Here is a 114,046-nt window from a genome sequence, read left to right as displayed (position 1 = left end):
GCACTTGATGCGCAACGGGCAGAACGCGGACCGCTACCTGCTGGCGCTGGGGCGCAAACTGGTCTATCCGTTTACGGCCTTCGTGATGGTGACCCTGGCGCTACCCTTTGCCCTGGGGCATGCGCGCGGCGCGCCCATCGGTTTCAAGGTGTTTTTGGGGACGCTGCTGGGAGTGGCCTTCCATCTGCTCAATTCGCTCTCGGGCAGCCTGGGTGTGCTCGCGGGGTGGTCGCCCTGGCTGGCGGCGCTGCTGCCGGGAGCGGCCTTCATGCTGCTCGCGCTGGCGATGATGCATTGGGTGGAGCGGCGCTGAGAGGAGCGGGAAAAAGAAAAGGCCCGCGAGGGCCTTTTCTTGGGGGAAGAGCCGGCAGGATTATTGCGCCGCGCTTTCCTGGGTTTTGCGCACGATCTTTTCCTTGATGCGGGCGGATTTGCCGCTGCGCTCGCGCAGGTAGTAGAGCTTGGCGCGGCGCACGTCGCCGCGGCGCACGACCTGGATCGAGGCTACCAGCGGCGAGTAGAGCTGGAACGTGCGCTCCACGCCCACGCCGGAGGAGATCTTGCGCACGATGAAGGAGGAGTTGAGGCCGCGGTTGCGGCGGGCGATGACCACGCCTTCGAAGGTCTGCAGCCGCTCGCGGTTGCCTTCCTTCACCTTGACCTGCACGGCGACCGTGTCGCCGGCGCGGAAGTCGGGGATGGATTTGTCGGCGGTGAGCCGGGCGATCTCTTCGCGTTCGATCTGTTCGATCAGGTTCATCAGGAGCTCCTGGTAGCAAAAACGCCCCTTCGCGGGGCTGGTGGCGCGCAGAGCAGCCCGGTCAGGCTGGTGCGTCGCGGCTTTCTTCCTGCTCGAGTTCTTCGAGCAGGCGCGATTCTAGCACGGAAAGAGGACGGGAGGCGAGGAGGTCCGGTCGCAGCATCCGGGTTCGCCGTAGTTGCTCTTTGAGGCGCCAGCGTGCGATCGCTTCGTGATCGCCCGACAGGAGCACGGGCGGCACCGCCCGGCCTTCGAAGACTTCGGGGCGGGTATAGTGGGGGTGATCGAGCAGGCCGCCGACGTAGGAGTCGGCTTCGGCCGACTGGGCGTCGCCCAGCGCGCCGGGAAGTTGCCGGATCACCGCGTCGAGCACGACCATGGCGGCGAGCTCGCCGCCGGTGAGGACGAAGTCGCCGAGGGAGAGTTCCTCATCGACTTCGGCCTCGATCACGCGCTGGTCGATGCCTTCGTAGCGGCCGCACAGCAGGATGAAGGCCGGCCGCGCGGCGAGCCGCATCACTTCGCCGTGATCGAGCCGTCTGCCTTGCGGGGAGAGATAGATGACCGGGCCGGAAGAGCCGGTGGCGCGACGTTGCTGCTCGCGGGCATGGCGCAGGGCGGCGGTGAGCGGTTCGGGCCGCATGAGCATGCCGGGGCCGCCGCCGTAGGGGCGGTCATCGACGCGCCGGTGGGGGTCGTGGGTGAAGTCGCGCGGGTCGTGCAGCGCGAGCTCGTAGAGGCCGCGCTCGCGGGCGCGACGGGTGACGCCGTGTTCGGTGAGCGCAGCGAACATGGCGGGGAAGATCGTGACGACGTCGTAGCGGCGCATCGGCTACCAGTCGGGATCCCAGTCGACGGTGATGCGGTGCTGCGGAAGATCCACGTCGAGCACGTAGGCGCGTACGAAGGGGATGAGGTGGGTGCGATCGCGCACGTCGTCGCGCACCGAGAGGACGTCGTTCGCGCCGGTGGTGATGAGTTCGGCGACGCGGCCCAGCGGCGCGCCGCCTGTCGTATACACCTCGACACCGATCAAATCGCCCCAGTAGTATTCGTCTTCTTCGGGCTCGGGCAGCGCTTCGCGCGGCGCGCCGACGTACCAGCCTTGGTAAGATTCAGCGGCGCTGCGATCGTCGACCTCGTAGAATTTGACGATGAGGCCGCGGCCGTGTTGGCGCAGCTCGGCGAGCGTCAAGGTCTGCCAGGATTCGAGGGGGGCGTCGGGCGCGGGCGCGACCCACCAGCGGGGCATTTCGGCCCAGGAGCCGGGGTCGTCGCCGTATGCGTGGAGCTTGAACCAGCCTTTGATGCCGAACGGGGCGACGAGGCGCCCCAGCACGACGATGGCCATGAACGCGGGATTCAGGCGGCGGCGCTTTGGCGTGCTTGCTTCACGAGGCGGAGCACGGTGGGCGAGAGCTGGGCGCCCTGGCTGGTCCAGTAGTCGAGGCGGCCGAAATCGATGGACAGGCCTTTTTCGTTGCCGGAGGCGAGCGGGTTGTAGTAGCCGACGCGCTCGATGAAGCGACCGTCGCGGCGGTTGCGCGAGTCGGTGACCACGAGGCTGTAGAAGGGGCGCTTCTTGGCGCCGCCACGGGCGAGACGGATGACGACCATGCGTGTTCCTCGATGTGCGATAGTGACCGAAAACCGCGGATTATACGGGCTTCAGCAAAAGGAATCAATGCTGCGACGGAACGAGGCGGCGCAGGCGCTCGGGCGCGGCGTATTCGATCACGGTCCGGCCGCGCTCGTCGCGCAGCACGTGGATGCCGCGCTCGGGATAGAGATAGTGGCGGGTGCCGTCTTCCTCGTCTTTCCATTCGTAGGTCGGCGGGCCGAAGCGCTCACGGATGACGGCTTCGTCGAGGCTCGCCTTGGGCAGGAAGGTGACGAGGGTGAGCGTGAGACCGGCAAAAGGTGCGAGCTCGGAATCTTTGAGTTCGACTTTGCGCGCTCCGCCCGCCGTGGGCGCCTTTTTGCCCCGCCGGGCGAATTCGCGTTCGAGGAGCGCGGGCTCGCCTTCGAAGCGCAGGATGAGCTTGCCTTCGATGTGGCCGGCGGTGAAATCGGGGTAGTAGGCTTCGAGCACGTGCGCGCTTCCTTTCCGCTCGAGGATCGCCCATTGCCCGTCTTCCCCTAGCTGGCGGCGGGCGTCGGCGACGGTATTGCCTGCCAGCGTGAGGCCGAAGACGACGGGGCGGCCGCGCGTATCGAGCGCGACGCGCCAGGGCAGGGGCGGCTCGGGGGCGGCGGTCTGCGGGGAAGGCGGGGGATGCCACAGAAATCGCAGGGAGGGTGCGAGGATGATGCCCAGCAGCGTCAAACCCAGGATCCAGTAGAGTTGACGCAGACGAATCTTTTTCCTGGCCATGGGGGTTAGCGCAGCTCCGATTCGATCTCGGCGAAGGTTTGGGCCCGCGGATCGATGGCGATCTCCATGCCGAGTTGGCGGGCGATCTGGGTTGCGGAGAAGATGCCGCGAATACTGACGCGGCCATCGCGCTGTTCGGCCACGAGCAGATGGTGGCGTCCGCATTCCTGCAGGGTGGCGACGACGTTGCCGACCTTGGCGTGCACGACTTCGTCGAAGAGTACGGTGTCGACCCGCGCAAAGGGGGTCATGACGTGCCGCACCAGCACTTCTTCGCGCTTGAGGTGGTTTTCGTGGGCGAAACGCAGGGGTTTTTCGCCGAGGATGTCGTTGGCGGTGAGGATGCCCATCAGGGTGCCCGCCGGGTCGAGCACCAGCAGCAGACGCACGCCGCGGCGGATCATGCGCGCTTCGGCCGCGACGAGCGATTCGTCGGGGCGGGCGGTGACGGGGTGCACCCGCTCGAGGTCGGTCATCACCTCGATCGCGGGGGAGTCGAGCGTGACCTGGCGTGCGGCGCCCTCGTCCGGCGCGTCGATCGTGGTGCCGGGCGTGAGATGGAACCGGTGCAGGGGTTTCCACGATGAAAGCATTATTTTCTCCTCCGTCCCCGAATGTTTCCTCTGCATCATAGACGATGCGGCTGCGGAAAGGAAGGGTGCGGCGGGCGGTATAATCGGGGTTTTCCGCAAAGGGTCGACGGTCATCCAATGAGCGAAATCGTCTTGTTCGCAGGGGGCGCCGCCTGGTCGGCGCCGCGGTTGCAGCGTCTGGCGCGGCGGTTGGCCGCGGCGATCGGCCGGGAGGCGACGCTGTCGGCGCAACAGTGGTTCTGGGCCGAGTGCGAGGCACCGCTCGACGCGCTTGCCCGCGGGCGTCTCATGGAGCTGCTGGCGGCGCAGCCGGCCCCGGCGCAGGCGCCGACGGACGCGCTCGTGGTGCTGCCGCGCTTCGGCACCATCTCGCCGTGGTCTTCCAAGGCGACCGACATCGTGCGCCAGTGCGGGCTTTCTGCGGTGCGTCGGGTGGAGCGCGGCATCGTCTATCGACTGGAAGGATTCGGGCGACTTTCCGCGGTGCAGCGCACAGCGGTGGCGGCCCTGCTGCACGACCGCATGACGGAGGCGGTGGTCTGCGACCCGGGCGAGGGGGCGAGGCTCTTCGCGCATTTTCCGCCCAAACCGCTCGAGACGGTGCCGCTTTTGCGTGAAGGGCGCGCGGCGCTGGAGGCGGCGAACGCTGCCATGGGTCTGGCGCTTTCCGACGACGAGATCGACTATCTGCTCGAAGCCTACCGGCACATGCAGCGCGATCCGACCGACGTCGAACTCATGATGTTCGCCCAGGCCAATTCCGAGCACTGCCGGCACAAGATCTTCAACGCGCGCTGGATCATCGACGGGCAGGAGCAGGAGAAGTCGCTCTTCCAGTGGATTCGCGACACGCACGCGGCGCACCCCGAAGGTACCATCGTAGCCTATGCCGACAACGCGGCGGTGTTCGAGGGGCGCGAGTGCGAGGTGCTGCATCCCGACGCCGACGGCGTATGGCGCAGCCACCGCGAGCGCATGCATTTCCTCGGCAAGGTCGAGACGCACAACCACCCGACGGCGATCTCGCCCTTCCCCGGCGCGGCCACGGGCGCGGGCGGCGAGATCCGCGACGAGGGGGCCACCGGCCGAGGCGCCAGGCCCAAGGCGGGGCTTGCCGGCTTCACGGTCTCGAACCTGTGCCTGCCCGATTTCGAGCAGCCCTGGGAGCGCGCCTACGGGCGCCCGGGGCGCATCGCTTCGCCCCTGGAGATCATGATCGAAGGGCCGATCGGGGCGGCGGCCTTCAACAACGAGTTCGGTCGTCCCAACCTGGCGGGGTACTTCCGCACCTTCGAGCTCGAGGTCGACGGCGAAGTGCGCGGCTACCACAAGCCCATCATGATCGCCGGCGGGGTGGGGGCGATCCAGGCGCGGCAGGCGAAGAAAGTCGGCTTCGCGCCGGGCACGCTGCTCATCCAGCTCGGCGGGCCGGGGATGCTGATCGGCCTGGGGGGAGGGGCGGCTTCTTCGGTGAGCGCGGGCACGAACGAGGCGGAGCTCGACTTCGCCTCGGTGCAGCGGGGCAACCCGGAGATGCAGCGCCGCTGTCAGGAAGTGATCGATCGCTGCTGGCAGCTCGGCATCGACAACCCCATCCTTTCCATCCACGACGTGGGCGCCGGGGGCCTGTCGAACGCGCTGCCCGAGCTCGTCGATGGGGCCGGTCTGGGGGCGCACATCGAGCTGCGTGAGATCCCGATCGAGGAGCCGGGCATGAGCCCGCGCGAGATATGGTGTAACGAGGCACAGGAGCGCTACGTGCTCGCCGTGGCGCCGCAGCAGCTCGAGCGCTTTGCCGCCATTTGCGCGCGCGAGCGTTGCCCCTTCGCGGTGGTGGGCGAGGCGAGCGAGGACGGCATGCTCGTCGTGCACGACCGGCTCTTCGGCAACGATCCGGTGCACATGGAGATGGAGACGCTGCTCGGCAAGCCGCCGAAGATGGTGCGCAGCGTCTCGCGCCGGGCGATCCACCTTCCGCCCTTCGATCTCACCCCGATCGCGCTCGACGAGGCGATCGAACGGGTACTGGCGCTGCCCGCGGTGGCGAGCAAGAAGTTCCTCATCACGATCGGGGATCGCACCGTCGGCGGCTTGACGGCGCGCGACCAGCTGGTGGGGCGCTGGCAGGTGCCGGTGGCCGACGTGGCGGTCACTTCGGCCGATTTCACGGGATACGCGGGCGAGGCCTTCGCCATGGGCGAGCGCACGCCGCTTGCCTGTGTCGATCCGGCCGCCTCGGGGCGCATGGCGGTGGGCGAGGCGATCACCAACCTCGCCGCGGCCGACGTGGCTGAACTCACGCGGGTGAAGCTCTCGGCCAACTGGATGGCGGCGGCAGGGCATCGTGGCGAAGATGTGCGGCTCTACGAGACGGTCGCGGCCGTGAGCCGCTTCTGCCAGGCGACGGGGCTCGCGATTCCCGTGGGCAAGGATTCGCTTTCCATGAAGACGGCCTGGCGCGAGGCCGACGGCGAGGAGCGCGCGGTGGTCTCGCCCGTGTCGCTCATCGTCACGGCCTTTGCCCCGGTCGAGGACGTGCGCCGCACGCTCACGCCGGAGCTCGTGCGTGAGGGCGTGCGCGAGACGGAGCTGGTGCTGATCGACCTGGGCGAGGGGAAAAACCGTCTGGGAGGCTCGGCGCTCGCCCAGGTGTATGCCTCGGTGGGCGAGCAGGCGCCCGACGTGCGCCCCGAGGCAATCGCGGGGTTCTGGCGGGCGCTGCGTGCGCTGCGTGAGCGCGGCCTGGTGCTCGCCTATCACGACCGCTCCGACGGCGGCTTGCTCGCCTGTGCCGCCGAGATGATGTTCGCCTCGGGCTGCGGCCTTTCGCTGCAGCTCGACACGGTGGCGATCGGCGGCGCCTGCCTGGACGTGGATTCGACCAGGCGCGCCGACACCGTGCTGGGGCGGCGCAACGACGCCGTGCTCGCGGCACTCTTTGCCGAGGAGCTGGGGGCGCTCATCCAGATCGAGCGCGACCGGCGCGAGGAGGTGCGCGAGATCCTGCGCGCGCACGGTGTGGCACATCATTTCGTGGGCACGCCCAATGATCGCGACGAGCTGCGGATCTGGCACGGCGGACAGCTCCTCTACGCCGCCCCGCGCACGGCGCTGTGGCAGCGCTGGAGCGAAGTGAGCCGGCGCATCGCCCGCTTGCGCGATGACGAATCCTGCGCCGAGGAGGAATTCGCCGCCTTGGCCGATGCGGCCGACCCGGGCCTTTCCTGCACCCTCACCTTCGAGGTGGGCAAGGCGCCGATGGTGGCAAGCGGAGTGCGCCCGCGCGTGGCCATCCTGCGCGAGCAGGGGGTCAACAGCCACGCGGAAATGGCCGCGGCGTTTTCCCGGGCCGGGTTCGAGGCCGTGGACGTGCCGATGACCGATCTCGTCGCCGGCCGGCGCCGGCTCGACGAATTCAAGGGGATCGCCGCCTGTGGCGGGTTTTCCTACGGCGACGTGCTGGGGGCCGGAGCCGGCTGGGCCAAGGCCATCCTGTACCACGAGGCGCTGCGGGCGCAGTTCGCGGCCTTCTTTGCGCGCGACGACAGCTTCGCGCTAGGGGTGTGCAACGGCTGCCAGATGATGGCGCAGCTCGCCCCGATCATCCCGGGGGCGGAGCACTGGCCGAGGTTCGTCCGCAACCGCAGCGAGCAGTTCGAAGCGCGCTTCGTGATGGTGGAGGTGATGGAGAGTCCCTCGATCTTCTTCGCAGACATGGCCGGCAGCCGCCTGCCCATCGTCGTGAGCCACGGCGAGGGGCGCACGGAGTTCGCCTCGCCCGAGCAGGCGCAGCGGGCGATTGCGACGCTGCGCTACGTGGATCACCGCGGCGCGCCCACCGAGCGCTATCCGTTCAACCCGAACGGCTCGGCCGGAGGCTCCACGGGCTTTACCACGCCCGACGGACGCTTCACCATCCTCATGCCGCATCCGGAGCGCTCCTTCCGCACCGTGCAGTGGTCCTGGGCGCCGGCCGGCCTGGGCGAGGAGGCGCCGTGGTTCCAGCTCTTCCTCAATGCCAGGCGCTGGGTGGGTTGAAAAAGCCGCAAACGGTCGAATATCTTGTAAAAACACCCTCGATGGTGATATATTCTGTCATCTCGTCCGGGCAGACTTGCTAAGTTGTCCGGATTTCCGGTTGGTAAGCAAACGGAAATGGGCTCTTCTGGCCCATTTTTTTTTCTCGGGTGAAACATGGTGGATCTGGAAGCCTTGGTCGAGCAGGTGGTCTCAGGCATGGGGTTCGAGCTCGTCGATTTCGAAGTCTCGCCCCGGGCGCGCATCCTGCGCGTGTTCATCGACATCGAACGCGGTGTCACCGTCGACGACTGCGCCACGGTGAGCGATCAGCTGCAGCGTGTCTTCGAAGTCGAGGACATCGACTACGACCGGCTGGAGGTCTCCTCGCCGGGGCTCGACCGGGTGCTGAAGAAACCGCGCGATTTCGCCCGTTTCGTCGGTTCTCAGGTCCAGCTCAAGCTGCGCGAACCCTGGCAGGGGCGCAAGAACCTGAAAGCGGAGCTGCTGGGCATCGAAGCGGATCGGGTGCGCGTGGCGAGCGAGCTGGGAGAGCATGAATTCGCGCTGGCGGAGATCGATCGGGCCCGCCTCGTTCCTCAATTCGATGGCTTTGGAGGTAAGAAGCAATGAGTCGCGAACTGCTGTTGCTGGTCGATGCGCTGGCCCATGAAAAGAACGTCTCCAAGGACGTGGTCTTCGCCGCCCTGGAAGCGGCGCTCGCCTCTGCCACCAAGAAGCATCTGCATGAAGACGCCGACGTGCGCGTGGAGATCGACCGCTCCACCGGCACCTATCGCGCCTGGCGGCGTTGGCTGGTGCTGCCCGATGCCGAGGTGACCAACGACGAGCGCGAGATGGGGCTCATCGACGCGCGCGAGCTCGATCCGGACATCCGCGTGGGGGACTACCTCGAAGAAGAGATTCCGGTGCAGGATCTCGGGCGGATCGGGGCGCAGACGGCCAAGCAGATCGTGCTGCAGAAGATCCGCGACGCCGAGCGCGAGCAGATCCTCGAAGAATTCCTCTCGCGCAACGAAACGCTCGTCTCCGGTACCATCAAGCGCATGGAGCGCGGCAACGCCATCGTCGAGATCGGCCGGCTGGAAGCGCTCCTGCCGCGCGAGCAGATGATCCCGCGCGAGGCGCTGCGCGTCGGTGACCGCATCAAGGCGGTGGTCATCCGGGTCGACCGCAGCGGCCGTGGGCCCCAGCTGATCCTCTCGCGCACCTCGCCCGAGCTGGTCGTCAAGCTCTTCGAGCTGGAAGTCCCCGAGATCGAGGAGGGGCTCATCGAGATCAAGGGCTGTGCCCGCGATCCCGGCCTGCGCTCCAAGATCGCCGTGCATTCCAAGGATCCGCGGCTCGATCCGGTGGGCACCTGCGTGGGCATGCGTGGCTCGCGCGTGATGGCGGTCAGAAACGAGATCGCCCAGGAGCAGATCGACATCATCGTCTGGTCGCCCGACCCGGCGCAGTACGTGATCGCCGCGCTGCAGCCGGCCGAGGTGCTCTCCATCGTGGTCGATGAAGAAAAGCACGCCATGGACGTGGTGGTCGACGAGGCCAATCTGGCGATCGCCATCGGCCGCGGCGGGCAGAACGTGCGGCTCGCCTCCGAGCTCACCGGCTGGATCATCAACCTGATGAGCCAGGCCGAGTCGCAGCAGAAACAGGAGGAAGAACGCCAGGCTCTGCGTGCGCTCTTCATGGAGAAACTCGACGTGGACGAGGAGCTGGCCGATCTCTTGATCGACGAGGGTTTCTCTTCGCTCGAGGAGATCGCCTACGTGCCGCTCTCCGAGATGCTGGCCATCGAGGGGCTGGACGAGGAGACGGTGCAGGCGCTGCGCGAACGCGCGCGCACGGCGCTGCTCAGCGAGGCGATCGCCATCGAGGAAGCGCTCGAAAAAGTGGAACCGGCGCTCTTGGCGCTGGAGGGAATGGACAAGGATCTGGCCGTGAAGCTCGCCCGACAGGGCATCACTCGGCTCGACGATCTGGCGGAACTGGCGACCGACGAGCTCGCCGAATTGACCGGCATCGACCATGAGCGCGCCGCCGATCTGATCACCAAGGCGCGCGCACATTGGTTCGAGTAAGGGGGTAGTAGGATGGAAGCAAAAAACGTCAAGGAATTCGCCGACGAGCTCAGGCTCGACGTGCAACGCCTGCTCGACCAGTTTCGGCAGGCGGGAGTGGAGAAGAATGGTGCCGAGGATCCCGTCACGGCCAGGGACAAGGCGCAGCTGCTCGCCTTTCTCAAGCGCCAGCACGGCGAGAACACCGGCGGCAAGATCACGCTTACGCGCAAGGAAACCACCGCCCTGAAGGCCACCGACGCCCAAGGCCGGGCGCGCACGGTGCAGGTCGAGGTGCGCAAGAAGCGGGTGCTCGTCAATCGCGATGAAGTGCTGGCCAAGGCGAAGGAAGAGCAGGCCAAGGTCGAGGCGGCGCTGAAGGCGGCGCAGGCGGTGGAAACGGCGGCGCGTGCCACGACTCCTGTCGCCGAAGAGGCCGCTCCTGCCGTGCGAGCCGAGACCGCCCCCCAGGCCGAGACCGCGCCGATCTCCGTCGAAGCGCAACCCCTTCCCAGCGAGGCCGCTGCATCCGTCGCCGAAGAAAAGCCTTCGGCGGAGGAAACTCCCGCAGAGGTTGCCGAGCCAGTCGCGACCGAGGCGTCTGCCGTGGCGGCGCCGGCCGAAGTCGCAGCGCAAGCGCCGGCCGTCGCCGAGTCCCGCGCCGCCGGGCCTCAGCTGGCTCCTTCGGCGCCCAAGACGAAGCTCACGCGGACCGCGACCCCGGCGGCCTCCATTTTGTCGCCTGAAGAGCTCGCGCGCCGGGAAGCCGAAGCGAAGCGCCAGGCCGAACTGCGCGCCCGCCAGGAGGCCGACCTGCGTGCCAAGCGCGAGCGTGAGCTCGCCCGCCAGGCGCGTGCCCAGGCGCAGCTGCAAGAAGAAGCGGCGAAGGCCAGAGAAGCTGCCGAGGCGGCTGCCGCAGCGGCCGCACCCGCTCCCGCGGTGACCAAACCGGCTACCGAGGAACGTCCGACCCTGCACAAGGCGAAAGACAAAGAGAAAAAGGTCGAGAAGAAGGCCGATGAACGCGCGCCCAGCAAGCGCGGCGGGCTCAAGGTGCGGGCACTCGACGACGGCAGCGCCGGCTGGAAAGGCGGCGGCAAGGGAGGCAAGGCCGGAAGGCGTGCCGCCCGCGGTACCGAGTCGCACGCGCAGCAATTCCAGGCGCCGACCGAGCCGGTCGTGCGCGAGGTGCATGTGCCCGAGACCATCACCGTGGCCGAATTGGCGCACAAGATGGCGGTCAAGGCTACCGATCTCATCAAAACCATGATGAAGATGGGCATCATGGCCACCATCAACCAGGTCATCGACCAGGAAACGGCCATGATCGTGGTCGAAGAGATGGGGCACAAGGCCGTGCCTGCCCGCCTGGACGAGCCCGATGCCTTCCTTGAGGAAGTCGGCACGCAGCACTACGAAGAAAAACCGCGTCCGCCGGTGGTCACCGTCATGGGCCACGTCGACCACGGGAAAACGTCGCTGCTCGACTACATCCGCCGCACCAAGGTGGCGGCGGGCGAAGCGGGCGGCATCACGCAGCACATCGGGGCGTATCACGTGGAAACGCCGCGCGGCACCATCACCTTCCTCGACACGCCGGGCCACGAGGCCTTCACGGCCATGCGGGCACGGGGTGCGCAAGCCACCGACATCGTGGTGCTGGTGGTGGCGGCCGACGACGGGGTGATGCCGCAGACGCGCGAGGCGATCCATCACGCGCGCGCCGCCGGTGTGCCCATCATCGTGGCCGTCAACAAGATCGACAAGCCCGACGCCAACCCGGAACGGGTGCGGCAGGAACTGGTGGCCGAAGGGGTGATCCCCGAGGAATACGGCGGCGACACCATGTTCTACAACGTCTCGGCCAAGATGGGGCAGGGGATCGACGAGCTGCTCGAAGGCATCCTGCTGCAGGCCGAGGTGCTGGAGCTCAAGGCGCCGGTCGAAGGGCCGGCGAAAGGCATCGTGCTGGAGGCGCGCCTGGACAAAGGCCGCGGTCCGGTGGCGTCCGTCCTGGTGCAGAGCGGCACGCTGCGCAAGGGCGACGTCGTGCTCGTCGGCTCCACCTGGGGCCGGGTGCGGGCCATGCTCGACGAAACCGGCAAGCCGGTCGACTCGGCCGGTCCGTCGATGCCCGTTGAGATCCTTGGGCTGGAAGACGTGCCGCAGGCGGGCGAAGAGTTCGTCGTGCTGCCCGACGAGCGCAAGGCGCGCGAGATCGCCCTCTATCGCCAGGGCAAGTTCCGCGAGGTGAAGCTTGCCAAGCAGCAGGCGCTCAAGCTGGAGAATCTCTTCGAGCAGATGAGCGAGGGCGAGGTGAAGACGCTGCCCATCATCATCAAGGCCGACGTGCAGGGTTCGCTCGAAGCGCTCAAGCAGTCGCTGGAAAAACTCTCCACCGACGAGGTCAAGGTGCAGGTGATCCACGGTGCCGTGGGCGGAATCAGCGAGAGCGACGTGAACCTCGCACGCGCTTCCAACGCCATCATCATCGGCTTCAACGTGCGCAGCGACGCCAGCGCGCGTAAGCTCGCCGAGAGCTACGGCGTGGACATCCGTTACTACAACATCATCTACGATGCGGTCGACGAGATCAAGGCGGCCCTGAGCGGCATGCTCTCGCCCGAGCGCAAGGAAGAGATCATCGGTCTGGCCGAAGTGCGCCAGGTCTTCCGCGTGCCCAAGGTCGGCACCGTGGCCGGCTGCTACGTGCTCGAGGGCACGATCCGGCGTGGCGCCAGGGTGCGCGTGCTGCGCGACCACGTGGTCATCCACGAAGGCGAGCTCGATTCGCTCAAGCGCTTCAAGGAAGACGTGCGCGAGGTCAAGGCCGGCTACGAGTGCGGCCTGTCGGTCAAAGGCTACAACGACATCCAGGTGGGCGACCAGATCGAGGTGTTCGAAGTGCGCGAAGTGGCGCGGGAGCTGGCATGAAGGGAGGAAACCGCACGCGCCTGCCGCGGGTGGCCGAGGGCATCCGCGAGGAGCTCGCCGAGCTGATCGCGCGGCACGTGAAGGATCCACGCGTGGGCTTCGTCACCATCACCGCCGTGGAGGTGAGTCCGGATTTCGCGCATGCCAAGGTGTACGTCTCCACGCTCGCCGATCCGGCCACCATCCCGGAGCTCCTCGAGGGGTTGCAGCACGCGGCGGGATTCCTGCGCCGCGAGCTCGGCCGTCGTCTGCGCATCCACACCATCCCGCAGCTCACCTTCGTCTACGACGAATCGATCGAGCGCGGCGTGCGCCTGGCGCATCTGATCGACGAGGCGGTAGCCAAGGAACCGGGAAGGGATGACGAGGGCGAAGACCGTGGCGCTTGACGGCGTAGCGCTGCTCGATAAGCCCGAGGGCATCACCGCGAACGCCGCGCTGCAGCGGGTGCGCCGTGCCTTGGGGGCAGCGAAGGCGGGGCATACCGGTACGCTCGATCCCATGGCGACCGGTCTCATGCTGCTCGCCTTTGGCGAGGCGACCAAGTTCGCCCAACGCTGGCTGGAAGCCGACAAAGTCTATCTCACGCGCGTGCGCTTCGGCGTGGCCACCAGTACGGGAGACGCCGAAGGCGAGGTGATCGCGCGCGCGCCGGTTTCTTTTGGCGCCGAGGCGCTGCAGGCGGTGCTGCCGCGTTTTCTCGGCACCATCGAGCAGGTCCCGCCCATGGTCTCGGCCCTGAAGCACGAAGGCAAGCCCTTGTACCGCTACGCCCGCGAGGGGGTAGTGATCGAGCGGGCGGCCCGGCCGGTGACGATCCACGAACTGCGCCTCATCGAGTGGGACGAGGCACTCGCCGCGGCCACCCTCTACGCCCGCGTCGGCAAAGGAACCTACATTCGCACCCTCGCCGAAGACCTCGGCGCGGCGCTGGGGGTGCCCGCGCACATCGACCGGCTGCGGCGCCTGGCGATCGGCCCGTTTTCGCTCGAGGAGGCGAGGACGCTCACCGAATGGGAGGAAGCGGGGGAAAGCGGGCGGGAATGGCTCTTGCCGCCCGATGCCCTGGTGCGCGATCTGCCTTGCGTTACACTGGATGTGGCGCGCACCCAGGCGTTCCTTGCCGGTCAGCGCATCGGCCGGGCCGCGCTCGGCGACTCCCTTTCCTCCGGGATGGTGCGCGTCTATGGCAGCAATGACGAGGACAAGCCGCTTTTCATCGGATTGGGCGAATACGAGCCGACGCGGGGCTTGTCCCCGAAGCGCGTCATTGCTAATATAACGCCGCCTTCGTCGCGTGTTCCGGTCATCCCGGCCGAGTGATCCCTTCCGGATCGCGGCCTGTTCCATTTTTTTGCGTTCAGATTCACGAGAGAGAACCACATCCATGGCGCTAGACAACGCAACCAAAGCCCGCATCATCGCGGAATACAAACGCGGCGACAACGACACGGGTTCGCCCGAAGTGCAGATCGCATTGCTCACCGCCCGCATCGAGGGGCTGCAGCCGCACTTCGGCGCGCACAAGAAGGATCACCACTCCCGCCGGGGGCTGCTGAAGATGGTGTCGCAGCGTCGTCGACTGCTCGACTATCTCAAGCGCACCGAACCCGAGCGTTACCTCGAGCTCATCAAGCGGCTCGGCCTGCGTAAGTAATTCCCTCTTCCGGGCCGATCGCTGTCGTCCGGCTAGGCGAGGGTCGGCCCTCTCACCGAGAAAGGATCGTCCCTTGCCTACTGCCATCAAGAAAACCTTCACCTACGGTCGTCATCAGGTCACGCTGGAGACGGGCGAACTCGCCCGTCAGGCCTCCGGCGCCGTGCTCGCTTCCATGGACGACACCGTGGTGCTCGCCACCGTCGTCGCCGCCAAAGACGCCAAACCCGGGCAGGATTTCTTCCCGCTCACCGTCGACTACATCGAAAAGTTCTACGCTTCCGGGCGCATTCCCGGTGGCTTCTTCAAGCGCGAAGGCCGCCCCTCCGAGAAAGAGACGCTCACCTCGCGCCTCATCGACCGGCCGATCCGCCCGCTCTTCCCCGAAGGGTTCTACAACGAGGTGCAGATCGTCGCCACGGTGCTCTCGCTCAATCCCGAGGTGAACGCCGACATCGTGGCGATGATCGCTTCCAGTGCGGCGCTCGCCATCTCCGGAGTGCCTTTCCACGGGCCGATCGGCGCCTGCCGCGTGGGCTATCTCGACGGTCAGTATGTCCTCAACCCCAGCGCGAGTGAGCTCGAGAAGAGTGCGCTCGACCTGGTGGTGGCCGGCACCGAGAACGCCGTATTGATGGTCGAATCGGAAGCGCAGGAGCTGCCCGAAGACGTGATGCTCGGCGCCGTGGTCTTCGGTCACGAGCAGATGCAGGCGGCGATCCAGGCGATCAACGAACTCGTCGAGGTCGCGGGCAAGCCCGCCTGGGACTGGAAAGCCCCAGAGCCCAACGAGGCGCTGGTGGCGCGCATTCGCGAGCTCGCCTTCGCCGAGCTGGAAGAGGCCTTCCGCATCACCGCCAAGCAGGCGCGCAACGAGCGGCTCAAGGCGATCCGCGCGCAGGTGATCGAGAAGGTGCTCGCCGAGTTCGATCCGCTGCCCTCCATCCCCGACATCGAGGACATCCTCTTCACGATGGAAGCTTCCATCGTGCGCGGACGCATCCTCGCCGGAGAGCCGCGCATCGATGGGCGCGACACGCGCACCGTGCGCCCGATCGACATCCGGGTCGGGGTGCTGCCGCGCACGCACGGCTCCGCGCTCTTCACCCGCGGCGAGACGCAGGCGCTGGTGGTGGCCACGCTCGGCACGGGGCGCGACGAGCAGATCATCGATGCGATCGCGGGGGAATACCGCGAAAGCTTCATGCTGCACTACAATTTCCCGCCGTTCTCCACCGGCGAGACGGGGCGCGTCGGCTCGCCCAAACGCCGCGAGATCGGCCACGGCAACCTCGCCAAGCGGGCGCTCGCGGCCGTGCTGCCCAAGCAGGAAGATTTCCCCTACACCATCCGGCTCGTCTCCGAGATCCTGGAATCCAACGGTTCGAGCTCCATGGCCACCGTGTGCGGCGGCTCGCTCGCGCTGATGGACGCCGGTGTGCCGACCAAGGCGCACGTGGCGGGCGTGGCCATGGGCCTCATCAAGGAGGGCAACCGCTTTGCGGTGCTCACCGACATCCTGGGTGACGAGGATCACCTCGGCGACATGGACTTCAAGGTGGCCGGCACCGAGCGCGGCGTGACGGCCCTGCAGATGGACATCAAGATCCAGGGCATCACCAAGGAGATCATGCAGGTGGCGCTCGCCCAGGCGCGCGAAGGGCGCATGCACATCCTGCAGCTGATGCGCCAGGCGATGGGCGAAGCGCGCGGCGAGGTCTCGGCCTACGCGCCGCGCATGATCCAGATGAAGATCAACCCCGAGAAGATCCGCGACGTGATCGGCAAGGGCGGTTCGGTGATCCGGGCGCTGCAGGAAGAGACCGGCACCGTCATCGAGATTTCCGACGACGGCAACGTGACCATCTCCTCGTTCAGCGCCGAAGGAGCCGAAGAGGCCAAGCGGCGCATCGAGGAGCTCACGGCCGAAGTCGAGATCGGCAAGATCTACGAGGGTACGGTATTGAAGCTGCTCGATTTCGGTGCCATCGTCAACATCATGCCGGGCCGCGACGGGCTGCTGCACATCTCCCAGATCGCCGACGAGCGGGTGGAGAAGGTCTCCGACTACCTGCAGGAAGGCCAGAAGGTGCGCGTGAAGGTGCTCGAGACCGACGACCGCGGGCGCATCAAGCTCAGCCTCAAGGCGGTCAAGGAAGGAGAATGAGGCTTTGACAAGAAGGGCGATCGCGTTATAATGATCGCCTTTCCGGGGTGTAGCGCAGTCCGGTAGCGCGCTTGCTTTGGGAGCAAGATGTCGGGGGTTCGAATCCCTCCACCCCGACCACGCTACACCGGAATACTGCCTGGAACGGAATCTGCCCGTAGCTCAACCGGATAGAGCACCGGCCTTCTAAGCCGGGGGTTACAGGTTCGATTCCTGTCGGGCAGGCCACGCAAGGTTTTCGGCGGCGGCATTAGCTCAGTTGGTAGAGCACTGGATTGTGGCTCCAGGTGTCACCGGTTCGAATCCGGTATGTCGCCCCAGTTTTCATGAATAGGCCGGCCCTGCGTCGGCCTATTTTTCTTGACGGGTGCCCGATGACCGCTGAACTCATCGACGGAAAAGCCATTGCCCAGGCTCTGCGCCGCCGCATCGCCGAGCGCGTGCACGCCTTGCAGGAGCGCGGGGTCGTTCCCACGCTCGCCGTAGTTTTGGTGGGCGAGGATCCTGCCTCCCAGGTTTATGTGCGCAACAAGGTAGCTGCTTGCGCCGAGGTCGGAATCCGCTCGCGCAAGTATGAATTTCCAGCCGACGTCACCGTCGAACGGCTCTTGGCCTGCATCGACGCCTTGAACGGCGATGCCGAGGTCGATGGCATCCTCGTGCAGCTGCCACTGCCACCGCACATCGACGAGACTCTGGTGCTCGAGCGCATTGCCGTAGCCAAGGACGTCGACGGTTTTCACGCCGAGAACGTGGGGCGGCTGGTGCAGGGCCGGGAGTGCTTCTGGCCCTGCACGCCGCACGGCGTGATGCAGCTGCTTGCCTGGGAAGGCATCGAGCCGCAGGGGATGGACGCGGTGGTGGTGGGGCGTTCCAACATCGTCGGCAAGCCCATGGCGCTCATGCTGCTCAACGCGGGGGCGACGGTGACGGTGGCGCATTCGCGCACGCGAGAGCTCGCCGCGCACACCCGCCGCGCCGATCTGCTGGTAGTGGCGGTGGGTAAGCCCGAATTCATCACGGCCGAGATGGTCAAGCCCGGGGCGGTGGTGATCGACGTGGGCATCAACCGCCTGCCCGACGGTCGACTGGTGGGGGACGTGGCCGCCGAAGTGCGTGAGGTCGCCAGCCGGATCACACCCGTGCCCGGCGGCGTGGGGCCGATGACGATCGCCATGCTGCTGGAGAACACCTTGCTCGCAGCCCAGCGCCGCCGGGGGACCGCACCGTGAATGGAGAAGTCCTGCGCTACGGCGCCGGAGCGCCGCTCATCGGCGTGGTGATGGGATCTTCTTCCGACTGGCCGACGATGCGCGCCGCGGCCGAGGTGCTGCGCGAGTTCGAGGTGCCTTTCGAGGCGCGGGTGGTGTCGGCGCACCGCACGCCGGATCTGATGTTCGCCTACGCCGAGACGGCGCTCGAGCGGGGCTTGCGCGCGATCATCGCTGGCGCCGGCGGGGCGGCGCACTTGCCGGGGATGCTGGCGGCGAAGACGCCGGTGCCGGTGCTGGGCGTGCCGGTGGAGTCGCGCGCGCTGCACGGGCAGGATTCGCTGCTCTCCATCGTACAGATGCCCAAGGGCGTGCCCGTGGCCACCTTCGCCATCGGCGCGGCGGGAGCGGCGAACGCGGCGCTCTTCGCCGTGGCGATGCTCGCCGCCACGGACGAAGTGCTCGGGCAGCGGCTTGCCGATTTCCGCCGCTGCCAGAGCGAGGCGGTGCTCGCCATGCGCCTGGAGCCGCTGGAATGACGGTCGGGCGGATCGATGCGCCGGCAAGGCTGGCGATCCTGGGCGGCGGGCAGTTGGGGCGTTTCTTCGTGCGGGCGGCGCAGGAGCTGGGCTACGCGGTCTGGGTGCTCGATCCCGATCCCGAGGCGCCGGCCGGGCGCATCGCCGAGCGCCATCTGTGCGGGGCCTACGACGACGAGGCGCTGCTCGCCGAGCTCGCCGCGCATTGTGCCGCGGCAACCACTGAATTCGAGAACGTGCCCGCTACGAGCCTCGCCCGCCTCGCCCAGTCCATGCCCGTGCGTCCCGGCGCGACGGCGCTCGCCGTCTGCCAGGATCGCATCGAAGAGAAGTCCTTTCTCGCGCGCCACAGCCTGCCTCATGCCCCTTTCTTCGCCGTGCGTACGGCAGAAGACCTCGAGCGCGCACCCGAGTCGCTTTTTCCCGGGATTCTCAAGACGGCGCGCTTCGGCTATGACGGCAAGGGACAGGCGGCGGTCGCTGATCGGCAAGAGGCGCAGGCAGCCTTTGCCCGCTTCGGGCGCGACTGCGTGCTGGAAGCGCGGCTCGCCCTGGAGGCGGAGCTCTCGGTGGTGCTTGCCCGCGGCGCCGACGGGCGCATCGCCGCTTTCGCGCCCGGGCTCAACGTACATCGCAATGGCATTCTGGATACCACCTTCGCCCCGGCCCCCTTGCCGGCGACCGTGCTGCGCGAGGCCGGCGAGATCGCCGCGGCGCTCGCCGAGGCGCTCGAGTACGTCGGCACGCTGGGAGTGGAATTCTTCTACGCCGACGGCAGGCTCTACGTCAATGAGATGGCCCCGCGGCCGCACAACAGCGGGCACCATACGCTGGATGCGCACCGCGTCTGCCAGTTCGAGCAGCAGGTGCGCGCACTGTGCGGTTTGCCGCTCGCCGTGCCCGAGGCGCATTCGCCGGCGGTGATGGTCAACCTCTTGGGCGAAGCATGGTTCGTGGGCGAGACGCTGCGCGAGCCGCCCTGGCACGAGATCCTCTCCCTGCCGGGCTTGCGGCTGCACCTCTACGGCAAGCGTGAGGCGCGGCGAGGACGCAAGATGGGTCATTTCACCGTCACGGCGGCAACGCTTACCGAGGCGCTTGCCGTAGCGAGCGAAGCGCGGCAACGTCTGGGGCTGCCGCCGCTGCCGCCCTTGCCCCGATGAGCGCGCGCATCCTATCCCCCAGCGAAGAGGCTCTGGCCGAGGCGGCAGCAAGGCTTCGCGCCGGCGAACTGGTGGGGCTGCCGACCGAGACGGTCTATGGCCTTGCCGCCGACGCGCGCAATCCCGCGGCGGTACGGCGCATCTTCGCTGCCAAGGGACGGCCCAGCGATCATCCCCTCATCGTGCATCTGCCTTCGGCCGAACACCTGCCGCAGTGGGCGCGCGACATCCCTGAAGAGGCCTGGACGCTCGCGCACCGTTTCTGGCCCGGTCCTTTGACCCTGGTGCTTCGGCGCAGCGATGGGGTGCCGCTGGAGGTGACGGGGGGGCAGGAGACGGTGGCGCTGCGCGTACCGGCGCATCCCGTGGCCTTGGCGCTGCTGCGCGCCTTCGGCTCGGGGCTCGCGGCACCCAGCGCCAACCGCTTCGGCCGGGTGAGCCCGACCACCGCCGCCGACGTGCTCGAGGAATTGGGCGAGGCGGTGGCGCTCGTGCTCGACGGCGGCCCCTGTCCGGTGGGGGTGGAATCGACCATCCTCGATCTCTCCCGCCTCGACACCGTGGGTCCCGTCATCCTGCGTCCTGGCGCGATCGGCGCCGAGGAACTGACCGAGGCGCTGGGGCGTCCCGTGGCGATGGCCGATGGCGGCGCGCCGCGCGTCTCGGGCTCGCTTCCCGGCCATTATGCGCCGGCGACGCCGGTGCGCCTCGTCGCAGCCGGGGAGATCGAACCCGTCGTGACCCAGCAGCTCGCCCAGGGAAAACGCATCGCCCTGTGGAGCAGGCATCCCGTTGCCGCCTCGCAGGTGGTGTGGCAGGAACTGCCCGCCGCGCCCGAAGATCTCGCCCGCCGCCTCTACGCGCAGCTGCGCGCCTTCGATCGGCTCGGGGTCGACGAAATCGTCATCGAACGTCCGCAGGGGAAAGAGCCCCTGGTGCGGGCGCTCGCCGACCGTCTGGAGCGCGCCGCGCGCGGCTCCGGCGGGCGCTGAACCTTTGCTCATCGAGGAGCCGTTTCGATCATGACCGTCCGCACGCGTTTCGCTCCCAGCCCCACCGGTTATCTGCACATCGGCGGTGCGCGCACCGCGCTCTTTTCCTGGGCCTATGCCCGCCACCACGGCGGTGCGTTCATCCTGCGCATCGAGGATACCGACCGCGAGCGCTCGACGCCCGAAGCGGTCCAGGCCATCCTCGACGGCATGCACTGGTTGCAGCTCGACTACGACGAAGGGCCCTATTACCAGACGCAGCGCATGGAGCGCTATCGCGAGGTGATCGCGCAGATGCTCGCGGCCGGCACCGCCTACTACTGCTACATGAGCCCGGAGGAGCTGGAAGCGCTGCGCGAGGCGCAGCGGGCCCGCGGGGAGAAGCCGCGCTACGACCGGCGCTGGCGTCCCGAGCCCGGCAAGACCCTGCCGCCTCCGCCGCCGGGGGTGCGGCCGGTGGTGCGCTTCAAGAATCCACTCACCGGCACCGTCGCCTGGGACGATCTCGTCAAGGGGCGCATCGAATTCGCCAACGAGGAACTCGACGACTTCATCATCGCCCGCGCCGACGGCACGCCCACCTACAATTTCTGTGTGGTGGTCGATGACTGGGACATGCGCATCACCCACGTCATCCGTGGCGACGATCACGTTAATAATACGCCGCGCCAGATCAACCTCTACCTCGCGCTCGGCGCCCCTCTGCCGCAGTTCGCCCACCTCCCCATGATCCTGGGGCCGGACGGGCAGAAACTGTCGAAGCGCCACGGGGCGGTGTCGGTGATGCAGTACCACGAAGACGGCTATCTGCCGGAAGCGGTGATCAACTATCTCGCCCGCCTGGGCTGGAGCCATGGCGACGACGAGATCTTCACCCGCGAGCAGTTCGTCGCCTGGTTCGACCTCAAGGACGTCAATCCGTCGCCCGCGCGCTTCGACTTCGACAAGTTGCGCTGGCTGAATGCCCACTACATCAAGCAGGCCGAGGTGCGCCGGCTCGCAGCCGATTGCGCCGAGCGGCTCGCACGGCGCGGCGTCGCGGTTACTGACACGGCGGCGCTCGAACCCGTGGTGGCGCTCTACCAGGATCGGGTGCAGACTCTGGAGGAACTGGCCGACTGCGCCGAGCCGTTCGTGATCGAGGTGCACCCCCTGCCCGAGCTGCGGGAAAAGCACCTCGACGAGGAAGCGCGCCGGGCGCTCGCCGAGCTCCGTCGCCGGCTCGAAGCGATTCCGGAAGAAGAATGGCGGCGCGAGCGGCTCGCCGCAGCGATCAAGGAAACGCTCGCCGCGGCCGGCGTGAAGATGCCCAAGCTCGGCATTCCGCTGCGGGTGGTGCTGCTGGGCGTGCCGCAATCGCCGGCGCTGGAGGCGGTGCTCGAAGTGCTGGGGCGGGAACGTACGCTTTCGCGGCTCGAGCGCGCCCTCTGAGCGCGCGGCCATGGCGGGGATCCTCGAACTCACGCCGGCGCGCCTGCAGTGGCGCGAGGGCGTGCCGGCGCACGGCGACTACGACGACGTCTATCACTCGGTACATGGAGCGCTCGCCCAGAGCCGGCACGTCTTTCTCGGCGGCACGGGGCTGCCGCAGGCGTGGGCGGGGCGGGCACACTTCGCCATCCTGGAGACGGGATTCGGGCTGGGAGGGAATTTTCTCGCCACCTGGGCTGCCTGGCGTTCGGATCCCCGACGCGCGCAGCGGCTCGATTTCGTCTCTCTGGAAAAGCATCCACTCACGGCCGAAGACTGGCGCTGCGTATGGGCGCACGGCGAACCCGAACTTCGCCCGCTCGCGCAGGCGCTGGCCTCGCGTCTGCCGCCGCTCGTGCCGGGCATCCACACCCTTGAGCTCGACGAGGGTCGGGTGCGGCTCTTTCTCGTCTATCACGACGCTGCGACGATCGGAGAGATCGAAGGCCGGTTCGACGCGGTCTATCTCGACGGCTTCGCGCCGGCGAAGAATCCCGCCATGTGGTCGGAAGCGCTCATCGCCGAGGTGGCGCAGCGCATGAAACCAGGCGCGCGCCTTGCCACCTGGTGCGCGGCGGGCGAGGTGCGCCGCAGGCTCGCCGCTGCGGGCTTGAGCGTGCGTCCGGCGCCCGGATTTGCTGGCAAGCGGGAGATGACCGTCGCCTGGCGCGAGGGAGTGCTCGCCGAGGAGCGCCGTCCCGGACGGGTGGCGGTGATCGGCGCGGGCGTGGCAGGGGCGAATCTCGCCCATGCGCTCGCACGCCGCGGCGTGCCGGTCACGCTCTTCGAACGTGAAGCGTCGCCGGGACAGGGCGCTTCGGGCAACCTCGCCGGGGTGCTGCGCTGGCTGCCGAGCGCCGATGACAATCGCCTCTCGCGCTGGACGCGCGCTGGCACGCTCGCCGCCCACGCCATGCTGCGCGAATGGGAAGCGCAGGGGATCGACGCCCCTTGGGGACCGAGCGGGGTGGCGCACCTGGCACGCGACGAAGCGCAGGCGCGCAAGCAGCGGATAGCGCTCGAGCGCCTCGTCCCGCCGCCCGAGGTCTTGAGCTGGCTTGATGCGGCCACCCTCTCGGAGCGCATCGGCTGGCCGGTGGATCAAGGCGGATGGTGGTTCGGCATCGGCGGCTGGATCGGCCCGCAGCGCTGGTGCCGGCGCCTGCTCGAACTCGCCGGCTCCTGTCTTACCTTGCGCTGCGCCACGGCGGTGGGCTCGCTCGAGCCGTGCGCGCCGGGTTGGCGCGTGCGCGACGCCGAGGGGAGCGTCCTGGAAGAAGTCGATGCGGTGGTGCTCGCTGCTGGCGCGGAAGTCCCTTCGTTCGCCCAGGCGGCCAGCCTGCCGATCCGGCCCGCGCGCGGCCAGGTGTCGCTCGCACCGGCCGAGGCAGGTTCGCCGCCCCGGGTGACGGTATGCCGCAACGGCTACGTGACACCGGAAGTCTCGGGGCAGCGCGCCTTCGGCGCCACGTTCGCCGTGGGCGACACGGACCCCGCCGTGCGCCCTGCCGATCACCGGGAAAACCTCGTCAAGCTCGAGGCGATCCTGCCCGGCTATACGGCGGGGCTCGATCCCGCTTCGCTCGAAGGGCGGGTCGGGTTTCGGCCGGCGGTGCCCGATCGCCTACCGGTGGTCGGGCCCGTGGGCGATGCACCGGGGCTCCTCGTGCTCTCGGGGTTTGGTGCGAGGGGGCTTGCCTTCGCGGTGCCGGCCGCGCGGCTTGCCGCGGCCCTGCTCTGCGGCGAACCCTGGCCGCTCGAGCGCACTACGGCGCTCGCAGCCGATCCGGCACGCTTCGCCCGCCGCTGAATCGCTTTACTCCTCCGGCCGCATGGCGGGGAAGAGGATGACGTCGCGGATGTTGGGACTGTCGGTGAGCAGCATCACCAGCCGGTCGATGCCGATGCCGCAGCCGCCGGTGGGCGGCATGCCGTATTCGAGTGCCCGGATGTAATCGGCGTCGAAGTACATTGCTTCCTCGTCGCCGGCCTCTTTTGCCCGCACTTGCGCGAGAAAGCGTTCGGCCTGGTCTTCCGGATCGTTCAATTCGGAAAAACCATTGGCGATCTCGCGCCCGACGATGAAGAGCTCGAAGCGCTCGGTGATCTCGGGATTGGTGTCGCTGCGGCGCGCGAGCGGCGAGACTTCGGCCGGATAGTCCACGATGAAGGTCGGCGACCAGAGTTCGGCTTCCGTCGTCTCTTCGAAGAGCGCAAGCTGCAGCGCTCCCAGGCCCATGTCGGGTTTGACCTCGACGCCCAGCTCGGTGAGCTTGGCGCGTAGCCACTGCGGATCCTCGAGTTGGGCGCGGGACCAGCCAGGATGATGTTTCTGGATCGCCTCGACGATGGTGAGCCGCGCGAAAGGCTGCGACAGGTCGAGCTCGCGCCCCTGGTAGAGGAAGCGCTCCGAGCCCAGCGCCACGCGCGCCGCATGACGGATCAGCCCTTCGGTGAAATCCATCATCTTGCGGTAGTCGCTGTAGGCTTCGTAGAACTCCATCATGGTGAATTCGGGATTGTGCCGCGGCGAGATCCCTTCGTTGCGGAAGTTGCGGTTGATCTCGAAAACCTTCTCGAATCCCCCCACCACCAGGCGCTTGAGGTAGAGCTCGGGGGCGATGCGCAGGTACATCGGTATGTCGAGCGCGTTGTGGTGGGTGACGAAAGGCCGGGCGTTGGCTCCACCGGGGATGGGGTGCAGCATGGGCGTTTCGACTTCGAGAAAGCCGTATTCGAGCATGTAGTCGCGGATCGCCTGGATGAGTCGGCTACGCGCGACGAAGCGCTGGCGCGTTTCCTCGCTCATGATGAGATCGACGTAGCGCTGGCGGTATTTCAGTTCCTGGTCGGCGAGTCCATGGTACTTGTCCGGTAGCGGGCGCAGGCTCTTGGTGAGCAAGCGGATCGATTCGGCGTGGATGGTGAGCTCGCCGGTGCGCGTCTTGAAGAGATGGCCTTCCACGCCGACGATGTCACCGATGTCCCAATGCTTGAAGTCTTCATAGACTTCGGCCCCGACGGCGTCGCGCGCCACATACACCTGGATGCGGCCGGAGAGATCCTGGATCGTGATGAAGCTTGCCTTGCCCATCACGCGCTTCAACATGATGCGGCCGGCCACGACCGCAGCGGGCTTGAGTTCCTGCAGTTTTTCCGGCTCGGCTTCGCCGTAGGCTTCGTCGAGCTTGGCGGCGAGGTTGAGCCGCTCGAAATCGTTGGGAAAGGCGGGGCCGCGTACACGCAGCGCCGCGAGCTTCTTGCGCCGTTCGGCGATGATGCGGTTCTCGTCGGCAAGGGAGAGAGGCTCGGAATTCATCGGTTCCGTCATTGGAGGGCTCGGGATCTGGGCGAACGAAAGGGGGAATTTTCGCATTTCCGGGACAAGGGGGCAAACATGGCGTCGACTCTGACGCCGTCAGCCTCGTGCAAGCGAAGCGTGCCAGAATCGGCTAAAGTTTTTTCGAGGGGAGCCGATAATCCCCAAAACACCGAGGAAAGAGGACATGGACTGGTTCTGGCGCGCCTACGACTGGGTGGAGCGAACGTTCTTTACCACGGTCACGAAGAAATTCTCGAGCTTTCTGCTCTTGCCGCTCATCGCTTCGGCGGGGTTCCTGCTGCTGCATTCGTTGCGGGCCAGGATCGACGAGCTGCTCTTGCGGCAGGGGAACGAGGCCTTGCGCGCCGAGGTGGCGGCGGTTTTCGCCGATGTCTTTGGCGAATTCGGGGTGCTCATGGTCGCGATGCTGCTCGTCGCCGTCGGCCTCATCCTCTACATGCGCCACCTCGTCGTGCGGCCGCTGCGGCGCATGACCGAGATTTTTCGCACCCTCAGCAACGACCGGCGCGAAGGGGATTTCTCCGTCGACCTGCCGGTGATGACGCACGACGAGCTGGGGGAACTTGCTAAAGCCTACAACGCTTTTGCCGAAAAGATGCGGGGCATCATCGCCGATCTGCGTCGCGCGAGCGTGGAAGTGGGAGGGGATGCGGTGCGCGCCGATGCCAAGGCGATCGCGGCCGAACGGCAAGCGCAGGCGCAGCTGCAGCTGGCCGAGGAGGTATTCGCCGCGAGCGAGCGCACGAGCGCCGCGATCGACGAAGTGCGGCAGCGCACCCTCGGGCTCGATGCCACGATGCGGAAAAACCTGGAGGAAGTCCTGGAATCGCTGCAGGAACTGCACTCGGTCGTCGAACGGGTGGGCGCCTCGCGCGAGCACCTGGTCGGTTTCACCGCCACCGTCGGGGAACTGGCGCAGCGCTCCGGAGAGATCCGCCAGATCGCGGGGCTCATCCGCGAGGTGGCCGATCAGACCAACCTGCTGGCGCTCAATGCGGCGATCGAGGCGGCGCGCGCCGGCGAGTACGGCCGCGGTTTCGCGGTGGTGGCCGACGAGGTGCGCAAGCTCGCGGAGCGGGTCAACCAGTCCTCGCAGGAGATCACGCGAGACATCGATGCCATGATCGGCATCGTACAGCAGACCCAGGCGCAAAACGAGGCGATCAACGCCGACATGGACGAGACGCAGCGCTCGATCGCCCTGGTGGAGGGTAGTTTCACCCGCATGGCCGAAGACTTCCGGCAAGGGCGCGAGAGCCTCGAAGAGATCGTCTCGGCCACGGATCACTTGATGCAGGCCAACGAGGTGGCCCACGGTCACGTCAAGGAAATCTCCGGGGTGAGCGCCTCGGTGCGCAACCTCATGCAGGAGACGCGCAGCGACATCGACGCTCTGACCGAACGCACCGAGACCATCCTCGAGATGCTGGCGCGCTACCGGGTCGGGCGCGGCCGCTTCGACCAGGTGGTGCGCGAGGAGCGGAGCATTCGCGACGCCATCCAGGCCCAGCTCGAAGCGATGGCGCGCGAGGGAATCGACGTATTCGACCGCAACTACCGGCCGTATCTCAATTGCGATCCGCCGAAATTCAAGCTCGCCTGGAGCGACGAGTTCGTGCGCCGCTGTCAGCACCTGCTGGACGAGGGGCTGGCGCGGATCCCGGAGGCGGTGTTCGTGGTGGCCGTCAATACCGACGGCTACCTCTCGGCGCACAACGCGAAGTTCAGCAAACCCCTCACGGGCGACCGGGAAAAGGATCTCGTGGGTAATCGGACCTATCGCAAGTTCGACAATCCCCGCGAGCTGCGCGCAGCGCAGAATACCGCTCCGGTGCTGATGCAGACCTACCGCCGCGACACGGGCGAGGTCCTCGTCGATGTCGCCATGCCGATCTACGTCGATGGCCGCCTGTGGGGGAACGTGCGCGTCGGCCTGCCGATCGAAGCCCTGAGCAAGGACTGAGCGCTGCTCAGTGGTGCAGGATCTGCCCGAGGAAGCGGCGCGTGCGCTCTTCCTTCGGGTGGAGGAAGAATTCCTCCGGCGGGGCCTGCTCCACGATCTCGCCGCGGTCCATGAAAATCACCCGGTCGGCCACGGTGCGCGCAAAGCCCATCTCGTGGGTCACGCACAGCATGGTCATCCCCTCGGCGGCGAGTTCGATCATGGTGTCGAGCACTTCCTTGACCATCTCCGGGTCGAGCGCCGAAGTGGGCTCGTCGAAGAGCATGATCTTGGGCTTCATGCACAGCGCCCGGGCGATCGCCACGCGCTGCTGCTGTCCCCCCGAGAGCTGGCCCGGATACTTGTGCGCCTGATCGGCGATGCGCACCCGCTGAAGATACTGGAGCGCCAGTGCTTCGGCCTCTTTCTTTGGCATTTTCTTCACCCAGATCGGCGCCAGCGTACAGTTTTCGAGCACCGTGAGGTGAGGGAAGAGGTTGAAGTGCTGGAAGACCATCCCTACCTCACGGCGGATGGCATCGATCGCTTTCACGTCCTCGGTGAGTTCGATGCCGTCGACGACGATGCGCCCTCGTTGATGCGCCTCCAGCCGGTTGATGCAACGGATGAGGGTCGATTTGCCCGAACCCGAAGGGCCGCAGATCACGATGCGCTCGCCGGCCATCACCGTGAGATCGATGTCCTTGAGCACGTGGAAATCCTGATACCACTTGTTGACGCGCTCCATGAGGATCATCACCTCCTGGGTCTTGTGCGATTCGAGGCGCGTGAGCGTCTCTTCCATCAGTTCCATTCGGTTCTCCCGTCGGGGAAATGAAGGGGGTCAGCGCTTTTCGCTACGCGCCAGGCGTTTTTCCAACGCGATCGAATAGCGCGACATGCCGAAGCAAAACAGGAAATAGACGAAGGCGGCGAAGACATAGCCTTCGGTGGAAAACCCGAGCCACTCGGGGTCGACTGTGGCCCGGTGCACCGCGGTGAAGAAGTCCGCCAGGCCGATGATGATCACCAGGCTCGTGTCCTTGAAAAGGGCGATGAAGGTGTTGACGATGCCGGGAATCACCAGACGCAGGGCCTGCGGCAGGATCACGAGCCCCATCGACTGCCAGTAGCTCAAGCCGAGGGCATGGGTGGCTTCGTATTGCCCCTTGGGGATGGCCTGCAGCCCGCCGCGCACGACTTCGGCGAGATAGGCCGCCTCGAAGAGGATGACGGCGATGAGCGCCCGCACGAGTTTGTCGATCGACATCTGCTCGGGCAGGAAGAGCGGCAGCATCACCGAGGACATGAAGAGCACCGTGATGAGCGGCACGCCGCGCCAGAATTCGATGAACGTGATGCAGACGATCCGGATCGCCGGCAGCTGCGAGCGTCGCCCCAGGGCGAGCAGGATGCCCAGCGGCAGGGCACCGGCGATCCCGACGGAGGCGATCACGAGCGTGAGCATCAGCCCGCCCCATTGGTCGGTAGGCACGGTCGCTAGCCCCAGGATGCCCGCCCCGTAGAGCAGCCACCACACCAGCAAGGGCGTGAGGAGGAAATAGCCGAGCGCCCAGCGGCGCCGCTGCGGAAAACGGGAGAAGAAGAGCGGAGCCGCCAGCACGATGATCGACAGGGCCGCCAGATCGACCCGCCAGCGTTGCTCTATGGGGTAGAAGCCGTAGAGGAATTGCCCGAAGCGCTGGCCGATGAAGATCCAGCAGGCGCCGCCGGGATGGCAGTCGGCACGGGAACTCCCTTGCCAGGTCGCGTCGAAAAAGAGCCAGTCGAGCACGGGGGGAACGAAGCGCCACAAAAGGTAGATGGCGAGCAGGGTGAGCGCCGTGTTGACCGGGCCGGAGAAAAGGTTCTCCCGTAGCCAGCGCAGAACATCGATGCGCACGACGGGAGGGCGAAGGGAAGGGGAGGAGGACATGGCGGTTCCTCAACGTTCGACCAGCGCCATGCGCCGGTTGTACCAGTTCATGACGAGCGAGATCGTCAGGCTGATGAGCAGATACACCGCCATCGTCATGGCGATGGTCTCGATCGCCTGTCCGGTCTGGTTGAGCACCGTGCCGGCGAAGAGCCCCACGAGGTCGGGATAGCCGATTGCCGCCCCCAGGGAAGAGTTCTTCGTCAGATTGAGGTACTGGCTGGTGAGCGGCGGGATGATGACGCGCATGGCCTGCGGCAGGACGATGAGGCGCAGGCGCTGGCGCGGCGTCAGACCCAGGGCGATCGCCGCCTCGATCTGCCCGCGCGGCACCGACTGGATGCCGGCGCGCACCGTCTCGGCGATGAAGGCAGCGGTGTAGAGCGACAGCGCGACCGTGAGCGCGACGAGCTCGGGCAACAAGACCCAGCCGCCGCGGAAATTGAATCCCTGCAGCTGGGGGAGTTCCCAGGTAAATGGAGCGCCGAAGATCAGGCGGGCGGCGAGCGGCAAGCCGAAGAGCAGCAACAGGGCGACCCGTCCCGTGGAAAAAGGCTCGCCGGTGTGCTCCTGCCGGCGTCGCGCCCAGCGTCTCAGGATGATCACGGCGGCGAGCGCGATGCCAAGCGCGAGCACGATGGGGGCGAATCCCTCGGCGGGAATGGGCCGCGGCACGTAGAGTCCTCGGATATTGAGGAAGAACGCACCCAGGAACTCGTGGCTCTGGCGCGGCGAAGGCATGGCGCGCAGCACCGCGAAGTACCAGAAGAAGATCTGCAGCAGCGGAGGAACGTTGCGAAAGGTCTCGACGTAGAGGGCCGACAGGCCGCGGATGAGTGCATTCTCGGCCAGACGCCCGATGCCCACGAGAAAGCCCAGCACGGTGGCGAAGACGATGCCCAGCGCCGCTACGAGCAGCGTATTGAGCAGACCGATCACGAAGACGCGCGCGAAGCTGTCGGTTTCGCGATAATCGATGAGCGTCTGCAGGATGCCGAAGCCGGCGGGATTCTTCAGGAATCCGAAGCCGGAAGCGATGCCGCGCACCGTGAGATTGTGCACGGTGTTGTGCACGATCCAGCCGGCGAAAAGGGCGATCGCCAGCACGGTGAGGATCTGGGCCGCGAGGGCGCGGATCTTCGGGTCATAGAGCCAGCGGCGCGGTCCGCCGCCGCGAAGCGTCTCGCCAGGGGTCATGTCGGATCAGCCGGAACGGTCCGCCGTCAGGACGACGGCGGACAGGGGAGAAGGAAGAGGGATCAGCGGAAAGGCGGGGCGTACTGCAATCCGCCCTTGTTCCATTGGGCGTTGAGGCCACGTTCGATCTTGAGGGGGCTTCCTTTGCCGACGTTGCGCTCGAACATCTCGCCGTAGTTGCCCACCTGCTTGACGATCTGGTAGGCCCAGTCTTTCTTGAGCTTCATGTCCTTGCCGAAATCGGTGTCCAGCCCCAGCAGGCGCCGTACCTCGGGGTTGGTGGAGGTCTTGGCCATCTGGTCGACGTTGGCCGAGGTGATGCCGTATTCCTCGGCGGCGACGAGGGCGAAGAGCGTCCAGCGCACCACGTTGAACCACTCGGAGTCCCCCTGCCGCACCACGGGGCCGAGCGGCTCTTTGGAGATCACTTCGGGCAGCACGACGTAGTCGTCGGGGTTGGCGAGCTTGATGCGCTGGGCGTAGAGCTGGGACTGGTCGGAGGTGAGCACGTCGCAACGGCCCGATTCGAGCGCCTTGGCCGACTCGTCGGACTTCTCGTAGGTGACAGGTGTGTATTTCATGCCGTTGGTGCGGAAGTAGTCCGAGAGGTTCATCTCGGTGGTGGTCCCCGCCTGGATGCAGACGGTGGCGCCGTCGAGCTCACGGGCGCTCTTCACGCCCAGCTTCTTGTTCACGAGAAAGCCCTGGCCGTCGTAGTAGGTGACGCCGGTGAAGGACATGCCCATGCCGACGTCGCGCGAGATGGTCCAGGTGGAGTTGCGCGACAGCACGTCGATCTCGCCCGATTGCAGCGCGGTGAAACGCTCCTTGGCGGTGAGCGGCGTGAATTTCACTTTCTTCGCATCGCCGAAGAGCGCCGCGGCCACCGCACGGCAGAAATCCGCGTCGATGCCTGCATAGTTGCCGCTCGCGTCGGTGTAGGAAAATCCCGGCAGGCCGTCGCTGACGCCGCAATGCAGCACGCCGCGTTTGAGCACGGTGTCGAGCGTCTGTCCCGCCCAGGCGGGAGTAGCGAGGGAGCACGCCGCGGCGAGCGCCGCAACGAGGGCTTTTTTCTTCATGGGGAGCTCTCCTTTAGGGTGCGGGACCGTTGGAAAGTATCGGACAGAGGCTGGCGGATCGCAAGAGGGAATGGGGAAATCAGCGACTAGGGATTTCCCTAAGGGGCGGCAAGCCAGAAAGGCTCGCCGCCCAAGGTCGAGTCAGCGTTTGCGGGCGGGAGGCAGGTCGGTGCAGCTCCCTTCGGCCACTTCCGCCGCCAGTCCTACCGTTTCGATGAGCGTCGGGTGGGGATGGATGGTGCGGGCGATGTCACCCGCTTCCGCCCCCATTTCGATCGCCAGGCAGATCTCGCCGATCAGATCCCCCGCGCCGGCGCCGACGATGGCCCCGCCGACCAGACGATGCGTTTCGGCGTCGAACAGCAGTTTGGTGAATCCTTCCTCGCAGCCGTTGGCGATCGCTCGCCCCGAGGCAGCCCAGGGAAAGACGGCTTTCTCCACTTTGAGTCCGCGGGCCTTGGCTTCGGTTTCGGTGAGCCCGGCCCAGGCGATCTCGGGGTCGGTGTAGGCCACCGAGGGGATCTGCAGCGCATCGAACGCCGCTTTGCGGCCGGCGGCCGCTTCCGCCGCCACGTGTCCTTCGTGCACGGCCTTGTGCGCGAGCATCGGATTGCCGGTGAGATCTCCGATCGCAAAAACGTGCGGCACGTTGGTGCGCCGTTGCGGATCGACCGGGATGAATCCTCGCTCGTCGAGATGCACGCCCGCCGCCTCGAGCCCGAGCAGGGGGCCGTTGGAGCGACGCCCCACGGCCACCAGCACGAGGTCGTAGCGTTGCGCTTCCTTGGGCGCCGCTTCGCCATCCAACATCGCCCAGATGCCGTCGTCGCGCGCTTCCAGCGCCGTGGTGCGCGTGTTGCGGTAGAGCGCGCCGAAGCGGGCGGCGTTTTTCTTCTCCCAGACGCGAACGAGGTCACGGTCGGCGCCGGGAAAGAGATCTGCCGTCGCCTCCACCACATCGACCGTGGCGCCGAAGGCGGCATAGACCGTACCCATTTCCAGGCCGATGATGCCGCCGCCCACCACCAGCATGCGCCGTGGCAGCAAGGGCAGCGCCAGCGCACCGGTGGAATCGACCACGCGGGGGTCGTCCGGCTGGAATGGCAGGCGCACTGGCCGCGAACCGGCGGCGAGGATCGCCTGTTCGAATTCGACGATCTCCACGGTGCCGCTCGGGCGCGCCGGATCGCCCTCCATGCGCCGCACTTCGAGGTGATGGAGCCCGACGAGCCGGCCTTCTGCCTGCAGCACCCGCACGCCGCGCGCCTTGGCCATGCCCGCAAGGCCTTTGGTTAGCCGTCCGACGACCTCGTCGCGGTGCGCGCGTACCCGCTCGAGCTCGATTGTTGGCGCCTCGAAGACGATCCCGGCCTGGGCGAGATGCGTGCGCGCATCGATTGCTGCAGCCAGATGCAGCAGGGCCTTGGAGGGGATGCAGCCCACGTTGAGGCACACCCCCCCAAGCACCGCCTCGCGTTCGACCAACAGCACGTCGAGCCCGAGATCGGCCGCGCGAAACGCCGCGGAATAGCCCCCGGGGCCGCCGCCGAGTACGAGCAGCTGGCAGCGGTGGTGGACTTCTCCGGCGAAGGCGGGCGCGGCCGACACTGCCGCTGCCGCTGCGTCGGATCGAGGAGCGGAATGCGTCGCCGCCGGCATGGGAGCCGATCCGGTCTGCGCCGGAGCGGACGCAGCGACGGCTCCGGCTGGGGCAGAGGACGCCTCGGCCTGCTTGCCCGCCTCGGCGGCTTCGAGGCGAATGACAGGAGTGCCTTCGGAGACCTTGTCGCCGACCTTGACGAGCACCTCGCGCACGATGCCGGCCACGGGGCAGGGCACGTCCATGGTGGCCTTGTCCGATTCGAGGGTGCAGATCGGATCTTCGGGCGCGAGCACGTCGCCGGGCTTGACCAGCACCTCGATCACCGGCACGTCGTGATAGTCCCCGATGTCCGGTACCTTTACTTCGATGAGGGACATGGAATTCGCCTCCGCTTTAGAGCAGTACCCGCCGGAAATCGGCGAGCAGCTGGGCAAGGTGGGTGGTGAAGCGCGTGGCGTAGGCCCCGTCGATGACGCGATGATCCGCCGTGAGCGACAGCGGCAGGATCTGGCGCGGCACGAACGCCTTGCCGTCCCACACCGGTTTGACGGCGATCTTGTTCACGCCCAGGATCGCCACCTCGGGCGCGTTGATGATAGGGGCAAACCCCGTGCCGCCGATTCCTCCCAGGCTGGAGATGGTGAAGGTGGCGCCTTGCATCTCGGCCGGCTTGAGTTTGCCTTCGCGCGCCTTGCGGGCGAGCTCGGCCGTCTCGACCGCGATCTCGCGCAGCCCCTTCTTGTCGGCCTCTTTCAGCACCGGCACCACCAGACCTTGCGGCGTGTCGGCGGCAAAGCCGATGTGGTAGTAGCGCTTATAGACGAGCTTGTCCCCGTCGAGGCTGGTATTCATGTCGGGGAAGCGCTGCAGCGCCGCCACCACCGCCTTGATGAGGAAGGCGAGCATGGTGAACTTGATCCCTTCCTTTTCGTGCTCGCGGTTGAGCTCGCGGCGGAAGGCTTCGAGCTCGGTGACGTCGGCCTCGTCGTGGTAGGTGACCGCCGGGATCATGATCCAATTGCGCGCGAGGTTCGCCGCCGAGATCTTCTTGATGCGCCCCAGCTCCTTGACCTCGATCGGGCCGAACTTGGCGAAGTCGACCTTGGGCCAGGGCGGCAATTCCAAGCCGGCGAGCAACGAGCCGCCGCCCGCCTTGGACGGCTCCCTGGTTTCACTTTGCATCACGCGCTTGACGTGGGCGACGACGTCTTCACGCAGAATGCGGCCGTTCGGCCCGGACGGAGTGACCTTGGAGAGATCGACTCCGAGCTCGCGGGCAAAGGCACGCACCACGGGGCTGGCGTGGATCTTGCCGCCGAGCTGGATCGGTGTAGGTGCGACGGGGGCAGGGGCTGCGGGTTCAGCCACCGGCGCCCATGCCGCCGCACCGACGGCAGGAGCCGATCGGGGCGGCTCGGCAGGGGCAGACGTTTCGCCGCCGGTTGCCGATGCCGGCGTGCCCGATTCGGCGGGAGGCTCGGCCGGTGTCGCCACGGAGGCATGCGCCTCGGCCTCCTTGCCGGCTTCTTTGGCTTCGAGGCGGATGACGGGGGTACCTTCGGAGACCTTGTCGCCGACCTTGACGAGCACTTCGCGCACGACGCCGGCCACGGGGCAGGGCACGTCCATGGTGGCCTTGTCCGATTCGAGGGTGCAGATCGGATCTTCGGGCGCGAGCACGTCGCCGGGCTTGACCAATACCTCGATCACCGGCACGTCGTGATAGTCGCCGATGTCCGGTACCTTCACTTCGATGAGGGATGCCATCGGGAATCTCCTTTAGGCCGTGCGCGGGTTGGGTTTGGCGGGATCGATGCCGTAGCGGACGATGGCCTCGGCCACCTTGCGCCGCGGCAGTTCGCCGTCTTCGGCAAGTGCCATGAGCGCGGCGAGCGTCACCCAATGCCGGTCGACCTCGAAATGGAATCGCAGCTTTTCGCGGGTATCGGAGCGCCCGAAACCGTCGGTGCCCAGCGTGTAATAGGTGCGCTTGACGAAGGGACGGATCTGCTCGGCAAAGAGCTTGACGTAGTCGGTCGCCGCCACCGCTGGTCCGCGGTGCCCGGAGAGCTTCTGCTCGACGTGGCTCTTGCGCGGCGATTCCAGCGGATGCAGCAGGTTCCAGCGCACCGTGTCCTGGCCGTCGCGGGCGAGCTCGTTGAAGCTCGTGCAGCTCCACACGTCGGCGGCCACGCCCCAGTCCTCGCGCAGGATGTCGGCCGCGGCCATCACTTCGCGCAGGATGGAGCCGCACCCCATGAGCTGCACGCGGGGCGCGTCGCCGGCCGGGGCAGCGCGCAGCAGATACATTCCCTTGAGAATGTCCTCGCGCACGCTCTCGCCTTCGGGCATGGGCGGATGCTCGTAGTTCTCGTTGAGCACGGTGATGTAGTAGAAGACGTCTTCCTGTTCCGCCATCATGCGCCGCAAGCCTTCGTGCACGATCACGGCGAGTTCGTACTGGAAGGTCGGGTCGTAGCTGATGCAGTTGGGCACGACGTGCGCGAGCACGTGGCTGTGGCCGTCCTGGTGCTGCAGCCCTTCCCCGTTCAAGGTCGTGCGCCCCGAGGTGCCGCCGATGAGAAAGCCCCGGGCGCGCTGATCTCCCGCCGCCCAGATGAGATCCATCGTGCGCTGGAAGCCGAACATGGAATAGAAGATGTAGAAGGGGATCGTGATCACGTCGTGCACGCTGTAGCTCGTGGCCGCCGCGATCCAGTCGCTCGTCGCGCCCGCTTCGTTGATCCCCTCCTCCAGGATCTGGCCGTCGCGCGACTCCTTGTAGAACATCAGCTGGTCATGATCCTCGGGAACGTATTTCTGCCCTTCCTGGTTCCAGATGCCGAACTGGCGAAACATCCCTTCCATGCCGAAGGTGCGCGACTCGTCCGGTACGATGGGCACCACGCGCTTGCCGATCTTCTTGTCGCGCATGAGCTGGATCATCATGCGTACCAGCGCCATGGTCGTGGAGATCTCGCGCCCTTCGCCGCTGCCGGCAAAGAAGGAGGCAAACGATTCGAGCGGCGGAATTTCCAGCGATTCGCTCGCTTTCTGCCGCCGCTGCGGCAGATAGCCGCCCAGCGCCTGGCGCCGTTCGTGCATGTAGCGCGCCTCGGGCGAGTCGGGCGCGAAAGTGAGGAAAGGCAGCGCATCGATCTGGTCGTCGGGGACCGGGAGACGGAAACGGTCGCGGAAACTGCGGATCGCGTCGTGATCCATTTTCTTTGCCTGGTGGGCGATGTTCATCGCCTCGCCCGCCTGGCCCATGCCGTAGCCCTTGATGGTCTTGGCGAGGATCACCGTCGGCTGCCCCTGGTGCTCGACGGCGGCCTTGTAGGCGGCGTGCACCTTGAAAAGGTCGTGGCCGCCGCGGTTGAGTTCCCAGATTTCCTCGTCGGTCCAGTCGGCCACCAGTGCTTTCAGCTCGGGGGTGTTGAAGAGGTGTTCGCGGATGTAGGCCCCGTTCTTGGCGCGGAACGTCTGGTAGTCGCCGTCGCACAGCTCCATGAGGCGCTTTTTCAGGATGCCCTGCTTGTCGCGGGCAAAGAGCGCGTCCCAGCGCGAGCCCCAGATCACCTTGATGACGTTCCAGCCGGCGCCGCGGAACTCGGCTTCCAGTTCCTGGATGATCTTGCCGTTGCCGCGCACCGGACCGTCGAGCCGCTGCAGGTTGCAGTTGATGACGAAGATGAGATTGTCGAGCTTCTCGCGCGCTGCCATACCGATCGCGCCCAAGGTCTCGACCTCGTCGACTTCCCCGTCGCCGACGAAACACCACACTTTGCGCTTGGCGGCTCGTTCCGCGTCGAGCAGCCCCCGGCAGGCGAGATACTTGATGAAGCGCGCCTGATAGATCGCCTGGATGGGACCCAGCCCCATGGAGACGGTGGGAAATTGCCAGAAGGCCGGCATCAGCCAGGGGTGGGGATAGGAGGAAAGCCCCTTGCCGTCGATCTCGCGCCGATAGCTGATGAGCTGCTCTTGCGTGAGCCGGCCGAGCATGAAGGCGCGCGCGTAGATGCCCGGAGCGGAGTGTCCCTGGAAGAAGACGAGGTCCCCTGGATGCTTTTCGTTCGGCGCATGGAAAAAGTGGTTGAACCCCACGTCGTAGAGCACGGCGGCCGAGGCGAAGGAAGCGATATGCCCGCCCACGTTGGAATCGCGGTTGGCACGTACCACCATGGCCATCGCATTCCAGCGGATGTACGAGTGGATCTTGATTTCCAGATCGGGGTCGCCCGGATAAGGCGGCTGCAGTTCGACCGGGATGGTGTTGATGTAGGCGGTGTTGGCCGAATAGGGAATGTCAACGCCGTGTTCTCGGGCCTCTTCGATCAAGGTCTCGAGGAGCGCGTGCGCCCGCTCCGGGCCTTCGTGTTCGAGGACGGCGTCGAGCGCGTCCAACCACTCGCGTGTTTCTTCAGGATCCGGATCTGGATGGACGTGGTGCTGGGACTGGACGGACATGAGCGGCTCCTTTTGCGGTGTACATCCCGCAATATAAAATTTAATTTCACGAAGCGCAATCGTGCGCTGCAGCACGAAGAGACGGTGGCATGACTACGGGTTTCCCCTAGTGGTGGAATGGCCAGGAATGCGCGACATTGTCGGTCGAGGAATTTTTCCGTCTCCGTGCGTTCCCACCTACCGATGAAGACCAGTCTCCCCGTCAGTTCCTCGCGCGACGATGCCCCTGTGCGTTTTGGCGCCGCAGGGGCCCTGTTTGCCCTGATCATGTTAGGCGCCGGAGCCATGCTTTACCAGTGGGGCGCTTCGGAAGCCGCCACCGGCGTCAACGCCGAGATGCTGACCATGCTGCTGGTGATCGCTGCTCTGGGAGCGTGGGTGATCGTGCTCCTCGTTCGCATTCGGCAGCGTGGTTTGGCCCTGAGGCGGCTCGAACGCGAGCGGGACCGGCTCTTCCATTTTTCGCTCGACCTGCTGGCAGTGCTGGGGCAAGACGGAAAGATCCTGCGCTGCAATGCGGCGTTCCCCCGAGTGCTCGGCTATACCGAGAGGATGCTGCAGGGCAAGTCGCTCATCGATCTGGTGCACCACGACGACTTGGCCGAAACGATGTCGGCCCTGCGCCGGCTCTCGAGCGGCGAGGCGGTGGAATTCGTCGCCCGCATGCATGGTATTACCGGCGAATATCGTTGGCTGTCGTGGCACATCAACCCGGTCAATGACGAGGATGCCTGCTACGCCATCGCTCATGACATCACCCGAGCAAAACAGACCGAGCAGGCGCTGCAGGCCGAGATGGCCTTTCGCCGCGCGATGGAGGAATCCCTCGTCACCGGCCTGCGGGCGATCGATCTGCAGGGGCGCATCATCTATGTGAACCCCGCCTTCTGCCGATTGGTGGGGTTCACGGAGGAAGAACTGCTCGGGTGCGGGCCACCGTTTCCCTATTGGCCGGAGGAATCGCTCGAGACGTGCTGGGAGAGCCTGCGCATGACGCTCGCGGGCCGTTTCCCTCCCGAGGGGTTCGACATGCGCATCCGGCGCAAGGACGGCGAGCGGCTCGACGTGCGTTTTTACCTCTCTCCGCTCATCGATGGCGAGGGGCGGCACACCGGCTGGATGGCGGCCGTGACCGACGTGACCGAGGCGCGGCGGGTGCGCGCCGCGCTCGAAGCGGCCCAACGCCGTTTCGCTGCGGTGCTGGAGGGGCTCGATGCCGCGGTCTTCGTGGCAGACTGGGAAAGCGACGAGATCCTCTTCGCCAACCGGGCATTCAAGCGCATCTATGGTTTCGACGCGGTGGGACAGCGGGCGTCGGCCTTGGGCGTGCCTCGACCGTTCTCTCTCGAACCGGAGGATGCCCATCCCGACGAAGAGACGCTACCCCGCGAGCTGTTCGACGGCGAAGTGCAGCATCCCGAGTCCGGGCGCTGGTACCATGTGCACGAGCAGCTCACGCGCTGGGTCGATGGGCGCATCGTGCGCATGGCGATCGCCACCGACATCACCGTCCATCAGCATCTGCGCGCGCTGGAGCTGCAGCGCCAGGCCCAACTGCAGCAGACGGCGCGGCTCATCACCATGGGCGAGATGGCGTCGACCCTCGCGCACGAGCTCAACCAGCCACTCGCGGCGATCGCCAATTATTGTCGCGGCGGCATGAGCCGGCTGGAGCAGGGTCGGCTCGACGAGGCGGCCGCGCGTGCCGTGCTCGAGAAAGCGGCGACGCAGGCCGAGCGCGCCGGCTCCATCCTCAACCGCATCCGCGACTTCGTGCGCAAGTCCGAACCGCGGCGCGAGTCGGTGCCGCTTGCCGAAATTGTAGAGGGGGCCGTCGAGATCATGACACCCGAGGCCAAGCGGCACAACGTGCGTCTTCTGGTGGAGCTTCCCGAGGTGCTGCCGCCGGTGCGCGCCGACCAGATCCTCATCGAGCAAGTTCTGGTGAATCTGATCCGCAACGGCATCGAAGCGATGGCGCGCACGAGGCCGGCTGCGCGCCAGATCCGGGTACAGGCGGCACGTCAGGACGAACGCCACGTGGCCGTGGCCGTGATCGATCGGGGCCGCGGTCTCTCGCCGGAAGAACGAGAGCAGATCTTCACCTCCTTTTTCACCACCAAACCCGACGGTCTGGGCATGGGCCTGAAGATCTGCCGCTCCATCGTCGAATTCCATGAGGGACGGCTCATGGTGGAGGACAATCCCCAAGGGGGGACGGTGTTTCGCTTCACCCTGCCGCTGGAGGAATGAGGAAATGAACGGGATGGAGGAAGGGCGCCTCGTGCATGTCGTCGACGACGACGAGGCGATGCGCGATTCCCTGCAGTGGCTGCTCGAAGGCAGCGGCCATTGTGTGCGCACCTACGTCGATGCGGCGAGTTTCCTTGCTGCCGTCGGACCGCAGGACGGCGGCTGCGTGCTGCTCGACGTGCGCATGCCCGGCATGAGCGGACTGGAACTCTTCGATGAGTTGCGCCGGCGCGAGCTGCCGCTGGCGGTGATCTTCATCACCGGACACGGCGACATTCCCATGGCGGTACGCCTGTTGCGCAAGGGGGCAGTCGACTTCCTGGAAAAACCGTTTTCCGACGCACAGCTTCTCGATCGCATCGAGGAGGCGCTCGGGCGTTCACGCACCTTGCGCGAGCGGCAGCGCCGGCGCCAGGAGATCGAGCGGCGCCTCGCGAGCCTGTCGCAGCGCGAACGCGAAGTGCTCGCGCTCATCGTCGCGGGTCGCCTCAACAAGCAGGTTGCAGACGATCTGGGTATCTCGATCAAGACGGTGGAGGTCTATCGTGCCCGCGTGATGGAAAAGATGGCGAGCGATTCGCTCGCCGAACTGGTGCAGACGATGACCTGGTGGGAGGAAGAGCGTGTCCGCCCCTGGGGACAGCTCGAATAGAGGCCGCACCAGGCGGCGCTCAAGCCCGCACCGACCATTCGTTCAGCAGGCGCCGCGCCGCGCTCACCGTCTCGCTGGCAGTGATCCCGATCGGGCCGATCCCTTCTGCAACGAGCCGATCGGCCGCGGCGCCATGGAGGAATGGGCCGAAGCGCGCCGCCAGCGGTACCGGCCAGCCCTGGGCGAGCAGCGCCCCCAGCAGGCCGCTCAGTACGTCGCCCATGCCGGCGCTCGCCATGCCCGGATTCCCCGTGGGGTTGATCGCCCAGGCGCCGTCGGGGTCGGCCACGACCGAGCCGCAGCCCTTGAGCACGACATGCGCCCGGTAGCGCTGGGCGAGTTCCTGCGCGGCGGCGATGCGGTCGCGCTGCACGGCGGCCACCTCGGTACCGAGCAGTCGCGCGGCCTCCATGGGGTGGGGCGTGAGGATTGCCGGAATCGAGCGTGAGCGCAGGGACTCCTGCAATTCGGCGTCGACGGCCAGGCGATTGAGCCCGTCGGCGTCGAGCACGAGCGGCAGAGAGGAAGGCAGTAGCCGCGCGAGCTGGGCGCGGGCTTCGGCCGAGGCGCCCAAGCCCGGCCCGACGACGAGGACATCGACGCCGCGCTCGGGAATCGCGTTTCCCACCATCAACTCCGGATGCACTGGACTGAAGGAGAGGATGTTCGGGTCGAGCGCGCACAGGGTCACCTTGCCGGCGCCGGTGGCGAGCGCCGCGTGCCCCGCCAGGAAGGCCGCTCCGCTCATGCGCGGCGCGCCCCCCACCACCAGCACGTGGCCGAAACTGCCCTTGTGGGTGTTCTTGCGCCGCGGCCGCAGGTGGCCGGCGAAGGCGTCCAGCCCGAGCAAACGCCCCCGTCCCAGGTCGTGGCGTGAGGCATCGACTCCCAGCGCATCGACCATGACCACACCGGCCCGATCCGGGCCGTCGAGCGTGTGCAGACCTGGCTTGTCGGCGAGGAAGGTCAGGGTGGCGTTTGCCTCGAAACATGGCCCCGTGCAGCGCCCTGTGTCGGCATCGAGCCCGCTGGGGACGTCTACTGCCAGTTTGAACGCCGTCTGCCGCGAACCCCACCCGATCCATGAGGCGTAGGGCTCGCCGACGGGGCGGGCAAGGCCGATGCCGAAGAGGGCATCCACGATCGCTGCCGGCCGCTCGTCGAGCGCTTCCGGACCAGGAAGCACGGTGCCGCCAGCCGAGAGAAAGGCGGCGCGCGCCGCCGCGGCTTCGCCTTCCATGCGCGTCGCGTCGAAGCAGCCGATCACCACGGCGCGTCGTCCGAGGGCGAGCAGCCGACGTGCCGCCACGAACCCGTCCCCCCCGTTGTTGCCCGGTCCGCACAGGATGCACACCAAACCGCCCGGAGGGACGTGCGCGATCACCGAGCGGGCGATCGCCGCCCCGGCACGCTCCATCAGCGGCGGATCGGCCAAGGGGACTTCCACCGCCTCGATCGCTCGGATCTCCTTCAGACGGAGCAAGGGGCGGGAAGAAAGGGGCGCAATGAAAGGGGAAAAGGGCGCGAAAGGCATGATGCGACTCCTGGCTGGAGATCAAACCATGTTAGAATGAAAAACCGTTTTCTTCACCCACGAATGCAAGGAACTCGGATGGAAGTCGCCGAACAGACGCCCGCGCAACAACCCGCCAATCCGCTCGAACGTTCGCTCACGCTCAACATTCCCGTGGCCGACGTCGAGAAAGACGCCGAAAAGCGCCTCAAACGCATCGCACCCACCGTCAAGATGCCTGGGTTTCGTCCGGGCAAGGTGCCGATGCGCCTCGTCAAGCAGATGTATGGCAACGAAATGTGGACCGAAGCCGTGAGCGAGGCGATCGAGCGCACCTTCAACGAAGCCGTCGCCCGCGAAGGCTTGCGCGTGGCGGGCGGTTTCCGCATCGAACCCGCCGAATCGGCCGATGCGGCGATTCTCGCCTTCACGGCCCGCTTCGAAGTCTACCCCGAAGTCGAACCCGCCGATCTCTCCGGCCGCACGGTCGAACGTCCGCGGCTCGAGATCACCGAGGCCGAAATCGACAAGACCCTCGAGCGCCTGCGCAAGCAGCGCACCACGTACCACGAAGTCGACCGGCCGGCGCAGGAAGGCGATCGCGTCACCGTCTCTTATACCGCGCGCAAGGATGGCGAGGTGGTCGAGAACGGTCAAGTCGAAAACTTCCCCTTCGTCATCGGCGCTGGCGCTTTGCTCGAAGATATCGAGAAGGCGCCGATCGGCATGCGGGCTGGCGAAACCAAAACCTTCGAGGTAACCTTCCCTGAAGGCGAGGACAACAAGTTCGCCGGCCAGACGCTGCAGTTCGAGCTCACGGTGCATCGAGTCGAAGAGCCCGAATTGCCCGCGGTCGATGCCGACTTTGCCCGTGCGCTCGGCATCGAGGATGGCGACGTGCAAAAGTTGCGCGACGAGATCCGCGCCTCGCTCGAGCGCGAACTCAAGCAGCGCATCGACAACGAAGTAAAGAAACAGGTCTTCGATCTGCTGCTCTCCGCCCACGACTTCGCCGTGCCGAGCGCCCTCGTCGAGACCGAAGCCGAACAGCTCGTCGAGCGCATGCGGCGTGACCTGAGCATGCGCGGGTTCGACGCCGGCAAGCTCGAGCTCTCGCCGCAGCTCTTCGAAGAAGAGGCCCGCCGCCGCGTCAAGCTCGGCCTCGTCATCGGCGAGCTCGTCAAGCGCCATGAACTTCAGGCGAAACCGGAGCAGGTGCGCGCCCTCGTCGAAGAGGTGGCCGCCGAGTACGAGCACCCAGAGGTGATGGTCAATTGGTATTATTCCGATCCGGAGCGCCTGGTGTCGGTGGAAGCGGTGGCGATCGAGAACAACGTCGTGCAATGGGTGCTCGAGCAGGTTCAGGTGGTCGACAAGCCCGTCGAGTTCGACGAGTTCATGACGCAGCGCCCCGCCTGAAGATGGGCAAACCCGCGCGGCCGCGACGTTCGGCGGGCGAAGTTTGTTCGCCGCGCGAACCCGCCGCGCGTTTTCGCGTCAACTACAATTGAACGAATTCCTGCGTGAGGAACCATGAAACAATCCTTTGAGGCGAACACCCCGCTCGGGCTCGGCCTCGTGCCGATGGTGGTGGAGCAAAGCGGTCGCGGCGAGCGCGCCTACGACATCTACTCGCGCCTGCTCAAGGAGCGCGTCGTGTTCCTCGTCGGCCCTGTCGACGATGCGGTCGCGAGCCTCGTCGTCGCGCAGCTCCTCTTTCTCGAATCCGAGAACCCGGACAAGGACATCCACTTCTACATCAACTCGCCGGGCGGCTCGGTCACGGCCGGCATGGCCATCTACGACACCATGCAGTTCATCAAGCCCGACGTGAGCACCCTGTGCATCGGCCAGGCGGCGAGCATGGGCGCCTTCCTGCTCGCGGCAGGTGCCAGAGGCAAGCGCTACTGCCTGCCGAATTCCCGCGTGATGATCCACCAGCCCCTGGGTGGTTTTCAGGGACAGGCCACCGACATCGAGATCCACGCCCGCGAGATTCTCAAAATCAAGGCCAAGCTCAACGAGCTCCTGGCGTTTCACACCGGCAACGACGTCGAGCGCGTCGAGCGCGACACCGAGCGGGACAACTTCATGGACGCGGAAGAAGCCGTGAAGTATGGCCTGGTCGACAAGGTCCTGATCCGTCGCGAAGACATCTGAGGAACCATGGCGAAGAATAAACGCAGCGACAACGGCGAATTCTACTGTTCCTTCTGTGGCAAGAGCCAGCACGAGGTCAAGAAACTCATCGCCGGCCCGTCGGTGTACATCTGCAACGAGTGCATCGAGTTGTGCAACGACATCGTGCGTCAGGAGTTGGCGGAAGACCTGGGCGAAGGGGAAGGGCACACAGGGCACTTGCCAACGCCCAGGGAGCTCGTCGATTATCTCGACCAGTACGTCATCGGCCAGGACTACGCCAAGCGCGTGCTCTCGGTAGCGGTCTACAACCACTACAAGCGTCTGGCGCTCGCCGGCCGCGACGACGACGTGGAGATCGCCAAGAGCAACATCCTGCTCATCGGCCCTACCGGTTCGGGCAAGACCCTGCTCGCGCAGACCCTTGCGCGCAAGCTCGACGTGCCCTTTGCCATCGCCGACGCCACCACGCTCACCGAGGCAGGCTACGTGGGTGAAGACGTGGAGAACATCCTCGCCCGCCTGCTTCAAACCTGCGACTTCGACGTCGAGCGTGCCCAGCGGGGCATCGTCTTCATCGACGAGATCGACAAGATCACGCGCAAGTCCGAGAACCCCTCCATCACCCGCGACGTCTCCGGCGAAGGCGTGCAGCAGGCGCTCTTGAAGCTCATCGAAGGCACGGTGGCTTCCGTGCCGCCTCAAGGCGGGCGCAAGCACCCGAACCAGGACTTCATCCAGCTCGACACCACCAACATCCTCTTCATCTGCGGTGGCGCCTTCGAGGGGCTGGAGAAGATCGTCGAGCGGCGCACGGAAGCCGCCGGCATCGGGTTCGGCGCCACGGTCGCGAGCAAGAAAGAGCGCAAGAAATCCGAACTGCTGCGCCAGGTCGAACCCGACGATCTCGTGCGCTTCGGCTTGATTCCCGAGTTCGTCGGGCGTCTGCCGGTGATCGTGCCGCTCGAGGAGCTCGACGAAGAGGCGCTCATGCGCATCGCCACCGAGCCGAAGAATGCCCTCGTCAAGCAGTATCGCAAGCTCTTCGAGATGGAAGGCGTGGCGCTCGAATTCACCCCCGGCGCGATCCGGGCGATCGCCCGTAAAGCCATCGAACGGCGCACCGGCGCGCGCGGGCTGCGCTCCATCATGGAAGAGGTGTTGCTCGACCTGATGTTCGAGCTCCCCAACCTCAGCAGCGAAGGCGTGCACAAGATCCTCATCGAGGAATCCACCGTGACGCAGGGCACACCCCCCCTCAAGCTCAGCGGCGAAGAAGCCCGCGTCAGCGGCGCCAACTGAAGTTCGACGTTTCGTTTTTCTCTCTTCGGTGCGGGGCCGTTTCGGCCCCGCCGCCAATGTGCTTTTTTCTCCCCTTGATTTTTGCCGTTCAAGCTACCATATTGCACGGTAGCGATTCCTCGCCTCATCAGGATTTCCACTCATGACAGAGCTCATCCAAACCCAGGGGAAAACCCTCGAACACCTGCCGCTGCTGCCCTTGCGCGACGTGGTGGTGTTCCCGCACATGGTCATCCCGCTCTTCGTTGGGCGGCCCAAGTCCATCAAGGCGCTCGAGCGCGCCATGGAAAACGGCGGACGGCTCGTACTCGCCACGCAGAAAGACGCCGCCAAGGACGATCCCGGTCCCGACGACATTTTCACGCTCGGGTGCATCGCCCATGTGCTGCAGATGCTCAAGCTGCCCGACGGCACGGTCAAGGTGCTCATCGAAGGGCGGCAGCGCGCGCGCTTTGCACGCATTCTCGAAGAAGGCGACACCTTCGTCGCCCTGGCCGAGCCGCTGGAAACCCAGACCGGCGATGCCCGCGAGACCGAGGCCCTGCGCCGCTCGCTGCTCTCCGCTTTCGAAGAGTACGTCAAGCTCAACCAGAAGCTGCCGCAGGAGCTCGTCGCCTCGCTCGCCGCGCTCGAAGATCCCGAGCATCTCACCGACATCATCGCGGCCCATCTGCCGCTCAAGCTCGACAAGAAGCAGGAGCTGCTCGAGATCCTCGCCCTCGTGCCGCGCATGGAGCGGCTCTTGGCGCTGCTCGAGGCCGAGATCGACATTCTCGAAGTCGAGAAGCGCATCCGTAGCCGCGTCAAGCGGCAGATGGAAAAATCGCAGCGCGAGTTCTACCTCAACGAGCAGGTCAAGGCCATCCAGAAGGAACTCGGCGAAGGCGACGAACAGGCCGAGCTCGAAGAGCTCGAGAAGAAGATCAAGGCCGCGGGAATGCCCAAGGAGGTGCAGGAAAAGGCCGAGGCCGAACTCAAGAAGCTGCGCATGATGTCGCCCATGTCGGCCGAGGCCACGGTGGTGCGCAACTACCTCGACGTGCTCGTGAGCCTGCCCTGGAACAAGAAGACCAAGGTCACGCTCGATCTGGCCAAGGCGCAGAAAATCCTCGATGCCGATCACTACGGCCTGGAGAAAGTCAAGGAGCGGATCGTCGAATACCTGGCGGTACAAAAGCGCGTCGACGTCGTCAAAGCCCCCATCCTGTGCCTGGTCGGTCCTCCCGGCGTGGGCAAGACCTCGCTCGGCCAGTCGATGGCACGCGCCACCGGGCGCAAGTTCGTGCGCATGGCCCTGGGTGGGGTGCGGGATGAAGCCGAAATCCGCGGCCATCGGCGCACCTACATCGGCGCCATGCCGGGGCGCATCATCCAGAGCCTCATCAAGGTCGGCGTGAAAAACCCGCTCTTCCTGCTCGACGAAGTCGACAAGATCGGCATGGATTTCCGCGGCGATCCGAGTTCGGCGCTCCTGGAAGTGCTCGACCCCGAACAGAACCACGCCTTCCAGGACCACTACGTCGAGGTCGATTTCGACCTCTCGGAAGTGATGTTCGTGGCCACGGCGAACACGCTCAACATCCCGGCGCCGCTTTTGGACCGCATGGAGGTGATCCGGCTCTCCGGCTACACCGAGGACGAGAAGATCGCCATCGCCGAGCGCTATCTGCTGCCCAAGCAGATGAAGCTCAACGGCGTGAAGAAGAACGAGCTCAGCGTCACCACCGCGGCGATCCGCGACATCGTGCGCTACTACACGCGGGAAGCCGGCGTGCGCAGCCTCGAGCGAGAGATCTCCAAGATCTGCCGCAAGGTGGTCAAGGGCATTCTGCTCAAGGCGCTGAAGGCTCCGGTGACGGTGGATGCGGGCGATCTCGAGACCTATCTCGGCGTGCGCAAGTACACCTTCGGCGTGGCCGAGAAAGAGAACCAGGTGGGGCAGGTCACCGGACTTGCCTGGACCGAAGTGGGCGGCGAACTCCTCACCGTGGAAGCGGCGGTGATGCCGGGCAAAGGCAAGGTCATCACCACGGGCAAGCTCGGCGAGGTCATGCAGGAATCCATCCAGGCGGCCATTACCGTGGTGCGCAAGCGCGCGCGCAAGCTCGGCATCCCGGAGGATTTCTACGAGAAGACCGACGTGCACGTGCACCTGCCCGAAGGCGCGATCCCCAAAGACGGTCCTTCGGCGGGGATTGCCATCACCACGGCGCTCGTCTCCGCGCTCACCGAGATTCCGGTGCGCTGCGACGTGGCCATGACCGGCGAGATCACCCTGCGGGGGGAAGTGCTGGCGATCGGCGGGCTCAAGGAGAAGCTCCTTGCCGCCGTGCGCGGCGGCATCCGCAAGGTGCTCATTCCCGAGGAGAACGTCAAGGATCTGGCCGAGATCCCTGACAACGTGAAGAACGCCGTGGAGATCATCCCCGTGCGCTGGATCGAGCAGGTGCTCGAGCTCGCCCTCGAACGCAAGCCCGAGCCGCTCGCGCCGGCAAGTGAGCCGCCTGTGGCCACGGTCGCGGTTACGGCGACCGCCGCGGGCACGGGGGCAGCCGAACTGCCGCACTGAGCCCGCGGCGTTTGCCAGGAAGCGCCGGTGATGGTACCATTGCCGGCGCTCGAGGCGGGTGCTTAGCTCAGTTGGTAGAGCGTCGCCCTTACAAGGCGAATGTCGGCGGTTCGAGTCCGTCAGCACCCACCATGCTCCTACCCCGCCATGCTATCATTGAACGATTGGTACATGAGAGGGCTGGCGCGATGGTGCAGCCATCGTTTCTGGGGCGGAACGTGGAGATGCTGGAACACGCCATCGCGGCCAAACTCGCCGTGCTGGGGCTGGATCCGACGAACGCGCAGCAGATGCGCGATCTCGCCCGAGAAGCGCTCGACACCGATCCGCAAAAAATCTCCCAGCATTTCTATGCGTCTTCGCTCGAGCCGCGCGTGCGCGCCGAGCTCTTGGGGCTCATCGCCCTCATGTTCCAGACCATGGCCTCCGCAGCGAACATGGGGGAGGAGCTGCACGGCGGCCCCGTGTGGAAGGCCGTGGCGCGGGCGATCTACGAAGAAGCCGAGGCCCGCGGGCTCCTTCCCGCAAAAGGGGCGTGAATGCGGTCCGATCCTGCCTCGTCTCCTGCTCGACTCGAGACGCGCCTGCGGCTCGCCCTGGAAGCGGCCGGACTGGCGACGTGGGATCTGGATTTCGTGCATGAAACGACCTGGCTCGATGCCCAGTGGAGCCGTTGGATGGGTTTGGGCAATGAGCCCGTCCGCTTGAGTTTTGCCCAATGGCGTTCCTTCGTCCATCCCGACGACTGGCCCCGGGTTCGCTCGGCCCTCATCGATCTGCTCAAAGGAAAAACTGCTATTTATCAGCAGCGTTACCGTATTCGGACACCGGATGGCCGCATCCTGTGGCTCGAAGATCGTGGCCAGGTATGTGACCGCGATCCTACGACGGGGCGCGCGTTGCGTGCGATCGGTGTGTCGCGTGACGTGACCCAGGAAGAAGAAAAAATCCAGCGAGATCGCCTCTTGACCGCAGCGCTGCGCCATGCGCCGGTAGGCATCATGATCGCGGCGGCCGACGGTACCGTCGAATGGGTCAATCCGGCTCTCGAGCAGATCACCGGTTATCGTGCCGATCAGCTGATCGGTACGCGTGCTGGATATTTGTTACACAGCGGCTTACAACCAGAATCGTTTTATCGGGAATTATGGGAGACGATTTCCCAAGGAGCGGTTTGGCAGGGACGGATGGTGAACAAGACGGCGACGGGGGAGTTGCGTTACCACGACGTGACCATCGCCCCCGTCACCGACAACGAGGGGCGGCCTGTGCACTACATCGCCACCTACCGCGACGTCACCGAGCAGGTGCTGCTCGAAGAGCGGCTCGAACGCATGGCCATGACCGATCCCCTCACCGAGCTGCCCAACCGCCGCGCTTTTCTCGAGGCAATGCAAAAGGAGTTCCAGCGCGTCGTTCGTTCCGGATTCACGATCGATTCCTCCTTTTGCCTCCTCGATCTCGATCACTTCAAACGAATCAACGATACCCTGGGCCATGCTGCGGGCGACGCCGTGCTGCGTCATTTCGCCCACACGGTTCGGCAATCCCTGCGTCAGATGGACGTCTGTGGCCGCCTGGGGGGAGAGGAGTTCGGCATCCTGTTGCCGCAAACCGACGATCGGGCGGCCGCAGCGGCAATCGAACGGCTGCTGCGCACCATTCGCCAAAGCGTCGTCGTCTTCAATGGCCATGCGATCCGCTATACGGTGAGCGCCGGCGGCACGTCGTTCTCGATCAGCGATCGCACGATCGACGACGTGTTCGCACGTGCCGACCGGGCGCTCTATCAAGCCAAAGAGAACGGACGGGACCACTTGGTTTGGATCGCTCCGGAAGATCAGTAACTTGTCATTGCCACGAATAGAGGGGAATTCAATGGATTTGTGCGTGATCGGGACCGGCTACGTCGGCCTCGTGACTGGGGCGTGTTTTGCCGAGATGGGCAACGAGGTGTGGTGCGTCGATGTCGATGCGGCCAAGATCGAGGGGCTGAAAGCCGGGAAGTTGCCCATCTACGAGCCGGGGCTCGACGAGATCGTGGTCCGCAATTACCGCGAGGGGCGGCTGCGTTTCACCACCGATCTGGGCGAGGCGATGGCCGAGTGCGATGTGCTCTTCATCGCCGTGGGCACGCCACCGCTCGAAGACGGCTCGGCCGACCTGCAGCACGTGCTCACGGTGGCGCGCGACATCGGCCGGCGGCTTACGCGCTACAGCGTGATCGTCGACAAATCCACGGTTCCGGTGGGAACCGCCGAGCGGGTGCGCCGTGCGATCCAGGCAGAGCTCGATGCACGTGGCGTGTCGATCCCGTTCGATGTCGTCTCCAACCCCGAATTCCTCAAGGAAGGCGCTGCGGTCGAAGATTTCATGCGCCCGGACCGCATCATCGTCGGTACGGATTCGGAAGCGGCGCGCGAGCGCATGGCCGAGCTCTACGCCCCCTTCAACCGCAGCCATCAGCGCGTCATTTACATGGGCGTGCGCGACGCCGAGATGACGAAATACGCCGCCAACGCCATGCTCGCCACCAAGATCTCATTCATGAACGAGATCGCGGCGCTGTGCGAGCGCTATGGCGTCGATGTCGAAAACGTCCGCTTGGGCATCGGCTCGGATCAGCGCATCGGCTACCACTTCATCTATCCGGGCTGCGGCTACGGCGGCTCGTGTTTTCCCAAGGACGTCAAGGCGCTCATCGCCATGGCACAGGCGGCCGGCGTTGAACCGGAGGTGCTCACGGCGGTGGAAGAGCGCAACGCGAAGCAGAAGCGCGTGCTGGAAGAAAAGATCGTCGCGCGTTTCGGCGAAGACCTCACCGGACGGACTTTCGGCGTGTGGGGGCTCGCCTTCAAGCCGGGGACCGACGACATGCGCGAAGCGCCTTCCATCCCGCTCATCGAGGGCCTGATCGGGCGCGGTGCCACCGTGCGCGCCTACGATCCGGTCGCGATGGACAACGCGCGGCGAGTGTTCCCGGCGCAATGGTTCGACGAAGGCCGTCTCGTCTTCACCCGTCACCAGTACGACGCGCTCGACGGAGCCGACGCCATGGTGCTGGTGACCGAATGGAAGCCTTTCCGCCATCCCGACTTCGGGGCGATCAAGCGGCTTCTGAAAACGCCGCAGATCTTCGACGGGCGCAACCAGTACGACCCGCAGCAGCTCGAGCGGCTGGGGTTTGCCTATGTCGGCATCGGGCGGGCGAACGCGCTGGCAGAGCAGGGGGCGATTGCGGCCTGAGCGGCTGGAAGAGGGCGGGGCGGTCGCGCCCTGAAGCTTCGATGCCGCCCCGTCCCCTTCGGGTTGGGAGCGGCAGGCTCAGGCGGCCGCGAGCGCCTGATCGAGATCGGCGATGAGATCGTCGACGTGCTCGATGCCTACCGACAGGCGGATCATGTCTTCGCTCACGCCGGCTTTCTCCAGTTCTTCCTTGCTCAATTGCCGGTGGGTGGTGGAGGCCGGGTGGCAGGCGAGCGTCTTCGCATCGCCGATGTTCACGAGCCGGGTCACCAGCTTGAGCGCATCCTGGAATCGCGCCCCGGCCTCGCGGCCGCCCTTGACGCCAAACGTGAGGATGCCGGACGCGCGTCCGCCGAGGTATTTCTGCACCAGGGCGTGATCGGGATGATCTGGCAGGCCGGCGTAATTGACCCAGCTCACTTTGGGGTGGGTGCGCAGGAAGTGGGCGATGCGCACGGCGTTGTCGCAGATGCGATCCATGCGTAGCGGCAGGGTCTCGATCCCTTGCAGGATGAGAAAGGCGTTGAAGGGGCTCAGCGCCGCGCCCATGTTGCGCAGCGGCACCACGCGCGCCCGGGCGATGTAGGCCGCAGCGCCGAAGGTTTCCGTGTAGCTCACGCCGTGATAAGACGGATCGGGCTCGACGAGCACGCGAAAACGTTCCTTGTGCTCGGCCCAGGGAAACTTGCCGCTGTCGACGATCACCCCGCCGATGGAATTCCCGTGTCCGCCGAGGTATTTGGTGAGCGAATGCACCACGATGTCGGCGCCGTGCTCGAAAGGGCGGCACAGGTAAGGGGAGGGGACGGTGTTGTCGACGATGAGCGGGATGCCGTGCTCGTGGGCGATCGCCGCGAGCCGCTCGAAGTCGGTGATGTTGCCCAAGGGATTGCCGATCGATTCGCAGAAGATCGCCTTGGTCTTGCCGTCGATGAGCCGCGCGAAGGAGGCGGGGTCGCGGTGGTCGGCGAAGCGGATCTCGATGCCGTATCTGGGCAGCGTATGGGCGAAGAGGTTGTAGGTGCCGCCGTAGAGGGTGGCCGAACTCACCACGTTGTCGCCGGCTTGGGCGATCGTCTGGATGGCGTAGGTGATGGCAGCCATGCCCGAGGCGAGCGACAGGCCCGCGATACCGCCTTCCATGGCGGCGACGCGCTTTTCCAGCACGTCGCAGGTCGGGTTCATCATGCGGGTATAGATGTTGCCCGGCACCTTGAGGTCGAAGAGATCGGCGCCGTGCTGCGTGTCGTCGAAGGCGTAGGACGTGGTCTGGTAGATGGGCACCGCCACGGCCTTGGTGGTCGGGTCGGGCGTGTAGCCGCCGTGGACGGCGATCGTCTCGATGCGCATGGAGGGGCTCCTGTCGGATGAGTCGCGAAAAATGAATCGCGAAAATATAGCACGACGGCCAGGGTCGCACAGGGGAAGGAAGGAATGTCGTTATTCGCACGCGAAGAATTTCAATTTACGGACTTGCTGGCGTTCAAACCAACCAGCAAACCTCCAGCCTCACGACCTCACTCGCCGCGGTTTCCCCACGGCATCACGGGAACCGTCGATAAGCTATTGAAAGGCGAGCCTTCGATGACTTTCCTGCTGATCGCAAGATATACCAATGTATTGTTTTTTTCATCCCACAGACGAACCACGCGCGTCTCTTTGAAGAGCAGCGATGTGTCCTCGGAAAATACCGTCTCTTCTTTGGGCAGGCGCGGCGGCAATACGATCGGACCCGTCTGCCGGCAGGCCAAGGAAAACTGTGACGGATCTTGCGCCACGCCGAACGCCCCGGAAATGCCTCCTGTCTTGGCCTGGCTGACGTGGCAGGTCACCCCTTGCACCTTGGGGTCGTGAAAAGCCTCGACGCAGACCTTGTGGTTTGCACCGATGAGCTTCCATGCGGTGGTGACGCAACCGATTTCTTCTGCGTTGGCGAGCAGGGGGCCGCCGAACAGGCAGATCACGAAAACAGCGGCTGACTTGAGGTTCATCTGAGTCTCCCGAGGATATTTTACATAATACAAATTATCACGCTTTTACTTCAGGGGAGCAAGAAAGAGCACCTCGGGTACCGGCGTACCCGCTAGACGGGCCTTCTTGCCCAGCGCCGCGACATGGCGCAAGGTAGCGCGCTGCTCTTCATGACCGAGGAACTCTTGCACCTCTTCGAGACTATAGCGGCCGCACGTCAAGGCCAAACGTGCGAAGGTGTTACGCAAAAGGTTTGCTCCCGTCTGCTCGTGTGTTTCCGTCAGGGGGCCTAGCCAAAGATTGACGCGGCGAAAAAGCCCCGATACGGAAAAAGCGGAACCTTGACGTGTGGCGGGACAAAAGACGTTTCCCGGAATGGATGAGGCCTTGCGCTCGATCTGCCACTCGTCGATCCAGGTCCGCCAAGGTCCTTCCGGCAAAACGAGCGTCCGATGCGCCCGATGGACGCTGTTTGGCCGCACCTCGATTTCGTACAGGGGCGAAACATCTCCCACGCGAAGCCCGATCAATTCGTTTGCACGTAGACCGGCACCGAGCAGCAAACCTGCCGCCGCCCGGTCTCTCTTGCCGCGCCAACCCGGCAAGGCTTCGAGCCGTTCGATGACGGCGGCGAGCTCCGTTTCATCCAGGCTTTCGGGATCGTCGGGATCCAAGATTTTCTCTTTTGCGAGTTCCTCTCGCAAAGGATGTACTCCTGGCCAACCAATACGGGATAGATAACGATACACGCGATCGAGAAGCTGGAGATACCTTCGGCGTGATATGGCTTCGAGCTCATGAGCGGCGAAAATTTTTGCCGCATCCTTGGGAGAAGCCTCGAGCAACCCAACCCCTTCACTTTCGAGCGCATCGAGCCACCAAGAAAAAATCGCCACATAGGTTTTCGTTGAGCTGCGTCGAAACTGCCGATCATGGACGATGCGTTGTTGTGATAACCAATCGAGGAAACTTTCACGTGGAGCTTCTTGCCACGAGCGCAGATCATCCGCAGGCCAAAAAGTACCATTACGCGTGGGCAACGCAATAGGGGCCGTTTTTCTCATAGGGCCCTACTCCATGTGATTCTTGGCAAGAGTATATTGTAGCAAAAATTTCAATTTACCAACTGTAAGCCCCTTTTTGACTGTTGAAGTTATTTGCTGACTTTTGTGGATTCTAGCTATTTCTATTGCAGTTCAGTCGATGGTGCGAGTTTTTTATGGTTTTCGTCTCCTTTGTCCGTAAATTGAAATTTAATTTTCGAGACGGTCGCAGGTCCGGGTCTGGAACTCCTGATAATCAGCTTGGGGGCGTTTTGGTCCGAAAACGCAGCGACCCAAGCACTGCCACGATCAACACGATCGATACGAGCGGCACTTCTCCGCCAAGACGTACGAAGGGGGTAAGACCCTCCCTGCCCTGCACCGTCATGTCCAGCGTACCTTCCTGCCATTCGGGCAAAGCCGAGAGCACTCGACCATCGGCGTCGAACCCTACGCTCACGCCCGTATTCGTCGCCTGAACCCAGGGACGGGCGGTCTCCAACGCCCGCACCCGACCGATCTGGGCGTGCTGGGCTTGCGCGGCGCTGCGGTCGTACCAGGCGAGATTGGAGAGATTGAGTAGCCAGGTGGCACCTGCGCGCACATCACCGGCGATCAGGTCGGCGAAGGCGCTCTCATAGCAGATATTGACTGCCGCTGCGCTCTCGCCCACGCGCAGCATGGCTTGTCGCGCAGCCCCCGGTCCTTGGTCCGACATGGGAATCGACAGGGCGCGGAAAAACCAGCCGAAGAGCGGCGGCGAGTATTCGCCAAACGGAACCAGGTGGCGTTTGTGATAGGAAAAGGGCGCGGCCCTGCCCTGCGCCAGCGCCGAATTGTGGATGACACCTGCCGCGTCGCGCGTGAAAGCGCCATAGAGCACGGTACGATCCTCGCCCAAGACCTGCGCCACGAGGCTGCGCCACTCGTCGGGAATCTGGGCGTCGAGCAGCGGCAGAGAGGTTTCTGGCAGCACCACCAGCGTGCCGCGCGTCTGCGCGAGCAGCTCGGCCTGGCGCCAAAGGTGGCGCCCCAGCAGCGCCCCGTCCCATTTCTGATCCTGGGGAATCGCCGGCTGCACCAGGCTCAGCGCAAGCGGCGCCCCTGCAGGCCGGGACCATTCCACGCCGCGCAGGGCGCCGCCGAGTGCGGCCATGATGGCCACGAACGGCAGCCAGCGCCGCCAGGATAGGCCGAAGGCGATGAGCCCGGCAAGGACGAAGAGCAGGAAACCCACCCCCAGCGCTCCGACGAGCGGATAGAATCCTGCCAAGGGGCTGGGCGGTGTCTGGCTCAGGCCGGGAGTGAGCCAGGGAAAGCCGGAGAAGGCCCAGCCGCGCGCCCATTCGGCGGCCGTGAAGACCGCCGCCGTAAAAAACGCCCGGCGGAAAGCGCTTCCTGACGGAGCCCAGCGCACGGCCAGTCCCGCCGCCAAGGCCCACCACGCGGCAAGGTAGGCGGCAAAGAGCGACACCGCTGCCCAGGCGGCCGGCCAGGGAAGCCCGCCATAGCGTGCGAGCGCCACCGACAGCCACCCTACCCCCACGAGAAAATACGGCCAGACCCAGAGAAAGGCCGCGACCATGGCCTGTCGCGGACTGGCATGCACCAACGCGAAAAAGAGGGGCAGAAGCGCAACGGGCAACCACCAGAACGCCTCGGTCGGAGCGAAGGCCAAAGGGGCGCTCGCTCCGGCAGCGGCGATCAGGATCCCCCCTGCCCAAGGCGGCAGAGAATGGCCGCGCAGGGTCAGAGGCGGCAGCCAGGCGGCCATCCTCACCCTGCGCTTTCCTCTCCGCCCGAGGGTGCTGGCGGGCGCACGCGCAGCCAGTGCAGCCGGCGGCTGTCGGCACGCAGCACCTCGAAAGTCCAGCCGTCGATCTCGAGGCGCTCGCCGCGCTGCGGCAGGCGCCCGAGCCGATGGATCACGAGTCCGCCGACGGTGTCGCTCTCCTCGTCGGAGAACTCGGTTCCAAACGCCTCGTTGAAGTCGATGAGCTCCATCGTCGCCTTGACGCGATAGCTGCCGTCGGCTTCGAGCCGGATGGCGTCTTCCGGCTCGTCGAAGTCGTATTCGTCTTCGATCTCGCCGACGATCTGCTCGAGCACGTCTTCGATCGTCACCAGGCCACTCACTCCGCCGTATTCGTCGGCGACGATGGCCATGTGGTTGCGCCGGCGGCGAAATTCGCGCAGCAGCAGATCCAGCCGTTTGGATTCCGGCACGAACACGGCCGGACGCAGGCTATCGCGCAGATCGAACGGCAAGCCGGCGAAATAGCGGATCAGGTCCTTGGCAAGGAAGATGCCGAGAACGTCGTCCTTGCTCTCGCCGATCGCCGGAAAGCGCGAATGATTCGTTTCCGCCGCGAAGCGGGCGATCTCCTCGATCGGATCGTCGATGCGGATCACGTCCATCTGGCTGCGCGGCACCATCACGTCGCGCACGCGCAGCTCGGAAATCGCCAGGGCGCCTTCGATGATGGAGAGCGCCTCGGCGTCGAAAAGGTTTCGCTCGCAGGCCGAGCGCAGCACTTCCAGCAATTCTTCGCGCGTTTCCGGCTCGCGCGACCAGAACGCCGTCAGCCGATCCCACCAGCTACGATGGGAAGGTTCGTCGTCGTCTTTCATCGCTCCTCGTCAGCATACGGGTCGGGAAAACCGAGCCGCCCGAGCACGTCGCGCTCGAGCGCCTCCATCTCGGCCGCCTGCGCTTCGTCCTCGTGGTCGTAGCCTTGCAGGTGCAGCATACCATGCACGATCAGGTGCGCGTAGTGCGCCGCCAGCGGCTTGCCCTGCTCCGCGGCCTCGCGCGCCACCACGGGCGCGCACAGCACCAGATCCCCCATCAAGCCGGCTTCTTCTGGAAGATCATAGACGAAAGAAAGCACGTTGGTGGCGTAATCCTTGCCACGGAACCGCCGGTTCAATTCACGCCCTTCCTCGGCATCGACGAAACGCACCGTCACCTGCGCCTCGCCCTCCAATAAGGCGGCACGCGTCCAGCGCAGCACCGCGGCGCGCGGCGGCAATTCTTCGGCGGCGCAGGCCCGCTGATAGCTCAGGCGCAGGCGTTTCACCGTTCCCCTCCTTCGAGGCGGTCATAGGCTTCGACGATGCGCGCCACCAGCGGGTGGCGCACCACGTCTTCCTTGAGGAACTGGGTGAAGGCCACGCCGCGCACCTCGGCGAGTACCTCGCGCGCCTGCGCGAGACCGCTCTTGGCGCCGCGCGGCAGGTCGATCTGGGTGAGATCGCCCGTGATGACCGCCTTGGAGCCGATGCCGATGCGTGTCAGGAACATCTTCATCTGCTCGGGAGTGGTGTTCTGCGCTTCGTCTAGAATGATGAACGAGTGATTGAGCGTGCGTCCGCGCATGAAGGCGAGCGGGGCGATCTCGATCGCGCCGCGCTCGAAGAGCTTGCCCACGCGCTCGAAACCGAAGAGGTCGTAGAGCGCATCGTACAAAGGACGAAGATAGGGGTCGACTTTCTGCGCCAGATCGCCGGGCAAAAACCCTAGGCGCTCGCCGGCTTCCACCGCCGGGCGCGTGAGCACGATGCGCTCGATTTGTTCGCGCTCGAAGGCGTCGACGGCCGCCGCCACCGCGAGATAGGTCTTGCCCGTGCCGGCCGGGCCGATGCCGAAGGTGATGTCGTGCGACTGGATCGCGCGCAGATAGGCCACCTGGCGCGGCGTGCGCCCGCCGATCGCCCCCTTGCGCGTGCGCAGCTGCGGCACCGCGCCTTCCTCGGCCGACGCCTCGTTCGCGTCGCTCAGGCGTTCGATCACGCCGAGCTGGATGTCGTCGAGCGAGAGCTCTTGCCCGGCGCGGGCCCACAGCCGCTGCAGGACGTCGAGCGCGAGCCTCGCCTGAGCCGGCGCGCCGGCCAGGGTGAAGTGGCCGCTGCGCCGTGCGATCGTCACGTCGAAGGCCGATTCGATCTGGCGTAGGTTCTCGTCGAGCACCCCGCACAGGTTCGCGAGTCGCGCGTTGTCGAGCGGCTCGGCTTCCCACTCCAGGTACTTCATCTCAGGACGCACGGACGAGCACCTCCCCGCGCAGGCTGTGCGGCAGCGCCTCGGTGATCTTCACGTCGATGAACTGCCCCACCAGCCGGGGCTCGCCGCGGAAATTGACCACGCGGTTGTTCTCGGTACGCCCGGCAAGCCAGGCCGGGTCTTTCTTCGAGGGACCGGTGACGAGCACCCGCTCGATGCGCCCTACCATGGCCTCGCTGAAGGCGCGCTCCTGCGCCTCGAGTTGCGCCTGCAATCGGGCGAGCCAGGCGAGCTTGGTCTGCTGCGGCACCGGGTCGGGCAGTTCGGCCGCGGGCGTACCGGGCCGGGCGCTATAGACGAAACTGAAGGAATGGTCGAACTGCAGCTCCTCGACGAGGCGCAGCGTCTTTTCGAAGTCGGCTTCGGCCTCGCCGGGAAAACCGACGATGAAGTCGGAGGACAGCGACAGGTCGGGGCGCACCGCCCGCAGCCGCCGCACGATGGACTTGTATTCGAGCACGGTATAGCCGCGTTTCATCGCCGCGAGCACCCGGTCGGAGCCGGACTGCACCGGCAGGTGCAGGTGGCTGACGAGCTGGGGAATTTTCTCGTAGGCGGCGATCAGGCGCGAAGTCATCTCTCGCGGGTGCGAGGTGGTGTAGCGAATGCGCTCGATGCCGGGGATCTCGGCCACACACTCCAGCAGAAAGGCGAAGTCGCCCACTTCGTCCCCCTGACGCGTGATGCGCCCGCGCCAGGCGTTGACGTTCTGCCCCAGCAGGGTCACCTCCTTGACCCCCTGCTCGGCGAGCTGGGCCACTTCGACGAGCACATCCTCTAGCGGACGGGAGATCTCTTCGCCCCGCGTGTAGGGGACGATGCAAAACGAGCAGTATTTGGAGCAGCCTTCCATGATGGAAACGAAGGCGCTCGCCCCCTCGACGCGCGGCTCGGGCAGCGCATCGAACTTTTCGATCTCGGGGAAGGAGATATCGACCTGCGGCCGATCCTGGCGCCGACGCGCTTCGATGAGCTCAGGCAGCCGGTGCAGGGTCTGCGGCCCGAAGACGACGTCCACGTAAGGGGCGCGGCGCACGATGGCCTCGCCCTCCTGGCTCGCCACGCAGCCGCCCACGCCGATCACGAGATCGGGGTTGCGGCGCTTGAGCTCTTTGACCCGCCCCAAGTCGTGAAAGACCTTCTCCTGTGCCTTTTCACGCACCGAGCAGGTGTTGAAGAGGATGACGTCGGCTTCGAGCGGATCGTCGGTGGGTTCGGCGCCGTAGCGCGCCGCGAGTACGTCGAACATCTTGGTCGTGTCGTACTCGTTCATCTGGCATCCGAACGTGCGGATGTAGACTTTTTTCATTTGCCTGTGGACCCTTGACATCCGAAAGGGAAAACCGGTATATTACCAGACTCGATGGTGAAGTAGCTCAGATGGTTAGAGCGACGGATTCATAACCCGTAGGTCGGCGGTTCGACTCCGCCCTTCACCACCAGTTCCTCCGCGCCGCGATCCCCTTTTTGCACCACCACTTTCTCCCGCTCGATGAGGCGGCGAAAGGTCTCGTCGATGCTCGCCCAGTCGATCACGTCCACGCGGTAAGGCAGATCGGACTCGGAGAAGTCCTCGCGCAACCGGGCGCCGAGATCGAGCGGCAGGGATCGGTCGGTGATCACGGCCAGATCCAGGTCGGAATACTTCCTTGCCGTTCCCTTGGCGCGTGAGCCGAACGCCCAGACTTCGATACCTGGAAGATGGCGCTGCAGGATGTCCCGCACGATCCGCCAATGCTCTGGGCGGATGTCGAGCGGCGGGACGCTCTCGCTCATGACAGCCGCTCCCGCAGCCGCTCGCGCAGATGACGCACTTCCGTGAGGAATTCGGGGATGCCTCGAACCACTTCGAGCGCGACGTTCTCGTCGTAGGCATGGCTGGTCTTGGCGCGCATCTCGCGGTAACGCCGCCAGTCGGGCCATTCTCCCCGCAGAAGTCCCTGCTCGTTGCCGGCGCGGATCAAATCCTGAAAGGGCATGTCGTCGTACTGCTGCGGTGAGGCAGAGGTGAGCCGGAGAAAGCGCTTGAGCATCTTGTGCGCGAGCTCGTAAGTGAACTCGAAGCGCTGGATCAGTCCGTCGCGAATCTGCAGGTCCTCAGGGTCTTGCAGATATCGCCTCCAACCCTCTTCCAGCCGGGCCAAGGCGCGCTCCAGCGGGGTGATGTCGAGCAACTCATCCATCACGCATCTTCCTCCCTCATCCCCTGCCGGGTTGGTGCTTCGGGTGGCACGGCGATACCCCCTCAGCGCTGGCCGATCTTCACGTCGCCGAACACGCCGCGGTGCTGTTGCGGCTGGCAGCGCCAGTATTGCGGCGGGGCCTCGACGGTGGCGCCGAGCGCGGCGGCGGCGTGCCACGGCCAGCGCGGATCCCACACCATCATGCGCGCGAGCGCTACCAGATCGGCTTTTTCTTCGGCAAGAATGGCCTCGGCCTGCTGCGGCTCGGTGATGAGCCCGACGGCGATCACGGGCATGTGCTTCACGGCGCGCCGTACCGATTCGGCGAATGGCACCTGATAGCCCGGAGCCACCGGAATTTTCTGCAGCGGCGAGAGACCGCCGCTCGAGACGTGGATATAAGCGCAGCCCAAGGGTTCGATCGCCTGCGCGAGCACGATGCTCTGCTCCAGATTCCAACCCCCTTCCACCCAGTCGGTGGCCGAGATGCGCACGCCCACGGGAATGCGCTCGGGAACGGCATCGCGCACCGCCCGGAACACTTCCAACGGAAAGCGCATGCGGTGCTCCAGCGAGCCACCGTACGCATCGGAGCGCTGGTTCGACAGCGGAGAGAGGAATTCGTGCAGCAGGTAGCCGTGCGCCATGTGCAGCTCGATCGCCTGCAGGCCGCAGTCGACGGCGCGCCGGGCGGCGGCCACGAAGGCTTCACGGATACGGGAAAGCCCTGCGGCATCGAGCTCCTGCGGCGGCAGCTCGCCCGGCGCGTGCGGCAGGGGCGAAGGAGCGAGCGCGAGCCAACCACCCTCCTCCACCGGAATCTGGGCGCCTCCTTCCCACGGCACCCGGCTCGAGGCCTTGCGCCCGGCATGGGATAGCTGGATGGCAAGCGGTATCACCCCTTGACGACGCACGGGTGCCAACGACCGGGCGAGCGACTCGGCGTGCGCGTCAGACCATAGCCCCAGACAACCCGGCGTGATGCGCCCTTCGGGCGTGACGGCGGTCGCCTCGACGATGAGCATGCCCGCACCCGAGAGCGCCATTGATCCCCAATGCAGAAGGTGCCAATCACTGGGATGCCCCTCCTGCGCCGAATACTGGCACATGGGCGCGATCACGATGCGGTTGGGCAGCTCCAGCGCCCCCAAGCGGAACGAAGAAAACAGACGGCTCACGGAATTCTCCTTGTTTCAAGGATGTGGGCGCCAGCGCGCCCGCTAGGCCGATGCCCGGAAAAACTGACGCAGCGAGATCTCGGCTCCGAGCGCCCCCAATACCGCCCCGGCGGCAACGAGTGCCACCCCTCCCGCCCAGACGGGAAACGGAAAGAATCCTCCGAGTCCGTAGAGTCGGGCGAGTTCGTCGAACGGCGGCGTGAGCCAGGCGATGAGCCCGCCCCAGAGCGCCGCGCCGACGCAGCCGGCGAACAGCCCCTGCAGCCAGCCGAGCCAGCGAAACGGCCGGCCGATGTAGCCGTCGGTGGCACCCAGGGCGCGCAGCACGGAGATCTCCTGCGCCGCGGCCACGAGTTGCAGCCGGATCGCCAGATAGGTCTGCGCCAGCATTCCCAAGGCGAACCAGGCCGCGAGCGCCGCTGCCACCATCGTGCCGGCGCGCGCGAGCCCATGCACCCGCTCTACCCAGGCCGTGTCCACCTGGACCGCCTCGATGCCAGGCTCGGCGGTGAGCCGTTGCTGCAGCTCGGCCACATCCTGCGGGGCATGGCGACGCGGCACCAGCGTCATGGCGTCCGGCAGGGGGTTGTCGGGCAAGGTCTCGATCGCCGCGCCCAGATCCGTCTGCCGCAGACGGGCGAGCGCTTCCTCGCGCGGGATGAACACGACGCGCGCCACCGCTTCGTCCTCGCGCCAGCGTTGCACCACCGCGAGCGCCTCTTCGCGGGCAAGCTTTTGCCGGAAAAAGGCCGTGATCTGCGGCTCCGTCCCCTGCCCGCCGAACCACTGGGTGACGCCGGCCCCGATCCAGGCCATCGTCGCCGGCAGCGCGAGCGCCGTGGCGAGCACGAGCGTGACCACCGCCGTCACCAGCGGCGCCGTACGCAATAGGATCGCGGCGCGCCCCAGCGCCTCCGCCTGCCCTTCCCACCATCCCCGTTTCACCGCGCATCCTCCACCAGGCGACCGTGCGCGAGCACGATGCGCCGCTGCGCCACGCTGGAAAAAAGCGCCTCGTCGTGTGTGGCGATGATCATCGTCACCCCCGCCGCATGAAAGGCGCGCAACAGGCGCACCACTTCCGTGGCGCTGTCGTGATCGAGCTGGGCGGTGGGTTCGTCGGCGATGACCACCGAAGGCCGATGTACTACGGCGCGAGCGATCGCCGCCCGCTGCTGCTCTCCGCCCGAGAGCGTGGGCGGCAGTTCGTGTGCCCGGCCGGCGAGCCCCACGCGCTCCAGCGCCAGTGCCACGCGCTCGAACGCCTGCCGCCGCGGCACCCCGGCGAGCAGAAGCGGCAGGGCCACGTTCTCGGCCACCGTGCGCTGCGGCAAGAGGGGAGCGTCGGAGAGTACCAGGCCGAAGCGACGCCGATAATACGGCAAGCCTCCCCGCCCCAGGCGCGCCACGTCGTGCTCATTGACCGAAACGGTACCGCTGGTGGGTGTCTCCAGACCGGCGATGAGACGAAAGAGCGTGGTTTTCCCCGCCCCCGAATGGCCGCATACCAGAAGAAACTGCCCGGCGGGGATGGTGAGGTCGACATCGACGAGCGCCGCCACCGGGCCGGGATAGATCTTGGCGAGTTTCTCGCAACGGATCATCGTTCGATCCCGAGCAGCGCCTCCACGAAATCGCGGGCCGAGAAGGGGCGAAGATCGTCGATGCCCTCGCCCACGCCGATGAAACGCACCGGCTTGGGGCAACGCCGGGCGATCGCCGCGATCACGCCTCCCTTGGCCGTGCCGTCGAGCTTGGTGAGCACGAGCCCGGTGAGGCTGACGGCCTTGTCGAAGGTTTCGACCTGGGTGATGGCGTTCTGGCCGATGTTGGCATCGAGCACGAGCAGCACTTCGTGCGGTGCGCCCGGCTCGGCCTTGGCGATGACGCGGCGCACCTTGGCAATCTCCTCCATCAGATGCAGCTGGGTGGGGAGCCGCCCGGCCGTGTCGATGATGGCCACATCGACGCCCCGGGCCTTGGCCGCCTGCACCGCGTCGAAAGCCACCGCCGCCGGGTCGCCGTGCTCCTGCGCGATCACCGGCACGCCGTTGCGCTCGCCCCACACCACCAGCTGCTCGCGCGCCGCGGCACGGAAGGTGTCTCCCGCCCCGAGCAGCACGGTTTTTCCTTGCGACTGGAAGTACTTGGCAAGCTTGCCGATGGACGTGGTCTTGCCCGCACCATTGACCCCCGTCACCATGATGATGAAGGGCTTGTGGGACTCGACCTCCAGCGCTTGCTGCAAGGGCAGGAGCAGCTCGGTGAGCAGTTCGGCCATCACGCCGCGCAGCTGCTCGGCGTCGGTAAGGCCGTCTTTCTTGATGCGCCGGCGCAGGGAATCCATCAGCCATTGCGTGGCCTCCACCCCGCAGTCGGCGAGCAGGAGCGTGGTCTCGATCTCTTCGAGGAGATCCTCGTCGATGCGCCGCCGCCCGAAGAGCCCGGCGAGGTTTTGCCGCGTGCGCGCCAGTCCCGCCTTGAGACGCTCGGTCCAGGAGCGCTTGCGCGATTCTTGCTCGGGCGCAGCTGCACCCTGGGATTGCCTCTCCACGGCGACGGGCTCGCCCGCAGGCAGGATCGAATCCGATTCCTGTACGGCGGCCTCGGTCCCCGACTCGGGGGCATGGGGCGAATCTGCTGCCTTCGCTTCGGCTGCAATTGCCTCCTCCGGCGACGTTTCCGGCAAGGTTTGCGCCGACGCGGCGTCGGCGCCGCTGCCGGGGGAAGTTTCGCTGGGAAGCAGCGCTTCGGTGCCTTGCGTCCCGGCCGAATCCGCGGATTCCTTTTTCTTTCGCTTGAACAAACCGAACATGAGGCTGTCTGCCACCTTGGTGCGGATACCCGGAGCGCCAAGCACCGGATACCGCCGAAAAAGTATGGGTACAATGTTGCCTTGGGCGTTTGCTCACCCAACGGGTGAAAAGGATTCTAGCAGATGCGATTCGATCCCTCCCTACGCCGGACGTTCCCCTGGTCGCGGTCGTTTCTCGCCGCCCTCCTCGTCCTTACGGCCTTGCTGGTCGCCACGGCGGCGCGCGCCGAGGCCAAACTCTTTCGCCTCGACAATGGCATGGAACTCATCGTGGTCGAAGATCACCGGGCTCCTTCCGTGGTGCACATGCTCTGGTACGACGTAGGCTCCATCGACGAGCCGGCGGGCAAGACGGGCGTGGCGCACGTATTCGAGCACATGATGTTCAAAGGCACGCCCACCGTGGGGCCGGGGGAATTCAGCCGGCGCGTGGCCGAGCTCGGCGGGCGCGACAACGCCTTCACCAGCCGCGACTACACCGCCTACTTCGAGCAGATCCCGCCGCAGGCGCTGGAAGAAGTCATGAAGCTCGAGGCCGACCGCATGCAGCACCTCGCCTTCGACCCGAATGAGTTCGTCAAGGAGCGCGAGGTGGTGCGCGAGGAGCGGCGCCTGCGTACCGACGACGTACCCGAGTCGCTCGGCGAAGAAGCCCTCATGGCCACCGCCTTCTGGTCCCATCCCTACCACAACCCCGTGATCGGCTGGCCCACCGACCTCGAACGGCTCACCCTCGAAGACGTGCGGCAGTGGTACCGTACCTGGTACGCGCCGAACAACGCCCGGTTGGTGATCGTGGGCGACGTCAAAGCAGAAGACGTTCTGGCGCTGGCCCAGCGCCACTACGGCTCGATCGGTGCACGCCCTGTGCCCGAGCGACCCGTGCGCGACGAAACCCCGCAGCATGGCCGGCGCTACGCGATCGTGCGCGGCCCCACGGAACTTCCTAGCCTGACGCTCGCCTGGAAAGTGCCGCCGCTGCGCGATCTCGAGGCCGACCGCGATCCCTACGCCCTCATGGTGCTCGCCGCCGTGCTCGATGGCTACGACGGCGCACGCCTGACGAAAGCTCTGGTGCGGGAGCAACCCAGGGCCATCGCCGTCTCGGCCGACTATGACGGCCTCGCCCGCGGTCCCGGCCTCTTCACGCTGTCGGCCAGCGCCCGCCCCGGCGTGCCGCTCGATGCCCTGGAAAAGGCACTGCGCGAGGAAGTGGAGCGCATCGCCAAGGAAGGGGTTTCCGAACAGGAACTGCAGCGGGTCATCCGCCAGGCAGTGGCGCAGCAGGTCTATAAGCGCGACTCCCTCATGGGTCAGGCCATGGAGATCGGCTTTTCCCGCGCCGTGGGACTACCATGGGACGCGAGCGCGCGCATCACCGAGGCGCTCAAGCGCGTCACCGCCGCCGAGGTGCAGCGCGCGGCCCAGACCTGGTTCGCCGAAGAGGGGCTCACCCGTGTCGACGTGCTGCCCGACGGCAGCGCGCCGCGCCCCGTCGCCGTCGATCCGCACGCGCCGCTGCGCTGACCTTTTTCCTAGGAGGCACCGATGACCCGCCGTATCCTCCGTACCCGCGCTTTTGCCGCGCTGCTCTTCTTCATCGCCACCGCGTTCTCGCCGCTCGCCCTGGCGTTGCCGACGATCGAGCGCTTCACCACCGCGAACGGCGTGCGCGTCGATTTCGTCGCCAGTCGCGAACAGCCTCTCATCGACGTAGTCGTCTCGTTCGATGCCGGCTCCGCCCGCGACCCCGAGGGCAAGGAAGGGCTGGCTTCCCTCACCCGCCAACTGCTCGACACCAGTACCCGGGTGCACGACGAGCAGGGCCTGAGCGACGCCTTCGCCGATCTGGCCGTCAGCCTCTCCGGTTCGGTCGACGAAGACCGCGCCACCGTGGCCTGGCGCAACCTCTCGGAGGCGCAGGTGCGCGACGCGGCCGCGGATCTGGTGGCCGAAGTGCTCACCCAGCCCATCTTCTCTCCCGCCATCTTCATACGCGAACGCGCGAACGCCAAGGCGGCGCTCAAGGACGCCCTCACCCGGCCCGAGGTGCTCTCCGAACGCACCTTCACCGCCAACGTCTATCGCGACCATCCTTACGGCAAGCTTCCCACACTCGAGTCGCTCGACCGGATCACGCGCGAGGATCTCATCGCCTTTCATCGCGCCTACTACACCCGCGCGGCGGCGCACGTGGCCATCGTCGGCGATCTCGATCGCGCCCAGGCCGAGCAGCTCGCCGACCGCATCACGGCGAAACTGCCCGCGGGGGAAGCGCCCAAGCCGCTGCCGCCGGTCGCCCAGACGCAGGCGCACGACGAGCGCATCGCCCATCCGGCGCAGCAGGCCCACCTGCGCCTGGGGCTGGCGGTGATGACGCGGGACGATCCCGATTATTTTCCGCTGCTCGTAGGCAACCACGTGCTCGGCGGCGGCGGTTTCGGCTCGCGCCTGGTCGATGAGATCCGCGAGCAGCGCGGCTACGCCTACAGCGTGGCGAGCGTGCTCGAGCCACGCCGCCAGGCCGGGCCTTTCGTCATCGCGCTGCAGACCCGCGGCAAACAGGCCGACGAAGCCATGGCGCTCGCGCGTGAGACGCTCGCGCGCTTCCGCGAACAAGGTCCCACGGCCGAGGAGCTGCGCCGCGCCCAGGACAACATCGCCCAAGGCTTCGGCCTGAGGCTCGATTCCAACCGCAAGCTCATCGGCTACGTTTCGATGATGGGTTATTACAACCTCCCCACCGATTGGCTCGAACGCTATCCGCAGGCCGTGCGCGCCGTCACCGCGCAACAGGTGCAGGACGCCTTCACGCGGCGCATCGATCCGGCGCGTCTGGTGACGGTGCGCGTCGGCGGCGACGGGGATCGGTGAGGCGATGGCGCGGCTGCGCCTCATCGGCGGCGCCTGGCGCTCGCGGCTGCTCACCGTGCCCGACCTTCCCGGTTTGCGCCCGACGCCGGATCGGGTGCGCGAGACGCTCTTCAACTGGCTGGGGCAGGATCTCACCGGGCTTTCCTGCCTCGATCTCTTCGCCGGCACCGGCGCGCTCGGCTTCGAAGCCGCCTCGCGCGCAGCGGCACGCGTCACCCTCGTGGAGCGCGACCGGCGTCTCGCACGGCGTCTCGAAGAAAACCGGCGGCTGCTCGGCGGCGACACGGTGCGCATTCTTCTTGCCGATGCGTTAGAATGCGCGCGCGCCTGGTCCGAGCCCGTCGACGTGCTCTTCCTCGACCCGCCCTACCGCGAACGTTGGCCCGAGCGGCTCGAACCCTGGCTCGACCGGCTCGTGCGCCCCGAAGGAGCCATCTACCTCGAGGCCGAGCATGAAATCGAGACACTCGGGGCTTGGCACACCGTGAAACGCGGCCGTGCGGGCCAAGTGCATTACCATTTGCTGGAGCGCAGCCCATGAGCGAACGATCGGTCGTCGTCTATCCCGGCACCTTCGACCCCTTCACCCGGGGGCACGAAGACCTCGTACGCCGCGCTTCCCGCATCTTCGACGAGATCATCGTCGCCGTGGCGCGCAGCCGCAACAAAAACCCCCTGTTCGGACTCGAAGAGCGCGTTGAGATCGCCCGCGAAGTGCTCTCGCCTTTTCCCAACGTCGAAGTAGTGGGTTTCGATGGCCTCCTGATCGACTTCATGCGCCAGCGCAGCGCGCGCATCCTGCTGCGAGGCTTGCGCGCCGTCTCCGACTTCGAATACGAATTCCAGATGGCCGGAATGAACCGCAAGCTCTTTCCCGACATCGAAACGGTGTTCCTCACCCCGGCGGACGAATACATGTTCATCTCGGCGACGATGGTGCGCGAAATCGCCCGGCTGGGCGGCGACGTGCGCGGATTCGTGCATCCCGTGGTCGCCGAGCGGCTCGCGCACCGCAATGCCGCGCAAACCGATTGACCTTTCCTTCCTGCGGAGGCTTTTCCATGGCCCTGAAAATCACCGAAGAGTGCATCAACTGCGACGTGTGCGAACCCGAGTGCCCCAACGAGGCGATCTCGCAGGGCGACGAGATCTACGTCATCGACCCGGACAAATGCACCGAGTGCGTCGGTCACTACGACGAACCCCAATGCCAGCAGGTGTGCCCGGTGGATTGCATCATCCCCGATCCGGACCACCGCGAGACCAAGGAGCAGCTGCTGGAGAAATACAAACGCCTCATGGCCGCCAAGGCGAAAGCCTGAGCGCCCGTGCGCACGAAGCGGCGGCGCCCTTTTCCTGCAAAGAGGACGGCGCCGCCGTTTTTGCTGCGCCGCAAAAAGCGTATAATTTCCTTATCGTGTCCCTATCGATCCGCTCCGTGAAACCCAAGCCCCGCTATCGACCTCGTCGCTCGCCTCACCCCCGCTGCGCTCGCGGCTGACGCCTTCGTCGTTTCGCCGCGATCCGAAAACCCCGTCGGCGAAACGTACAAAGGTGCTCCATGCTGCGACTGTTCCAGACCGAAAAAGACGCCATCCGCGAACTGCCCAAAACCCTCACCGCCGACGCACAGGCCGTGGCGAGGGCGCTGTGGATCGACGCGCAAGACCCGGACGAAAACGAGCGCGAGCTGCTGCAGCGGCTGTTGAACGCCGAACTCCCCGAATCCGAAGACGTCGAGGAAATCGAGTCCTCCGCGCGCTTTTTCATCGACAACCAGGGGCTGCACGTCCACTCCCTTTTCCTTGCCCAGGAAGAGGGCCGCCACGTCACCGTCACCGTCGCTTTCATCCTGCAGCGCGATCGCCTCATCTCGGTGCGCGAGGAAGACCTGGCCGACTTCCGCCTGCTGCGCATGCGTGCTCGCCACGGCCAGGTGCACGCGCGTACCCCCCAAGAGCTGCTCGTGACCATCTTCGAGCAGAAGGTGGAAAACCTCGCCGACACCATCGAAGACCTGCACCGGCGGCTCGAGGACGTCAGCTTCATGGTGCTCGAGGACGAGAACGCCGAGCTCGAGGACGCCATCGACAAGCTGGCCAAGATCGAGAACAGCAACGGACGCATCCGCCTGTGCCTGATGGACACCCAGCGCGCCGTCTCCTTCCTGCTGCGCCATCTGCGCGATCAGGCCGAACTGCAGGAAACCTGCCGCGAGATGATCCGCGACCTCGAAACCCTCATGTCGCACACCAACTTCGTCTTCGAGAAGATCAACTTCCTCATGGACTCGGCGCAGGGGTTCATCAACATCGAGCAGAACCAGATCATCAAAATCTTCTCGATCGCGGCGGTGGTCTTCCTGCCGCCGACGCTCGTGGCCAGCATCTACGGCATGAACTTCGAGCACATGCCGGAGCTGCATTTCGAATACGGCTACCCCCTGGCGCTACTCCTGATGGTATTCAGCGGTTTCGCTCCCTACTTCTATTTCAAGCGTAAGGGATGGCTGTGAAACTGGCCGAACACCCCATCCGGCAGGCGCTGCACGAAGAGATCCACGCCCGGCCTTCCGTGCCGCTCGTGGCTCCGGCCACGGTGGTCCAGCTCTCCTGGCTGTTGCCGCGTGAGGCCACATCCGAGCGTCTCCTCGAGCACTGGATGCGCCTGCGCAATCTTCCTGGCGCCGTGCTCGAACTCGATGCCGCGGCGCAATCGCTCCTACGGTGGGGCGGGTTGCGCATCAAGCGCGAGCGCCACGCCGAATTCCATTCCTATACCTTCTATCTCGACGGCGATCACGACTCGCCCGCGGCGATCCTCTCCCGCCTTCCCGAGGGGTGGCTCGAGGCCAGCCCCGGCGAAGTCATCGCCGCCACGCACGTTCGCCTGAGGCCGGTATCCGACACGCCGCCCACCGAGTTCCTCGACGCGGCCGATCCCTTCGCTCCGGCGCTCGTCGCCTCGAAGATCTCCGACGGCAACGCCTGGGTGCTCAGCGACTTCCAACTGCACGAGGGCTTCATCCAGTTCATCGTGCTCGATGCGGCGATGACGCCCAAACAAGCCGGACGCGCCGTGCAGCGGCTGCTCGAGATCGACACCTACCGCATGCTGGCGCTGCTCGCCTTTCCCGTGGCCAAGGAAGTCGGCGCCTTCTTGGGGCGCGCCGAGGCGGAACTGGCCGAACTGGTGGCCGCCATGAGCCGCGCGGCCTCGTTCGAAGACGAGCGCGACATCCTGGCGCGACTCACCCACCTTGCCGCCGAGATCGAGCATTCCATCGCCGCCAGCGCCTACCGCTTTGGCGCCGCGGCAGCCTACAGCGCCCTGGTGCGTCAGCGCATCGCCGAGCTGCGCGAGATCCGGCTTGCCGGCTATTCCACCCTGCAGGGCTTCATGGAGCGGCGCTTCGCCCCAGCCATGAATACCTGCGCCGCCGTGGCGCGGCGTCAGGAGGAGCTCTCGCAGCGCTCGACGCGCAACTCCCAGCTGCTGCGCACCCGCGTCGATCTCGAACTCGAGCGGCAGAACCAGCAGCTGCTCGCGCAAATGAACCGCCGCGCCAAGCTGCAGCTGCGCCTGCAGGCGGCGGTGGAGAGCCTGTCGGTGATGGCCATCACCTATTACGGCTCACAGCTCGTCCATTATGTCACCAAGGGATTCAAGCCCTGGCTACACCTCGAGCCGGAACTGGCCACCGCCGTGTCCATCCCCGTGCTCGCCGCCCTGATCGCCCTGGGTGTGCGCCGCGTCCATCGGGTGGTGGAGCACGAAAGCTAGCGGCCGTGCGATAATTTCCTTTTTCAGAATGCCGGGGAAGGATCCATGGCCGAGGCGATCTTCGAGACGCACATCACCAGTCTGCCACTCATCGGACGCGGCAAGGTACGCGACCTCTATGCGGTTGGCGAGGACAAGCTCCTCGTCGTCGCCACCGACCGGCTCTCCGCCTTCGACGTCGTCCTGCCCGATCCCATCCCGGGCAAGGGCAAGGTGCTCACGGCGATCACCGAATTCTGGCTCGAGCAGCTCGCCGGCATCGTGCCGGATCATCGCACCGGTATCGATCCGACTTCCGTCGTCGCGCCCGGAGAGCGCGACCAGGTCGCCGGGCGGGCCATGGTGGTCAAGCGTCTGCAGCCGCTTCCCATCGAAGCGGTGGTGCGCGGCTATCTCATCGGCTCCGGCTGGAAAGAATATCAGCAGAAAGGCAGCGTCTGTGGCATCACGCTCCCAGCGGGGCTGCGACTCGCCGACCGGCTGCCCGAGCCGATCTTTACCCCGGCCACCAAGGCCGAGGCGGGCGAGCACGACGAGAACATTTCCTTCGAGCAGGCCGAGGCGCTGTGCGCCGCAAAGCTCGCGCCGCACGACGGCGCCGCCCTCGCGCGCCAGGCCAAGGCTGCGGCGCTCGCGCTCTACATCCGGGCGCGCGACTACGCCGCCGAGCGCGGCATCCTGATTGCCGACACCAAGTTCGAGTTCGGCATCGACGCGGCCGGCGTGCTGCACCTCATCGACGAAGTGCTCACCCCCGATTCCTCCCGCTTTTGGCCGGCCGACGCCTGGCAGCCCGGCACCAACCCGCCTTCCTTCGACAAGCAGTACGTGCGCGACTATCTCGAGACGCTCGCCTGGGACAAGACCGCGCCCGGCCCGCGCCTGCCGGAAGAAGTCATCCGGAAGACCGCCGAGAAGTATCGCGAGGCGTATCGGCGGCTGGTTGGGCGATCGCTGCCGGAATAACGCTTCCTGAAGGGGGTAATTCCGGCGCAGCCCCCCTCGCCGCGATTCCGAAAACAAAAAGAGGAGACTCCCCATGGCCTACAGCCGCCGCACGACGGCGCTCGTCGTCGTCATCGCCGCCTACGTTTTGTCCTTCTTCCACCGCTTCGCCCCCGCTGGCATCGCCACCGAGCTCGCTGCGGCCTTCCACACCAGCGCCGCCTCGCTCGGCACGCTCGCCGCCACCTATTTTTACGTCTACACGCTGATGCAGCTGCCCACTGGCATCCTCGCCGACACCGTGGGGCCGCGGCGCATCATCGTGGCGGGCGGGTTCGTCGCCGCCGCGGGAAGTCTCCTCTTCGCGCTCGCCCCGTCGCTGGAAGTGGCACTCGCCGGACGCACCCTCACGGGCCTTGGCGTGTCGGTCACCTTCATCGCCATGCTCAAGCTCTTCGCCCTGTGGTACGACGAGCGGCGTTTCGCCTCTCTGGTGGGTCTGGGCATGTTCGTCGGCAACCTCGGCTCGGTGCTCGCCGGCACGCCGCTCACGGCGCTTGCGCAACTCACCGGCTGGCGCGGCGTGTTCGTGGCTACGGCGCTGGCGTCGCTCGCCATCGCCGTGCTGTGCTGGCGGCTCATCGAGCCGGAGCAGCCGGGCACCCTCAAGCGCTTCGACCGTACCGTGATCCTCGGCGGATTGGCGACCATCCTGCGCAACCGCGCCACCTGGCCCGCCGTGCTCGCCAACTTCGGCATCGCCGGCAGCTTTTTCGCCTTCGCTGGCCTGTGGGCTACCCCCTACCTCATGAGCGTGCACGGGCTGACGAAACTGCAGGCTTCGCACCACCTCTCTCTCTACTTTCTCGCCTTCGCCGTAGGGTGCCTGGCCATCGGGTCCTTGTCGGACCGGCTCGCGCGGCGCAAGGCGGTGCTGATTCCCGCCGCCGCCGTCTACCTCGCCTGCTGGGGCGTGTGCCTCTTTGCCGGCCCCCTGCCCGAGCGCCTCACCTTCCCCCTCTTCGCCCTCATGGGCCTTGCGACCTCTTCCTTCTCGCTCACCTGGGCCTGCGCCAAGGAGGTCAATCCGTCGGCGCTCTCGGGCATGAGTACGGCGCTCACCAACATGGGCGGATTCCTCGGCGGCGCCCTTCTGCAGCCGCTCGCCGGCGCGCTCATCGACCATGCCTGGAACGGCACGGTGGTCGACGGCGTGCGGATCTACGCGCCCGAGCATTTCACCGCGGCGATCGCCTGCCTGGCCGGCGCCGCCGCCCTCGGTTTTCTCGGCGCCTGTCTCGTGCGCGAGACACGCGCCCGCAACCAGTGGCAAAATCCCGCCTGAAGAGAATCCACCTCGAGGACACGATGAACGCACCAGAGCATCCGCTGCTGCATCCCTTTCAACTCCCTCCCTTCGACCGCCTCCGGCCGGAGGACGTCGAGCCGGTCATCACCGAACTCATCGCGCGGGCCCGCGCCGCGATCGACCACGCGATGGATGAGCGCACCCCGCCCACTTGGGAAGACTTCGTCGCACCGCTCGAACACGCGCTCGAGCAGCTCTCGGACGCATGGGGCGTGATCGGACACCTGCACAGCGTGATGGACACTCCCGCCTGGCGCGAGGCCTATAACAAGCTGCTCCCCGAAGTCACGCGTTTCTGGACGGAACTGGGGCAGAACGAGGCGCTCTACCGCAAGACGCAGGCGCTCGCGCAAAGCCCCGAATTCGCCCGCCTCTCGCCCGAGCGCCGCCGCGTGATCGAGCTCGACCTGCGCGACCATCGGCTTGCCGGCGCGGAACTGCCGCCCGAGAAGAAACCCCGCCACCGCGACATCCAGCAGGAACTGTCGGCGATCGCGGCCAGGTTCTCGGAAAACGTGCTCGATGCGACCAACGCCTACCAGGAGTGGATCGAGGACGAGGCGCAACTTTCCGGCATCCCGGAGGAAGTGCGGGCCATGGCGCGCGAAGTGGCGCAGGCACAGAATCGCCCGGGCTGGTGCTTCACCCTGCAGATGCCCTTCTACCTGCCGGTGATGCAGTACGCCGACGATCGGTCGCTGCGCGAGCGCATGTACCGGGCGCACGCCACGCGGGCCTCCGAGTTCGGCCCCCCCGAGCGCGACAACGGCCCGCTCATCGAACGCATCCTGGCACTGCGCGGCGAAGAGGCGCTACTGCTGGGCTACCCCGACTACGCCAGCTACTCGCTCGTGCCCAAGATGGCCGACCATCCGGAGGAAGTCGCTTCCTTCCTGCGGGAACTCGCCGCCCGCGCCAAGCCCTTCGCCCAGCGCGACCTGGAAGAACTGCGCGCCTTCGCCCGCGACACCCTCGGGCTCGATCCGCTCGAACCCTGGGACATCGCCTATGCCTCGGAAAAATTGCGCCAGGCGCGCTACGACTATTCCGAGCAGGAAGTGCGGCGCTACCTGCCGCTGCCGCGCGTCCTGCAGGGGCTCTTCGCCCTCTTGGAACGGCTCTTCGGCGTGCACCTCGTGCCCGACACCGCCCCCGTGTGGCATCCGGACGTGACCTTCTACCGCGTCGAGCGCGACGGCGCGCCGATCGCCTATTTCTACGTCGATCTCTACGCGCGCGACACCAAACGCGGCGGCGCCTGGATGGACAGCGCCAAGTCGCGCCGACGCGAGGGCGAATTTCTCATGCTGCCGGTGGCCTACCTCGTGTGCAACTTCGCCCCGCCGGTGGGCGGCAAGCCCCCCACGCTCACCCACGACGACGTGCTCACCCTCTTCCACGAAATGGGCCACGGGCTGCATCACATGCTCACCCAGGTCGACGAAGCGCCCATCTCGGGCATTCACCACGTCGAATGGGACGCAGTGGAGCTGCCCAGTCAGTTCATGGAAAACTTCGCCTGGGAATGGGAAGTGCTGGAGAAAATCACCGCCCACGTCGACACGGGCGAGCCACTGCCGCGCCCGCTCTACGAGAAGATGCGCGCGGCGAAGAACTTCCAGGCCGGCATGCAGATGGTACGCCAGATCGAATTCTCGCTCTTCGACCTGCGCATCCACCGCGAGCTTGCCAAAGCCCAGGAACCGGCGCCCGAACGCGTGCCGCTTGCCGAGGTGCTGCGCATCCTGGAAGAAGTGCGCGACGAGGTGGCGGTGATCCGCCCGCCTTCCTGGCACCGCTTTCCCCAGAGCTTCTCGCACATCTTCGCCGGCGGCTATGCGGCCGGCTACTACAGCTACAAATGGGCCGAAGTGCTCTCGGCCGATGCCTACGAGGCCTTCGAGGAAGCCCAGGCGCGCACCGGCACCGTACTCGATCCCGATACCGGACGCCGCTTCTGGCGCGAGATCCTCGCCGTGGGCGCAAGCCGCCCCGCGGCCGAATCCTTCCGCGCCTTCCGCGGCCGCGAGCCGCGCATCGACGCACTGCTGCGGCACAATGGACTGGTGGAGGAAGCGGCGGGCGGCTAGAGGCGTCGCGCGGCGCCTTCAGCCGAGCAGCCGCTCGACGAGCGCCGCCGCGCGCGCCTCCACCTCCGGATCCTGGACGATGGCCCGGCCCCACTCACGCTGTGTCTCGCCGGGCCACTTGTTCGTGGCGTCGATCCCCATCTTGCTGCCCAGCCCGGCTTCGGGCGAGGCGAAGTCGAGATAGTCGATGGGCGTGTGCTCGGCGATCAGCGTGTCGCGCGCCGCATCCACGCGCGTGGTGAGCGCCCAGATCACTTCCTGCCAGTTGCGGATGTCGACGTCCTCGTCCACCACCACGATGAACTTGGTGTACATGAACTGGCGCAGGAAGCCCCAGATGCCAAACATCACACGCTTGGCGTGCCCTGGATAGGCCTTTTTGATCGACACCAGCGCCATGCGGTAGGAGCAGCCCTCCGGCGGCAGGTAGAAATCGACGATCTCCGGATACTGGCGCTGCAGCAGCGGCACGAAGACTTCGTTCAGGGCCACGCCCAGCACCGCCGGCTCGTCAGGCGGCTTGCCGGTGTAAGTGGTGTGGTAGATCGCATCGCGCCGCAGCGTGATGCGCTCGAGCGTGAGCACGGGGAAGACCGCCTGCTCGTTGTAATAGCCCGTGTGATCCCCGAATGGACCTTCGAGAGCCGTGTCGCCGGGATGGATGTGCCCTTCGAGCACGATTTCGGCGCGCGCCGGCACCTGCAAGCCCCCCACGGCCTCGGTGAGCTCGGTTTTGGCGCCGCGCAGCAAGCCGGCGAACTGGTACTCGGAAAGGGTATCGGGCACCGGCGTGACCGCGGCGAGGATGGTGGCCGGATCGCAGCCGATCACCACCGCCACGGGAAAAGGTTCGTCGGGGTGCAGCCGGGCGTGTTCGGCGTAATCGATCGCCCCGCCGCGATGGGCGAGCCAGCGCATGATCACCCGGTCTGACCCGATCACTTGCTGGCGGTAGATCCCCAGGTTCTGGCGCTTCTTGTGCGGCCCGCGGGTAACCACCAGCCCCCAGGTGATGAGCGGACCCGCATCCCGCGGCCAGCAGTGCTGGATGGGCAGCCGGGAAAGGTCGAGCTCCGCCCCCTCCCACACTACTTCGCGGCAGGGCGCGCGCGAGACGACCTTCGGCGCCATGTCGAGCACCTTGCGCAGCACCGGCATCTTCTCCCAGGCGTCGCGCCAGCCCCGCGGCGGCTCCGGTTCTTTCAGATAAGCGAGCAGGCGCCCGACGTCGCGCAGCGGCTCGCGCCAGTCGCCGTCCTCGCCCACGTCCTGCCCCATGCCCAGCAACACCCGGCGCGGCGTGCCGAAGAGATTGGCAAGCGCCGGGATCGAATGCGTCCGGCCTTGGGTGTGCGGACGCTCGACGAGCAGCGCCGGTCCCTGGCGTCGCAGGATGCGCTCGGCAAGCGCCGTGAGCTCCAGGTGCGTATCCACGGGTTCGGACACCCGTTTGAGCTCGCCCAGCGCCTCGAGCCGGGCGCAGAACTCGCGCAGATCGGCAAACGCCACGGCGCTCATCCCAGATCGGCGAGCAGCGCGCGCACCTCGGCCACGAGGGACTGCGCCGCCGCGGCAGAGGCTTGCTGCCAATCCTCGCCCCCACTCGCGTAGAGGATGGCGCGCGAGGAATTGAGGATCAGGCCGGGAAACTCGGGACGCCACCAGCCGGCGCGCACCGTGGCCGCCAGGTCGCCGCCCTGCGCACCGATGCCCGGCACGAGCAGCGGCACGCCCGGCGCGAACGAGCGCACCCGCGCCACTTCCTGCGGCCAGGTCGCGCCCACCACCAAGCCCGCCTGCCCGTTCGTATTCCACGGGCCAGCAGCCAGGCGCGCCACGCGCTCGAAAAGCCGCTCGCCGCCAGCCAGCTCCAGCGCCTGCAGCTCGGCGCTTCCCGGATTGGACGTGCGGCACAGCACGAACACCCCCTTGCCCGGGTAAGCGAAGAAAGGTTCGAGCGAGTCGCCGCCCAGATAGGGATTCACCGTGACCGCATCGGCCCCGTAACGCTCGAAGGCTTCGCGCGCATAGTGGCGGGCGGTGGAGCCGATGTCACCGCGCTTGGCGTCCAGGATCACGGCAATGTCGGGATGATGCAGCTTCACGTGGGCGACGAGCCGCTCGAGCACGCTCTCCAAACCCAGGGCGGCGAAATGCGCGATCTGCGGCTTGAAGGCGCACACGTAAGGCGCGCACGCCTCGATCACCTCGCGGCAGAACACCCAGACCCCCTCGGCGAGCGGCAAAGCGCGCACGCTGCGCGGCAGGCGTTCCGGTTCCGGATCCAGCCCCACACAGAGTAGCCGCGCCGGATCGCGCCAGCGCCCGCGCAGCAATTCGAGGAAAGCCGTCTGCGTCACTTCGTTCTCCCTTCAAGCACGCCACAGATCGAGCACGACGCCGGCAAAGAGCACGAGCCCGATGTAGTTGTTGTGCAGGAATGCCTTGAAGCAGCGCGCCGGCTCGCGCGTGCCGATGAGCTCCAGATGGTAAGCAGCGATGCCCGCGGCCACCACCAAGGAGACGAGGAAAGGCGCCCCAGCCCCGGCGAGGATGCCGGCGCGCGCCCACAGGGCAAAGGCCGCGAGGTAACAGAGAAACACCGCCAGCACGTCCCAGCGCCCGAAGGTGATGGCCGAAGAATGCACCGGCAGTTTCAGGTCGTCGGGGCGGTCGGCCATGGCGTATTCGGTGTCGTAGGCGATGGTCCAGAAGAAGTTGGCGGCAAAGAGCGTCCAGCACGCCGCGTCGGTTTCGCCGCGGATCGCCACCCAGGCCATGGGGATGCCGAAGGAAAACGCCACGCCCAGGTAAGCCTGGGGCACCGGCAGAAAGCGCTTGGTGAAGGGATAGGTGGCAGCGATCACGAGCGCCGGCACCGACCACGCCACCACCCTCCAGCCCAGGGGCAGCACCAGGAGGAAGGCAAGCCCGGCCAGCACCGCGGCGACCTTGAGCGCCTCCTGGGGCGAGATCTTTCCGGCGGCAAGCGGCCGCTCGCGCGTGCGTTCGACGTGGGCATCGAAGTCGCGGTCGGCCCAGTCGTTGATGGCGCAGCCCGCCGAACGCATGAGGAAAGTGCCTACCACGAAAACGAAGAAGACCCCCGGCGGCGGCACCCCGCCTGCGGCCCACCACAGGGCGATCAGAGTCGGCCACAGCAGCAGCAGCGTGCCGATGGGGCGATCACCTCGGATCAGTTGCCAATAGAGCGGCAGGCGCGCGCTCCAGTCGAAATTCGCGTTCATCGCTCGTCACGTCGGTGCCATGAGAAAGTCGATCGGCGGCAGGAACACCTCACTCACGAGTAGCGGCGCCCCCGCCCGCCAAAAGAGCGAGCGCCGCGCCCACAAGCCCGGCGGCACTTCCCGCCACAGCGCCGATGCGCGATGATACCGCGGATCGCGCGCATCGAGCCGCACCGTCTGCACGGTGCCGCGGTGCACCGTCGGATCGGTGAAGAGCGCCGCGCCCAGCGGACGGTTGCCGATGCGCTGCAGCAGGCGCCACGGGTATCGCAGCCCCTGCCGCGTGGCGAGCGAGCGCGCGAATACCACCGGCGCGCCGTCGGCGAGCAGCGCCACCTCGCGCACGCGCACCCTCGCCCGGATTGGCACGTTCAGGGCGATCGCCTCGTCCGGATAGGGGTGACCCCACCCCTCGAACAGGCGGCGCACGGCGAACTCCCGGCAATGCGCCCGGATGCGGGCGGTGAGCGAGCCGCGTTCGGCCAGCCATGGCCCCAGGCGGCGCGGCGCCCCCAAAGCCAGCCCGGCGCGCCAGCGCGGCACGAAGAAGAGCGTGCCCTCAGGCATGGAGCCACGCCCCGCCGCCCGGCACCCAGCGCCGGATGAGGGTCTCGGCGAGCGCCGGATCGCGCGCGAGCACCTCGTCGGCGAGCTGCTGCGCGAGCGGCACCAGATCCTCGTCCGCCACCAGGTCGGCCACGCGCAGGCTGGGCACGCCGCTCTGGCGCAGCCCGACGAATTCGCCCGGGCCGCGCAGCCGCAAATCCTCGCGCGCGAGCGCGAAACCATCGTCGTTGGCGCGAATCGCCGCGAGCCGTTCGCGCGCCGTGGCCGACAGCGGCTCGCCGTAGCACAGCACGCAAAAAGACGCCTCGCTGCCACGCCCCACGCGCCCGCGCAGCTGATGCAGCTGCGCCAGGCCGAATCGCTCGGCGTGATCGATCACCATGAGGCTCGCGTTGGCCACGTCCACGCCCACCTCGATCACGGTGGTCGCCACCAGCACGTCGAGGGCGCCAGCCACGAACCGCGCCATCACCTCCTGCTTTTCTTCATTCTTGAGCCGCCCGTGCAGTAGGCCGACCCGCAGCTCCGGCATCGTCTCGGCAAGCTCCTGCCAGGTGGCGGTCGCCGCCTGCAGGTCCAACACTTCCGATTCTTCGATCAAGGGGCAGACCCAATAGGCCTGTCGCCCCTGGGCGCACCAGCGGCGCACCCGCTCGATGAGCTCGCCTCGGCGCCTCTGCGACAGCAGCACGGTCTGCACCGGCTGGCGCCCCGGCGGGCGCTCGTCGAGCAGCGACACTTCCAGGTCGGCGTAGATCGCCAGCGCGAGCGTGCGCGGAATGGGGGTGGCGGACATCATCAGAAGGTGCGGCGAGAGCCCCTCGCCTGCCTTCGCGCGCAGGGCGAAGCGCTGGCGCACGCCGAAGCGGTGCTGCTCGTCGACCACCGCGAGCGCCAGACGCGGCAGAGCCACCGCCTCTTCGATGAGCGCGTGCGTGCCGACCACCAGCAGCGGTTCCCCTTCGGCAAGCCGGGCGCGCAGCGCCTGCGCCGCCTTGGCCGGGGTGGCGGCGGTGAGCAGCGCCACCTCGATCCCGGCCGGAGCGAGCCACTCACCGAGTTTGCGCGCATGCTGGACGGCGAGGATCTCGGTGGGCACCATCAGCGCTCCTTGGTGCCCTCCATCCAGCGCCCGCGCGAGCGCGAGCGCCGCCACCACCGTCTTGCCGCTGCCCACGTCGCCCAGGAGCAAGCGGTGCATCGGATGGGGTTTTTCCAGATCGGCGTCGATCTCGGCGAGCACCCGCCGCTGCGCGGCGGTGAGGGTAAAAGGCAATGCCTCGCGCAGCGCCCGGCGCACCGGACCTTCTTCTTCGGGCAAGGCCGGTGCCGTGGCCGCGAGCCGCACGGCGCGCGCGCGGCGCATCGACGCCTGCTGCGCCACCAATTCCTCCAGCTTGAGGCGGCGGCGCACCGCCGTCAGCCGCGCTTCATCCGCACCGGCGGGGGGCGTGTGCAGGAATTCGAGCGCCTCGCGCAGCGGTGGCAAGTGCTCACGCGCGCGCAGCGTCTCGTCGAGCCACTCGGCGGGCGCAACCACCTCCAGCGCCCGGCGCACCAGACGGCGCAAAAGCCCCTGCGACAATCCTTCCACGCTCGGATAGACCGGCGTGAGGCGATCGGGCAGGGGCGATTCGATCGGCACCAGCCGCGGATGGAACATCTCGCGCTCGCCGAAGAACCCGACCCGGATTTCACCGAACCAGCGCATGTGCTTACCCGGCTCCAGCCGTTTGGCGGTACCGGCATAGACGTGCAGCCAGCGCCCGGTGAGCAGGCCCGTGCCATCGTCCAGATGCGCGACGAGCTGTGGTCGCGGCCCCTCCTTGCGCTCCACCCGCACGATGCGGCCTTCCACGAGCACGGACGAACCGGCCTGCGCCTGCGCCACGGGCGTGACGCGCGTCTCGTCTTCGTAGCGCAGCGGCAGGAGAAAAAGGAGATCCTCGGGGCGCATCACCCCGAGTTTCACCAGGCGCGCGGCTACCGCCGGGCCGACGCCCGGCCAGGATTCCAGCGGATGGCGGAAAGGCGCTTGCGCAGGCAAGGCCGGATCACGCCCCCAGCCAGACGACGGCCTCGGCCTCCACCATCGCCCCGCGCGGCAGCCCTTTCACCTCCACCGCCGAGCGTGCAGGATAGGGCGCGGTGAAGTAGCGCGCCATCACCTCGTTGACGGTGGCAAAATAAGACAGATCGGTGAGAAAGACCGTGAGCTTGACCACCTGATCGAGGCTCGCCCCGGCCGCCTCCACCACCGACTTCAGATTGGCGAACACGCGCTCGCACTGGGCGGCGAATTCGGCCGGAAGCGTCATCGTGGCCGGATCGAGCCCCAGCTGGCCGGAGAGATAGAGCGTATCGCCGGCGAACACCGCCTGGGAATAGGTGCCGATCGCCGCCGGAGCCTTGTCGGTATTGACGTGACGTCGCATTGCCCTGCTCCTTACGCCCGCACGACCATTTCACAGCTGAAGCGCTCGAGCACTTTCTGCAGTCCGCGGCGCGCGGCGGTGTTGATGAGGAGCGGCCCCATGAAGTTCGCCCGCAAGCCGGTGTCCTGCGGCGTGTTCGCCTCGGCTCCATCGGCTCGGCGCACGATCACGGCCAAGGCCACATCCTCGGGCTTTTCGATCTGCAACTGGGCCGCCTCGCCGTCGGAGAGGGTGATCTCGTAGCGCACGCCCAAGGCATCCGGGCTCACCACGGAAAAGGCCACTTCGGGATCGTCCAGACTCTGCAGGATGAAGACCTTGGGACGATCTTCGCCCGCCTTCCCTTCCGCATCGTGCGCCAGCATGAAACGCTTGCACGCCTCGAACCCTGGTAGGCCATTGGGAAACTCGATCACCTTGTCTTCGGCCACGTCCACTTCGCCCAACACCGGACTTTGCAGTTTCATCGCACACCTCCTTACCGTTGATTTGAATGTCTCACTTGACCTGCATCACACCGGCAGCGCCGAGCTTGTGCTGGCGTTTGAGCCGTTCGGCCACCTGCTGCGCTTCCTGGCGCGTGGCATAAGGGCCGACCAACACCCTGGACTGCAGCCGCGCCGGAAAACCCAGCGCATCCAGCTGCCCGGCGAGTCGCTCGGCAGCGTCCAGCCGGCCAAACACGCCCACCGGCACATAATATCCCTTGTCCAGAGGTTTCGAACGCATAGCAAAGGGGGATTTCTCCGGCATTTCCGCCGCTGGGGCGGGCGCAGACGCCTCGCCGTGCTGGGTTTCCGCTCCGCGGAGATCGTTGCCGGGAGAAATGCGCTCGGTATGCTCGGCCGTGGCGCGTTCCGGCGCAGCCGGTTCGGGGCGAGTTTGCTCCGGCGAAGCGCTGGCGTTTCCGGCGAGTTTGCTCCGGCGAAGCGCTGGCGTTTCCGGAGGGCGGTTCGGGAGAAACAGGGGCAACGCGCGCCGACACTTTCGCCGCAACGACGGGCACCGCGACGGGGGGCGCAGGTTCGGGCGCCTTTTGCTCGTTCGCCAGGTACCACAGCGCGAAAGCCGCCACGGCGGCGAGCACCGAGGCGGGCACCACCCGCTTCCAGGGAAAAGGTGTGGAAGTCCCCTTGCCCGCCTTCATGGTGCAGTTCCCCGGTCGCCGCGCGCCATCGCCACCAACAGCTCCGCCTCGCCGAGCGTGATGCCGCAGCGCGCGGCGATCGCTGGTGCATCGAGCCCACGGCGGGCAAGCACCATCGGCTCTACATATTCGGGGGAAGCGGCGAGCGGTTCGACGGGGGAAGGCGCCGGAGCCGGTTCTGCCGCAGCAGACTGTTCGAGGCGCTGCAATCGGTCGAGGATCTGCTGCAGCTGACGGGCGTGCTCATCGAGCGCGTGCTGCATCGCCTCACAGCGGCGCTCCAGCGTCTTCACCGTGAGATCGAGCCCGAAAGGAGCGGCCGACTGCGGCAAAGGCGGAGAAGCCATCCGTTGCCGGACACGCCACCAGCGCACGACCTCGAACACCACCCAGGCGATGCTCGCCACCAGGATCCCGCCGATCACCCACTGCACGCTCAGCGCTCCGCCGTCCTTTACCTCGGCAATGATAAAGCCGTCCGGCATTCCCGCCAAGCGGGGAAGATCGAGGCATGCACCGAAAGCGCGTTCAGCGACCGCGGAAACGTGGCTTGCGCTTGGCGAGGAAGGCTTCGATGCCTTCGACGAAATCCTCGGTGGCGCTGCAGTCGCCAAACGCCTCGGCCTCGGCGAGGAGCTGCGCTTCCAGGCTCTGTTCGAGCGAATCGGCGAGCAGCGAGCGGATACGCCCATAGGCATAGCTCGGTCCGGCGGCCAGGCGTGCGGCCAGCGCCTCGACTTCGGCATCGAGCGCTTCGGGCGCGACCACGCGGTTGACGATCCCCAGCTCCAGGGCACGCTGCGCGTCGAATCGCTCCGAGAGGAGGAAAAGCTCCGCCGCACGCCGGCTACCGACCGCCCGGGGTAAGAAGTAGGACAACCCCCCGTCGGCCGGAAGCCCCAGCATGGCATAGGCCGTGGTAAACACCGCGTCGCTCGAGGCGATCGCCAGATCGCAGGCGAGCATGAGCGACATGCCGAAGCCGGCGCAGGCGCCGCTCACCTTCGCCACTACCGGACAGGGCACGCGGCTCAGGCGCTCCACCACCGGATTCACCCGCTGCTCGATCGCGGTGCGAAACGTTTCACGTCGCTCGCCGGGCGTGCGGTCGAGCAGGCGGGAGAAATCGCGGATGTCGCCGCCGGCCATGAAATGCCCGCCGCGCCCGCTCACCACCAGCACGCGCAGATCGGGACGCTGCACCAGGGCGGCGCTCGCCGCGTCGAGCGCTTCCATCATGTCGAACGACAAGGCGTTGAGCGACTCCGGACGGTTGAGCTCCAACCGTCCGATTCCGTCGACCACCTCCCACAGCACCGTCTGTGCCATGCTTCCTCCCGTCTACACCCGCTCGAAGATCCCCGCTGCCCCCATACCCGTGCCGATGCACATCGTCACCATGCCATAGCGCACCTTCGGGTCGCGTTGCATCGCCGCCATCAGGGTGGCGGTACGGATCGCTCCGGTTGCCCCCAGAGGATGGCCCAAAGCGATCGCCCCGCCCAGCGGATTCACCTTGGCCGGATCCAGCCCCAGCGTGCGCATCACCGCCAACGATTGCGCCGCGAACGCCTCGTTGAGCTCGATCCAGTCGAGATCATCCTGTTTCAGGCCGGCACGCTGCAAGGCTCGGGGGATGGCTTCCACCGGACCGATTCCCATCACCTCCGGCGGCACGCCGACCACCGCGTACGATACCACGCGGGCAATGGGCCGCACTCCATAGCGTTCGAGCGCCGCTTCGGACATCAGCAACACTGCCCCCGCCCCGTCGGACATCTGCGAGCTGTTGCCGGCGGTCACGCTGCCGCGCGCAGCGAATACCGGTTTGAGGGAGGCGAGCCGCTCCGGTGAGGTATCGCGCCGCGGCCCCTCGTCGATCTCGGCCATCGACTCGCGCACCGCCACCGTTCCCTCGGCGCCGGGCAGGTGCGTTCGTACCATCAGGGGAGCGATCTCGTCGCGGAAGTACCCTGCGTCGATTGCCGCCACTGCCTTGCGGTGTGATTCCAGGGCGAAGGCATCCTGATCCTCACGCGACACGCCATATTTGCGTGCCACCACCTCTGCGGTCAACCCCATCCCGTAAGCGATGGCCCGGTTCTCGTCCGATTCCACCACCTTCGGGTTGAGGCTCACCTTGTTGCCCATGATCTGCGGCATCACGCTCATCGACTCGGTGCCGGCCGCGATCATCACGTCGGCCTCGCCCAGCCGGATGCGAGCCGCCGCGTCGGCCACCGCCTGCAGGCCGGAAGCGCAGAACCGATTGATTGTCACGCCCGGCACTTGCACCGGAAAACCAGCCAGCAAGAGGCCGATGCGGGCCACGTTCATCCCCTGCTCGGCCTCGGGCATGGCGCAGCCCGTGATCACGTCGCCGATCTCCGCCAGATCGAGCGACGGCACCTTTTCCGTCACCGCTCGCAGCACGTGCGCCAGCATGTCGTCCGGTCGTACATGGCGTAGCATCCCGCCCTTGCGACCCACCGGCGTGCGTACCGCTGCCACCACATAGGCATCCTGCCCTCGTTTGCTCATCGTTGCTCCTTTCCTCAGTTGCGCAGCGGTTTGCCCGTTGCGAGCGTATGTGCGATGCGTTCCAACGTCTGGGGCGTGCGCAGCAGCGCCATGAATTCGCGCCGCTCCACCGCCAGCAGCCATTCCACCGGCACCCGGGCTCCGCTCTCCACTTCCCCTCCGCACAACGCAGTGGCCACCCCCTTGCCGACACGGTAGTCGTGCTCGGAAATGAATCCCCCTTCGCGCATATTGACCAGCATCATCTCGCAGGTGGCAATGCCGTTTCGCCCCGCCACCACGACCTCACGCTCGGGCAGCGGCGGACGGTAGCCCGCCTCGGCCAGAGAGCGGGCACGACGGATCGCCACATAGAGCAATTCCTTCGGGTGCATCACCACGTCGTCCCCGACCCGGCCATAGCCGATCGCCTGCGCCTCGAGCGCACTGCGCGAGACCTTGGCCTTGGCCACCTGCTCGAACATCGGCTGAATGAACGCGAAGACGTCACCGCCAGCGGTACGCCGGGCCATGCGATGCGCCTGGATCGCCAGTTCCTTGCATCCGCCCCCGGCCGGAATGAGCCCCACGCCCACCTCCACCAGACCGACGTAGGATTCGAGCGCGAACACCCGATGCGCCGCATGCAGAGCGAACTCGCAGCCCCCGCCCAAGGCCATGCCCTCGATCGCCGCCACCACGGGAATCTCGGCGTGCTTGAGCCGCATGGATGCCTGCTGGAATCGTTCGACCATGGTCTCCAGTTGATCGAACCGGCCAGCCTGTGCCGCCTCGAGCACCTGCTTCAGGTCGGCGCCCAGCGCAAACGGAGCCTCGTGCCACAGCACCAGCGCATCGAGCTCACGCTCGGCCCGCGCCACTGCCTCCAGGATGCCCTCGATCACCGCTGCGCCCAGCGTGTGATGGCGGGTGCGCACCGAGACGATCCCCACGCCCTGGTCCTGATCGGGGCGACGCCACAGGCGCACCCCCTCGTTCTCCCACAAGGTCTCGCCCGGATCGTCGAATCTTTCCCCCAAGACCCTGTCGGGATAGAGCTGACGCCGATATACCGCGAGCGAAGAGCGTCCCACCCACGTGCTGCGCGCCGCGCTCCACGAACCCTTGGCCGAGTGCGTGCCTTCGAGCCCCTCCACCCAGGCTGGCAGCGGCACGTTGGCGAGCGTGAGGCCGGCGGCACGATCTTCCTCGATCGACCGGGCGATGTCGCGCCAACCCGCCGCCTGCCAGGTCTCGAAAGGCCCCATGGCCCAGCCGAACCCCCAGCGCATCGCCAGATCGACGTCGCGGGCGCTGTCGGCGATCGTCGCCAGATGGAAAGCGCAGTAGTGGAACACGTCGCGAAACAGCGCCCACAGAAACTGGGCCTGAGGATGCCCGCTCGCGCGTAGCCGGGCAAAGCGCTCGCGCACATCGCGCAGGGCGAGGATCTCCTCCACTTCCGGCGCCACTTCTCCCTGGGCCGGACGGTAAGTCCCGGCGGATAGATCGAGCACCAGGATGTTCCCTTTCTCCTTGCGATAGACCCCGGCGCCGCTCTTCTGCCCCAAGGCACCCTGCCGGATCAAGGACTCCAGCCACTGGGGCACGCGAAAGACGCCATGCCAGGGGTCCTCGGGAAGGGTCGTCTGCATCGTCCCGATGACGTGTGCCAGCGTGTCCAACCCCACCACGTCGGCCGTGCGGTACGTCGCGCTTTTGGGACGGCCGATGCGCGGCCCCGTGAGCGCGTCGACCTCATCGAACCCCAGGCCCAGCCGCTGCGTGTGATGCATCACCGCGAGGATGGAAAACACGCCGACGCGGTTGGCGATGAAGTTGGGCGTATCCTTGGCCCGGATCACCGATTTCCCCAAGCGCGTCGTCAACCAACCCTCCAGCGCATCGAGCCGTGCTGCGTCGCTACCCGCATGCGGCACCAGCTCCACGAGCGGCAAGTAGCGCGGTGGATTGAAGAAATGGATGCCGCAGAAATTGCGGCGCACCGCCTCGGGCAGCGCCTGCGCGAGCGCAGTGATCGACAGGCCCGACGTGTTCGAGGCCAGCGTGACCCCTTCCGCGAGAAAAGGCGCCACGCGTTCATAAAGGGACTGTTTCCAGTCCAGGCGCTCGGCGATCGCCTCGATCACCAGATCGCACTCGCGCAGCGCCTCCAGATCGTCGTCGTAATTGGCCGGTTGAATCCAGCCGAGCCGCTGCGACTCGGCCAGCGGCGCCGGATCGAGGCGCTTCAGCCCCTCGAGCGCCCTGAGCACCGTCGCATTGCGATCCCCCTCGCCCGAGGGTAGATCGAACAACACCACCGGCAGGTCGGCATTGGCGCAATGCGCGGCGATCTGCGCCCCCATCACCCCGGCGCCGAGCACGGCCACCTTGCGGATCCTCAGACGTTCCACTCGCTTCTCCTTGCTTCACACGAATACCCTGCTCGCCAAACCCGCACACTTAAAACGAACGGGAATATTGCACCCCAGCCAGCCACACATCGCCTTCGTATTGGCCACGCACCCATCCCTTCCCTTCAGCCATCGCGTTGCGGTCGATGCGCGTGTCGTCGATGAACAGATACGCCAGCCCTAGGTCTACCCGGTTGTCGGCATCCGGCATCCAGCGAGCCCCCAGCGATACCCAGATGCGGTCGTTGTCCGGCAGCGCCGTGAGCCGACGCTCGGCATCGCGCACCGCCGACTCGTCGTAGGCCACCCCAAACTTCAGTAACCAGTGCTCATCGTAACGATAGCGTGCTCCCAAAGCCACGCGCCATGTATCCTGAAAACGAGTAGCCAAAGTATCGGCCACCGAACCGGACTGAACCCCGCTCGAACGGTAGATTGGCAGCACGTTCAGACTGCTCCAGCCAGTCCACGACACGTCGGCGAGGATCTCCCACCGCTCACCAACTCCCTGCGCCGCACTGGCGATGAAGGTATCTGGCAGATCCACCGACACCTCGGCGTCGACGCCGGCCAAGCCAACCCGTGGGTTGCTCAGCACCGGCGCAGCCGGGCCTCTGGCCTCGATGTCGCCATCGAGATCGTGCTTCACCTTGGATCGATAGGAGAACCCCAGCTTGGTCCTTTCGGTGGGGGTAAAGAGTATGCCCACGTTCCACCCCCAGGAGACATCGTCCGCTTCGAGGCGTAACTTGGTTCGCTGCATCGCCGCATCGCTTACACCGAAGGATTTCAGAGGCCCCGGCGCCGCCACGCCTGCGTAGCGATCGTATGTCGCCTCGAAACGCTGTACGCTCACCCCGAATCCCAGCGAGACCGCCTCATTCACCTTGAATGCCAGGGAAGGATTGACGTTGATCGTCTTGATCTCGAACTTGGTCGAATGGAATCGGCCGATCCAGTCGTCGTCGTACTCCGTCACGAGACCGAAGGGCACGCCCATCCCCAGGCCGAGCCACAAGCGATCGTTGATCTTCTGCGAATAATAGCCGTTGGGTACCGCTGCCCAACCGCCGGCATCCCCGCCGTTGCTGCCGGTCAAGGGTGCGCCTGGCGCCGCAAGACTCCCTCTGTCATCGAACTTGAAACTGGGTTTGATCGCCGCCACGCCGAGTGAGACCTCGCGGGCTTTCAGACGTGTCATTCCCGCCGGGTTATAAAAAATTGTTCCGGCATCGTCGGCCACGGCAGCCGAACCAGCATAAGCATTGCCGATGCCGCTCGCGCTCTGTTCGATGAGCTGAAAACCGCTGGCCAGCGCCGTGGAACTGGCGGCGAACAACGACGGAATTACCACGGCCAAAAGTTTCTTCTTCATTGCTCGTCTCCTCCTCTTCGTCACGAACCGACGGGCATACGCCCGCTCTTTCTTTTTTACCTGCCACGTTCCGACGAAGCCTCCTCGGCAAGCCGGACCGTTCAGCTCCCCTCTATGGGGCGTTTGTTGCCCTGCGCATCGAGCGCCACGTAGGTGAGCCGGGCTTCGGTGACCTTCACCACGACCGGACGCTCGGGATGGCGCTCGGCGAAGACCTCGACGTCCACCGTGATCGAGGTACGCCCCACCGAGACGATCTCCGCATACAGACTCACCACGTCACCCACGGCAATGGGCTGTTTGAACACGAAGCTGTTGACCGCCACCGTGGCCACGCGCCCTCGGCTGCGACGGCGCGCTGGCAAGGACCCCGCGATGTCGACCATCGCCATCACCCAGCCCCCAAACACGTCGCCCGCCGGATTGAGATCCGAAGGCATTGGCATCACCCGCAATTCCGGTTGACGATCTGGCAGCACATCCGACATGGTTTTCTCCTGAGGACACGAATCGAGCTTCCATGATAGCCGACCCATACTCCTCTTTCTGGCAAAAAAAGGCGCTCGCCCGAAGGCGAGCGCGACCACCAAGGGAGGGAGGGAACTCTGGAGAACGCATGGGATGCACCAATTGTTTCGTACGTTTGTTTGAATAATAGCACAAAAAATTTTTGAGGCAATGGTTCACGGAGAAAAATGCCGATGAAGGGGAGGAATAAACCAGGAAAGGGTCGTGCACCGCGAAAACCACCTCGAGTAGAATCCGGGCAAAGGGTCTTGGCAGTCGAGGTATCGAGGCGACAAGCCGCCCTGCAGCCGTCCATTCCGGGCTGCCAGGCATCGGCCCATCCAAGGGAAAGAATGCGCCTGATGATAAAATGCCGGGAGAGGGAGTCGAACCCTCACGGTGTCGCCACCGGCGGATTTTGAGTCCGCTGCGTCTACCTGTTCCGCCATCCCGGCGCGGAAGAAAGATTATATGCAAGAACCCAGCCTACGCAAAGCCCCGTCGCTGACGGTGCACGACTTCGATTTTTCCCTGCCGCCCGAGCTCATCGCCCAGGCGCCGCTACCCGAGCGCAGCGCCAGCCGTCTGCTCGTGCTCGAGGGCGAAGCGCTGCACGACCGGCTCTTTCGCGATCTGCCCGGATTTCTCGAAGAAGGCGACCTGCTCGTCTTCAACGACAGCCGGGTGATCCACGCGCGCCTTTTTGGGCGCAAGGAAAGCGGCGGCGCGGTAGAGGTGCTCGTCGAGCGGCTCGTCGGCACGCAGGAAGCGCTCGCCCAGGTGCGCGCGAGCAAGCCCCCGCGCCCGGGCATGCGCCTGCGGCTGGAAGAGGCTTTCGACGTCGAAGTCGTGGGCCGCGACGGCGAGTTTTACCACCTTCGGCTCGTCGGCGAAGGCGATCTGCCCCGCCTCGTCGAGCGGCACGGCCGGCTGCCGCTGCCGCCCTACATCGCCCGTCCGGCCGAGCCGGAAGACGAAGCGCGCTACCAGACGGTCTATGCCCGCACACCCGGCTCGGTGGCCGCGCCCACCGCCGGCCTGCACTTCGACGAATCCCTGCTGCGGCAGCTGGCTGAGCACGGCGTAGACACCGCCTGGGTGACGCTGCACGTCGGCGCCGGCACGTTTCAGCCGGTACGCGTCGAGCGTCTCGACGAACACCGCATGCACCGCGAACGCTACTGGATCCCGGAAGAGACGGTGGCGCGCGTCGCCCGGGCAAAAGCGCGCGGCCGCCGCGTGATCGCCGTGGGCACCACCAGCCTGCGCGCCCTCGAAGGCGCCGCCCAGGGCGGAGCGCTGCGCCCCGGCAGCGGCGAGACCGAGCTCTTCATCACGCCGGGCTACGAGTTTCGCGTGGTCGATGCGCTGGTGACGAACTTCCACCTGCCCCGCTCGACGCTGCTCATGCTGGTGTCGGCGCTCGCCGGGCTCGATCGCGTCCGCCGCGCCTATGCCCACGCGATCGAACGGCGCTACCGCTTCTTCAGCTATGGCGACGCGATGTTCATCCCGCGCCGCTTCGCACGCTGACTTCCGGTCATCGAGGAATTCCCATGAGCGATACTCCCGCCTTTACCCTGCTTGCCACCGACGGCGCCGCCCGGCGCGGACGGCTGCATCTGGCGCACGGCACGGTGGAGACCCCCATTTTCATGCCGGTGGGCACCTACGGCACCGTCAAGGCGATGACGCCGACGGCGCTCGAAGACGTGGGCGCGCAGATCGTGCTCGGCAACACCTTCCACCTCTGGCTACGCCCGGGGCTCGAGGTGATCCGCCGCCACGGGGGGCTACACCGCTTCATGGGCTGGAACAAGCCGATTCTCACCGATTCGGGCGGTTTCCAGGTGTTCTCGCTCGGAGCGCTGCGCAAGATCAGCGAAGAAGGCGTGCGCTTCGCCTCCCCCATCGACGGGGCCCGCTGTTTCCTCACCCCGGAAGTCTCGATGCAGATCCAGACCGTGCTCGATTCCGACGTGGTGATGATCTTCGACGAATGCACGCCCTACCCCGCCACCGAAACGCAGGCGGCCGAATCGATGCGTCTGTCGCTGCGATGGGCTCAGCGCTCGCGGGCCGAATTCGACCGGCTGGGGAATCGCAACGCGCTCTTCGGCATCGTGCAGGGCGGCATGTACGAAGCGCTGCGCGACGAGTCGCTCGCCGGGCTCATGGAGATCGGCTTCGACGGCTATGCCATCGGCGGGCTATCGGTGGGCGAACCCAAGGACGAGATGCGGCGCGTGCTGGAATACGTCGCGCCCAGGCTGCCGCAGACGCGGCCGCGCTATTTGATGGGCGTGGGCACGCCGGAAGACCTCATCCACGGCGTGGACGCGGGCGTGGATATGTTCGACTGCGTCATGCCCACGAGAAACGCACGCAACGGGCTGCTCTTCACCCGCTACGGCGACGTGAAGATCCGCAACGCGCGCTATCGCGAGGACACCGCCCCGCTCGACGAGACCTGCAGCTGCACCACCTGCCGCCATTTCACCCGCGCCTACCTGCATCACCTCTACCGCACGGGCGAAATCCTGGCGAGCATCCTCAATACCACGCACAACCTGCACTTCTACCTGACGCTCATGGCGGAGCTGCGCACGGCGATCGAACGAGGAAACTTTGCCGAAACGGCGGCGCGACTCCTCGTCGAGCGGCAACGCGGGGTGTAACCCGGCAGCTCAGTGCCGCTCTCGCCGGCCCCACGCGCACGGTGCCACGAAGTACGCCGGAATCGATTCGCCAACGCTCAGGCGAAGACGTTGACCGAATTGCCCAGATGCGGCGGGTTCGAGGCTGCGGCCGGCGCCTGCTGCACCTGGGGCAGGGCCGAGAGCAGCGCCTGCGCCGTGCTTTCCTGCACGTCGAGCGCCTTTCTCATCACGGCGGTGCCAACCTGGTCTTGCAACTTCGCCTGTTGCATGGCGCTCATCATGCTGGCGACACTGACGGCGTCCATGGCACGCTCCTTTTCCAAGAGTCACGATATTATTTTAGTCCATCGGGACGAGGATACGTTCCCCAGACAAAAAAAGAGCCCCGCTCGCGCGGGGCTCCCGGACGGCCTTCCCGGCCCACCGAGCGGGCCGGAACGGCAGATTACATGTCCATGCCGCCCATGCCGGCCATGGGGTTGGCGGCAGGTTTGTCTTCCGGAACTTCGGCCACCATGGCTTCGGTGGTGAGCATCAGACCGGCGACGGAAGCGGCGTTTTGCAGCGCGGTGCGCGTGACCTTGGTCGGGTCGAGCACGCCCATCTCGATCATGTCGCCGTATTCGCCGGTGGCGGCGTTGTAGCCGAAGTTGCCCTTGCCTTCGAGCACCTTGGCCACGACCACGCTGGCTTCTTCACCGGCGTTGGCCACGATTTCACGCAGCGGCTGCTCGACGGCGCGCATCACGATCTTGATGCCAGCGTCCTGATCGTGGTTGGCGCCCTTGAGCCCTTTGGCGAGCACCGCTTCGCGCGCACGCAGCAGGGCCACGCCACCGCCCGGGACGATGCCTTCCTCGACCGCGGCGCGGGTCGCGTGCAGGGCGTCCTCGACGCGGGCCTTCTTCTCTTTCATCTCGACTTCGGTGGCCGCACCGACCTTGATCACCGCCACGCCGCCGGCGAGTTTCGCCACACGCTCTTGCAGTTTCTCGCGGTCGTAGTCGCTCGTGGCCTCTTCGATCTGGACGCGAATCTCTTTGATGCGCGCCTGGATCTTGGCCGGATCGCCCGCCCCGTCGATGATGGTGGTGTACTCTTTGCCCACTTCGACGCGCTTGGCTTGGCCGAGGTCGGCGAGCGTGGCTTTCTCGAGCTGCAGGCCAAGCTCTTCGGAGATGACCGTACCGCCGGTGAGGATGGCGATGTCTTGCAGCATGGCCTTGCGCCGGTCGCCGAAGCCCGGAGCCTTGACGGCGCAGGTCTTCAGGATGCCGCGCAGGTTGTTGACCACCAGCGTGGCGAGCGCTTCGCCTTCGACGTCTTCGGCGATGATGAGCAGCGGACGGCCCGCTTTGGCGACCTGCTCGAGCACCGGCAACAGCTCACGGATGGAGCTGATCTTCTTGTCGTGCAGCAGGATGTAGGGGTTGTCGAGGACGGCGATCTGCTTCTCGGCATTGTTGATGAAGTACGGCGAGAGGTAGCCGCGGTCGAACTGCATCCCTTCGACCACTTCGAGCTCGTTTTCGAGCGACTTGCCGTCTTCGACCGTAATCACGCCTTCTTTACCGACCTTGTCCATCGCCTGAGCGATGATGTCGCCGATCGACTGGTCGGAGTTGGCGGAGATGGCGCCGACCTGGGCGATCTCCTTGCTGGTGGTGCAGGGCTTGGAGATCTTCTTGAGCTCGTCGACGATGGCAGAGACCGCCTTGTCGATGCCGCGCTTGAGATCCATCGGGTTCATGCCGGCGGCGACGTACTTCATGCCTTCGCGCACGATGGCCTGGGCGAGCACGGTCGCAGTGGTGGTCCCGTCACCGGCCACGTCCGAGGTCTTGGACGCGACTTCTTTCACCATCTGCGCGCCCATGTTCTCGAACTTGTCCTTGAGCTCGATTTCCTTGGCGACCGACACGCCGTCCTTGGTCACGGTGGGGGCGCCGAAGCTGCGCTCCAGCACCACGTTGCGACCTTTGGGGCCGAGCGTGACTTTGACGGCATTGGCCAGAACATTGAGACCCGCCACCATCCGCTCGCGGGCAATATCACCGAATTTGACTTCCTTGGCAGCCATGGATCATGCCTCCTGAGAATATTCTGAAATAAAGGGGAGTCGCGACGCGATCACTCTTCGATCACGCCGAGGATGTCTTCTTCACGCAGCACCAGCAGCTCTTCGCCGTCGACTTTCACCGTCTGGCCGGCGTATTTGCCGAAGAGGATCTTGTCGCCGGGCTTGACCGACATGGGGCGCACTTTGCCGTCTTCGAGGATCTTGCCGTTGCCCACGGCGATCACTTCGCCCTGATCGGGTTTCTCGCCGGCAGTGTCCGGAATCACGATACCGCTGGCGGTCTTGCGCTCGGATTCCAGACGCTTGACGATCACGCGATCATGCAAAGGACGGATTTTCATGGTATCGACTCCTCTGGTTCGGGTACAGGTTGAACACACCCAACGGCGGCCCGTTGTTAGCACTCACCGTTGTCGAGTGCTAATAATAGGGATGTTCGGGCGAAATTTCAAGAGGGGGCGATGCGCCCCGCGCCATTTCTTCGAGGGCGCGAGGCGTCGGGCGGGGAGAAATCAGGAGGCGTCGGCCTCTTCGTGATAGGCGCGCACCCGCTCGACCTCTTCCTTGGAGCCGAGGATCACCGGTACGCGCTGGTGCAGCCGCTGCGGGACGATCTCGAGGAGGCGGCGCCGCCCGTCGATGGCCGCCCCACCGGCCTGCTCCACCAGCAACGCCATGGGGTTGGCCTCGTAGAGCAGGCGCAGCTTGCCGCCCTGGGCGCGGTTCTTCGCATCCAGCGGATAGAGGAAGATACCCCCGCGCGAGAGCGTCCGGTGCACGTCGGACACCATGGAAGCCACCCAGCGCATGTTGAAATCGCGCCCGCGCGGCCCTTCCTTGCCGGCGATGAGTTCCTCGATGTAGCGGCGCACCGGCGGCTCCCAAAAGCGCATGTTGGAGCAGTTGATGGCGAATTCGCTCGTCTGGGGCGGAATCGTCATGAAAGGATGGGTATAGACGAAGTAGCCGAACTCCCGATCGAGCGTGAAGCCGTGCACGCCGTTGCCGGTGGTGAGGACGAGCTGGGTGGCCGGACCGTAGATGGCGTAACCGGCGGCTACTTGTGCCGTGCCCGGCTGCAGGAAGGACGCTTCGGTGGGAATGGCCTCGCGATCGGGATTGCGCAACACCGAGAAGATGGTGCCCACGGAAATATTGACCTCGATGTTGGAGGAGCCGTCGAGCGGATCGAACAAAAGCAGGTAGCCGCCGCGCGGATACTCGAAGGGGATGTGGCAGATCTCCTCGACTTCTTCGGAAGCCATGGCGGCGAGGTGCCCGCCCCATTCGTTGGCCTGCAGCAGCAGCTCGTTGGCGATGACGTCGAGTTTCTTCTGCACTTCGCCCTGGACGTTCTCGACTCCGGTCTCGCCATGCACGTCCCACAGCTTTCCTTTGGAGATGGTCACCGCGATGGCCTTGACGGCGCGGGCGACGACCTCGACGAGGAGCCGCAGGTCGGCATCGAGCCGTCCGGCGCGTTGTTCTTCGATGAGGAATTGCGAGAGGCTGACACGGCGCATGAGGAAGACTCCAGCAGTTGGCGGAAAGAGGAATTATCGCGCCAAGCCCGTCCGTTTGGCACGATCGCGACGATAAAGGCGGATCGCGCGCGAAAAAATTTGGGCTATATTCTTCGACTCACCGACTTGGAGAAAGCCGATGATCGAACGCATCCCCGACGACACCGACCTGCCCGAGCTGACGCTGCGCGGCATGCTGCTCGGTGCCGTGCTCACCGTGGTCTTCACCGCGGCCAACATTTATCTGGGGCTCAAAGTGGGGCTGACGTTTGCCTCCTCGATCCCCGCGGCGGTGATCTCCATGGCGGTGCTGCGCCGTTGCCGCGGAGCGAACATCCTCGAAAACAACATGGTGCAGACGCAAGCCTCTGCCGCTGGCACGCTGTCGGCCATCATCTTCATCCTGCCGGGTCTGCTGATGATCGGCCACTGGCAGGGATTCCCCTTCTGGCTGACGGCGGCGGTGTGCGGCGTGGGCGGGCTCCTGGGGGTGCTCTACACCATCCCCTTGCGGCGGGTGATGGTGGTCGACAGCCCTCTGCCCTATCCGGAAGGCGTGGCGGCGGCGGAGATCCTGCGCGTGGGCGAACTCGCGCGGGAAAAAGACAATGCGCAGGCCCTTGCCCAAGGACAGGCGCAGGCGCGCGAGATCGCCTTCGGCGGCCTGCTCGCCGCGCTCGTCACCCTTTTTTCCGGCGGTTTTCGCCTGCTCGCCGAAAGCTTCACCGCCTGGATCCCGCTCGGGGCAGCTGCGGTGCGCCTGTCGGTGGGCTTTTCGCTCGCGCTCGTCGGCGCCGGCTATCTCATCGGCCTGGCGGCGGGGCTGGCGATCCTGTTGGGACTCGTCCTCGCCTGGGGCGTGATCGTGCCCTGGCTGACGATTCAGGCCGCGCCCGCACCAGACCAGACGCTGCCGGCGCTCGCCATGAGCCTGTGGCGCCAGCAGGTACGATTCTTCGGCGCCGGTACCATCGGCGTCGCCGCGATATGGACGCTCGCCACGCTCGCCAGACCCATGTGGGACGGAATCCGTACCGCGCTCGAGTCGGTACATCTGGGCAATGGCGCTGGTGCTGCCCCTCGTACTGAACGGGATCTCTCGCCCCGGGCGATCATGGCGGTGGGTCTGGCCTCGCTCCTGGTGTTGCTCGTCATCTTCCACCGCTTCCTCTATGCAGCCGACTCCGGCCTTGCTCCCCTTGCCTATGGCGCCCTGGTGCTCGCCTGCGTGCTCTTCGCGGCGCTCTTCGGCTTTCTCATCGCCGCCGCGGCCGGGTACATGGCCGGCCTCGTCGGCTCTTCGAGCAGCCCCATCTCCGGCATCGGCATCCTGGCCGTGATCCTCGTCTCGCTCATGCTGCTCGGATTCGGCGCCGCGGCACCGCAGCTCACCGGCGCCAACGAAGGCAAGCTCGCCGTGGCCCTGGCGCTCTTCACCACCTCGGTGGTGGTGGCGATCGCGGCCATCTCCAACGACAACCTGCAGGATCTCAAGACCGGCTACCTCGTCGGCGCCACCCCCTGGCGCCAGCAGGTCGCCCTGATGATCGGCTGCGTGGTGGGTGCCTTGGTGATCCCGCCGGTGCTCGAGCTCCTTTACCAGGCCTACGGGTTTGCCGGCGCCCTGCCGCGCCCCGGCATGGATCCGGCGCAGGCACTTGCCGCTCCCCAGGCCACGCTCATGACGGCGATCGCCATGGGCATCTTTCACGCCACGTTGGAATGGAAGATGATCCTGGGTGGCGTGGCGCTCGGCGTGGTGCTCATCGTCATCGACCGGTTCCTGCGCCGCAGCGGCGCCGGTTCCCTGCCGGTACTCGCCGTGGGGCTGGGCATTTACCTGCCGCCGACCATCGGCATGACCTTGGTGGTCGGAGCGCTGCTGGGTCATGCCGTCGAACGCGCCCTGGCTCGCCGACCAGCGGCCGAACGCGAAGAGCCCCGGCGCCGCGGCGTCCTGCTCGCCTCGGGTTTCATCGTCGGTGAGAGCCTTATGGGCATCGTGCTCGCCGCGCTCATCGCGGGCACCGGCAAGGAAGCACCGCTCGCGCTCGTGGGCGAAGGGTTCGAGCCGGTGGCGCAATGGCTGGGACTGGCGGTGCTCGCCTCGGTGTGCATCCTTTTCTATCGTCGGATCGCCTTACGCTGAATCCGGCAGGAACGCCGCCGGTTTGCGCCTACCAGCGCACCGGCGGCAAACACTCGAACCCCGGCTTGGCGAAGAAATACCCTTGCATCAGCGCCACGCCGCGCGCGGCAAACCAATCCACCTCTTCGGCCTGTTCCACTCCTTCGGCGAGCACCTTCACGCCCAGCTCCCGACAGGTGAGCAGCAAACCTTCCAGGATCGCCTGTTTGATGCGGTCACGATGCACATCGCGCACCAGGGCCATGTCGATCTTGATGAGATCGGGCATGAAGCGCGCCAGCATGTTCAGCCCCGAATGACCCGCGCCGAAATCATCGAGCGCGGTGAGGAAACCGCGCGAACGGTAATAGGCGAAGATGTTCGTGAGATGCTCGACCTCGTCGATGCGCTCCCCCTCCGTCACCTCGAAGAGGATCTTCTCGGCCGGAAAGCCACATTCCTTCGCTGCCTCCAGGGTACTGCGAATGCACAGGGACGGTTCATAGACCGCATTGGGCAAAAAGTTGATGCTCAGATGACGGTCCAGCCCCAGGCGGCTCGCCAGGGTGATCGCACGCACACGGCAGGCCTGGTCGAACGCGTAGCGGTTGGTATCGTCGACCCGACCGAGCACGGTCATCGCCGGTTCGCCCTGGGGTCCGCGCACCAGCGCCTCGTAGCCGAACACTTCGCGCTGAGCCACGTCCACGATCGGCTGAAAGGCGAAAGTGAAGGCGAATGCTACTTCCTCGCGGCAGCGGTCGCAGCCGGAGCGCAAGACTTCTTCCGGGGGAAACAGGGTGGGCATGGCAGGACCTCCGGCGTGCAGGCAATGGCTGCATGATAGCAGCGGGCGGCCTCGCCCTACAGCGCGTTGCGCAGCCCCAGCCGCGGCGGATGCGGCTCCAGATAGACCTGCTGCGCCAGATAAGAATCGGGATGGCGGCGCAGATGGTGACGCAAGAGCACCATCGGCGCGACGAGCGGCACCACGCCCTGGCGATACTGCGCGATGAGCTCCTGCAGCTCCTGGCGCTCCTCGGACGGCAATACCCGACGCAGGTAACCGGCCAGATGCTGCAGCACGTTGGCGTGCGTGCCGCGCGTGGCGCGCCGCCTCAGGGCGGCCATGAACGCCGGAAAGTAGTGCGCCGCGAACGCCTCGGGCGTCTCCTCGCCGAGTCCGGCCACCATACGCCCCAGGGTACGGTAACCCGCGGGGTCGTGCGCGAGCAGCAGATACTTGTAGCGCGAATGAAAAGCGATGATCGCCCCGCGCGTGAGTCCCGCGGCGAGCAGGCGTCGCCACTCGCCGTAGGCGCGCACCCGAACGACGAAATTCTCCAGCAGTACCGGATCGTGCAATCGCCCTTCCTCTTCGATGGGCAGCTCCGGCAGCCGGCGCGCCAGCGTGGCCGCAAAGATGCCGCTACCGAACTGCGGCGGTCGATCGTCCTGCCGATAGACCTTCACCCGGAAGAGCCCACAGGAAGGCGAGCGCTGCATGAGAATGACCCCGCTCACCCCTTCCAGCGTCGCCACCGTGCGCTCGGACCATTCTTGCAGACGCTCGGTCACGTCGAGCGTGGCATCGCCCACCCCCACGGCCCGGGGAGATTCGGGGGAACCGACGAGGCGGATGGGCGGACGCGGCGTGCCCAGTCCGATTCCGACTTCCGGACACAAAGGTACGAAATCGAACGCCTGGCCCAGAAGTTCCACGCACAAGGCCGATCGCTTGTGCCCGCCGTTGTAGCGCACCGGGTGCCCCAGCACGCAGGCACTCACGGCGAGCTTCAGGCGCTCCGCCCCTTGGATGGTCTGCCTTTCATTCTCCACGCCCTGGCCCATCGTTTTCCTCCCACTGTATCAAAACCACCGGCACCCAGCCACGCAAGGCATTGAGAAAAGCAAGCGCTTCGGCAGAGTCGAGCTCCTCGCGGCGAATCATTCGCTCGACGAGCCGCCCTTGCGCCAAGAGCAGGTGGCGCATCACGCCATCGAGCAAGCCACAGCACAGCGGCGGGGTATACCACGTCTCACCAAAACGCACCGCGACGTTGCCGCGCGTGAATTCGGTGATCTCACCGGATTCATTCCACAGCAAGGTGTCGAATATCCCGGCGCGGCCGAGCGCCTCGTAGGCCTCGCGTCGAGTCGTCTTGTAGCGCACGAACTCGCTCGTGCCATCGATAGGCGAGTGGGCGAGCATCACTTTGGGGCACTCCGGCGTTTCGGGCAAGGCGCCAACCTCGACCGAAACTTTTCCTTCGGCATCGAGCAATAAGCGCAGCCGCCCCGCCGGCTCGGGCCAAGAGTCCATGGCCGAGCGCACCGCCTCTTCCAGAGCCGATTCATCACAAGGATGGCCGAAGTGCCGCGCGGCACGCAACAGGCGTGCCCGATGCAACGGCCAATGGGCCACTTCACCGCCCTCCAAGCGCATCGTCTCGAGGATCTGAAAAGGACGCGCCGCCCGTTCGAGGAAAGCTCGCTTCACACGCCACTCGCGCGCCTCGCTGCGTGCCCGCGCATCGGCGGTGATGGCGCTGCCGATGCCACAGCGCGCCCGCCCCTGCACGATCTCGACGGTGCGGATGGGAACATTGAACGTCGCGTCCCCTCCAGGACGAACCACCCCCATCGCGCCGCAATATACGCCTCGCGGTCCGCCCTCCAGGCGGCGAATCCAATGCATCGCCCGGACCTTGGGCGCACCGGTCACCGATCCGCAGGGAAAAAGTGCCTCGAAGATTTCACGCAAACTCACCGCTTCGCGCAGCTCCGCCTCGACGTCCGAGCTCATCTGCCACACCGTCGGCCAGGCTTGCGTATGGAAGAGCCGCGGCACACGCACGCCGCCGGGTCGGGTCAAACGCGAGAGATCGTTGCGGATGAGATCGACGATCATCACGTTTTCCGCCCGCTCCTTTTCATCCGAACGCAAACGTAGCGCCTGGCGTGCATCCTCTTCGGGTGAAATCCCCCGCGGTGCCGTCCCTTTCATCGGCCGGCACAGAATGCGATTCCCCACCCGATGGAAGAAGAGCTCCGGCGAGACGCTCGCCACCCGACGCCCCTCACCCGTATCGAGAAAGAGCGCATACCCTCCCGGCTGCGCACGGCGTAAAGCGGGAAAGAACGCCAACGCATCCCCCGAAAAGGGACTCTCGACGGGCGCCGTGAAATTGAGCTGGTAGAACTCCCCCTCGGCGATTGCCCGCTGGATGCGCGCCACCGCGGCCCTGAAGGACGCCTCATCCAGCGTCTCGCACCAGCGCAAGGGTGTGTATTCCCCTGTCACGATGGACTCTGGCCACGGCGCAAGCCGATCGAAGAGCGCGAACCAGGCCAGCGGCGATCCCGGCGCGGGCTCATGAGTCTCCAGGGCAGGATCGAATGCGGCGGCGGCCTCGTAGCTTACGTATCCCACGGCCCAGGAGCCGTTCCTCGCCGCAACGTCGATGCGTTCGAGCAACGGGCCCACCTCCTCGTGCCGATTTGCCCCCAGCACCGCCTGCAGACCGACGAAACGACCCCGCAGCGGCGCATCCTCCGCCGTCGGTGCGGCAAAATCGATCCACGCTTCGGGGTTCATGCGCTCATCGCCCATCTTTTCCCCCACCGACTTATCCTGCTCCAGTGCATCACCCCATGCACCAGCAGTGATCGAGCGAGAACGTCATCACGCCTCCTTCTTGCACCGCGACGATGCCACATCGGCCACCGTGCGCAAGGTGAGCGCCAGTCCGCAAGACACCAGCGCGAGCCCCACCAGCAGGCCGATCCAGAAACCGAACACCCCCATAGGGTGGCCAAACATCCCGCCGTCGTAACCGAGCCAGGCCCCCAGGGGGATGCCCACCAGCCAGAACGCCCCGAGCATGAGGAGCATGGGCAACAAGGTCACGTGATAGCCACGCAAAGCGCCCATCATGCACGCCTGGGTGGCGTCGAACACCTGCCATAGCGCCGCCAGCACCAGGAGCGAAGCCGCGAGCTCGCGCACCGCCGGATCCGAACTGTAGAGCGCCGTGATCGCATGCCGCCCTGCCAGCACCGGCCCCATCATCAACACCCCGATCGCCAGACCTGCCGCCACCCCCGTCCAGGCCAGCCGCCGTGCCCGCGCCGGATCCCCCGCACCCAGGCTCTGCCCCACCCGGATCGCCAGCGCCGCCCCGATGCCCGCCGGCAGCATGAAAAGGAGCGAAGCCACGTTGAGCGCCACCTGATGCGCCGCAATCTGCACCGGCCCGAAGCGACCGATCAGCACCGCGATGCCGGTGAAAGCCGCCACCTCCGCCAGACCCGCCCCGCCCATGGGCAGCCCCAGACGCAGCAGGCGCTTCTGCCCCTCCCAGTTTGGCCAGCTCCAGCCGCCGCGCCACCAGCGAAACGGCGCGTAGCCCAGCGCGAACGCCGTCCACAGCCCCATCGCCACCAGGCTGCACCACATCCCGATCGCCGTGGCCCAGCCGCAGCCCGCCCCGCCCAGAGCCGGTGCGCCAAAATGCCCATAGATCAGCACCCAGTTGAAAAACGCGTTGATCCCCAGTCCGGCAAAGGCGATCGTCATGATCGGTTTGGGACGGTCTACGCTCGCCGAATAGAAGGCGAGCGCCCGGAACACGAGCGCCGCGGGCAGACCGCAGCCGATTCCTTCCAAGAAAAAGGCCGTCTTCTCCGCCAGTTCCGCTTCGATCCCAAAGGCACGCAACAGCCCCGGCACGAAAGGCAGGGCTGCCAGCGGTACGAGCGAAGTCCACAGGCCCAGCCACATCGCCTCGCGCGTGTCGCGCACGATCGCCGGATGATCCCCCGCCCCATAGTGCCGCGCCACGAAGGGGCTCACCGCCTGCACCACGTTCATCAGGCCGATGAAGACCGGAATCCACAGCGCCACCCCCAGCCCCACCACCGCCTGCTCGCGCGCCCCGGCATGCCCCGACATGGCTGTATCCACCAGCCCCATGAGCACGAACGCCGTCTGCGACAGCACCATCGGCCCGGCGAGGCGGAGCAAAGCGCGAATTTCGGACCAGCGTTCATACCCCCCTTTGCTCATCGTCATTCCTCCCGGAGCATGCCGATGGCGGCGACGGGCGTTGTCGAACCGATGAAAAGCAACACGGGACGCAAGAAAGCGCGCCTGCTCATTCGAATTCCTCGCATGAAGGAAACTTCGAAGTCTGCCACGAAATCTCCCCGGGCGCGTACCGCGTTTTTTATGCGCTACACTGTTCGACATGAAAAGGCGGTGCTGCCGCTCGTTTCGTTCCACGGAGAAAAGGATCCCCCCATGAAAATCCTCGTGATCGGTGCCGGCGTAATCGGCGTCGCCACCGCCTGGGCCTTGCAGGAAGCGGGGCATACGGTCACCCTGGTGGATGCGCGCGAGGCGCCGGGGCGCGGCGCGAGTTATGCCAACGGGGCGCAAATCTCGGTGAGCCACCCCCAGCCGTGGTCTAGCCCCAGGGCGCCGCTGATCGCGCTGGAGTCGCTCACGCGCGAGGACGGGCCATTCCGCTGGCGCCCAGCGCTCGATACGGCGCAATGGTGCTGGCTCACGGCGTTTCTGCGCGAATGCCTGCCCTCGCGCCATGAGCGCAACACGCGGGCGATTGCGCTCCTTGCGCGCCACAGCCTCCAGGTGCTGCGGCGCTGGCGCGAGGCGCTGGGGCTCGAGTACGACGTGCAGACGCGCGGCATCCTGCACCTTTTCTTCACTCCGCGCGACTGGGAAACCGGCCGGCGGCACGAGGCGGAGCTGCGCGAGCTGGGCATCGCCGCCCGGGCGATCTCACCCGCAGAGGCGGCGGAAATCGAGCCGGCGCTCGCGCCGGTGGCCGCGAAGCTCTGCGGCGCCCTGTACGCGCCGGAAGACGAATCGGGCGATGCGCGCCGATTCTGCGAGGAGATGGTGGCGCGGCTGCGCCAGGCCGGGGCCGAGGTGCTCTTCGAGACGCGCTGGAGCGGCTGGCGCCTGGGCAAAGGCCGCTGCGAAGCGGCACGCTTCGAGGGGCCGGCGGGGGCGTTCGAGCTCACGGCCGAAGCCATCGTCGTCTGCGCCGGGGTGGACAGCCCGCGTCTGCTCGCACCCCTGGGGATGGAGGCGCCGATCTATCCCGTCAAGGGCTACTCGCTCACGGCACCCATCCTCGCGCCGGAGCGCGCGCCCACCGCTTCGCTCACCGACGAATCGAAGCGCATCGTGTGCTCGCGGCTTGGCAACCGTTTGCGCTTTGCCGGTACGGCCGAGATCGCCGGCTACGACGACTCGGTGCGCCCCGAGCGCATCGCGCCCTTGAAGCGCTGGGCCGAGGTGATGCTGCCCGGCGTGGCGGATCTGGAAGCGGCCGAAGCCTGGGCGGGGCTGCGGCCCATGACGCCGAGCGGCGTGCCGCTCATCGGGCGCAGTCCCATGGCAAACGTGTGGGTGAACACCGGCCACGGCTCGCTGGGCTGGACGCTTGCCTGCGGTTCGGCGCAGGCGCTGCTCGCCCGGCTGGAGGGAAAGACGCCGCCCGGGCTGGAAGCCTTTCCCTTCGTTGGTTGAGCGGGGCTATTTCACCACGCGCAGGAACCCCCCGCCGCGTTTGCCGGCGGGGGATTCCTGCGGTTCTTCGGGCGGCGTCGGGCCGCCGTCGGGCTCGGGCGCGGTGAACATCTCTTCGGGCAGCGCGATGCCGTGCCCGGTCTCGCGGGCGTAGATCGCGAGGACGTTTTCCGCCGGCAGCCAGACGTCGAAGACCTTGCCGCCAAAGCGGGCCTGAAAGGAGATGCCGTCGGGCTCGAAAGCGAAGCGGTTGGTCGCCTCCGGCCCGAGGTTGAGCACGATGACTCCGTCCTGATCGTAGCCGCGGGGAACGCTCGCGCCCTCGACCTTGGCGCTGACGTAGGGCGTGAGCCCGCGGTCGAGGCACCAGTCGTAGAGGGCGCGGGCGAGGTAGAGTTTGGCCGAGGGGGGCAGCATCGTCACTTCCTCATGAGTTTTTCGGCAGGCGAGAGGGCGTCGATGAATCCCTGGCGGCTGAAAAGCCGCTCGGCGTACTTCATGATCGGCGAGGCGGCCGCAGGCAGCGCGATGCCGTAGTGCTCGAGCCGCCACAGGAGCGGCGCCATCGCCACGTCGATCATCGAGTAGTCCTCGCCGAAGAGGTATTTCTGCCGGTTGAGAATGGGCGCGAGCTGCACCAGCTGGTCGCGGATCGTCTGGCGCGCCTGATCGCGCGGGGCCTCTTCTTGCGCCTCTTCCAGCACGCGCATGTGGCGGAAGAGCTCGTTCTCCAGCGTCTGCAGCAGCTGACGCGCGCGGGCGCGCAGGATGGGGTCGGGCGGCATCAGCTGCGGATGGGGGAAGCGCTCGTCGATGTACTCGTTGATGATGTTGGGCTCGAAGAGCACGAGCTCGCGGTCGACGAGCACCGGCACCCGACCGTAGGGGTTGATGCGGGCGACGTCGGCCTGCTTGTCGAGCAGATCGACGTCGGTGACTTCGAAATCCATCCCCTTTTCATAGAGTACGATGCGGCAACGGTGGCTGAAGGGATCGACCGATCCCGAATAGAGGTTCATCATGGCATGCGTCTCACGAAGAAAAACGAACGCACCCCGGCCGGGGTGCGCACGTGACGACGGGGCGAAGGGACCTCCCGGCCGAGCCGCGGCGCCCCGCCGCAGCAGGGTTCAATGGACGTCTTTCCAATACGCTTTCTTGAGCGCATAGGCAAGCGCGAAGAACACCGCCAGGTAGATCATCACCCAGATGCCGATGGACTTGCGCTTCTCGGCGATCGGCTCGCCCATCCACTGCATGAACGAGACCACGTCGGCCACCATCTTGTCGTATTCCTGCGCGCTCATGCTGCCGGGCTTGGAGAGCACGAGCTCGATCGACTCGGTGCCATCGGGGTGCTTGGTGATTTTGGCCGTCTGTTCGCCCTGGAGTTCCCAGAAGACGTGCGGCATGCCCGCGCCGGGGAAGACGACGTTGTTCCAGCCGTTGGGGCGGGTGGGGTCGCGGTAGAAGGTACGCAGGTAGGTGTAGACCCAGTCCGCGCCGCTGCCGAGCTCGGAATTGCGCTGGCGCGTGACCAGGGTGAGATCGGGCGGCGCCACCCCGCCGAACCATTTCTTGGCGTCCTGCGGCCGCATGGCGATGGTCATGAGATCGCCCACCTTCTTGTCGGGCGGCAGCAGCTTTTCCTTGATCTCCGCTTCGGTGAAGCCGATCTCGGTGAGCTTGTTGTAGCGCATGAAGCTTGCGGAGTGGCAGGCCATGCAGGTGGTGACGAAGATCGTCGCCCCGCGCTTGAGGCTTTCCGGATCCTTGGACAGGGGCGCCTTGTCGAGCTGCGGCCCTTCGGCCGAAGCGAGCACGAGCGCGGGGGCGAGGAGCGCGGCCGCGAGGAGCCGCTTGGCATGGACGATGAGGTTCTTCATTTCCAGGTCACCCTTTCCGGTTCGGGTTTGCAAGGATCGATCTTGCTATACCAGGGCATCAGCAAGAAGAAGGCGAAGTAGAGCACCGCGCAGATCTGGGAGACCAGGGTGCGGCCCGGGGTGGGCGGGAGCACGCCGAGGTAGCCGAGGATGAAGAAGGAGATGACGAAAATCGTCAGCGCCGTCTTGTAGATCGGCCCCTTGTAGCGGATGGACTTCACCGGCGAGCGGTCGAGCCAGGGCAGGAAGGCGATGATGACGACCGCTGCACCCATGGCCACCACGCCCCAGAACTTGGCGTCGATGCCGAAGAGCGGATAGGTGACGGCGCGCAGGATGGAATAGAAGGGGGTGAAGTACCACACCGGCGCGATGTGCGGCGGCGTGACCATGGGGTTGGCCGGGATGAAGTTGTTGTACTCGAGGAAGTAGCCGCCCGCCTCGGGCACGAAGAAGAGCACGGCGAAGAAGACGATGAGGAAACCGGCCACGCCGACGATGTCCTTCACCGTGTAGTACGGGTGGAAGGGGATGCCGTCGAGCGGGCGGCCGTTGGCGTCTTTCTTCTTCTTGATCTCGATGCCGTCGGGGTTGTTGGAGCCGACTTCGTGCAGTGCGATGATGTGCGCGGCCACGAGCAGCAGCAGCACCAGCGGCACGGCGATGACGTGCAGCGAGAAGAAGCGGTTGAGGGTAGCATCGGAGATGACGAAGTCGCCGCGGATGACGGTGGAGAGATCCGGCCCGATCACGGGGATGGCCGAGAAGAGGTTGATGATGACCTGAGCTCCCCAGTAGGACATCTGGCCCCAGGGCAGCAGGTAGCCCATGAAGGCCTCGGCCATGAGGGCGAGGAAGATGAGCACGCCGAAGATCCACACGAGTTCGCGCGGCGTGCGGTAGGAGCCGTAGAGCAGACCGCGGAACATGTGCATATAGACCACGATGAAGAAGGCCGAGGCGCCGGTGGAGTGCATGTAGCGGATGAACCAGCCGCCGGGCACCTCGCGCATGATGTACTCGACGCTGGCAAAGGCCACCGGGATGCCGGAGGCGTTGAGCGAGGCGTCGGGTTTGTAGTGCATCACGAGGAAGATGCCGGTGACGATCTGGATCACCAGCACCAGCAGCGCCAGCGAGCCGAAGTAGTACCAGAAGTTGAAGTTCTTGGGAGCGTAGTATTCGGTGAGGTGCTCGCGGATCGTGGAGGTGAGCGGAAAGCGCTCGTCGATCCACTGCAGCAGGCCGGATTTAGTGGTCATGTTCTTTCCTCGCGCGTCAGGCTTTGTCTTCGCCGATGAGGATCTTGGTATCGGTCAGGTATTGGTGCGGCGGCACGGTGAGGTTCGTGGGCGCCGGCTGGCTCTTGAACACGCGCGCGGCGAGGTCGAAGCGCGAACCGTGGCAGGGGCAGAGGTAGCCACCGAGCCAGTCCTTGCCGATGCCGCTCGCCTCACCCTTGGCGAACTTGGCCGTGGGGGAGCAGCCAAGGTGGGTGCAGATGCCGATCACCACGAGGTATTCCGGCTTGATGGAGCGGTGCCGGTTCTTGGCGTAGGGCGGCTGGACGGATTTCTCGGAGGTGGGGTCGGCGAGCTGCGGTTCGACCTCTTCGAGCGTGGCGAGCATCGCCTCGGTGCGGCGCAGGATCCAGACGGGCTGGCCGCGCCATTCGACGGTCATCATCTCGCCGGGAGCGAGCTTGCTGATGTCGGCCTCGGCCGGGGCGCCGGCCGCCTTGGCGCGTTCGGAAGGGGTGAGACTGGCGACGAAGGGGGCGGCGGCGGCGACCACTCCCGCTCCGCCGACGACGGAGGTGGCGATCAGCAGCTGCCGCCGGTTGTCGTCCAATGCTTGATCCTTGCTCATGGCGCGAACCCTCGAGAGATGGGAAGACGGTGCAAATCTGCAGATTATAAAGGATCGCCTGGGCGCATCCAAGAGGAAAGCGGCGTCTCGCCTCGGAGCGCGGGCAGATCGATGCCGGGGCGCTCAGGTCGCGTCCAGGCGGCGGCGGTCGATGAGGGCGTGCGCCACGGTGGCGGCATCGACGTATTCGAGCTCGCCGCCGAGGGGCACGCCGCGCGCCAGGCGCGTGACCGTCACGCCGCGCGGACGCACCCGTTCGGCGATCCAGTGCGCCGTGGCCTCGCCTTCGTTGGTGAAGTTGGTGGCGAGCACGACTTCGCGCACTTCGGGAGCGGCAAGCCGCGCGAGCAAGCGCTCCAGTTCGAGCTCTTTGGGGCCGATGCCGTCGAGCGGCGACAGGCGCCCCATGAGCACGTAGTAGAGACCGCCGTAGGTATGGGTCTGCTCGATCGCTTCCATGTCGGCAGGCGATTCGACCACGCAGACGACGGAGGCATCGCGCGCCGGGTCGCTGCAGCGGGCGCACACGGCGGTCTCGCTGAAGGCGTTGCAGCGCGCGCAGTGCGTGAGGGTAGCAAGCGCCGCCTCGATCGCCCGGGCCAGCCGCTGCGCCCCGCGCCGTTCGCGCTGCAGCAGGTGGTGCGCCATGCGCTGCGCGCCCTTCGCGCCGACGCCCGGCAGACAGCGAAGCGCTTCGATGAGCTCGTCGAGCGGCGTGGGCATGGTCTCTTCAGAAAGGCAGTTTCATGCCCGGAGGCAGCGGCATGCCGGCAGTGACGGCGGCCATCTTCTCCTGGGTGGTCGCCTCGACGCGGCGCACGGCGTCATTGACCGCGGCGGCGACGAGATCCTCGAGCATCTCCTTGTCGTCGAGCACCGAAGGGTCGATGCTGACGCGGCGCACGTCGTACTTGCAGGTCATGAGGATCTTGACGAGTCCGGCGCCGGCCTGTCCCTCGACTTCGAGCGCGGCGAGCTCGTCCTGGACTTTCTTCATGTTTTCCTGCATCTGCTGCGCCTGGCGCATCAGGCCGGAGAGGGCGTTCTTATTGAACATGGCGTGTTCCTCCAGAAGGGGGTGAAGGGGTGGGCCACGTGACGCTGGTTTCGTCGAGCGTGGCATCGAACCGTTCGATGAGCCGCTGGGTGACGGGGTGCGCGAGCAGGCGGGAGACGGCAGCCCGATGGGCTTGGCGGCGGGCCTCGGCCTCGCGCTGCGCCGGCGTATCGGCGACTTCGGCCGGGGTGACGCGCACAGTGACACGACGTCCCAACACCGCGCCGAGCGCCTCGGCGATGCGATCGACGCATTCCGGGTGCAGATCGAGCAGCACGCGGTGCGTGGCATCGAGCAGGAGCGAGACCGTGTCGCCTTCGATCGCGCGGCAGATGCAGTGCTGCGCGAATTCGCGCGCAAGTCCCGTGAGGGACATGGCGGCGAACCACTCGTGCCAGGCATCGACTCCGCCACTGGGGCTTTCCCGACCTGCCGGCGGGAGCGCGCCCGGCTCTCGCGCCCCGGACGGCTCTGTGGACGGAGGCTTCGCCGGCATGCCGTCTGCCGGTAGCGAAGCAACATCGGTCGCCTCGGAAGAGGCCGTTCCCTCTGCCCCACCCTGCGCTCGATCGGGCGACGGGAACGCTGCGCGCCGCGCTTCGCCATCCGTGGCCGAGGGCGCGTGCGCGCGTGCGGCAGGCGACTCGCCGCGGGCCGTTACGGGCGCTTCACCGCCCTCCTCGTTCCTGGGTGCCGCGCTCGGACCGGGCACCGCGGCCGGCGGCGCAGCCGTAGTCTGGGGCGCGAAGGCGATGAGGCGCAGCACGGCCATGGAAAAGCCGACGGCCGGATCGGGCGCGAGCGGCAGGTCGCGGCGCGCGTGCGTGAGGATGTCGTAGGCAAGCTGCAGGTATTCCGGATCGAACCGGGCGGCGAGCGGTGCGAGCGCCTCGCGCGTCTGCGGTTCCAGGGCTTCGGGGGCGAACTGCAGCACGGCGAGCTGATGCACGAGCTGGGCGAGCGCCGCCAGGGCCGATTCGAGCGAGGCACCGCTGCCGGCGAGCCGGTCGGCGAGCGCGAGCGCGGCCGGGGCGTCGGCCGCCGCCACGGCCTCGAGGAGTTCGCGCAAGGTGGCGCTCGCCACCAGGCCCAGCATCTCGGCCACCTGCGCCTCGCGCACCTCTCCTGCCCCGTAGGCGAGTGCCTGATCGAGGAGCGAGAGGGCATCGCGCATGGAGCCGCGCGCGGCCTGCCCCACGAGCTCGAGCGCCCCGCGATCATAGGGCACGGCCTCGGCTTCCAGAATGCGGGCGGCGTGCTCGGCGATGAGCGCCGGCGGCAGCGAGCGGAGGTTGAACTGCAGGCAGCGCGACAGCACCGTGACGGGAATCTTCTGCGGGTCGGTGGTGGCGAGGATGAACTTGACGTGCTCGGGCGGCTCTTCGAGCGTTTTCAGCATGGCGTTGAAGGCGTGCCCGGTGAGCATGTGCACTTCGTCGATCATGTAGACCTTGAAACGCCCCTGCACCGGCGCGTAGACGGCCTGCTCGAGCAGCGCTGCCATGTCGTCGACGCCGCGGTTGGAAGCCGCGTCCATCTCGACATAGTCGGGGAAGCGGTCGGCGTCGATGGCCTGGCAGGCGGCACAAACCCCGCAGGGTTCGGGCGTGACGCCGCGCTCGCAGTTGAGCGCCTTGGCGAAGATGCGGCTGATGGTGGTCTTGCCCACCCCGCGCGTGCCGGTGAAGAGATAGGCGTGGTGCAGCCGCTGCGTGGCAAGCGCATGCGTGAGCGCGCGCACGACGTGGTCCTGTCCCACGAGCGCGTCGAAGCGGCGGGGACGCCATTTGCGGGCAAGGGCGAGCTGGGTCATGGGGCGGATTCTACCGGATTCTTGCGCTGCGACCACGAAGTGCGCAGGGATGGGAATTTTTAATTGAGATTATTTCTCAATATCATTTGCGTTCCATGGCCGCTCCCCCTATCATGAATCCTGAACGCACGGCAACAGATCTCGAAGGAGCCCCGCCATGATCAGCAAAGTCCTTACACGCACCGCGCCGCTCGTGTCCCGCACCGCCCTTGGCTGGACGATCTGGCTCGGCGGCGCAGCCGCGGCGCTCGCCCAGGTTCTGGCGCAGCTGCAGGACTTCTCGCCCTGGGGCTTCCTCGTATGCCTCTCCCTGCTCGCCGCCCTCGGCGGCCTGCTGCTTGCGCGTACCCTGTCGTCCTGGATGGCGGTTTCCCCCGCCACGGCCGAGCTCTTTGCCGCCGGCGTGATGGGCACGAGCGTGATCGTCGGTTTGATCGTGCCTGCACTGCAGGAGATCGCGGCGCACGAGGCGTGGGCATCGGCGGCGGCTCAATGGGCCCTGGCGCTGGGCGCTGGCGCCGCAATGCTGGCGCTGCTCGACCGGCTCGTGCCGCACCGCCACGCGCCCGCTGCCGGACAGGATCGCACGGCGCTCTTGTTCCTGTTCGCGCTCGCCCTGCACAACGTTCCCGAGGGGCTGGCGCTGAGCATGAGCGAGGTGATGGGGCCCAGCCTCGCCTTGGGCATCGCGATCCAGAACGTGCCCGAGAGCGTACTGGCGATGTGGCTGCTCACGGCGGCCGGCTGGTCCGGCGCGAGCGCAGGAGCGTGGGGATTCGCGGCGGTCTCGGTCGAGCCTGCGGTGGCCTTGCTGGCAAAAAGCCTGGGGCTTGCCGACGCCGAACATGCCCTTGCGATGACGGGACTGGCCGCCGGGGCAATGGGCTTCGTGCTGATCCATGAATTCGCGCCCCAGCTGCGCCGGGTGGGGGTACGTGCGGCTTTGCCCTTGGCAAGCGGCTCTGCCCTGGTGCTGGGCCTGTCGGCCTGGGTGTGAGGAGGGGTGGCGAGCCGGACCCCCGGCACTTGCGGGGAGCGGTTAGGGCTGCTGCCTTCCGGCCCTGACCCGGTTCCCGCGCCGCAATGCGGGGCGACCCGCCACGGCTGGCATTGTAGCACGACCTTTTGCCGTCGCACGCGGGGCGATTTCTTCACGCGCGCTCAGGGAGCCGGAAGGATCGCCCCGCCGCGCCCGGCCTCGGCCGATTGCAGGCGCGCGGCGAAGCGCTCGAGTACCTTGGGATCGGCGCCGAGGCGGCGCAAGCGGGCGAGATAGTCCCGCGCCTTGCCCCACAACTTCAGCTCGAGGCAGAGCTCGACGAGCGCCTCGAGTACCGCCGGCTCTTCGGGGTGCGCCTGCAGCCACGACTCCAGCCGCGCCAGCGCTGCCTGGCGCTCAGCGGCATCGAGGCAGGCGGGATAGCGGCGCACGAGCTCGGGCAGCCAGCGTTTGTCCAGCGCCGCTTCCAGGATGGGACGGACTTTTCCTCCCTGCGCCCGCTCGATCGCCAGTCGCGCCAAGGCTGCCAAAAACTCGGGATCGAAGCGCTCTTCCTTGGGCAGACGTTTCCACCAGGCGAAGAGATCGGCGCCAAGGGCGAGCCGTGAGGAGGCCTCGTTCAGATGGGCCTGGCGGATGAGGGCGGCGGCCTTGGCTGCGTCCATGGATTCGAGCGCGCACAAGCGGCGGGCCGATGCGAGCACTTCCTGCCACTTTTCTTCCCTCTGGGCGGCCTCGAGCCGCAGGCGCAGCGCCGTGGCTTCGGGAAGAGCGGGCATTTTCTCGAGCAGCTCCATTGCCGCCTGCAGACGTTCGGGACGGGAGAAACGCACGCCGAACTCGGCTTCCAGCACGGTACGGACGTCCGGCCAGCGCTCGAGCCGGGCGAGCCAGTTCTCCGCCCTCGCCTCGTCGCCGCGCTCGAGCGCCGTGGCTGCCGCGAGCGCAGCGCCGGCCTCGGCCACGCCGGGGGACCGGTCGAGCCGCTGCGCCAGCCGCTGGACCGTTGCCGCATCACCCAGTACATGGGCGCGCACGAGGCGCACGAGCGTGCGCACGGCCCGGCGCAAGCGCCAGGCGTCGCGCCGCCGGCGCAGGGTGCGAGGCAGGCCGAACAGCATCACCCCCAGGCGCAGCGACAGATAGAGGGCGATGACGACGAGCACGAGGAGCAGCGCGAAGAGCGTCAGCGACAGCTGGGCGCGCCAGGGCGGCACGACGAAGACGACATAACCGTCCACGCTCTGGAGGGCGAGCCCTGCCGCGACCGCCAGCGCCGCCACGAGCACAAGAGTGATCAAGGCTTTCATGTGGCTCTGCTCTCAAAAACGTACGCAAAAGTGCGCACGATTTTCTTCCTGCCCCGAGCCGTCTTGATGACCGTGCTCGTGCCTGACAGGCGTCACTTTCCCGACTACTTCAGGAACCCCTCCTGAAGCAGCGCCGCCGTTACCGGACGGACTCGCCACGGGTAGGGCCGTTGCGGTGGCCAGCCGTTGAAGGTTGATCGCCGCGTTGAGATCGCGGTCGTGGTGCGTGCCGCATTCCGGGCACGTCCATTCCCGCTCGCCCAGCGTGAGCGTTTCGTGTTTCCAGCCGCAGACGGAACAGAGGCGACTACTGGGATACCAGCGCTCGGCAAACACCAGGCGGGTGCCGTAGCGCTGCGCCTTGTATTCCATCTGCGAGCGGATGAGGCCAAAGCCCACGTCGGAGATCGCTCGCGCAAGCTTCTC

The 114,046-nt window shown here is 66.3% G+C and carries 101 protein-coding genes, 6 tRNA genes and 1 other RNA gene (1 of these 108 cut by a window edge); 45 read left to right on the top strand and 63 right to left on the bottom strand.

Annotated features, from left to right (window positions below; genetic code table 11):
• A protein-coding gene (gene lptG, locus EPD82_RS05455; RefSeq protein WP_055423557.1) for an LPS export ABC transporter permease LptG crosses the window boundary here: on the top strand, positions 1-313 show its 3' portion. The gene continues 770 nt to the left of window position 1, outside the view; 313 of the gene's 1,083 nt are visible here — the last part of the coding sequence; its start codon lies beyond the left edge, outside the window; the stop codon is at positions 311-313.
• A 60-nt stretch (positions 314-373) separates the two neighbouring features.
• Here lptG and rplS read toward each other — a convergent pair whose 3' ends face one another.
• From rplS to EPD82_RS05425, 6 genes are all read right to left on the bottom strand, one after another.
• Entirely contained in the window at positions 374-760 is a 387-nt protein-coding gene (gene rplS, locus EPD82_RS05450; protein ID WP_055423558.1) for a 50S ribosomal protein L19, read from the bottom strand.
• Between the two features lie 61 nt (positions 761-821).
• Positions 822-1,589 carry a tRNA (guanosine(37)-N1)-methyltransferase TrmD gene (trmD, locus tag EPD82_RS05445; protein ID WP_141056013.1) on the bottom strand — a complete coding sequence of 256 codons (768 nt, stop codon included), beginning with the start codon at positions 1,587-1,589 and terminating at the stop codon, positions 822-824.
• A 3-nt stretch (positions 1,590-1,592) separates the two neighbouring features.
• Positions 1,593-2,105 carry a ribosome maturation factor RimM gene (gene rimM, locus EPD82_RS05440; protein WP_141056053.1) on the bottom strand — a complete coding sequence of 171 codons (513 nt, stop codon included), beginning with the start codon at positions 2,103-2,105 and terminating at the stop codon, positions 1,593-1,595.
• A 17-nt stretch (positions 2,106-2,122) separates the two neighbouring features.
• Positions 2,123-2,377: a 30S ribosomal protein S16 gene (gene rpsP, locus EPD82_RS05435; RefSeq protein ID WP_055423560.1), complete on the bottom strand. Its 255-nt coding sequence runs from the start codon at positions 2,375-2,377 to the stop codon at positions 2,123-2,125.
• 64 nt (positions 2,378-2,441) lie between these two features.
• Complete coding sequence (locus EPD82_RS05430) at positions 2,442-3,134, bottom strand: hypothetical protein (RefSeq protein ID WP_141056011.1); 693 nt, start codon at positions 3,132-3,134, stop codon at positions 2,442-2,444.
• A gap of 5 nt (positions 3,135-3,139) precedes the next feature.
• Complete coding sequence (locus tag EPD82_RS05425) at positions 3,140-3,727, bottom strand: CBS domain-containing protein (protein ID WP_170210792.1); 588 nt, start codon at positions 3,725-3,727, stop codon at positions 3,140-3,142.
• A gap of 117 nt (positions 3,728-3,844) precedes the next feature.
• Here EPD82_RS05425 and purL point away from each other — a divergent pair, with 117 nt between their 5' ends.
• The 17 genes from purL (at position 3,845) to mnmC (ending at position 23,768) form a co-directional block, all read left to right on the top strand.
• Positions 3,845-7,765: a phosphoribosylformylglycinamidine synthase gene (gene purL / locus EPD82_RS05420; RefSeq protein WP_141056006.1), complete on the top strand. Its 3,921-nt coding sequence runs from the start codon at positions 3,845-3,847 to the stop codon at positions 7,763-7,765.
• Between the two features lie 156 nt (positions 7,766-7,921).
• Positions 7,922-8,377 (top strand): ribosome maturation factor RimP, encoded by a 456-nt coding sequence (gene rimP / locus EPD82_RS05415; protein ID WP_055423564.1) that lies wholly within the window; start codon positions 7,922-7,924, stop codon positions 8,375-8,377.
• Positions 8,374-9,846, top strand: coding sequence for a transcription termination factor NusA (nusA, locus tag EPD82_RS05410; protein WP_141056004.1), 1,473 nt, complete (start codon positions 8,374-8,376; stop codon positions 9,844-9,846). The genes rimP and nusA overlap by 4 nt, the downstream gene beginning before the upstream one ends.
• Before the next feature lie 12 nt (positions 9,847-9,858).
• A complete protein-coding gene (gene infB / locus EPD82_RS05405) occupies positions 9,859-12,759 on the top strand; it encodes a translation initiation factor IF-2 (protein WP_055423566.1) in 2,901 nt (966 codons plus the stop codon).
• Complete coding sequence (gene rbfA / locus EPD82_RS05400; protein ID WP_055423567.1) at positions 12,756-13,148, top strand: 30S ribosome-binding factor RbfA; 393 nt, start codon at positions 12,756-12,758, stop codon at positions 13,146-13,148. The genes infB and rbfA overlap by 4 nt, the downstream gene beginning before the upstream one ends.
• A complete protein-coding gene (gene truB / locus EPD82_RS05395; RefSeq protein ID WP_055423568.1) occupies positions 13,120-14,082 on the top strand; it encodes a tRNA pseudouridine(55) synthase TruB in 963 nt (320 codons plus the stop codon). The genes rbfA and truB overlap by 29 nt, the downstream gene beginning before the upstream one ends.
• 64 nt (positions 14,083-14,146) lie before the next feature.
• Positions 14,147-14,416: a 30S ribosomal protein S15 gene (gene rpsO / locus EPD82_RS05390; protein WP_055423569.1), complete on the top strand. Its 270-nt coding sequence runs from the start codon at positions 14,147-14,149 to the stop codon at positions 14,414-14,416.
• Positions 14,417-14,489: 73 nt separating this feature from the next.
• Entirely contained in the window at positions 14,490-16,583 is a 2,094-nt protein-coding gene (gene pnp / locus EPD82_RS05385; protein ID WP_055423570.1) for a polyribonucleotide nucleotidyltransferase, read from the top strand.
• A 43-nt stretch (positions 16,584-16,626) separates the two neighbouring features.
• Positions 16,627-16,703: transfer RNA gene (locus EPD82_RS05380), tRNA-Pro, on the top strand.
• A 31-nt stretch (positions 16,704-16,734) separates the two neighbouring features.
• A tRNA-Arg gene (locus EPD82_RS05375) sits at positions 16,735-16,811 on the top strand.
• 16 nt (positions 16,812-16,827) lie between these two features.
• Positions 16,828-16,903, top strand: a tRNA-His gene (locus EPD82_RS05370).
• A gap of 54 nt (positions 16,904-16,957) precedes the next feature.
• Entirely contained in the window at positions 16,958-17,815 is an 858-nt protein-coding gene (folD, locus tag EPD82_RS05365) for a bifunctional methylenetetrahydrofolate dehydrogenase/methenyltetrahydrofolate cyclohydrolase FolD (protein ID WP_055423571.1), read from the top strand.
• Positions 17,816-17,865: 50 nt separating this feature from the next.
• Complete coding sequence (purE, locus tag EPD82_RS05360; protein WP_055423646.1) at positions 17,866-18,333, top strand: 5-(carboxyamino)imidazole ribonucleotide mutase; 468 nt, start codon at positions 17,866-17,868, stop codon at positions 18,331-18,333.
• Complete coding sequence (locus EPD82_RS05355) at positions 18,330-19,496, top strand: 5-(carboxyamino)imidazole ribonucleotide synthase (protein WP_055423572.1); 1,167 nt, start codon at positions 18,330-18,332, stop codon at positions 19,494-19,496. Before purE ends, EPD82_RS05355 begins: the two co-directional genes overlap by 4 nt.
• Complete coding sequence (locus EPD82_RS05350) at positions 19,493-20,488, top strand: L-threonylcarbamoyladenylate synthase (protein ID WP_055423573.1); 996 nt, start codon at positions 19,493-19,495, stop codon at positions 20,486-20,488. The genes EPD82_RS05355 and EPD82_RS05350 overlap by 4 nt, the downstream gene beginning before the upstream one ends.
• A gap of 30 nt (positions 20,489-20,518) precedes the next feature.
• Positions 20,519-21,919, top strand: coding sequence for a glutamate--tRNA ligase (gltX, locus tag EPD82_RS05345; protein ID WP_141056002.1), 1,401 nt, complete (start codon positions 20,519-20,521; stop codon positions 21,917-21,919).
• A 10-nt stretch (positions 21,920-21,929) separates the two neighbouring features.
• Positions 21,930-23,768 carry a bifunctional tRNA (5-methylaminomethyl-2-thiouridine)(34)-methyltransferase MnmC2/FAD-dependent 5-carboxymethylaminomethyl-2-thiouridine(34) oxidoreductase MnmC1 gene (gene mnmC, locus EPD82_RS05340; RefSeq protein ID WP_141056000.1) on the top strand — a complete coding sequence of 613 codons (1,839 nt, stop codon included), beginning with the start codon at positions 21,930-21,932 and terminating at the stop codon, positions 23,766-23,768.
• A 6-nt stretch (positions 23,769-23,774) separates the two neighbouring features.
• Here mnmC and lysS read toward each other — a convergent pair whose 3' ends face one another.
• Complete coding sequence (gene lysS, locus EPD82_RS05335; RefSeq protein WP_206202194.1) at positions 23,775-25,277, bottom strand: lysine--tRNA ligase; 1,503 nt, start codon at positions 25,275-25,277, stop codon at positions 23,775-23,777.
• 187 nt (positions 25,278-25,464) lie between these two features.
• Between lysS and EPD82_RS05330 the strand changes: the two genes are divergently transcribed.
• Positions 25,465-27,264: a methyl-accepting chemotaxis protein gene (locus EPD82_RS05330; RefSeq protein ID WP_141055998.1), complete on the top strand. Its 1,800-nt coding sequence runs from the start codon at positions 25,465-25,467 to the stop codon at positions 27,262-27,264.
• 7 nt (positions 27,265-27,271) lie between these two features.
• On the opposite strand, the gene EPD82_RS05325 is transcribed toward EPD82_RS05330, so the two are convergent.
• The 7 genes from EPD82_RS05325 to aceE form a co-directional block, all read right to left on the bottom strand.
• Complete coding sequence (locus tag EPD82_RS05325) at positions 27,272-28,000, bottom strand: amino acid ABC transporter ATP-binding protein (RefSeq protein WP_055423647.1); 729 nt, start codon at positions 27,998-28,000, stop codon at positions 27,272-27,274.
• Between the two features lie 87 nt (positions 28,001-28,087).
• On the bottom strand, positions 28,088-29,179 hold the full coding sequence (locus EPD82_RS05320; protein ID WP_055423578.1) for an amino acid ABC transporter permease: 1,092 nt from the start codon (positions 29,177-29,179) through the stop codon (positions 28,088-28,090).
• A gap of 9 nt (positions 29,180-29,188) precedes the next feature.
• Positions 29,189-30,376 carry an amino acid ABC transporter permease gene (locus tag EPD82_RS05315; RefSeq protein WP_141055996.1) on the bottom strand — a complete coding sequence of 396 codons (1,188 nt, stop codon included), beginning with the start codon at positions 30,374-30,376 and terminating at the stop codon, positions 29,189-29,191.
• Between the two features lie 62 nt (positions 30,377-30,438).
• On the bottom strand, positions 30,439-31,458 hold the full coding sequence (locus EPD82_RS05310) for an amino acid ABC transporter substrate-binding protein (RefSeq protein WP_055423580.1): 1,020 nt from the start codon (positions 31,456-31,458) through the stop codon (positions 30,439-30,441).
• 141 nt (positions 31,459-31,599) lie between these two features.
• Positions 31,600-33,438: a dihydrolipoyl dehydrogenase gene (gene lpdA, locus EPD82_RS05305; protein WP_141055994.1), complete on the bottom strand. Its 1,839-nt coding sequence runs from the start codon at positions 33,436-33,438 to the stop codon at positions 31,600-31,602.
• A 16-nt stretch (positions 33,439-33,454) separates the two neighbouring features.
• Positions 33,455-34,828 carry a dihydrolipoyllysine-residue acetyltransferase gene (locus EPD82_RS05300; RefSeq protein WP_141055992.1) on the bottom strand — a complete coding sequence of 458 codons (1,374 nt, stop codon included), beginning with the start codon at positions 34,826-34,828 and terminating at the stop codon, positions 33,455-33,457.
• 12 nt (positions 34,829-34,840) lie between these two features.
• A complete protein-coding gene (gene aceE, locus EPD82_RS05295; protein ID WP_141055990.1) occupies positions 34,841-37,531 on the bottom strand; it encodes a pyruvate dehydrogenase (acetyl-transferring), homodimeric type in 2,691 nt (896 codons plus the stop codon).
• A gap of 285 nt (positions 37,532-37,816) precedes the next feature.
• Between aceE and EPD82_RS05290 the strand changes: the two genes are divergently transcribed.
• Entirely contained in the window at positions 37,817-39,784 is a 1,968-nt protein-coding gene (locus EPD82_RS05290; RefSeq protein ID WP_198289030.1) for a PAS domain-containing sensor histidine kinase, read from the top strand.
• 4 nt (positions 39,785-39,788) lie between these two features.
• On the top strand, positions 39,789-40,436 hold the full coding sequence (locus EPD82_RS05285) for a response regulator transcription factor (protein ID WP_088178275.1): 648 nt from the start codon (positions 39,789-39,791) through the stop codon (positions 40,434-40,436).
• A gap of 19 nt (positions 40,437-40,455) precedes the next feature.
• Here the strand turns inward: EPD82_RS05285 and EPD82_RS05280 are convergent, their stop codons facing one another.
• The gene (locus tag EPD82_RS05280; protein WP_141055988.1) at positions 40,456-41,970 is read right to left on the bottom strand and encodes an NAD(P)H-hydrate dehydratase; all 1,515 of its coding nucleotides are present in this window, start codon (positions 41,968-41,970) and stop codon (positions 40,456-40,458) included.
• A 78-nt stretch (positions 41,971-42,048) separates the two neighbouring features.
• Between EPD82_RS05280 and tig the strand changes: the two genes are divergently transcribed.
• From tig to EPD82_RS05240, 8 genes are all read left to right on the top strand, one after another.
• Positions 42,049-43,368: a trigger factor gene (gene tig / locus EPD82_RS05275; protein WP_055423586.1), complete on the top strand. Its 1,320-nt coding sequence runs from the start codon at positions 42,049-42,051 to the stop codon at positions 43,366-43,368.
• A gap of 114 nt (positions 43,369-43,482) precedes the next feature.
• Positions 43,483-44,109 carry an ATP-dependent Clp endopeptidase proteolytic subunit ClpP gene (gene clpP / locus EPD82_RS05270; protein WP_055423587.1) on the top strand — a complete coding sequence of 209 codons (627 nt, stop codon included), beginning with the start codon at positions 43,483-43,485 and terminating at the stop codon, positions 44,107-44,109.
• Positions 44,110-44,115: 6 nt separating this feature from the next.
• Complete coding sequence (gene clpX / locus EPD82_RS05265; protein ID WP_141055985.1) at positions 44,116-45,390, top strand: ATP-dependent Clp protease ATP-binding subunit ClpX; 1,275 nt, start codon at positions 44,116-44,118, stop codon at positions 45,388-45,390.
• 142 nt (positions 45,391-45,532) lie between these two features.
• Positions 45,533-47,959, top strand: coding sequence for an endopeptidase La (lon, locus tag EPD82_RS05260; RefSeq protein WP_055423589.1), 2,427 nt, complete (start codon positions 45,533-45,535; stop codon positions 47,957-47,959).
• Between the two features lie 56 nt (positions 47,960-48,015).
• A tRNA-Val gene (locus EPD82_RS05255) sits at positions 48,016-48,091 on the top strand.
• Positions 48,092-48,183: 92 nt separating this feature from the next.
• The gene (locus EPD82_RS05250) at positions 48,184-48,498 is read left to right on the top strand and encodes a hypothetical protein (RefSeq protein WP_141654653.1); all 315 of its coding nucleotides are present in this window, start codon (positions 48,184-48,186) and stop codon (positions 48,496-48,498) included.
• The gene (locus EPD82_RS05245; RefSeq protein ID WP_141055983.1) at positions 48,499-49,806 is read left to right on the top strand and encodes a sensor domain-containing diguanylate cyclase; all 1,308 of its coding nucleotides are present in this window, start codon (positions 48,499-48,501) and stop codon (positions 49,804-49,806) included.
• A 31-nt stretch (positions 49,807-49,837) separates the two neighbouring features.
• Complete coding sequence (locus EPD82_RS05240; RefSeq protein WP_141055981.1) at positions 49,838-51,205, top strand: UDP-glucose dehydrogenase family protein; 1,368 nt, start codon at positions 49,838-49,840, stop codon at positions 51,203-51,205.
• A gap of 78 nt (positions 51,206-51,283) precedes the next feature.
• Here EPD82_RS05240 and EPD82_RS05235 read toward each other — a convergent pair whose 3' ends face one another.
• The 8 genes from EPD82_RS05235 to miaB form a co-directional block, all read right to left on the bottom strand.
• Positions 51,284-52,555 carry a bifunctional O-acetylhomoserine aminocarboxypropyltransferase/cysteine synthase gene (locus EPD82_RS05235; protein ID WP_141055979.1) on the bottom strand — a complete coding sequence of 424 codons (1,272 nt, stop codon included), beginning with the start codon at positions 52,553-52,555 and terminating at the stop codon, positions 51,284-51,286.
• Positions 52,556-52,722: 167 nt separating this feature from the next.
• On the bottom strand, positions 52,723-53,196 hold the full coding sequence (locus EPD82_RS05230) for a CreA family protein (protein WP_141055977.1): 474 nt from the start codon (positions 53,194-53,196) through the stop codon (positions 52,723-52,725).
• Between the two features lie 45 nt (positions 53,197-53,241).
• Positions 53,242-54,240: a tyrosine-type recombinase/integrase gene (locus tag EPD82_RS05225; RefSeq protein WP_141055975.1), complete on the bottom strand. Its 999-nt coding sequence runs from the start codon at positions 54,238-54,240 to the stop codon at positions 53,242-53,244.
• Positions 54,241-54,475: 235 nt separating this feature from the next.
• Positions 54,476-55,993, bottom strand: coding sequence for an apolipoprotein N-acyltransferase (lnt, locus tag EPD82_RS05220; RefSeq protein WP_055423596.1), 1,518 nt, complete (start codon positions 55,991-55,993; stop codon positions 54,476-54,478).
• A 2-nt stretch (positions 55,994-55,995) separates the two neighbouring features.
• On the bottom strand, positions 55,996-56,850 hold the full coding sequence (locus EPD82_RS05215) for an HlyC/CorC family transporter (RefSeq protein WP_055423597.1): 855 nt from the start codon (positions 56,848-56,850) through the stop codon (positions 55,996-55,998).
• A complete protein-coding gene (ybeY, locus tag EPD82_RS05210) occupies positions 56,847-57,299 on the bottom strand; it encodes an rRNA maturation RNase YbeY (protein ID WP_141055973.1) in 453 nt (150 codons plus the stop codon). The genes EPD82_RS05215 and ybeY overlap by 4 nt, the downstream gene beginning before the upstream one ends.
• The gene (locus EPD82_RS05205; protein ID WP_141056051.1) at positions 57,296-58,252 is read right to left on the bottom strand and encodes a PhoH family protein; all 957 of its coding nucleotides are present in this window, start codon (positions 58,250-58,252) and stop codon (positions 57,296-57,298) included. The genes ybeY and EPD82_RS05205 overlap by 4 nt, the downstream gene beginning before the upstream one ends.
• 1 nt (position 58,253) lies before the next feature.
• Positions 58,254-59,591, bottom strand: a complete 1,338-nt coding sequence (gene miaB / locus EPD82_RS05200) for a tRNA (N6-isopentenyl adenosine(37)-C2)-methylthiotransferase MiaB (RefSeq protein WP_141055971.1) — start codon at positions 59,589-59,591, stop codon at positions 58,254-58,256.
• A gap of 56 nt (positions 59,592-59,647) precedes the next feature.
• Here miaB and EPD82_RS05195 point away from each other — a divergent pair.
• Positions 59,648-59,724 (top strand) — tRNA-Met (locus EPD82_RS05195).
• On the opposite strand, the gene EPD82_RS12360 is transcribed toward EPD82_RS05195, so the two are convergent.
• The 6 genes from EPD82_RS12360 to ftsY form a co-directional block, all read right to left on the bottom strand.
• Positions 59,681-60,058 carry a nucleotidyltransferase family protein gene (locus EPD82_RS12360; protein ID WP_141056049.1) on the bottom strand — a complete coding sequence of 126 codons (378 nt, stop codon included), beginning with the start codon at positions 60,056-60,058 and terminating at the stop codon, positions 59,681-59,683. The two genes, EPD82_RS05195 and EPD82_RS12360, sit on opposite strands and share 44 nt — an antisense overlap.
• Positions 60,055-60,465 (bottom strand): nucleotidyltransferase substrate binding protein, encoded by a 411-nt coding sequence (locus tag EPD82_RS05185; protein ID WP_206202192.1) that lies wholly within the window; start codon positions 60,463-60,465, stop codon positions 60,055-60,057. Before EPD82_RS05185 ends, EPD82_RS12360 begins: the two co-directional genes overlap by 4 nt.
• A 62-nt stretch (positions 60,466-60,527) precedes the next feature.
• On the bottom strand, positions 60,528-61,643 hold the full coding sequence (locus EPD82_RS05180; RefSeq protein WP_141055967.1) for an NADH:flavin oxidoreductase/NADH oxidase: 1,116 nt from the start codon (positions 61,641-61,643) through the stop codon (positions 60,528-60,530).
• Between the two features lie 42 nt (positions 61,644-61,685).
• Positions 61,686-62,588, bottom strand: coding sequence for a cell division protein FtsX (locus tag EPD82_RS05175; RefSeq protein WP_141055965.1), 903 nt, complete (start codon positions 62,586-62,588; stop codon positions 61,686-61,688).
• Positions 62,585-63,247, bottom strand: coding sequence for a cell division ATP-binding protein FtsE (locus EPD82_RS05170; protein ID WP_055423604.1), 663 nt, complete (start codon positions 63,245-63,247; stop codon positions 62,585-62,587). The genes EPD82_RS05175 and EPD82_RS05170 overlap by 4 nt, the downstream gene beginning before the upstream one ends.
• Complete coding sequence (gene ftsY / locus EPD82_RS05165; protein WP_141056047.1) at positions 63,244-64,458, bottom strand: signal recognition particle-docking protein FtsY; 1,215 nt, start codon at positions 64,456-64,458, stop codon at positions 63,244-63,246. Before ftsY ends, EPD82_RS05170 begins: the two co-directional genes overlap by 4 nt.
• A 123-nt stretch (positions 64,459-64,581) precedes the next feature.
• On the opposite strand from ftsY, the gene EPD82_RS05160 reads away from it, so the two are divergent.
• The 10 genes from EPD82_RS05160 (at position 64,582) to EPD82_RS05115 (ending at position 75,519) form a co-directional block, all read left to right on the top strand.
• The gene (locus EPD82_RS05160; protein ID WP_055423605.1) at positions 64,582-65,985 is read left to right on the top strand and encodes a M16 family metallopeptidase; all 1,404 of its coding nucleotides are present in this window, start codon (positions 64,582-64,584) and stop codon (positions 65,983-65,985) included.
• 21 nt (positions 65,986-66,006) lie between these two features.
• Positions 66,007-67,332 carry a M16 family metallopeptidase gene (locus tag EPD82_RS05155; protein ID WP_141055962.1) on the top strand — a complete coding sequence of 442 codons (1,326 nt, stop codon included), beginning with the start codon at positions 66,007-66,009 and terminating at the stop codon, positions 67,330-67,332.
• A 4-nt stretch (positions 67,333-67,336) separates the two neighbouring features.
• Entirely contained in the window at positions 67,337-67,873 is a 537-nt protein-coding gene (gene rsmD, locus EPD82_RS05150; RefSeq protein ID WP_141055960.1) for a 16S rRNA (guanine(966)-N(2))-methyltransferase RsmD, read from the top strand.
• Positions 67,870-68,367: a pantetheine-phosphate adenylyltransferase gene (gene coaD, locus EPD82_RS05145; RefSeq protein WP_141055958.1), complete on the top strand. Its 498-nt coding sequence runs from the start codon at positions 67,870-67,872 to the stop codon at positions 68,365-68,367. Before rsmD ends, coaD begins: the two co-directional genes overlap by 4 nt.
• A 26-nt stretch (positions 68,368-68,393) precedes the next feature.
• On the top strand, positions 68,394-68,654 hold the full coding sequence (locus tag EPD82_RS05140; RefSeq protein ID WP_055423609.1) for a YfhL family 4Fe-4S dicluster ferredoxin: 261 nt from the start codon (positions 68,394-68,396) through the stop codon (positions 68,652-68,654).
• 239 nt (positions 68,655-68,893) lie between these two features.
• On the top strand, positions 68,894-69,847 hold the full coding sequence (gene corA, locus EPD82_RS05135) for a magnesium/cobalt transporter CorA (protein ID WP_055423610.1): 954 nt from the start codon (positions 68,894-68,896) through the stop codon (positions 69,845-69,847).
• Positions 69,838-71,115 (top strand): DUF3422 family protein, encoded by a 1,278-nt coding sequence (locus tag EPD82_RS05130; protein ID WP_141055956.1) that lies wholly within the window; start codon positions 69,838-69,840, stop codon positions 71,113-71,115. The genes corA and EPD82_RS05130 overlap by 10 nt, the downstream gene beginning before the upstream one ends.
• Before the next feature lie 45 nt (positions 71,116-71,160).
• The gene (locus EPD82_RS05125) at positions 71,161-72,081 is read left to right on the top strand and encodes a phosphoribosylaminoimidazolesuccinocarboxamide synthase (protein WP_141055954.1); all 921 of its coding nucleotides are present in this window, start codon (positions 71,161-71,163) and stop codon (positions 72,079-72,081) included.
• 73 nt (positions 72,082-72,154) lie between these two features.
• On the top strand, positions 72,155-73,405 hold the full coding sequence (locus EPD82_RS05120; RefSeq protein WP_055423613.1) for an MFS transporter: 1,251 nt from the start codon (positions 72,155-72,157) through the stop codon (positions 73,403-73,405).
• A gap of 23 nt (positions 73,406-73,428) precedes the next feature.
• Positions 73,429-75,519: a M3 family metallopeptidase gene (locus tag EPD82_RS05115; RefSeq protein WP_141055952.1), complete on the top strand. Its 2,091-nt coding sequence runs from the start codon at positions 73,429-73,431 to the stop codon at positions 75,517-75,519.
• Between the two features lie 18 nt (positions 75,520-75,537).
• On the opposite strand, the gene ubiD is transcribed toward EPD82_RS05115, so the two are convergent.
• The 15 genes from ubiD to EPD82_RS05040 all read right to left on the bottom strand — a co-directional run bounded on the left by ubiD (position 75,538) and on the right by EPD82_RS05040 (position 90,190).
• Complete coding sequence (gene ubiD, locus EPD82_RS05110; protein ID WP_141056045.1) at positions 75,538-77,028, bottom strand: 4-hydroxy-3-polyprenylbenzoate decarboxylase; 1,491 nt, start codon at positions 77,026-77,028, stop codon at positions 75,538-75,540.
• Between the two features lie 5 nt (positions 77,029-77,033).
• On the bottom strand, positions 77,034-77,879 hold the full coding sequence (gene pyrF, locus EPD82_RS05105; protein ID WP_141055950.1) for an orotidine-5'-phosphate decarboxylase: 846 nt from the start codon (positions 77,877-77,879) through the stop codon (positions 77,034-77,036).
• A gap of 12 nt (positions 77,880-77,891) precedes the next feature.
• Complete coding sequence (ubiA, locus tag EPD82_RS05100; RefSeq protein ID WP_055423616.1) at positions 77,892-78,767, bottom strand: 4-hydroxybenzoate octaprenyltransferase; 876 nt, start codon at positions 78,765-78,767, stop codon at positions 77,892-77,894.
• 6 nt (positions 78,768-78,773) lie between these two features.
• Positions 78,774-79,334, bottom strand: a complete 561-nt coding sequence (locus EPD82_RS05095) for a chorismate--pyruvate lyase family protein (RefSeq protein ID WP_088178276.1) — start codon at positions 79,332-79,334, stop codon at positions 78,774-78,776.
• The gene (gene recG / locus EPD82_RS05090; protein WP_141055948.1) at positions 79,327-81,381 is read right to left on the bottom strand and encodes an ATP-dependent DNA helicase RecG; all 2,055 of its coding nucleotides are present in this window, start codon (positions 81,379-81,381) and stop codon (positions 79,327-79,329) included. The genes EPD82_RS05095 and recG overlap by 8 nt, the downstream gene beginning before the upstream one ends.
• Before the next feature lie 7 nt (positions 81,382-81,388).
• Positions 81,389-81,769, bottom strand: a complete 381-nt coding sequence (locus EPD82_RS05085) for a RidA family protein (protein ID WP_055423617.1) — start codon at positions 81,767-81,769, stop codon at positions 81,389-81,391.
• 11 nt (positions 81,770-81,780) lie between these two features.
• On the bottom strand, positions 81,781-82,236 hold the full coding sequence (gene fliW / locus EPD82_RS05080; protein WP_055423618.1) for a flagellar assembly protein FliW: 456 nt from the start codon (positions 82,234-82,236) through the stop codon (positions 81,781-81,783).
• A 31-nt stretch (positions 82,237-82,267) separates the two neighbouring features.
• Positions 82,268-82,498: an SPOR domain-containing protein gene (locus EPD82_RS05075; protein ID WP_170210791.1), complete on the bottom strand. Its 231-nt coding sequence runs from the start codon at positions 82,496-82,498 to the stop codon at positions 82,268-82,270.
• Between the two features lie 414 nt (positions 82,499-82,912).
• Positions 82,913-83,401, bottom strand: a complete 489-nt coding sequence (locus EPD82_RS05070) for a DUF2802 domain-containing protein (RefSeq protein ID WP_055423620.1) — start codon at positions 83,399-83,401, stop codon at positions 82,913-82,915.
• Between the two features lie 43 nt (positions 83,402-83,444).
• Entirely contained in the window at positions 83,445-84,245 is an 801-nt protein-coding gene (locus tag EPD82_RS05065; RefSeq protein ID WP_141055938.1) for an enoyl-CoA hydratase/isomerase family protein, read from the bottom strand.
• Between the two features lie 12 nt (positions 84,246-84,257).
• Entirely contained in the window at positions 84,258-85,457 is a 1,200-nt protein-coding gene (locus tag EPD82_RS05060) for an acetyl-CoA C-acyltransferase (RefSeq protein WP_141055936.1), read from the bottom strand.
• 14 nt (positions 85,458-85,471) lie between these two features.
• The gene (locus EPD82_RS05055; protein ID WP_141055933.1) at positions 85,472-87,853 is read right to left on the bottom strand and encodes a 3-hydroxyacyl-CoA dehydrogenase/enoyl-CoA hydratase family protein; all 2,382 of its coding nucleotides are present in this window, start codon (positions 87,851-87,853) and stop codon (positions 85,472-85,474) included.
• A gap of 49 nt (positions 87,854-87,902) precedes the next feature.
• Complete coding sequence (locus tag EPD82_RS05050) at positions 87,903-89,228, bottom strand: OmpP1/FadL family transporter (protein WP_141055930.1); 1,326 nt, start codon at positions 89,226-89,228, stop codon at positions 87,903-87,905.
• 101 nt (positions 89,229-89,329) lie between these two features.
• Entirely contained in the window at positions 89,330-89,716 is a 387-nt protein-coding gene (locus tag EPD82_RS05045) for an acyl-CoA thioesterase (protein ID WP_028874684.1), read from the bottom strand.
• 390 nt (positions 89,717-90,106) lie between these two features.
• A tRNA-Leu gene (locus EPD82_RS05040) sits at positions 90,107-90,190 on the bottom strand.
• Positions 90,191-90,206: 16 nt separating this feature from the next.
• On the opposite strand from EPD82_RS05040, the gene queA reads away from it, so the two are divergent.
• Both queA and tgt read left to right on the top strand, forming a co-directional pair.
• The gene (gene queA / locus EPD82_RS05035) at positions 90,207-91,268 is read left to right on the top strand and encodes a tRNA preQ1(34) S-adenosylmethionine ribosyltransferase-isomerase QueA (RefSeq protein WP_141055927.1); all 1,062 of its coding nucleotides are present in this window, start codon (positions 90,207-90,209) and stop codon (positions 91,266-91,268) included.
• A gap of 23 nt (positions 91,269-91,291) precedes the next feature.
• Complete coding sequence (gene tgt, locus EPD82_RS05030; RefSeq protein ID WP_141055925.1) at positions 91,292-92,413, top strand: tRNA guanosine(34) transglycosylase Tgt; 1,122 nt, start codon at positions 91,292-91,294, stop codon at positions 92,411-92,413.
• Positions 92,414-92,490: 77 nt separating this feature from the next.
• Here the strand turns inward: tgt and EPD82_RS05025 are convergent, their stop codons facing one another.
• From EPD82_RS05025 to EPD82_RS05010, 4 genes are all read right to left on the bottom strand, one after another.
• Positions 92,491-92,700, bottom strand: a complete 210-nt coding sequence (locus EPD82_RS05025; RefSeq protein ID WP_055423626.1) for a YjfB family protein — start codon at positions 92,698-92,700, stop codon at positions 92,491-92,493.
• A gap of 140 nt (positions 92,701-92,840) precedes the next feature.
• Positions 92,841-94,475, bottom strand: a complete 1,635-nt coding sequence (gene groL / locus EPD82_RS05020; RefSeq protein ID WP_055423627.1) for a chaperonin GroEL — start codon at positions 94,473-94,475, stop codon at positions 92,841-92,843.
• Between the two features lie 50 nt (positions 94,476-94,525).
• On the bottom strand, positions 94,526-94,816 hold the full coding sequence (groES, locus tag EPD82_RS05015; RefSeq protein ID WP_055423628.1) for a co-chaperone GroES: 291 nt from the start codon (positions 94,814-94,816) through the stop codon (positions 94,526-94,528).
• Positions 94,817-94,987: 171 nt separating this feature from the next.
• Positions 94,988-95,998: a class 1 fructose-bisphosphatase gene (locus EPD82_RS05010; protein WP_055423629.1), complete on the bottom strand. Its 1,011-nt coding sequence runs from the start codon at positions 95,996-95,998 to the stop codon at positions 94,988-94,990.
• Between the two features lie 139 nt (positions 95,999-96,137).
• Between EPD82_RS05010 and EPD82_RS05005 the strand changes: the two genes are divergently transcribed.
• Complete coding sequence (locus tag EPD82_RS05005) at positions 96,138-98,147, top strand: OPT family oligopeptide transporter (protein WP_141055922.1); 2,010 nt, start codon at positions 96,138-96,140, stop codon at positions 98,145-98,147.
• Positions 98,148-98,175: 28 nt separating this feature from the next.
• Here EPD82_RS05005 and EPD82_RS05000 read toward each other — a convergent pair whose 3' ends face one another.
• Genes EPD82_RS05000 through EPD82_RS04985 form a run of 4 tightly spaced genes read right to left on the bottom strand, consistent with a single transcriptional unit; the run spans position 98,176 to position 103,194 of the window.
• Positions 98,176-98,934 carry an EAL domain-containing protein gene (locus tag EPD82_RS05000; protein ID WP_055423631.1) on the bottom strand — a complete coding sequence of 253 codons (759 nt, stop codon included), beginning with the start codon at positions 98,932-98,934 and terminating at the stop codon, positions 98,176-98,178.
• Positions 98,935-98,990: 56 nt separating this feature from the next.
• Positions 98,991-99,977 (bottom strand): YbgA family protein, encoded by a 987-nt coding sequence (locus EPD82_RS04995; protein WP_141055919.1) that lies wholly within the window; start codon positions 99,975-99,977, stop codon positions 98,991-98,993.
• A complete protein-coding gene (locus EPD82_RS04990) occupies positions 99,955-101,751 on the bottom strand; it encodes a chorismate-binding protein (RefSeq protein ID WP_198289033.1) in 1,797 nt (598 codons plus the stop codon). The genes EPD82_RS04995 and EPD82_RS04990 overlap by 23 nt, the downstream gene beginning before the upstream one ends.
• A 60-nt stretch (positions 101,752-101,811) precedes the next feature.
• Complete coding sequence (locus tag EPD82_RS04985) at positions 101,812-103,194, bottom strand: MATE family efflux transporter (protein WP_170210790.1); 1,383 nt, start codon at positions 103,192-103,194, stop codon at positions 101,812-101,814.
• Between the two features lie 234 nt (positions 103,195-103,428).
• Between EPD82_RS04985 and EPD82_RS04980 the strand changes: the two genes are divergently transcribed.
• Positions 103,429-104,685, top strand: coding sequence for a D-amino acid dehydrogenase (locus EPD82_RS04980; RefSeq protein ID WP_055423634.1), 1,257 nt, complete (start codon positions 103,429-103,431; stop codon positions 104,683-104,685).
• Between the two features lie 6 nt (positions 104,686-104,691).
• Here EPD82_RS04980 and EPD82_RS04975 read toward each other — a convergent pair whose 3' ends face one another.
• From EPD82_RS04975 to dnaX, 8 genes are all read right to left on the bottom strand, one after another.
• Entirely contained in the window at positions 104,692-105,102 is a 411-nt protein-coding gene (locus EPD82_RS04975) for a stringent starvation protein B (protein ID WP_055423635.1), read from the bottom strand.
• A 2-nt stretch (positions 105,103-105,104) separates the two neighbouring features.
• Positions 105,105-105,707, bottom strand: coding sequence for a glutathione S-transferase N-terminal domain-containing protein (locus EPD82_RS04970; protein ID WP_055423636.1), 603 nt, complete (start codon positions 105,705-105,707; stop codon positions 105,105-105,107).
• 108 nt (positions 105,708-105,815) lie between these two features.
• Positions 105,816-106,571 carry a cytochrome c1 gene (locus tag EPD82_RS04965; RefSeq protein WP_055423637.1) on the bottom strand — a complete coding sequence of 252 codons (756 nt, stop codon included), beginning with the start codon at positions 106,569-106,571 and terminating at the stop codon, positions 105,816-105,818.
• A complete protein-coding gene (locus EPD82_RS04960) occupies positions 106,568-107,833 on the bottom strand; it encodes a cytochrome b (protein WP_141055913.1) in 1,266 nt (421 codons plus the stop codon). The genes EPD82_RS04965 and EPD82_RS04960 overlap by 4 nt, the downstream gene beginning before the upstream one ends.
• Positions 107,834-107,849: 16 nt before the next feature.
• Entirely contained in the window at positions 107,850-108,440 is a 591-nt protein-coding gene (gene petA, locus EPD82_RS04955) for a ubiquinol-cytochrome c reductase iron-sulfur subunit (RefSeq protein ID WP_055423639.1), read from the bottom strand.
• A 123-nt stretch (positions 108,441-108,563) separates the two neighbouring features.
• Positions 108,564-109,163, bottom strand: coding sequence for a recombination mediator RecR (recR, locus tag EPD82_RS04950; RefSeq protein WP_055423640.1), 600 nt, complete (start codon positions 109,161-109,163; stop codon positions 108,564-108,566).
• A 7-nt stretch (positions 109,164-109,170) separates the two neighbouring features.
• Complete coding sequence (locus EPD82_RS04945) at positions 109,171-109,497, bottom strand: YbaB/EbfC family nucleoid-associated protein (protein ID WP_055423641.1); 327 nt, start codon at positions 109,495-109,497, stop codon at positions 109,171-109,173.
• Positions 109,487-111,310: a DNA polymerase III subunit gamma/tau gene (dnaX, locus tag EPD82_RS04940; RefSeq protein ID WP_055423642.1), complete on the bottom strand. Its 1,824-nt coding sequence runs from the start codon at positions 111,308-111,310 to the stop codon at positions 109,487-109,489. The genes EPD82_RS04945 and dnaX overlap by 11 nt, the downstream gene beginning before the upstream one ends.
• A 157-nt stretch (positions 111,311-111,467) precedes the next feature.
• Here dnaX and EPD82_RS04935 point away from each other — a divergent pair, with 157 nt between their 5' ends.
• The gene (locus EPD82_RS04935) at positions 111,468-112,307 is read left to right on the top strand and encodes a ZIP family metal transporter (RefSeq protein ID WP_055423643.1); all 840 of its coding nucleotides are present in this window, start codon (positions 111,468-111,470) and stop codon (positions 112,305-112,307) included.
• A 5-nt stretch (positions 112,308-112,312) separates the two neighbouring features.
• On the opposite strand, the gene ffs is transcribed toward EPD82_RS04935, so the two are convergent.
• The 3 genes from ffs to EPD82_RS04920 all read right to left on the bottom strand — a co-directional run.
• Positions 112,313-112,410, bottom strand: an RNA gene (gene ffs / locus EPD82_RS04930) — signal recognition particle sRNA small type.
• Between the two features lie 61 nt (positions 112,411-112,471).
• Positions 112,472-113,620, bottom strand: coding sequence for a heme biosynthesis protein HemY (locus EPD82_RS04925; RefSeq protein ID WP_055423644.1), 1,149 nt, complete (start codon positions 113,618-113,620; stop codon positions 112,472-112,474).
• Positions 113,621-113,632: 12 nt separating this feature from the next.
• On the bottom strand, positions 113,633-114,046 hold a 414-nt coding region (locus EPD82_RS04920; protein WP_141055910.1), incomplete at its 5' end, for an RNA-guided endonuclease InsQ/TnpB family protein.

Origin of the sequence: Tepidiphilus succinatimandens, assembly GCF_006503695.1 — a bacterium.
GTDB classification, from domain to species: domain Bacteria; phylum Pseudomonadota; class Gammaproteobacteria; order Burkholderiales; family Rhodocyclaceae; genus Tepidiphilus; species Tepidiphilus succinatimandens.
Note: the sequence above shows the minus strand (reverse complement) of the source record. Positions and strands in the feature narration are given on the sequence as shown.

Bases quoted from the DNA above. Each gene is read 5' to 3' on its own strand.
- rplS (WP_055423558.1), bottom strand. From the start codon at position 760: ATGAACCTGATCGAACAGATCGAACGCGAAGAGATCGCCCGGCTCACC.
- trmD (WP_141056013.1), bottom strand. From the start codon at position 1,589: ATGCGCCGCTACGACGTCGTCACGATCTTCCCCGCCATGTTCGCTGCG.
- rpsP (WP_055423560.1), bottom strand. From the start codon at position 2,377: ATGGTCGTCATCCGTCTCGCCCGTGGCGGCGCCAAGAAGCGCCCCTTC.
- EPD82_RS05430 (WP_141056011.1), bottom strand. From the start codon at position 3,134: ATGGCCAGGAAAAAGATTCGTCTGCGTCAACTCTACTGGATCCTGGGT.
- EPD82_RS05425 (WP_170210792.1), bottom strand. From the start codon at position 3,727: ATGCTTTCATCGTGGAAACCCCTGCACCGGTTCCATCTCACGCCCGGC.
- purL (WP_141056006.1), top strand. From the start codon at position 3,845: ATGAGCGAAATCGTCTTGTTCGCAGGGGGCGCCGCCTGGTCGGCGCCG.
- rimP (WP_055423564.1), top strand. From the start codon at position 7,922: ATGGTGGATCTGGAAGCCTTGGTCGAGCAGGTGGTCTCAGGCATGGGG.
- nusA (WP_141056004.1), top strand. From the start codon at position 8,374: ATGAGTCGCGAACTGCTGTTGCTGGTCGATGCGCTGGCCCATGAAAAG.
- infB (WP_055423566.1), top strand. From the start codon at position 9,859: ATGGAAGCAAAAAACGTCAAGGAATTCGCCGACGAGCTCAGGCTCGAC.
- rbfA (WP_055423567.1), top strand. From the start codon at position 12,756: ATGAAGGGAGGAAACCGCACGCGCCTGCCGCGGGTGGCCGAGGGCATC.
- truB (WP_055423568.1), top strand. From the start codon at position 13,120: ATGACGAGGGCGAAGACCGTGGCGCTTGACGGCGTAGCGCTGCTCGAT.
- rpsO (WP_055423569.1), top strand. From the start codon at position 14,147: ATGGCGCTAGACAACGCAACCAAAGCCCGCATCATCGCGGAATACAAA.
- folD (WP_055423571.1), top strand. From the start codon at position 16,958: ATGACCGCTGAACTCATCGACGGAAAAGCCATTGCCCAGGCTCTGCGC.
- purE (WP_055423646.1), top strand. From the start codon at position 17,866: ATGGGATCTTCTTCCGACTGGCCGACGATGCGCGCCGCGGCCGAGGTG.
- EPD82_RS05355 (WP_055423572.1), top strand. From the start codon at position 18,330: ATGACGGTCGGGCGGATCGATGCGCCGGCAAGGCTGGCGATCCTGGGC.
- EPD82_RS05350 (WP_055423573.1), top strand. From the start codon at position 19,493: ATGAGCGCGCGCATCCTATCCCCCAGCGAAGAGGCTCTGGCCGAGGCG.
- gltX (WP_141056002.1), top strand. From the start codon at position 20,519: ATGACCGTCCGCACGCGTTTCGCTCCCAGCCCCACCGGTTATCTGCAC.
- mnmC (WP_141056000.1), top strand. From the start codon at position 21,930: ATGGCGGGGATCCTCGAACTCACGCCGGCGCGCCTGCAGTGGCGCGAG.
- lysS (WP_206202194.1), bottom strand. From the start codon at position 25,277: ATGAATTCCGAGCCTCTCTCCCTTGCCGACGAGAACCGCATCATCGCC.
- EPD82_RS05330 (WP_141055998.1), top strand. From the start codon at position 25,465: ATGGACTGGTTCTGGCGCGCCTACGACTGGGTGGAGCGAACGTTCTTT.
- EPD82_RS05325 (WP_055423647.1), bottom strand. From the start codon at position 28,000: ATGATCCTCATGGAGCGCGTCAACAAGTGGTATCAGGATTTCCACGTG.
- EPD82_RS05320 (WP_055423578.1), bottom strand. From the start codon at position 29,179: ATGTCCTCCTCCCCTTCCCTTCGCCCTCCCGTCGTGCGCATCGATGTT.
- EPD82_RS05315 (WP_141055996.1), bottom strand. From the start codon at position 30,376: ATGACCCCTGGCGAGACGCTTCGCGGCGGCGGACCGCGCCGCTGGCTC.
- EPD82_RS05310 (WP_055423580.1), bottom strand. From the start codon at position 31,458: ATGAAGAAAAAAGCCCTCGTTGCGGCGCTCGCCGCGGCGTGCTCCCTC.
- lpdA (WP_141055994.1), bottom strand. From the start codon at position 33,438: ATGTCCCTCATCGAAGTAAAGGTACCGGACATCGGGGACTATCACGAC.
- EPD82_RS05300 (WP_141055992.1), bottom strand. From the start codon at position 34,828: ATGGCATCCCTCATCGAAGTGAAGGTACCGGACATCGGCGACTATCAC.
- aceE (WP_141055990.1), bottom strand. From the start codon at position 37,531: ATGTCCGTCCAGTCCCAGCACCACGTCCATCCAGATCCGGATCCTGAA.
- EPD82_RS05290 (WP_198289030.1), top strand. From the start codon at position 37,817: ATGCTTTACCAGTGGGGCGCTTCGGAAGCCGCCACCGGCGTCAACGCC.
- EPD82_RS05285 (WP_088178275.1), top strand. From the start codon at position 39,789: ATGAACGGGATGGAGGAAGGGCGCCTCGTGCATGTCGTCGACGACGAC.
- EPD82_RS05280 (WP_141055988.1), bottom strand. From the start codon at position 41,970: ATGCCTTTCGCGCCCTTTTCCCCTTTCATTGCGCCCCTTTCTTCCCGC.
- tig (WP_055423586.1), top strand. From the start codon at position 42,049: ATGGAAGTCGCCGAACAGACGCCCGCGCAACAACCCGCCAATCCGCTC.
- clpP (WP_055423587.1), top strand. From the start codon at position 43,483: ATGAAACAATCCTTTGAGGCGAACACCCCGCTCGGGCTCGGCCTCGTG.
- clpX (WP_141055985.1), top strand. From the start codon at position 44,116: ATGGCGAAGAATAAACGCAGCGACAACGGCGAATTCTACTGTTCCTTC.
- lon (WP_055423589.1), top strand. From the start codon at position 45,533: ATGACAGAGCTCATCCAAACCCAGGGGAAAACCCTCGAACACCTGCCG.
- EPD82_RS05250 (WP_141654653.1), top strand. From the start codon at position 48,184: ATGCTGGAACACGCCATCGCGGCCAAACTCGCCGTGCTGGGGCTGGAT.
- EPD82_RS05245 (WP_141055983.1), top strand. From the start codon at position 48,499: ATGCGGTCCGATCCTGCCTCGTCTCCTGCTCGACTCGAGACGCGCCTG.
- EPD82_RS05240 (WP_141055981.1), top strand. From the start codon at position 49,838: ATGGATTTGTGCGTGATCGGGACCGGCTACGTCGGCCTCGTGACTGGG.
- EPD82_RS05235 (WP_141055979.1), bottom strand. From the start codon at position 52,555: ATGCGCATCGAGACGATCGCCGTCCACGGCGGCTACACGCCCGACCCG.
- EPD82_RS05230 (WP_141055977.1), bottom strand. From the start codon at position 53,196: ATGAACCTCAAGTCAGCCGCTGTTTTCGTGATCTGCCTGTTCGGCGGC.
- EPD82_RS05225 (WP_141055975.1), bottom strand. From the start codon at position 54,240: ATGAGAAAAACGGCCCCTATTGCGTTGCCCACGCGTAATGGTACTTTT.
- lnt (WP_055423596.1), bottom strand. From the start codon at position 55,993: ATGGCCGCCTGGCTGCCGCCTCTGACCCTGCGCGGCCATTCTCTGCCG.
- EPD82_RS05215 (WP_055423597.1), bottom strand. From the start codon at position 56,850: ATGAAAGACGACGACGAACCTTCCCATCGTAGCTGGTGGGATCGGCTG.
- EPD82_RS05205 (WP_141056051.1), bottom strand. From the start codon at position 58,252: ATGAAGTACCTGGAGTGGGAAGCCGAGCCGCTCGACAACGCGCGACTC.
- miaB (WP_141055971.1), bottom strand. From the start codon at position 59,591: ATGAAAAAAGTCTACATCCGCACGTTCGGATGCCAGATGAACGAGTAC.
- EPD82_RS12360 (WP_141056049.1), bottom strand. From the start codon at position 60,058: ATGAGCGAGAGCGTCCCGCCGCTCGACATCCGCCCAGAGCATTGGCGG.
- EPD82_RS05185 (WP_206202192.1), bottom strand. From the start codon at position 60,465: ATGGATGAGTTGCTCGACATCACCCCGCTGGAGCGCGCCTTGGCCCGG.
- EPD82_RS05170 (WP_055423604.1), bottom strand. From the start codon at position 63,247: ATGATCCGTTGCGAGAAACTCGCCAAGATCTATCCCGGCCCGGTGGCG.
- ftsY (WP_141056047.1), bottom strand. From the start codon at position 64,458: ATGTTCGGTTTGTTCAAGCGAAAGAAAAAGGAATCCGCGGATTCGGCC.
- EPD82_RS05160 (WP_055423605.1), top strand. From the start codon at position 64,582: ATGCGATTCGATCCCTCCCTACGCCGGACGTTCCCCTGGTCGCGGTCG.
- EPD82_RS05155 (WP_141055962.1), top strand. From the start codon at position 66,007: ATGACCCGCCGTATCCTCCGTACCCGCGCTTTTGCCGCGCTGCTCTTC.
- rsmD (WP_141055960.1), top strand. From the start codon at position 67,337: ATGGCGCGGCTGCGCCTCATCGGCGGCGCCTGGCGCTCGCGGCTGCTC.
- coaD (WP_141055958.1), top strand. From the start codon at position 67,870: ATGAGCGAACGATCGGTCGTCGTCTATCCCGGCACCTTCGACCCCTTC.
- EPD82_RS05140 (WP_055423609.1), top strand. From the start codon at position 68,394: ATGGCCCTGAAAATCACCGAAGAGTGCATCAACTGCGACGTGTGCGAA.
- corA (WP_055423610.1), top strand. From the start codon at position 68,894: ATGCTGCGACTGTTCCAGACCGAAAAAGACGCCATCCGCGAACTGCCC.
- EPD82_RS05130 (WP_141055956.1), top strand. From the start codon at position 69,838: ATGGCTGTGAAACTGGCCGAACACCCCATCCGGCAGGCGCTGCACGAA.
- EPD82_RS05125 (WP_141055954.1), top strand. From the start codon at position 71,161: ATGGCCGAGGCGATCTTCGAGACGCACATCACCAGTCTGCCACTCATC.
- EPD82_RS05120 (WP_055423613.1), top strand. From the start codon at position 72,155: ATGGCCTACAGCCGCCGCACGACGGCGCTCGTCGTCGTCATCGCCGCC.
- EPD82_RS05115 (WP_141055952.1), top strand. From the start codon at position 73,429: ATGAACGCACCAGAGCATCCGCTGCTGCATCCCTTTCAACTCCCTCCC.
- ubiA (WP_055423616.1), bottom strand. From the start codon at position 78,767: ATGAACGCGAATTTCGACTGGAGCGCGCGCCTGCCGCTCTATTGGCAA.
- EPD82_RS05095 (WP_088178276.1), bottom strand. From the start codon at position 79,334: ATGCCTGAGGGCACGCTCTTCTTCGTGCCGCGCTGGCGCGCCGGGCTG.
- EPD82_RS05085 (WP_055423617.1), bottom strand. From the start codon at position 81,769: ATGCGACGTCACGTCAATACCGACAAGGCTCCGGCGGCGATCGGCACC.
- fliW (WP_055423618.1), bottom strand. From the start codon at position 82,236: ATGAAACTGCAAAGTCCGGTGTTGGGCGAAGTGGACGTGGCCGAAGAC.
- EPD82_RS05075 (WP_170210791.1), bottom strand. From the start codon at position 82,498: ATGCGTTCGAAACCTCTGGACAAGGGATATTATGTGCCGGTGGGCGTG.
- EPD82_RS05070 (WP_055423620.1), bottom strand. From the start codon at position 83,401: ATGCCGGACGGCTTTATCATTGCCGAGGTAAAGGACGGCGGAGCGCTG.
- EPD82_RS05065 (WP_141055938.1), bottom strand. From the start codon at position 84,245: ATGGCACAGACGGTGCTGTGGGAGGTGGTCGACGGAATCGGACGGTTG.
- EPD82_RS05060 (WP_141055936.1), bottom strand. From the start codon at position 85,457: ATGAGCAAACGAGGGCAGGATGCCTATGTGGTGGCAGCGGTACGCACG.
- EPD82_RS05050 (WP_141055930.1), bottom strand. From the start codon at position 89,228: ATGAAGAAGAAACTTTTGGCCGTGGTAATTCCGTCGTTGTTCGCCGCC.
- EPD82_RS05045 (WP_028874684.1), bottom strand. From the start codon at position 89,716: ATGTCGGATGTGCTGCCAGATCGTCAACCGGAATTGCGGGTGATGCCA.
- queA (WP_141055927.1), top strand. From the start codon at position 90,207: ATGCAAGAACCCAGCCTACGCAAAGCCCCGTCGCTGACGGTGCACGAC.
- tgt (WP_141055925.1), top strand. From the start codon at position 91,292: ATGAGCGATACTCCCGCCTTTACCCTGCTTGCCACCGACGGCGCCGCC.
- EPD82_RS05025 (WP_055423626.1), bottom strand. From the start codon at position 92,700: ATGGACGCCGTCAGTGTCGCCAGCATGATGAGCGCCATGCAACAGGCG.
- groL (WP_055423627.1), bottom strand. From the start codon at position 94,475: ATGGCTGCCAAGGAAGTCAAATTCGGTGATATTGCCCGCGAGCGGATG.
- groES (WP_055423628.1), bottom strand. From the start codon at position 94,816: ATGAAAATCCGTCCTTTGCATGATCGCGTGATCGTCAAGCGTCTGGAA.
- EPD82_RS05010 (WP_055423629.1), bottom strand. From the start codon at position 95,998: ATGCGCCGTGTCAGCCTCTCGCAATTCCTCATCGAAGAACAACGCGCC.
- EPD82_RS05005 (WP_141055922.1), top strand. From the start codon at position 96,138: ATGATCGAACGCATCCCCGACGACACCGACCTGCCCGAGCTGACGCTG.
- EPD82_RS05000 (WP_055423631.1), bottom strand. From the start codon at position 98,934: ATGCCCACCCTGTTTCCCCCGGAAGAAGTCTTGCGCTCCGGCTGCGAC.
- EPD82_RS04995 (WP_141055919.1), bottom strand. From the start codon at position 99,977: ATGGGCCAGGGCGTGGAGAATGAAAGGCAGACCATCCAAGGGGCGGAG.
- EPD82_RS04985 (WP_170210790.1), bottom strand. From the start codon at position 103,194: ATGAGCAAAGGGGGGTATGAACGCTGGTCCGAAATTCGCGCTTTGCTC.
- EPD82_RS04980 (WP_055423634.1), top strand. From the start codon at position 103,429: ATGAAAATCCTCGTGATCGGTGCCGGCGTAATCGGCGTCGCCACCGCC.
- EPD82_RS04975 (WP_055423635.1), bottom strand. From the start codon at position 105,102: ATGCTGCCCCCCTCGGCCAAACTCTACCTCGCCCGCGCCCTCTACGAC.
- EPD82_RS04970 (WP_055423636.1), bottom strand. From the start codon at position 105,707: ATGATGAACCTCTATTCGGGATCGGTCGATCCCTTCAGCCACCGTTGC.
- EPD82_RS04965 (WP_055423637.1), bottom strand. From the start codon at position 106,571: ATGAAGAACCTCATCGTCCATGCCAAGCGGCTCCTCGCGGCCGCGCTC.
- EPD82_RS04960 (WP_141055913.1), bottom strand. From the start codon at position 107,833: ATGACCACTAAATCCGGCCTGCTGCAGTGGATCGACGAGCGCTTTCCG.
- petA (WP_055423639.1), bottom strand. From the start codon at position 108,440: ATGAGCAAGGATCAAGCATTGGACGACAACCGGCGGCAGCTGCTGATC.
- recR (WP_055423640.1), bottom strand. From the start codon at position 109,163: ATGCCCACGCCGCTCGACGAGCTCATCGAAGCGCTTCGCTGTCTGCCG.
- EPD82_RS04945 (WP_055423641.1), bottom strand. From the start codon at position 109,497: ATGTTCAATAAGAACGCCCTCTCCGGCCTGATGCGCCAGGCGCAGCAG.
- dnaX (WP_055423642.1), bottom strand. From the start codon at position 111,310: ATGACCCAGCTCGCCCTTGCCCGCAAATGGCGTCCCCGCCGCTTCGAC.
- EPD82_RS04935 (WP_055423643.1), top strand. From the start codon at position 111,468: ATGATCAGCAAAGTCCTTACACGCACCGCGCCGCTCGTGTCCCGCACC.
- EPD82_RS04925 (WP_055423644.1), bottom strand. From the start codon at position 113,620: ATGAAAGCCTTGATCACTCTTGTGCTCGTGGCGGCGCTGGCGGTCGCG.